The organism is Spirosoma liriopis, assembly GCF_023196085.1.
Classification (GTDB): Bacteria; Bacteroidota; Bacteroidia; order Cytophagales; family Spirosomataceae; genus Spirosoma; species Spirosoma oryzicola.
The window spans coordinates 287,952-403,294 of the sequence record NZ_JALPRF010000001.1; the positions used below are offsets into that span (position 1 = coordinate 287,952).

Below are 115,343 nucleotides of genomic sequence, written 5' to 3' on the forward strand. Positions count from 1 at the left end.
GCTATACATATCAGGACATGAAAGTCCTGTCCCCTAAGAACCTGCAACTAGTCGAAGGGAAGCACTGTATTGTGGGCTACCGAATGAAAACGGGAACGGAGTACTGTATACCCGTTACGGAGCGGGTTTGGGCCTTGATGGATAAGTACGAAGGGGTCAACCTGCCTTTACCCATGCTTGACGACTATAACCCACTACTTCGGCAAATCATGTTCACCGTAGGCATTGACAAACGGATCACCTCACACACGGCGAGAAAGACCTTTGCCGACTGGTGTATCAACGAAGTAGGCTTATCAGAAGAGGCTACAATCGTGGCAATGGGTCAGAAAAACGCCAAAGAGCTAACCCCATACCGCAAGACCAGACCCAAACGGTTGTTGGCGGAGTTTCCTACTGATTTGATGCGTCGGGAAATTGACCGAGTACCGTTCAAGTAGATCGTCAAAGCTTCCTAGACAAGACGTTATGAAGATGGGACAAGGGTATCTTACTACCTTTGTCCCTATCAATGTAGAAGCATCTTCAGACTCATAAGTAAGGCCGCGATCTACTATCGGCTTTTGTGACCTCAAATCTGATAAAAAGTCTTGATTAGGAATGAAGGTAAAAAGTTTTGCTACCGCACTTCACTTTTTCTGACAAGTTTGTATTTATCTGAATAATGTGGCTCTATGAGGAGCTATTTATTCCGTATTGCTGGTTGTTGCTGTTGCAGAACTACTTTCACTTAGACTTGCTTAGACTAGTAGAGCCCAGCTTCAGTCTGCTTCCTTTGTAAAACGCAAATTAAATCCACTACTTCTTATTTTTAACGCTAATTACAGTTTATGATTCACTCTTTACCCCGTTTTTCATTCTTTCTACTCAGTTGCCTTTTCTTTTTTAGCATTAGCCAGTCCAAGGCTCAAGGAATCAATTTACCTACGGCGGGCACCTACACACAAACCTTTGATAACATCAATGCAGGACTACCGGACGGATGGACGGTTCGTACGGGAGCATCCAGCTACCCTACTTTGTTAGGATCTACAGAATCACTGAGAACTACGCCTACTCAATGGAATGATGTTACTAGTGGGTTTAGTAATGTGGCCTCATCCGATGGACTATCAGCTACGGCTAGCGTAATAATGCAGAATGCCAGCACCGATCGAGCACTAGCAATTCGACAATCGGATACATTTGGCAATCCAGGTGCAGCATTCACCTTTCAACTGGCTCATACGCGTGGAGCCTCCAATCTTAAACTCAAGTTTAAGGCTCAAAGTCTGGATGCGTCAGCATCTAAAACGACGACCTGGCGAGTCGAGTATGGCCTAGGAGAGACCCCGTCTGTTTACATCGATATGGGGCAATCATTCTCCACCGGCGGCAATAATTTTTTCTCGAAAGAGATCGAAGTCAATTTTGGTTCGTTGCTTAACAACAACTTAGGCCCTGTTCGGATTCGCATTATAGCCAACTCGCCATCAACAGGCAGTGGTCGCGCGGCTTTAACCGCAATTGACGACCTAACCCTTTCGTACTCAACCACCCCTACGATTTCATACAACCGACTGAACACGATGAGCTACGCCCAAGGGCAAGGGCCTGCCGTGGAAGAACTTATCGTAGAAGGGTATCATTTAGCCGCCGGCCCAGGACAAATAACCGTCAGGTCACAATACCCTGGGGAATTTAAAGTGTCCGGTGATGGAGTGAGCTATGGTTCATCTACTACGGTATCGTATGCAGACGGCAATGCATTCACTAAATCCGTTAAGGTTCGCTTTGACGCAGGATTATCTAAAGGAAGATATCCAGTCGTATTGGTAATTGAAATAGGCGACTATACGGCCTTTGTCTTTGGCGATGGCTTAGTTACTGAAGTGCCTAACCAACCTTTTACTACTACAGCTACTCCGGAAGTTAGCTTTGTTAACTATGTAGGGTTTGACGACAAGATTGGTTTTATTAGGCTAGTCAGTGCTAACCTTACTACTCCCGGAGCCTACACGATTACGTCGACCAACCCATCCGCATTCCAGGTTTATGATCAATATGGCCAAAAGAGCAGCCAAGTCACACGGGACTATAATGGATCCAACCCACCGGGTGATAATATACAGTTGGCAATGATTAAAGGGCTGGGTGTAGGTGAATACAAAGGTACATTACGGATTGAAGGGGGAAACGCTCCTGCTATCTCTGTCCCCATCAGTGGCACCGTTCTGCTCAATACAAACCCTCCTGTCATCACCACTAGCCCAACCTCGCTCGCTCCGTTTGCTACTACGCTTGGATCGCCTTCTAGCATTCAGTCATTTACGGTCTCGGGGCGTAATTTTGACTCTAGGTCGGGACAAGTTAATATTGTTTGCCCACCTGGATTTGAGGTATCTATTGGACCCTCTCCGTTTAGCCCAAACCCAGCATTTGCGATAGGTGTAGACTTCGATTATGAAATACAGGTCCGCATGACGGGTAATGATATTGGCAGCTTTGGGGGAGACATTCGGCTGACCAATAGCAGTGGGAGTAGGGCGACGGTCACTGTTAATGGTACAGTAGAGTCAACTAATTCACGTCCCCTTTCAGTAACCGCCTTGAGCTATAACTGCACAACGGGTGCGCTAACCTTTGGCCGGACAGGGGGCGATGTAAATCGAGCGGTCGAGTACATGGCGGTTGGAGTAAAAAGCTATTCGACCAATCCAAATGGGATTATTGATCTGGCCAAACGCAACGATCCCAACAGCGGCACTATCGTGACCCTGAAAGCGCGCTACGTGGGGGATCCGGCTTCGGAGGTAAGCAGGGACTTTAATTTTGGTGCCTACTGCTCCACACCCCAACCCCCAACGACAGATTTTGCCATTACGGGGGTCAATACCGTATCGTGTCAAACGGTAAATGGTGGCGAGCGACGCCTGACGTTTACTCCTCAGTATTCGGGTTTAACGGGACCCGTTAGTTTTTCGGTAGTCAATGAAATGCTACCTACTCTCAGTGCGGGGCCATACACGTTGCGCGTCTATACCGACAATCCCATCATTACACTGAGCGCTCAACAAGGCAGTGCGGTGGCGCGCTATAGCTATAACTGGCTCGCCGTTTGTAACTCACCGGCTCGTCTGAGCTCAGAGGAGAGCACTAGTCGTTTAGCGGTGAAGGTATTGGGCAACCCCGTAGTCGGACAATCCGCTGAGGTGGAGATCAGTGGCGTGAGTGGTCAATCTGTACAACTGAAGTTGGTCGACCTGCAAGGCAAGACGCTTCATGGCCAGAGCATTGAGAAGGCGGGTAGCGTCGAACGGGTGAGTCTGCCCTTGGGTAACGCACAAGGAATTCTTCTCCTGGATGTGAGCACAGCGACCCAACGCCAACAAATCAAGCTATTGCGACCTTAATTTTCTAAACACACCCTCAACCAACAAGGTCCGCATCGTCACTGACTCGGGCCTTGTCATTGTTGCCTGTTGAATGATGAATCTTTACGCTACAGTAGCTGATCATTTCTGAACTACTACTGTACAGCTACTGTAGAAAGCCAAAGAGAAGACTAGCCAAAAGACGGTAGCGGTATCGCTTTTTAGCGCTTGGATTCGTATTTTTAAGTCCGTTTAGTCGTTAGCGACTAGCCGTACCTACCGTAACTTCTATAAACCTTCATGCTTATCTGTAAGCCCAAACATGCTCAGCCTTGTTTTTTCTATCGGAGCAGTGCCGACCAACAGGCGCTTAACACGTTTCTAGTTCACTACGGAGGCTCACAAGCCACTTTCGAACCAACGGGTAAACCCTTGTTTGCTACCGATCGCAAAGGCCAGTCCGTACCTATCTTCGTGATGCCTGGTTTGTGGGTACGCTGTTTGGATAAGGCACAGTTCACCGCTGTTCCTGACCACATCTTTCGGCAACAGTTCGAGCTGGTTTAACTTAGTAAGTCGGTATTCGCCACTACTTAGACCCAAAACTATTCGTTCATAAACGGCATGGCACTAATATAACAAGTTTGTAACACAGAATAAGCTTGTTTGATAATTCTAAAAATGAAGCAAACTGTTAGCAAGAAGTTATCCACCGGATTCCGACATCTATTTTCACCGAAGGAAATTAAGCAACTTCAAGAGCAGATAGGTTTACGCTTTAATCAAGTCAGCTTTGGGCATTTGCTTAACGCAGCTGCCTATCAGCCAGAGCAAGCTGTTCAGAGTTTTTTTCAACCTATTTCGGTTAATGGATACAAAAAGGAAGAGGGCTGGATCTTGCTAATTCACCAAAGTGGCTTTCGAGAAGAGTTACTACCCAATGAGCAAGAGGTAGACACGAAAACTAAAATAGTAAGTGTACTAACTGCTTTTCTGCTGAAAGTAATTAACTCAAAGGAAACCGACCTTTTGAGAAGACCTCAATTGATGGTTGATGTTAGAATCAGGAATAATCAAGCTGAGATTCACACTCGTGAGTCTAACTAAATTTTACTTTGAGAAGGGACTAATTTAAAGACTTGATAGGTTGTTCAAGATATATTTCATTAACATAAAATTCAGTTATATAACTGCTATCCAAAAAGGAGTATAGCTTAAGCACTTTCATTTACGTCAAATTTGTATTTTTTAATTAAAGTGGTTGGTTAAAATTTCACCCTATTAAGGAATGATTGGATAATTAGTGTCATTAATCTTCTCTTTCAGTTGAGTATATAGTTGGCTATTCTGAAGAGTTGGATTTATAATGCTCAATAAATCTAAGGTTTGTTTGCGACCTAATTCTCTATGGTAAGATAGTAGGGTAAATAAACTCACCCAAGAATCTTTATATAATCGGATAAATGAGTTTATGTGATCATTTAGCTGACGAGCAAGCCTAAAATATTCCTCATATAGCTGTTGAGTTTTGTTGCTATCTCTATCCTGCTTAGCCTGAAAAATCGCTTGGCGTACTTCCTTGAAGCGTCGGTTATAAGCGATTTCCACCGTGTCCGAGAAGCTTTTCAAAAGCTTGTTAACTGGCGACTCATCCACAGTCGATTGGTTTAGATCATCAGAATCAAGGGAAATGAATAGGTCTTTATCCCAGATGAAATAAAATTGTCCAAAAGCTTCGTCAATGGATAAATAATAACCTGTGGGTTCAGTCAACGGCCTTCTAAATGAAAAGTATTGACCTGATAAACGAACCGAATCAACCAACTTTGTGCCCCCTCCAAGTAGGTTACTGGCGTATAGGTATACTTTACTATCATTCAGACCAACAATTTGTCCTTGAATAATAGATACCCCTTGTGCGAAACCCGATAGTGTAGAAGTCAGTAAGAATAGGGTTTTCAAGAAGTTTTTCATTACGTTCAACCGCTTCATAATGGAATAGTACAAGGACTAACTAATCTAAATCAGAACTAACATTTGTACGTTATTCAGTTCAGTTATATAACTAACTTTATGTTAATGGATATAAGAAAGATTATGCACGTCTTATTTAATCTTAGAAAGACTTTTTAGTTATACAGAAGACAATAATAAGAGCAATGGCAAAAACACCAAATGCACCGGCAAAAACATAGCGGTAGAGCTTTACGCACCTTGCTTTTTGGGCATCAGTTAAGACAAAATCAAATTGATTGATGACTAAAGGCCTTAGAACTTGTCGGTAGAAAAAATAAGGGATGGCTCCCGTGAGTATGGAGGCTTGAACAAAATCGAGATGCAAGGGGCCTACCAGTTTCGCTAGTACCCCTCCCGACAGAATGAGTATAGCCATATAGTACAAGTACAGTGCGGCCAAGAATCGCCAGAAACCAGTTTCTTCTGCTAATTTAGGGGATACCACTATAGCAGCGTCCAAATAAGCTCCCTGCTGAAGACCAATAAGAAAAGGCTTAAGATTGACCATCACTGGTTGTTATATAAGTAGCGTTATGTTAGCTAAAGTACAATTACACCATATAATACCGTTTCAATAAACGCTCTATTCTCGCAACACGCTACACTTGAAGAATCAAAGTAGCTTTATCGCATGTAACCAATACGGAATTAGCTATCGCATATTTACGAAAGCCCTACGATTGCTCTGCGATTACTCACCCAAAAACAACTTCGCAATCGCTCGGCAACCTTCGCATACATGCGAAAGTGACAAGCTCAGATTATCTCTTTATCTTCACAGCGTCACGTATCAAAGCATTCAATAGGCATAGAAGCGTGAAATTAGCACCGTCACGCGACGATATACAGCGAAATGCACTTCTGTCACATCTGACCATCCAAAGTGTCTTAAATCGAACGTTTTGCTATCAACTATACAAACGATCCGTCAGGCGTTGATAGCGTAACACCCGCTTTGTGGGTTTGCCCCGGTAGTGCCGCTTGGCATAAGGTCCGAAGGTCTCCTGATACAACTCAAAATCGTCTCCCCGTAACTGCCTGCCCATGGTGTTATCCCGATACCGCTTTGACCAAAGCTGCTTTTCGTAGTAGGTGTCACCTAGCGCATAGCGGGAAACAAACCGACCATCGGCCAAATACAACTTCCGGCAGCGCTTACCCGTGATCGGACAAACAAAGTAGAATACGATTCCCTTGCCCAGGTTGCTGGGTGCAATCAGCAGATCAATGCGGCGCAACTTGCTTTCCCCCCGAAACGAGTAGCGCAGCATAACGCATTTTGCCTTCAGGCTAGCGGCAATATCGATGGTGGCGACTCGTTCACCATTACGGCTCCATCCAAGCTGGTGCGTCTTGCCGTCAATCAGACAGCCGGATTGTTTTAGGGTTGCTGTACTGAGGTAAAGTAAGTCGTCGATCGTGGTGGGACATTGAGCAATGCGGGGCATAGTGGATAGAGTTTTCCGAGTGTTGAAACCTAAATTGTTAAGGAAGATGGGTAAAAACTCTTACTTGTCAACCAACAGAGTCAAATCAGTGACCATTCAGAGCAGGCTAATTACTCTCGACGGTCGTGCGCGTTATGGAATAAAATAAACTTCATTGGCTTACAAACACGGTTTTTCCTCACCAGGTAGCGAACATAAAGGGTGTCCACTTTGCTGGACACCCTTTTTTATGGACACGGAAAACTCAATGTAGTCCGGCTTCGTGCGCAGGTGATATGATGTCAGAAAAACCTTCGTGATGTTTCTACACGTCTTTTTATGGACTCGCAAAACTCAACGTCGTTCGGCTGCACATACGCGAATTGACCAACGAAAAATCATGGCGTTGTCCATACACATCTTTTTATGGACTCGCATAAACCTCCCCTGGCTTGTTTGGGTACATACGCGTTATAGGCTCCGAAAACTCTTCGATCGATTGGGTCCCGCGCGCGTAGACTGACTCAAATAAACTTCATTTCGTTCTAGACAGGGACTTTAGCCATTCCTTTTTTATGGAGTCAAGAAACTCTTCATTTGGCCCTAAACGCTGTTTTTGCCTGTCTTATAGACTGGCTGAAAAAACTCAACGTTTGTTGGGCCCCGCTCTCGTAGACTGACCTGCAAAACACTTCAATTGATCAGAAAAGGTAGTTGGCTCTATAGCGACCGAAATAACTCAATGAACCGGCATTAGGCCGAGCCTCGCACGGGCGCGCACGCGTGTACGGTGTGCAATAACTTAGTTTGTTTAGTTGAGATGGTTCATAAACGGCGGGTACTCCATCTCTAGGATGATATCCCCGTTAGACTGCTCTCGACGAACTAGAGCGCGCTGTTTCTGTTGTAGCTGCTCATCCCGACGCTGCCTGTTTTGTAAGCCTAACTCCCGTGTAATAATGTTGGCATTGAAGTAGCCTAGCACAGCTCCTTCGAACTTCTGGGAGTAGATCACATCCTTAATACGATTGATTGCCCATTGAAAAGACTCATCGTCGCGTTTGGATTCTTTGAACTTACGCCAGTAGGATTGACTCACTCGCCAGTAAGCACACAGGCCCGAGAGGGTGTAAGGCCGAATGAGGGGCAAGTCAATCAGACAGGTTTGCGCGCCCTGTGCTGAAGTAGTAGGCCTGATGCGGTGCTCGGTCTTCATCCAGGGATTTTGGTCTACCCATTCGAAGTAATCGGTAGCGGCCTGCCATAGTGCCTGCGGAGTGGCAAAGCGGGGAGTCCGTCCGGTAGTGTGGCGTAGTCGCCAGGCTTGATTAGCCGTTTTGAAACCCATGGTGGATAGCGGTGATGAAGTCTTGAAGATACGAAGAAAGCTGGCTTGTCTCGCGTGCGCGCGAAATGACCGTGCATTAATCATAGAAACAGCGCAAAAGGTGTTTTTGCCCTCTGCGCTGTTTCTATTGAACGCTTCGGCTTTCACTGCGTTATCACTGCCTTTGTCTTAACAGACCTATCAGTTTAGGCTTGGATTGATAGGGTATAAAGGACGACCACCTGCCGGGTCGGTTATAAAACCATCATCAATATCGTCCTCGTCTTCATCGGTGTCGTACTCGTCATTATCACTGTCTGTTGGCAGGGTACCCACATACGAGTTCACCTCATTGTCCTGTACACTGGAAAAATCTTCCGGCGCATCAGGTATCAGCATCCAGGCGTTTACCGACTTGGCCTCATCAGCTACCCAGTCAAGGTTATTGTTGATTTCCTGCGAACGGCTCCATCCAGGCATCCGCTCGTCATCGAAGTCGTCATAGCGCTCGCAATGCCAATAGAACTTGCCGTCCTGATGCATGTAAAAGCCGGGCCGAGGGCCGAACCCGACTATCTTCAAAATCATTGAATAATTGTTTATCACTAGTTCGACGTAGAGGTCAGGCGGGGCTAAGTGGCGGGGTACCATTTGCCAAGTTCAATGTCCGTGCCGGGTAGAGTTGCCATAGTAAGTCTGGGATCAAAATTAGACCTCCAATGTAGTCAATTCAGCGATAGCAGGAAGACCGTTTGCTTGCTCAGGCTAAACTAGCCCATGCGTTATTCCAATCGGGTGTTGTCGAAGAGTGATAGCCTGACAGGGGACGATGTAGTACGCTTAGTCGAAGTCGTATCACTATCGTACATATGCGACAGCGTGCTAGTTGACAACTCGCTATTGCAGTGCATTTGCATTTTTGCAAAACCATACCAGTTCCCTGTCTTAGATAGACATCACGTCTTATGCATTTCTACAACTGTTAAAGCAATTTCTTGGGTCTAGTAAATGATTCTTTACCGTAAATGGGACCAAGCCAGTTGTGTTTTTATCACCAGTTTTTTCAACTCTTAACCCACTCTTGGGATGTTGTTAGCGGAACGGCGTATGGGACTAGATCTAAGTTATCTTAGCTATTCAGTTATGATACGATTGATACTGCGGTGTAAATAAGGGGTTCTTTAGCGGCCTTGATACCCATAGAAACACCTGTTTTCAGGAAGAAGTAGAAAACCCAGTCTACTTAACTCTATTTACCCTATTTGGAAATAGGGCTGTTTTGCTCGTTCTAATCTTTCAAAGATAGTTCAATTTTGTCTCACAATCAGGGCCCAATCTACACATAGAAGAGGCTTTCAATTGCAGAGTAGAGCTTTGAGTATGCTGACTACATCGGTGCTATTTCTAAATTATTTAATTACTAAAACTTTATGACCACTCTTTCACTTGCAGACATTGAAACTGCGGTTTCAGCTGCTTTCGATCACTGGCTAGATCAGGATCCTGTAGATTTTAATCTTACACTGAGTGGTCATCAGGTCACAGTTACAATTCGCCTTGTTGATGATAGATTCAACTGCGGTATTCCAGGTTTCAATATGGCTAATGCCAATGAAAATAGCCTTCGTCAATGGGTACCTAACCATATTGAAAAAAACGGAAATAGAGGATTATTATCACCCTGTAGAGATGCAGCCGTCAACGTCTGGTTAAAAGGTGGGGTGTATGTGATGTTTAACTTCCACGTCAACTTAGTTAGTCCATGCTGATTACTGCTATTAATAAAAATTGTTGCTCAGTATTCTAACTGTCTTATTGATTCTCTAAAATATAAGTAGTTAACCAATAAGTCCAAATAAGCTGAATATAGACTATAAATAAAAGTAGGCAAAACTCCTAAACTTTTTCACTGTGAAAACGCTAGAAAAAAAACAAGAAACACCAAAACGTACTGAAGACATTAAGATACAAATAGCTAACGCTAAAGCGTTTTTTAATGACGAAAAATTAGCTACATATGTCCCCGAAGACAATCCTTACGCCGACAAGGATGGCTTGGTAGAGTTTATCATCGGCGTTGAGTTGGTTGATGACCCTGTTGTTGTAAAAGCATTAGTGGAGCAGAAAAAAATACTCATTGGCATCACTTCTGTAGTTACAGATTACATCAATCGTTATTCACAAGCATACGGTAAAGAGTACAAGACAGATCCCGAGCTGTGGACATTAGCGCTTTCTAAAGTTCCTCTGATGGGGCCTAGCAAAATCGATACTCAGTCATATACAAGACATATAAAGGGTATTAGTATTGCATCTGATTTTGTAAACTTTATTCTTGATGTTGTCGCAAGCGAGGGATCTTCTGCACTAGATAGTTTTAAAAGCTTTTTGCAAAAGCAGGGAGAAGCTTTGCGATTTGGGGTTGAACAAAATAAAGACTTTTATAAGACGATTACAGTTGGTGTTGCAGTTGAAGTATTTAAAGTTGGTGATGAAGTTATATATACGCCAAAAATTAAGCAATACCGAGTAGACTTTGACCGATCAAATACTAAATGGTCGTCAGCTTGTGCTAGTGCTGAATTTGTTGATATAAACTTTAACTACATGTACGCAGCTAATGTGTTTGATTATGAAGCCTTAGAAGATCCGGAAATAAAAAAAGCTTTTGATGATTTTCTTCGAGGTAGCAGAAAAGCGCAGATCGAAAATGCTACAACATTCTTCAATGATGACTTTCCTCCTAAAAACCCTGTTCAATAATATATGACAGGTGTAATTGTAATCAAGTACAGATAGGTATTTTATAAATAGGTAGCATAGGGATAACTTAAAAATTCCTATGCTATCTATTTTACTTTGTTATAAATCGTAACAAGCTATTATCGACTCTGTCCTCAGCCATCCGCTGCACCACTCACTAGCGCATTCTACAGCAAATCATAGCCCGTCTGCCGTTCTAGCTCATCAGTATTTACCCAGTAGTTACCCCAAGACTGCTCACCTACAGCGTTTATATTAGACATCCATATCGCAATAATCTGCATCTGAGCGCTTATCCGGTTCACATCGTCTTAAGGACAGCAATCACCTTCCAGAGCGCAGCTGGTACGCTTAGCTTACCTCCGGCGATACTGCTTGCGTTCCCGTTGTCACCTTCCCCTCCTCTACCCGCTGTTCCGGCAATAATGTACAGTTCTTTTCCTTAAGTAACTGATGTACGGGTGCGTTCTTCAGGAGTTGCAAGACTTGCCGGTGCAGGTTGGGACCTATAATAACAGTGCGGATAAATAAAGTGCGGTTTTCCTATATCCTGATCATTAATAGGGCAAGATAGGCCGTCGCGATGGTAGTCGCTTTCAAATCTTATGTTTGTGCAATCTATGTGCCTTGCTCGGTACCAGCTAGTTGGTAATGCTAGATCAAGGATAAAATTTCTGGTATAACGTGAAGCCAATCCTTTTAAAACAGCGCTTAGGCGCCAGTTGCAACAGTTTGCTGTTTATGTCGACGATTGTGAGATACGCTATAGGTTGGCTGAGTAATCAACTATACGTTTGGAATAGACTCTGAGGCCCTAGTGTTATCGAGATAACCTAGCGCCATGTTGTCGTCTCGGGTTGGTTCTGTATGTTGAGGAACCGAAATGGAGGGCTGTTTACACTGCTCCAGGCTAAGGATGAGCAGTAAGCAGCTTATGAATTTAAAACTTTGGATAAACCCGTGTTTCATTATACCCCCCTATCCTTTCAATGCCTATATGAAAAGTGTTGTGTGCAAATCTGTATGCAAACAAAAAACCGCCAACGTTTCCGAAGGCGGCTTAAGTTGCTGGTTATCAGCTGAGCCAGTGGAGGGATTCGAACCCCCGACGCGCTTGCGCATCCTGATTACAAATCAGGCGGAATCGACCGCTATCCGACACTGGCAATCCTCGTATCCGGTAGTCAAATGACCTATTTCCGAATTGTGATGCAAAAGTAGTGCTTCTATATGAAACATGCAATACTTATGCGTAAATTCTTGGCCGAATATTTTTATCCGGCCAAGAATTTTGCTAGGCTTGTGCTACTTTCAGTTGATGACGTAGTTCGTCGAGTTGCTTTTCAGCATCGGCGATCTTTTTGTCAATATCAGCCCGTAATTTATCGGCGTTCTTCGAGCGGGCGAAGAATTCGATGTTATTCCGGTACGTAGCAATATCATTTTCAATCGCTGTAATTCGACGGCGAATATCGTTTTCACGCTTGTTGCCTCCGCCATCACGCTCACCCCGGTTGAAGTCACGGCCACCAGCACGAGTTACTTCGGCTTCATTCTGAAGCATCACCCGTTCTTTGTCTTTCGCCGGAATCTTACCCGTAGCACCTACCAACGCATTTACGGCGTTGATATAGCGCTTTTGCGTAGCCTGCATGTCCTTCTTGGGGACAAAACCAATGCCATTCCACTCTTTTTTGAAATCATTCAACTCCGATAGGTCTGCATTTTCATTGGCAGCTGCTTCGATCCGCTCAATCAGGGCGATTTTCTTAGTCAGGTTCGCTTCAAACTCGCGTTCCGTTTCCTGATTCTTCGAGCGTTTTTTGTTAAAGAAAGCGTCACAGGCTGCTTTGAAGCGGTCGAAGATGGAATTCTTTTGCTTTTCCGGCACCTGACCAATATTCTTCCACTGACGTTGCAGTTCAATTACGGTCTGTGTAGCTTCTGGTGATTCCTCCCCCGAAGCCAGAATTGATTCTACCTGCTCGCAGAGTTCAGTTTTGGCCCGCAGGTTTTCCTCCCGCTTGCTTTCCAGTTGCTTGAAGAATTCGCCTTTGTTGTGGAAGAACGTTTTCAACGACGCCCAGAACTTTTTGCTCAGCTCCTTGCCTTCTTCACGCGGCATCGGCCCTTTGATCGCGTTCCAGCGATCCTGAAGCGCCATGACTGTCTTCGTCTTATCGTTCCAGTCGTTGATACTGTTGGATGTAAACGAAGTCAGCGGTATCAGTTCTTCGTAGATCGCCGATTTCTCTTCGTAGAGCTGAGCCGATTCTTTCCGTTGCTCGTTGGTTTGGTCCCGACGTTTGTCGTACAATACGTCCAGAGCAGCTTTCATACGACCCCACAATACTTCCTGTTCTGCCTTGGGTGCCGGACCGATATGCTTGTATTCTTCAAACAGAGCATTGGCTTCGTCAATCGTCTGCCGGGTTACCGGTGTTTCTTCGGCGGCTTTCGCCATGCCTTCTACTTTCTCGATTACCTCGGATTTCAGAGCCGCATTGCGCTTGCGATCCAATTCTTTCAGCTCGAAATAAATATTCCGGTTGCTATAGTAGCGATCAACCAGCGCGTGGTAGGTAGCCCACAACGTTGCGTTGTGCGGGGAGTTCATGTTCCCGGCGGCTTTCCACTCGTCCTGAATTTTCTTAAACTCGTTCCAGCTTATTTTTGGATCACCAGCGTTGTTTTCGTCGGTTTCAACCAGCTCACGCAACCGCGTCAGCAAGTCTGTTTTGGCCGCAAAGTTGGTGTCTTTTGCTTTGTCCAGATTCTGAAAGTACGTATTTTTCTGGCTCTTGATCTGCTTATACAGATCATCGAATCGCTGAATCGTTTCGTCGAATTTATACTCGAAGCCTTCTTCAGCGCCCGTTTCAGCAACGTAGCTCTGCAACGCAGCTTCCCGTTCGGCCCGCTTCATCTGGTCGAACAATGGCTTAACTTCCTTGAGCACCTGATCGGCTTTCTTGAAGTCGCCGGGGGTTACAGCCGCTGAACTGGTCACTGCCAATTGTGATTCCAGCAAATCAACGAAGTCCTGCTTCGAGAACTGGCTATAATCAACCGAAGGAGCCGCTGCTTCGTCGTCCGTATCCGGTACATCGGCGTACTGCTCGGCAACATCCCCTGTCGATTCAGGAGTGGCTTCAGCTGTAGGCTCCTCCGTCTTTTCTGCGACGGTCTCCAACGTAGCTTGCTGGGCATCCTGCGGTTCAGCAGCCGATGCAGAAGCCTCACTGGCCGCACCCTCTGATTCGGACTCGGCAGCGGGAGCGTCGGCGGGTGATTCTTGTATATCCGCAGCACCCGTTGCGTCCGGCTGGGTTTCAGCCGTTGGAGCCGGTGAAGTCTCCGCCGGTTCGGGCGTAGTTTCCATGCCCTCGACTGCCTGGTTAGGTTGCGTCGTGGTGTCTTCGGGTGTATTAACTGCCAGGTCGCCGGTAGCCTGATTCGTGGTGTCCGGTTGCTGGTTAATTTCCTGTTCTTGGTTTGCCATGTTGGGAACGTACCGATTACTTTTGCAAAAGTACGACAATATGCGGATTTTCCTGTATTCCAGCCGTTGAAAAGCCGTTAAACAAACTCAGCAGTATGCCGTCAACAATCAGTGATTTACGTAAAGAATATACGCTAAACGGTTTAGACGTGGTCGATGTTTCACCAGACCCCGTTGCCCAGTTTCAAGTATGGTTCAATGCCGCCCTTGCAGCGGGTGTCCCGGAGCCTAACGCGATGTATGTAAGCACCGTTACTGCCGAAGGACGTCCTGACGGGCGGATTGTCTTACTCAAAGATGTATCAGAAGCGGGGTTTGTCTTTTACACAAATTATGAAAGCCGGAAAGGGCACGAACTTACTAATCATCCCTTTGCTACGCTAACTTTTTTTTACCAGGAACTCGAACGCCAGATTCGCATCGAAGGACGGGTAGAAAAGGTAAGTCCCGAAGAATCAGATGCCTATTTTAACAGCCGACCACGCGGAAGCCAGATTGGTGCCTGGGTATCACACCAAAGTTCGGTAATTGAAAACCGGGCCGTACTGGAAGCCCGACAGCAGGAACTCGAAGCCCAATTTGCCGATAAGCCGGTACCCCGCCCGCCCCATTGGGGTGGCTTTCGGGTCGTTCCCGATGCAATTGAATTTTGGCAGGGACGCCCTAGCCGACTCCACGACCGGATACGCTATCGGAAAGAAGCCGACAACTGGCTCATCGAACGATTAGCGCCCTAGTGAGTTTGTCGCACATGCCTATTCTAACCAAAAAAACAGTGGCCAGCGGACGATTTAAGTCGTAAAACGATACGGTAAATGTGAGACTTTGGCTGCTTTACAGGGCAAGATTTCTTCCCACTCTTGTCTATGGTCGGCAAAAAAGCCAAAGCTCAACAGGCCGTTTCGAACCGAACGCTGTTTAGTGTCATTTCAGCCTCATCAGTCGGTACGCTTATCGAATGGTATGATTTTTACATTTTCGGGAGCTTAGCCGCTATTCTCTCCTCGCAGTTTTTCCCGAAAGATAACCCAACGGCTGCGCTTCTATCAACCCTGGCGACGTTCGCGGCTGGATTTGTTGTCCGCCCGTTCGGAGCGTTGGTTTTCGGGCGATTAGGGGACCTTGTCGGTCGCAAGTATACGTTTCTGGTAACGCTCGTTCTGATGGGCGGGTCCACGTTTGCCATCGGGCTCGTACCAGGTTACGCAACAATCGGTTTCTGGGCTCCGCTGCTGGTATTACTGCTCCGTCTGATCCAAGGACTCGCCCTTGGCGGAGAATACGGGGGTGCCGCGACCTACGTAGCGGAATACGCCCCCGAAGGCCGACGGGGCTTTTACACCAGTTTTATCCAGACGACCGCCACGTTGGGGCTTTTTGTGTCACTGGGTGTCATTCTGATCACCCGGCAAACGCTTGGCGTCGAAACATTCGGCGAATGGGGCTGGCGCGTACCTTTTCTGGTGTCTATCCTGCTGGTTGGCGTTTCGATTATTATTCGACTGCGGATGGCTGAATCACCATTATTCGCCAAGCTCAAATCAGAGGGAAAGACATCAACGAACCCGCTGGCCGAAAGTTTTGGAAAGAAGCAGAATCTAAAAATGGTGCTGCTGGCTTTGTTCGGCGCGACGGCTGGCCAAGGGGTCATCTGGTACACCGGCCAATTTTACGCACTCTCGTTTATTCAGAAAGCCTGTAACATCGAGTTCGTTCAGTCGAATGTTATTGTAGCCGTTGCGCTGCTCGGTGCTACCCCGTTCTTCGTCATTTTCGGAAGTCTGTCGGATCGCATTGGACGTAAACCCATCATGCTGGCGGGTATGCTTTTGGGCGTTCTCACCTACCGCCCGATCTACGATAAACTCTACAATCTGGCGGATTTGAGTACACGTCAGGAAATTGTGGACGCTCGTACAATCAGCCGCAAATCAGCCGCCCAACCGAATGGGGATCTGCTCACAACGATGACGACTTCTCATTATTACGGCGACGGATTAGTGGCTCAAGACATTGAAAAAACTATAACAAGCCGCAAACCAGCCGCCCCCACCGTTAAACCCGAAGTAAGCAAAGCTATCCTTCTACCCTCGCGCAGCTTGTGGCTGATGATTGCCCTGGTGTTTATTCAGGTACTTTACGTGGCTATGGTATACGGCCCGATTGCCGCTTTCCTGGTCGAGTTGTTCCCTACCCGCATTCGTTACACGTCGATGTCGCTGCCTTATCATATCGGCAATGGCATATTTGGTGGCCTTACTCCTTTCATTGCTACGGCTTTGGTAGCCACAGCCACAAAAGCAAACGAAGCGGTTCCTGGTTCCGTTGAGAAGCCGTACCTCGAAGGACTTTGGTACCCGATACTGATAGCCGCCGTGTGTTTCGTCATCGGCGCGTTTTATTTGTCTAAGAATGAAAAAGCGAACGAATGAATGGGCAGTTCCTGACTTAGCTTGTAAAGCCATTAATGTGGTGTCGGCAGGGTCGCCCGCGCGGTTCTCAAAACCAACACCACCCTAGAAGGACATCGGATTGGAAAACCGCACAGGTCAGGTTGAAGAACCTGACCGCACGACGGCGACGGCTCAGTGCTTCAATCATCATACTTGCTTACCACCCTTTAACGATTCTATCATTCACTTTGTGAGCGTTTAACTAATCTATCAATATGAATCTCGTCAAAAAATACCTCGGTATCGTCTGGATATTGCTGGGTGCTTACGTTGGTTATGACCGCACCATCGACAGCCTGGCTAAAATTGCCAGTGACAAGCTGGAAGACCGTGTTTTTGGCTGGGTGATCCTTTGCGTACTGGTTCCGATTGTCGTTGGCGGGCTAATATTGTTCGGCAAATACGCTTTTGACGGAGAATATAATTCTAAGGAGTGAATTAGCGATTAATTCAGGGAGTGAATAGCTTTGCCGGAGCATACTTATAATTCACTCAATTGCTAATTCGCCTAATCACGAATTAATTATGCGTATCCGAACCTTTGACGAGTACCAGACAGCTTATCAGAAAAGTGTTGACGACCCTGAGGAATTCTGGGCCGAAATTGCGCAGCATTTTCAGTGGCGCAAACCCTGGACCAAAACACTGCAATGGAATTTTACCGAACCAAACGTAAAGTGGTTCATTGGTGGTAAGCTGAACATTACCGAAAACTGCCTCGACCGACACTTACCTACGCTGGGCGACCAGCCGGCCATCATTTGGGAGCCCAATGACCCTGCCGAAGCCAGCGTTACGCTTACCTATCGGATGCTTCACGATCAGGTATGCCGGTTTGCCAACGTACTCAAACGCAACGGTGTCGTTAAGGGCGACCGGGTGTGTATCTACATGCCGATGGTACCCGAACTCGCGATTGCCGTATTAGCCTGCGCCCGTATCGGTGCGGTGCATTCGGTTGTCTTTGGCGGCTTTTCAGCGCAGAGCATTGCCGACCGGATCAACGACGCCCAATGCAAAGTAGTGGTTACTGCCGACGGCGCGTACCGGGGGAACAAAGAAATTCCGCTTAAAAGTACGGTAGACGACGCTCTCATTGCCTGCCCAAGCGTACAGCGTGTCATCGTTATGACGCGGACCCGCACGCCGGTATCCATGCTGAAAGGCCGCGATGTGTGGTGGGAACAGGAAATCAAGCAAGTCACCGCCGACTGCCCAGCCGAGGAAATGGACGCCGAAGATATGCTGTTCATTCTGTATACGTCGGGCTCAACCGGTAAGCCGAAAGGTGTCGTGCATACCTGCGGAGGCTACATGGTATACGCTGCGTATACCTTTCAGAATGTGTTTCAGTATGAGCCGGGACAGGTTCATTTCTGTACGGCAGACATCGGCTGGATTACAGGACACAGCTACATCGTCTACGGACCGCTGGCTTGTGGGGCCACTTCCGTGATTTTCGAAGGAACGCCGACTTACCCGGACTACGGTCGCTTCTGGGATATTACCGATAAGCATAAGATCAACATTCTGTATACGGCTCCTACCGCCATCCGGTCGCTGATGAGCTTTGGTCTGGAGAAAGTAGACAATCACGACCTAAGCAGTTTGCAGGTATTAGGGTCAGTGGGCGAACCCATCAACGAAGAAGCCTGGCATTGGTACGACGACAACATCGGCAAAAATCGCTGCCCAATTGTCGATACCTGGTGGCAGACCGAAACGGGCGGTATTCTAATTTCACCGCTGGCGGGTCTTACCAAGACAAAGCCTACGTACGCCACGCTACCCCTGCCGGGTGTTCAGCCTATTCTGGTAGATGAGAACGGCATCGAGATCGAGGGTAACGGCGTAAGTGGTAACCTGTGCATGAAATTTCCCTGGCCGGGTATCTTACGAACAACCTACGGCGACCACGAACGCTGCCGCCAGACGTACTTCTCGGCTTATCCGGGTCTGTACTTCACGGGTGACGGTTGCCTACGCGACGAAGACGGTTACTACCGCATTACGGGCCGCGTGGATGATGTGTTGAACGTATCGGGTCACCGCATTGGTACCGCCGAGGTCGAAAACGCGATCAACATGCACACGGGCGTTGTTGAAAGTGCCGTAGTCGGGTATCCGCACGACATCAAAGGACAAGGCATTTACGCCTATGTCATCACCGATCAGCAACCATCCGATCACGACGCCGACCTAACCAAACGCGATATTCTGGCTACCGTTAGCCGCGTGATCGGACCCATCGCGAAACCCGACAAGATTCAATTCGTGACGGGCCTGCCCAAGACGCGTTCCGGCAAGATTATGCGCCGAATTCTTCGGAAGATTGCCGAAGGCGATACCAACAACCTCGGAGACACAACAACGCTGCTCGATCCCTCCGTGGTCGATGAGATCAAAACAGGCGCGTTATAATCCAGACTGTGTGTACAAAGAAAGGCCGGGCGAAAGCGTCCGGCCTTTTTTACTAGCTGGTGTTTCCAGCCAAAAGCATGTTGCCGACTAAATAGTTAATAAAAAGTGGAACGGCACGTAACAAATCAAGGCTATTTCCGCTATTGTATTAAAGCCCTACCAGACCGATCTGAGGCTTTCCAGTTACCTCCCTACCATCCGTCAAACGTAGTCGTCTTATGAAAAGCCAGCATCGTTGCCACTGCCACATTATTCCACCGTTCGTAGTCGATGAACTCAAAAAAGCAGGCGTTGATATTTCGTCTCAGGACAAAACCATCAACCGCTCGTTTCGGGCACGACGCGCCGAACAGCTTGCCTTACGGAGTAGCGAATCCGCACTTGTCGCACCACCCACGAAGAATGCTGATCGTCTTGTCTACGATTCAAAGACCACCCAGAACCAGCGCTTGCTGCTCGTGCGAAAAGAGGGCGGAGCCGCGTCAGCCGATCCAATTGTCAACACGGTTTACGAAAATACCGGGGCGGTTCGAAGCTACTACAAAGACACGTTCAATTACCTGTCCGTAGACAACCACGGAGCGGACCTGGTCCTGAACGTACATTTTGGCAAAGCGTACGCCAACGCGTTTTGGGATGGTGATGAAATGACCTTTGGCGACGGCGACGGCGAGGTGTTTATCAATCTGGCGAACGCTATCGATGTTACGGCTCACGAGCTGACGCACGGTGTTGTTCAGTACACGGCAGGTTTAAATTATCAGGGACAATCGGGCGCACTCAACGAGCATTACGCCGATGTGTTTGGTTCTGTGATCAAACAAATTGCCAAGAAGGAGACCGCAGCGACCGCCGACTGGCTTATTGGCGACGAGATTATGGGACCAACGCTCAAGGGGCAGGCCCTACGCTCTATGAAAGCGCCCGGTACGGCCTACGACAATAAGTTGATGGGCAAAGATCCGCAACCCGCCCACATGGACAATATCTACAAGGGTTCGCAGGATAATGGCGGTGTCCATATCAACAGCGGCATTCCGAACAAAATCTTTTATTTGGTTTCGGTCGGTATCGAAACGGACAAAGCGGCTTTGCTCTGGTTTGAAACGCTCAAAACGCTGAAGCCAACTACCAACTTTAAAAGCTTTAAAACGGCGGTGCTCAAGCAAGCCAAGAAACTAGCCAAGGCGGGCAGCCTACCGGCCGATACCGAAACAACTGTCAAACAAGCGTTTGAAGCCGTTGGTTTGTAGTGCATAAACACGGCTTCGACAGGCAGGCTTATGAAACTGGTGTATTCGCGCGAAGGGGGTTTATTTCCTCAGATAGCGCAAACGGAACTTCAGACAACCGATTTACCTGCTGATCTTCAGAAGGTGGTCGATACGGTTTTGGCCGACCCGACGGCTTACGAGTCTAAGTCAGCGAACAAAAATCTTCGCGATGGCTATCAGTACAAACTTAATTTACAGGAGGGTCGCAAGAAAGTCAGCCTAACATTCGACGATCTCAACCTACCCGACGACGTTCAGCCTTTAATTCACTTTCTGCAACAACGTACGGGAAAACCGTGATACCAGCGATTCATCCGACTGCTGATTTTACTGTTGAAAACGCCGGACCAAAATGCCCGGCGTTTTTTTGTAACACTAGCTTGTCAGGGGAGGGAAGTTGTGACGTCAGGTTTGAGAACCTGACGTCACCGGTCTCGGTAGTGATATCGGTTTTAAGAACCCGGCGGGCGTCCCGACGATACCTGCCAATCCGCAAGCAAGGTTCGGGCTCTGTTTTAGCTAGCTCGTTTAAAAGCCCTACGCCATTGGCCGGGTAAGCAAACCGGATTGGCTGCTTTTATAACCACGAACAAACCTAAGTTCGCGCCATTCAAACCGATCACTATGCTCAAATTTACTGTTGGTACGGCTTTCGTTTCGGTGTTTTTGCTGAGTAGCTTTCTTACCAAGCAAAAACCAACGGCGAAAACGGCCAGAGAAAACTACCAAACCTATTGTTCTTCGTGTCACGGCGAAAAAGTAGAAGCGTTCGTTGACCGAAAATGGAAACACGGCAACGAGAAAAGCGATCTGGTCAAAAGTATTTCGGAAGGTTATCCGGATTTGGGTATGCCCTCCTGGAAACCGTCGCTGAACGCAACGGAGATCGATGAGCTGGCGGACCTGATTCGGGAAAGCCTAAAAAACGTCGATCAATACAAATTCGCCAGTAAGCCGACCTCGAATGTGTTTGCCTCAGAAGGACAGACCGTTAAACTTGACACGGTAGCAACCGGCTTAGGATCGCCCTGGGGACTGGCGTTCCTGCCCGGTGGCGACATGCTGGTAAGTACCCGCTCCGGCGACATATACCGGATCGAAAAAGACGCGCAAAAAACGAAAGTAACCGGCGGGCCAACCGTGTTAGCCGAAGGTCAGGGCGGTTTGCTGGATGTCGTCCTGCATCCGGATTTCGCTAAAAATCAGCTCGTTTACTTTTCGTATTCAGCCGTAAAAAACGAAGGTGATCAGAAGCTTTCGACCACTGCCGTGATGCGGGCCAGACTGAACGGCACTACCCTGACCGATCAGAAAGTTATTTTCACGGCGCTCCCCTACTCAAAAACGCGTCATCATTACGGCTCCCGCATGGCATTTGACAACAAAGGCTATCTGTTTGTTTCGGTTGGTGAGCGGGGTAATGAAAAAGAAAATCCGCAATCCATCGCAAACGATCTGGGCAAAGTTCACCGTTTGTACGATGATGGTCGCATTCCCGAAGACAATCCGTTTGTCAAGGATAAAAGCGCCAGTGGCTCTATCTATTCCTACGGCCATCGCAACCCGCAGGGAATGCTCAAACACCCGGTCACCGGCGAAATCTGGACGAACGAGCACGGGCCACGCGGGGGTGACGAGTTGAACATTATCAAGAAAGGAGCTAACTACGGCTGGCCAGTGATTTGCTACGGCATCAACTACGACGGAAAACCGATTACCAACCTCACCGCCAAAGAAGGCATGGAGCAGCCACTCACGTACTGGCTTCCGTCCATCGCGCCGTCGGGTTTCGCCTTTGTCGATAGTCCGAAGTACCCCGCCTGGAAAGGTAATCTGCTGATTGGCTCTCTGCGATTTCAGTATTTAAACCGCTGCGTGATGGACGGCAAAAAGGTTGTTAAGCAGGAAAATCTGCTGAAGAATGTTGGTCGCCTTCGGAACATCAAGCAAGGGCCGGACGGCTACCTGTATGTCTCGGTCGAAGAGCCCGGTTACATTTTCCGACTACTTCCCGTGAATCAATAAAATAATCAACAAAGAGCCGCCGGCTGTGATGAACCGGCGGCTCTCGTTTTTACTCGTTCAGCATGACGGCCATCATGTACCAGGCCGCATGAGGAAGCCATTGTTCAGCCCACCGCCAGTCGGCGTCTTTCCCGGTCATTTTATACGATAAGTTGAAATCGATATCGTCTTCGTTGGCTATCCCCGACGTGATGCCGTTGACAATACCGCCGGGCGCATTGGTGTATTCAAACGTCCCAAAGAATCCGTAGGCCGGATTGTTATGTCCAGCACCTTGCAACATGCTGGCATCGTAGGGATTCAGGCCGAGTATCCAGTTCAGTTGATCAAGTGCAAAGCGGTCCAGACGGTCCCGCATCGGTTTATCGTCGGTGAACAGCGTAGCGGCCAAACGAGCAGCCGTTGCCATTGAACCCAGCCGCGCATTTTCACCCTGCCACCAGGGCGAGGCTTCGCTACCGTGTGGAAAAAAGAATGTTGTGCGCCGACTGCCGAGCGTGTCCTGCACCAACTGCCGACTGTAGCCAAACGGATTGTTGACTTCGTTCGTTACGGCCATTTCGTGGGTCATTGATCGCCTGACGGTTTCTTTGATGTCCTTTTGTTTCTCGGTCGAAGCTAGTGGATAATAGAACAGCAGACTGACCAATGGCAAACCAGCATCTGAGGGGTGGAAAAAGGGCCGATCCTGATCATCAGCCCGCCAGTAATCCCGGTAATTTTTCCACGTAGCGAGTCGATTGACGAGTTGTTGCGCCCGCTTATCGGCAGCTTGTTTATACACATCTTTCTTGGTAGCCTTGTATAACTCCGTAGCGGCACTCAGCGCGCAATAATCATCGACGATGTTTTCTTTGCCGTCATTGGTCATCGCTACGTTGTTTTTTTCGAGAAAGGCAAACGCGCTTTCTGCCGCTTTCAGGTAAGCCGTCGGGCTGTAGTCACCGGCCCTATCATTAGCGTAGGTCGACGCCATCGCCAAAGCGGCAATAGCCACGCCCCCACCCGACCGATAACTGACCTGATAGCTGCGCCAGTTGGTTTCGTCGGCGGCACTGGTCAGCGTCTGATCTTTGGTTTGCTTGATGCGATACGCCTTATCTTCCGCCTGAATCACCCGATCTTTCGCCAGCTTACCGGGGCCGGGCGCTTTTACCGAGCGATAAAACGAGCCGTCCTTTGCCTGCACACGAACCAGATAATCAGCCCCGTACATCGCTTCGTCCAGCAATCGACGCAGATATTGCCGGAAATCGGTTCCGGGCCGTTTCAACAGATGCTCGTGCGTTTTAAACAAACTCCAGGCGGTCAGCGAGATTTGTTGCGGATTGAAGTATGATGAGAACGTCAGGTGCGAAAGGTGTTTACCGTAGTCGCCGGTGGCGTCGTACCAACCGCCGTGTACGTCGAGCGTATCGGCAGGTCGTCCGGCCAATGTTAAGTGATGATCGGCTTTATCGAGCAGACCCGAACTGCGCTGCCCTTTGAAGTAATAAATCACATCGGACAGCGTCTGCTGTTCCAGCACATTTTTACCGATCACAAACGGGTACGACGAAATCGACTTGCCCAAGGCCGTAACCTGCACTCGATATTTTCCTTCGGTGGTGTAGGGCGAGAAATCAATGGTCCAGAAACGCCAGCTTTTCCACATATTGACGGGACCACTAAACGCGGTTTTCCCCGAATAAGCAACCTTCCCCGTTTCGGTATTGACGAGTTGAAAATCGGGAATAGGAAGCTGCTGATCCGCAATGACAATAGCCCGTTTTGCCTTACTTCCTTCGTAACCAACCTGATTAGTTAGTACCTTGATCGATTGCGCCTGTAGAAAAAAAGGAAGTTGAAAAAAAAGAGCCAGTATGCTCTTTCGAAGTACTTGTCCAGACATGGTAGAGGATGAGTTCGACGCTTGGTAAGCACGCCATTCGTTGTTATTTATTTTCCAGCTCCCCAGAAAACAGCATTCCGAAAAATCGTCACAAACGCCTTATTTTCGAAAAGATTGGGGTGATGGCCCATGAAAATATACACGTTGCGAGCTTTCATGTGCTCGTTGGACCAGACAACCGGATGATCTCCGCCCATTTTGATCTCCGAATCAGGCGAATACGTCGATTCATCAACCGTAGCCAGTACATTGACATTGGGTCGGGGACTTTTATTGTAGGTGTACCATTCTTCTTTCTGAACGTCGAACGTTGCGGGTACGCCTTTCATACAAGGATGGTTTGTCGCTTCGACATGTACCGTTGCCTTAGCGAAACTGGCGATGTAGTTTTTATACCGGATACCGCCCATAAACTCCGAAAACCAGGGCCACATCGGGTAACCGTCAAATTCGCCCAGCAGGGTAGCGTGGTGAAATCCAATCCAGCCCCCTTTGCCTTCGGTGATGTATTTCTGAAAGGCCGCTTTTGCCGCATCGCTCCACGCGTACGGCGGATAATTCAACTGAATAAACAACTGATATTTCGCCAAAAACGCGTCATTAATCGGTTCCGCATTTTCGATGTAATCGACCGTAAACTTGTTTTCGTCAGCCAGTTGTTTCAACCATTTCTTGGCAGCAGCCACAAAAGGCGCATGAACCCCACCGGCCTCTGTCATGGCAACCACCCTAAACACCGGTTTCCTGGACTGGGCGAACGTTACAATCCCATAGCAGACGAATAGAAGGACCAGCAAACTGGTGAGCGCAATAACTCGCTTATTCATGCTTTTCTCGAAATTCCAGGTGATTGGTTCGGCGCTGCACAACAGAAACTAAACAAGCGTGTCAGCACACAAAAAAGCTACAAATTGATCAGATTACCGAATTTATGGTAAGTGATCGAGCGAAGTTCTACCGGTTTCTGGCTATCACTGTGCTCTATACAAGCCGCTCGGCCTATTTTTACGTATCTTTGATAAGAATTTCACTCCTGACCCTAGCCGATTTACTTTACGAACAGCTCCGAACGGCCTGCTTGATTCGGCAGCTACTATCCTACACTAGTTTCAGGTGTTGACTCTTATTGCAGTATGATTGCCCCCACGTCGTCAAAAATTTCCCGGCATAAGGTTGCTTCTTCTTTCTTCCACGCACGACGGGTTGGTCGCTGGCTGGCTTTTTTATCCGTTTCTCTCTTCGCGTGTTCGCTAATAGGGCACGTTTTCGGGCGCTACTATTTTCTGGAATTGTTTAGTCACTTCGCTGTTCAATATCAGTGGCTATCGTATGGCTTTTTGGGCTTGTGGGCAATCTACGGGCTTGTTTACCGAAAAATGGCCACGCTGTTCCTGCCGGGTCTGTCCGTCGCGTTACTGGTCAGTACAATTTACATCAACCAAACGCCTTGGGTGGTGGGTGATTACGATACGCCTATTCAAGCCCCTACCGGCGATGTCCGCTTATTTCACGCCAACGTTCTGTACGCGCGGGAGGAGTATGTAACAACGGTCGCTATGCTACGCCAGTACCGCTCCGACCTGTTTGTGTTGCAGGAAATGACACCCGCTACCATTCGTCTGGTAACGGATAAGGTAAAAAATGAATTTCCGTACTGGTTTGCCTGCTATTCGAAAGGCGGAGTCTGGACACTGGTGGGAAGCCGAACTAGGTTCCAGGTTGATCAGGCGTTGGCTCGTCGGCTTCGCATCATTTCGCTGACGACGCAGGTACGCGGTCGGAAGGTTACGTTGTTGACCGTTCATCCACGTACACCGCTCGTTCCGACCTGGTTTCGCGAACGGAATAAGCAGTTAGCGTATGCCGCACGTAAAGCGCGAACCAATGCCACACCAACGGTTTTGATCGGTGACTTCAACATCAGTATTTTCTCGCCGATTTATAAAGATATTTTTCGGCCAGCCGACGCATCGTCAAACCGTACCACCAGCAACGGTCAGCTAACCGCAGCCCGGCGTGTCAAGACGCAACCGACCTGGCCGAGCTTTTTTCCGCTCATCAAGATTCCCATCGATCACGCCTTTGTCAACAATGGATTCACGCCATTGCTATTCCGAACCATTGACCAGTCCGGTTCGGACCATCGCGCCGTTGTCGTTGATTTGAAAATCAGATAGATTTTTTAGATTTTTTTGTGGCTACTCCTAAGATAAATAGACGATAGAAGTCAAATGCCATATCTCCAAGATATGGCATTTGACTTCTATCGTCTATTTATGCACTATCTTACTGCCTTATTTAGACGCCAGATGGGCAGCAACTTCGGCTAAACGGGTTGCATAGCCCCACTCGTTATCGTACCAGGCCGCAACCGACAGCAAGTCACCCTGTTTGGCAGTCAGCGGCAAATCGACAATTGAGGTGTGCGGGTCAGCAACAATGCGGTTGGAAGCCCATTCGCCTTCCAGCACGTCCATAACGCCTTTCAAGGGCTCCTCATTAGCCGCTTTCCGGAAGGCTTCGTTTACTTCTTCGACCGTACACTCTTTTTCGGTCAACAGGTTTAGTTCGGCAATACTGCCCGTCCGCACCGGCACGCGGTACGCTTTACCCGTAATTTGCAGGTCCGGCCAGATAAACTTCAGTGCCTTAGCCGCACCCGACGACGATGGAATCACATTTTCGGCAGCGGCCCACGAATCACGACGGTCTTTCATCGGCTGGTCGGTTAGCGATTGCGTATTTGTGTACGCGTGAACCGTCGAGAACAGTCCCGACTTGATGCCGAAGTTATCTTTGATCACTTTCACAACAGCCGCCAACGCATTGGTTGTACAGCTGGCCATGCTGATAATTTTATGCTTCTCTGGATCAAACGTATCCAGGTTGATTCCTTTCAATAGTACGGCGTCGCAGTCGTCCAGCGATTTGCTGGCAGCACTAACCAACACGCGTTTTGCACCCCGGTCAATGTGCGCCTGTGCTATCGAACGAACCGTAGCCCGGCCTGTGCAGTCGATCACCAGATCAACGCCTAACGAGCCCCAGTCGGGAATTTCTTTAGCGGAGTTGTAATAAGGAATATCCTGATCACCGATCTTAAGATGACCTTCCGTGCCACTGACCGGCTCAGGCCAGCGACCATAGTTGGTGTCTACCGAGAAAAGGGCAGCCAACGTAGGCTCGTCTTTGATGTCGGCGATAGCGACTGGTGTGAAGAGGTTGTCGCGGAGAGCAACCCGAAGAACCGTGCGACCAATTCGACCGAAGCCGAATAAAGCTATTTTGTTCATAGTGAGGTTGATAAAAAAGGAACTTGCCGTCCTTTAGCAGAACAGCTGCTTACTGAGTACGCGTACTCATTTTGACAACACACGAAAACCAATTGCTGTTTCAAAAACCCGGTTAATGATTTTATAATCCTTATTTGGGCAAACACTTATGCGTTTTAGGTAGTCATGATTAATACCAGCAGACATGCACCTTATGGCTTTATTCGTCATCGTCCGACACGGACAATCGCAATGGAACCTCGAAAATCGGTTTACCGGTAGCGTAGATACTCCCCTGACCGAGTTGGGTCGTCACGAAGCCCGCGAAGCCGGAACCTTACTTAAAGCAGACCACTTCGATAGAGGATTTACCTCCCTCCTGCAACGGGCCATTGAAACAATGGACATTATCCTGCACGAGATCGGCCAGACAGACATCCCCATCGAACGCAGCGCGGCCCTCAATGAACGCATGTATGGCGATTTGCAGGGCATGAACAAGCATGAAGCAGAAGAACGGTTTGGAGCAGAGCAGGTGTTTCGATGGCGACGCGGCTATGCCGACCAACCACCCAATGGCGAGAGCTTAGCCGATACCTACAACCGCGTCGTTCCTTATTTCGAGTCTACGATTTTGCCGTGTCTTCAAGCTGAAAAGAATGTGTTGGTTGCGGCCCACGGCAATAGTTTACGCGCACTGCTGATGAGGCTGGAAGCGATCAGCCCCGAATCGATCGAGAAAGTCGAGCTTGCTACGGGTATTCCACGGCAGTATACGTTCGACCCAGCAACGGGCGCGTTTGTGTTGCGACCAAAATAACACTGTACACAACCACACCCTCGTGATCAGACAGTACGCTTGCTTACGATAGCACACTGTTTTTCACTAATTAATCTGAGAAACGACTACGCCATCAAGCCGAGAAAAATTAAGAGATGGTGGGTAGAAGGTGGCTTAAATTTTCCTTCTTACCTAAACACCAAGCAAAGTCTAATGGTTAAGTAGACAGAAAGACAACGTTTAGCCTTTTGAACAATGGAAACACAAAACCAGAACGGTAACGGTCATCAAACAAACGGTCAGTCTTCTCAAGAAGACCAGACCTTAACCACTCGCCAGGGGCATCCGATTAGCAATAACCAGAGCGTCCGTACGGTCGGGAGTCGTGGGCCAACCACGCTGGAAAACTATCAGTTCATCGAAAAGATCACTCATTTCGACCGGGAGCGGATTCCAGAGCGTGTCGTACACGCTCGTGGGGCTGGCGCGCATGGCTATTTTGAAGCCTACGGTACAGCCGGTGACGAACCCGTTTCTAAATACACCCGGGCAAAACTGTTCCAGCAGAAAGGCAAGAAAACACCCGTTTTCGTACGGTTCTCGTCGGTTATTCACGGTGGTCACTCGCCCGAAACCCTGCGCGATCCACGCGGCTTTGCGGTGAAATTCTACACCGAAGACGGCAACTGGGATTTGGTGGGCAACAACCTGAAAGTGTTCTTTATCCGCGATGCGATGAAGTTCCCGGATCTTGTTCATGCCTTTAAGCCCGATCCAGTAACGAACCGGCAGGATGGTGAGCGTATTTTTGATTTTATCAGCAATACGCCGGAAGCAATGCATATGATTACGTTCCTCTTCTCGCCCTGGGGTATACCGGCCAACTACCGGCAGATGCAGGGGTCGGGGGTAAACACGTACAAATGGGTGAACGAAGCGGGCGAAGGTGTACTGGTGAAATACCACTGGGAGCCAAAGCAAGGCATCAAAAACCTAACGCAGGAGCAAGCCGAGCAGATCCAGGGTAAGAACTTTAACCACGCCACTCAGGATCTTTACGATGCTATCGAGCGGGGCGACTTCCCAGAATGGGAATTGTTTGTTCAGATCATGAGCGACGACGATCATCCGGAACTTGATTTTGATCCGCTGGATGATACCAAGCTGTGGCCAACTGATCAGTTCCCCTTCCTGCCCGTTGGCCGGATGGTGCTGGATAAAAACCCCGTCAACTATTTTGCGGAAGTAGAACAGGCGGCCTTCGGAACGGGCGTTCTGGTGGATGGTCTTGACTTCTCGGACGACAAGATGCTTCAGGGACGTACGCTGTCGTATTCTGATACGCAACGGTACCGGGTTGGTCCTAACTACTTACAACTGCCTATTAACGCGCCGAAGAAACGGGTTGCCACTAATCAGCGTGACGGTCAGATGACGTTCATGGTCGATGCTGCTCCGGGTCAAAACCCGCACGTGAACTACGAGCCATCATCATTAGGTGGTTTGAAGGAATCGCAGAAAGTTGGCCCAGACCATACCCCGTACGTGGCGGGTAATCTGGTCCGGCAGAAACTGGAACGGACGAACGACTTCAAGCAAGCGGGCGAACGTTACCGGTTGCACGAAGACTGGGAGCGCGACGACCTGATTAATAACCTGGTGAGCACCCTGAAACCGGCGCACAAGATTGTACAGGACAAGATGATCGAGTTGTTCACAAAATGTGATGAAGATTACGGTCGCCGGGTTGCCGAAGGTCTACGGCAAGGTAACAGCGAACAACCTGTTTTGGCAGAGACCCAAGCCGAAGGGGTGCGTCAGGCTACCGAAGATTCACAGGAAGCGCAGCCTTATTAAACTTAGATCCAGCGTCTAAACAGAAAGAGCCCTCATACACGAGGGCTCTTTCTGTTTAGTACAAAAAGTATTTATTTCAGTACTTCGACTGTGTTTAACTCTGGTCCTCCACCGTGATTGGCGGAACCAGCAATGATGTAAATGTTGTCTTTGTAAACGACGGCCTGCGTTCCATGACGACCTTCCTTTAGCTTCGGTCCCGCTGTCCAGCGATTTGTTTTAGGGTCCAGCACTTCGGCCTCGTTGTGCGCCAGCAACTGCGTAGTTTCGCCACCGATTACCCATACTTTGCCACCCTGCGTTACTGCCGTGCCACCCGCTCGCTGAGTCGGAATGTTGGAGGTAGCGGGCAGGGTTTCCCAACGGCCCGTTTTAAAATCGTACACGTCTACTTCGGCAATGGTCGTTTCAAGCACTTTGTTGATACGCGCGGTTGAGTTGCGTCCACCGGCCAGGTACAATTTATCCCCGACGACCGCTGCGGCAATGTGATCGCGTGTGCGGGGCGCGTCAGCCAGTCGTTTCCAGGTGTTTGTCTTCGGATCATATTCGTCCAGCCAGGCAACGTGACCATCGTAATGGCCATCGATGATGCCACAGGCCATGTAAATCTTGTCTTTATAGACTACAATACCCGCCGATCCACGCAGCCGCTCTTTGGGAATTTCGGGACCTTTCCGCCATTCGCCCTGTTTGGGACTGTAGATGTATATATTCGGAATCGGGGTTTCATGCGGGTATTTTCCTTCAAACGCACCCATCACGTAAATTTCACCGTTGTAATTGATCGCCTGAAAATGGTTCATCTCAACCGGCGGGGTCGGCAGCCGCTTCCAGACCATCGTTTTCAAGTTGAGGGCTTCGAGTGGTTTCATGCCCCGCCCCCCTAACGCGTACAGGCTGTCGCCGACCAGTGCAGCTGCATTCTCGTGGCGTTTCTCGCAGGTATTCTGCGTGGTAACCGGTTGCCACTCCTGTGCGTAGGCACTCGTACTAACGGCCATTAGACCAAAGCAATAGAGCAAATATCGATTCATAAGCGGTTGTAGAATTATTCCGATCAGGTTAATTGTGGCCAAAGTGACGACTTACTTGCCTTTGTATTTACACAACGTATTGTCGGATTTTATAAAATACGATTTGTAGTTAAGCGCTTTAGGATCAGTACATCCTTTCAGGTTTAGTACCTCGACGGTTTTAAAATCAATGGGATGGCTTTCGGCCTGCAAGGCAATATAACCTGTTCCCAGCGGTGTGTTTGCCCGGTTCATCCAGTACGTAGCGGCCTCCTGACTGAAATGGCCCGCTTTCCAGTCGTGATCCTGGCTCACAAACCCTCCGCCAACCTGCGGTTTTTCGTATGTTAACACCGTATCCCGACCTACGAGGTGATGCACGATGGAATCGCCCAGCACAATGGCCGAAGCCGTCACCCACTGATCGCCGTTGTACGTCTTAGAATCAGAGTCAATACAGTGTTCCCCCCTGGGCTTACCCTCCATCGACACCTGGGTACCGGGGGTGCAGAGATTGGCGGTATGCCGCTCTCCTTTGTCCAGTCCACCTAATAATTGTAGCTCCAGCGACACCGGGAAGGTCTGACCAATTGATAAACTCGCAGCTGACTGCGAATGCACCATCACGCCACTGTTGCGCACGTTCCATGAATCGCCACCGGGGATCTGATTGCCGACGAAACGATAGGTGAACCGGACGATGTAGTACGAGAACGGCGTTTTATAATACAGGTGCCCATACTTCCCATCAAACGTTTTGTATTGATCATATGCGATCCGCAACATGCCGTTTTCGACCCGGAATGTGTTTTTGTAATTATCGTTCAGGGGTTGATCCGCGATTTTTATGTCCCAATCCCGCAGGTCTTTGCCGTTGAATAGCTGAACCCATTCCTGTTTGTCAGGACTTGACTGAGCCATAGCGGACGAAACGACGAACAAAAGAGAGAAGCTAACCAATAAGTGTACTAATCGATTCATGAAGCTGACAGTTGAGAGATTACAACCGAAAAGACACAGTTCGTTTCTGGCTACTTAGGGGTGTACAAATAAAAGTCGGAATGGATCGGAGTTGATACGCCATATCTCCAAGATATGGCGTATCAACTCCGATCCATTCCGACAGCTTCACAAAATCTCTCTTTACGTTTTCCGTTTTTTCTTCCGGGCCGAAGGAAACAATACGTTGTTCAGGATCAACCGGTAGCCGGGCGAATGTGGATGGAGCTTTAAATCGGTCGGATTGCGAAACCCACCACCCCGTGATCCTTCAGGATCGTGACCGCCGTAGAACGTCCACTGGCCACGTCCTACCTCACCGTAGATATACCGGTCCGATGTTTTGCCTTCGCCCATCACCAGGCTGCTTGGCTTAACGGCTCCTTTCCGAAAAGCGGTTGTCTGCCCGAAAAATTCTTTGATGATCGATTCGTGATTCTGCGTAAGCATGGAAGGAATCACATCCCACTTAGCCGAGAAATTAAACAGTTCGAAAAAACCGCTCGACTGATCGTACCCACGCCCGTTGGCTGAATTGATGTCGGAAAAGGTCGAGAAACCCCGGTAGCCGTTGTCAGCTTCGAGCGTAAAATTTCCGAAGGCCAGCGTTTTCGTAAAATCAAGTTTATCCTGCGCGTCGGGGTCGACACCGTCACCGTCGTAGGCACTGCTTACAATATCGACGCCGTCAGCCGCCAGAGCAATATCGAGGGTTTCAGCCGCCGAACACATGGCAAACAAATAGCCACCACCCGCACAAAACTCTTTGATCCCTTTGGCAACAGCTAGTTTCATCTGCGAAACTTTGGGATAGCCATACTTACGCGCAATATCTTCCTGAACCTTGATGTCGGTCAACGACTGGCGGTGCATGTTCCGTCCGTACTGTCCCGTGAAATCCTCGTGATGCAGGTGCAGCCAGTCGTACTTCGGCAAATCTCCTTTCAGTACCTCTTCGTCGTAAATAACTTCGTAGGGAATTTCGGCGTAGGTCAGCACCAGCAAAACGGCATCGGTATTTTCGAACTCCGCCGGACTAACCTTGATGGGCGAATAAACGATGATTTTAGCCGCTTTTTGAAGCGTCACCACGTTCATGTTCAGATCGGGGTCGGACAACTGTTGCTTAAGTGAAGCCGCTTTTGCGTCGGATATGGCTTCGAAGGAAACACCCCGAACGCGACATTCCGTCTCGACAGCCTGCGTTTGCTTGACCATAAAGCTACCGCCCCGGTAGTTTAGAAGCCAGTCGACATCTTCGCCGTCTTTGAGCACTTTGTAGGCAATGCCATAAGCCTTGAGGTGATTACTCTGCTGATCGTCCATCGGAATCAGAACGGCCCCCGCCCGACTGACCAATCCCACCAACAGCAACAGAAAAGAGAAAGCTATTTGTCGTATCGGAATACGAAAAGTAACATACCATTCCATAGTGTGCATTATTTTTGACCTAACGTTGCGAACTCACTGCCAAAGCCACGTTTCGTTCGTCGTTCAAGGGGTTCTGCTGGTCGTTTGTCTGAGTCAATGCCCACGAACTAAAAACCAACATTTTCTTCAACTACGCATCAATTCAATGGTCTGGAACTCTCCATTACTCACTCGTTACGGCGTTACTGCAAGCACTCTTTTCCTACTCGTTATGTCCTTTTGCCAATCATCCGTTATTGCTCAATCCCCATCGGTCGAGACCGGTGTTTCGCAAACGCTGGCAAAAGCGCGAAAGCAAACCATCAGCAAAATAGCTTATGCCTTAAAGTTCGACATTCCCGCGCAAAAAAACCAGCCTATTCCCGCCACGGAATCAATAAGATTTGACTGGGCAAAAAACGCGGCTCCGCTCCAACTTGACTTCAAAGAAGAACGTGCTCATTTGCAGGCTGTTTCTGTCAACGGAGAGCCAATTCCGGTTGCTTTTGAGCGTGAACATATCCTCATTCCAGCGGCTCAATTGAAGCCCGGAACGAATGCGATTTCAATCCAGTTTACGGCGGGTAATCTGTCGCTTAACCGCAACGACGATTACCTCTACACGTTGCTCGTTCCCGACCGCGCCCGCACGGTATTTCCCTGCTTCGATCAACCCGATCTGAAAGCGACGTTTCAGCTGTCGCTAACAGTTCCGAATGGCTGGCAGTCAATGACCAATGCCCCCGTGCAGGATTCGTCCGTCGCGGGCAATCGCAAAACCGTCAACTTTCAAACGTCCGACATTATCCCAACGTATCTGTTCTCATTTGTCGCGGGCAAGTTCACCGCTGTCTCGCAAACGCTGAACAGTCGGCCCATGACGCTTCTTCACCGCGAGACCGACACGACCAAAATCCGGCTCAGCCTGGACCCTATTTTTAAGCTACACGCCGACGCGCTAACGTTTCTGGAAGCGTACACCCAGATTCCATATCCGTTTAAAAAGTTTGATTTTGCGGCTATCCCCGATTTTCAGTACGGCGGTATGGAACACGTCGGTGCGATTGATTACCGGTTGTCGAGCTTGTTTCTGGATAATGGGGCCACGCGCGACCAGAAGTTATCCCGCGCGACGTTGATTGCCCACGAAACGGCGCACATGTGGTTTGGCGACATGGTTACCATGCGCTGGTTCGACGACGTGTGGCTGAAAGAGGTATTTGCCAATTTCATGGCCGATAAGATTACCGAGGTTTCGACGCCGGATGCCAATTACGACTTACAATTCGTAGTCGATCATTTTCCGGCAGCGTACGCCGTTGACCGCACTGAAGGCGCCAACCCCATCGGCCAACCGTTGGCCAATTTGCAGGAAGCTGGTACGCTGTACGGCGGCATCATCTACCACAAAGCGCCCATTATGATGCGGCAGCTGGAACGCTTGATGGGCAAAACAGCCATGCGCGACGGGCTACGTCAGTACCTCAAGAAATACGCGTTCAGCAACGCCACCTGGGCTGATCTGATTGGCATTCTGGACACGTACACGCCTACCGACCTGCAAGCCTGGAACCGCGTTTGGGTCAACGAAACCGGACGACCCACGTTCAGTTACCAGCTCGATCAACAAGAAGGTAAAATTAGCCGCTTCGTTGTTTCGCAGAAGGGCGAAGATGGCAGCAGCCGGTTGTGGCCGCAGGGTTTTGAAGTCGCTCTAGTTTACCCGGATCACGTTGACGAGGTAACGGTATCGATGACACAGGCGCAGGTAACTGTACCCGAAGCCGTTGGAAAGCCAGCGCCGTTGTTCGTTGTGTTCAATTCGTCGGGGCAAGGTTACGGCTTATTCCCGGTCGATACGGCGATGTTGTCGAAACTGGCGACGCTCAAAAATCCGGTGACGCGGGCTTCTGCCTACATTAATCTTTTCGAGAATATGCAATCGGGGCACATCATTGATCCGGTGCGCCTTGGAACGATCTATCAAAACTTACTGGGCAATGAGCCGGAAGAACTGAACCTGCGTTTGCTGACGAGTCAACTGTCGGATATCGTCTGGAATTTTACCAAACCGGATAAACGCTCGGCGCTGGCGACTTCTGTGGAACAAGCTGCGTGGCAGGCAATGGAGCGGGAAACGGCTGCTGGAAAGAAGAAACTCCTGTTTCGTTTGTACCAGAACATTGCCTCCAGTACCGAAGCAAAAAATCGGCTGTATACCATCTGGAACGAGCAGAAAGCGCCAGCGGGTGTTACCCTTACAGAGGATGATTATACGAGTCTAGCCCTGGCGTTGGCCGTTCGTGATTATCCGGCAGAAGGTATTCTAGCGAAGCAATTAAGTCGCATCAAGAACCCCGACCGAAAGAAACGACTAGACTTTATGATGCCCGCGTTATCGTCCAACGTCGCCGAGCGCGATGCGTTTTTTGCGTCACTGGCCACTGAAACCAATCGCGAACGCGAAGCCTGGGTAACGGCGGCTCTGGGTTATTTGCATCATCCGTTGCGGGCACAAACCTCGGCCAAATACCTGGTCAAGAGCCTGGACCTGCTGGAAGAAATTCAGCGGACGGGCGATATTTTCTTTCCCGAATCGTGGCTGCGTTCGATTCTTTCAAGCTACCAGACGCCCGAAACGGCACAACTGGTTCGTAAATTCCTGGCCGACCGGCCTACGTACAATCCACGCTTGCGGGCCAAGCTCCTGCAAGCCGCCGACAATTCGTTCCGGTCCAGTAAGCTGCTGTATCAATAACATTACCCGGTGACATTTTCCCGTTGTTTGTACGAGCCGATTGGTTAGCCAATCCGTTACCCAACTCAAGGATAGCGCCAATTTATTCCGATAGAAAATTAAAAGGACTGCAATCTATTTCCTTACCAGCCTGTTGCTTCCTTTAATAGCTATTTGCTGGACGTTTTCGTACCTGGCAACCCGGCTCTAGCTACGCTTATTTTAACCCGTTACTGAAGTACTGATGAGCTTTTTCAATTCTTTAAAAACTCGACTGCGCGTTGTTGGTTTTGGCGAAGGGGTTTCGTTCCTGCTACTCCTGTTTGTTGCCGTTCCCCTCAAACGAATCTACGGCCACCCGGAAGCGGTCCAGATTCTCGGACCCATTCACGGCCTTCTTTTTATTTATTACGTGTTACTCATCGTTCAGGCCAAAACGGAATATAGCTGGTCCTGGGGTAAAACCGGATTAGCTTTCCTGGCGTCACTTTTACCGGGTGGCACGTTTTACGCTGATCACAAAGTATTTCGCCACTTGCCCGAAACGGTCGAGCAGGTATGATCATAGCGAACGGTTTACAAATTCTTAAATAAAAAAGCCGGACAGGGATGTCCGGCTTTTTTATCAGGCACGCGTGTATTATTTAGCGGCTTCAACAGCGGCTGCTGCTTCGATGGCGGCAATGGCGGCACCGTTTTTCTCGCCGTATTCGTCCCGCTGTGTTTCAAAGTAGGAGAAAATCTCATTGATCGAATCGACGTTCTCGGCAATTTTCGAATGCATCTCACCCAGGTTTTTTTCCAGAGTCGAGTCATTCAGTCCGTTCATGTTGTCTACTTCGATCTGACTGATTTTAGTGATGATCGCCGTTTGGCTGTTCTGTAAATCTTCCAGTTCACGAACGACTTTGTTCATCAATTCAAATTTCTGCGCTTTATCCATGATAGATCTAGTTTTGTTGAGTATCCATCCTATAACCGCGCAGAATGGCAAATGGTTATTGATCGACGATAACTTATGGTCAAAGACAGCGTTGAAGAGGTCACCCACAACGAGTGCAATACCTCTAGGTAACAGTCGTATAGCGCTTGTACACGGTTACAATCTCCACCGTTTTCCATCCCGAACGGGTATATAATCGCTTACTGTTTATAATCTTCACGCGATCACCGGCTTCAATGGTTACGGCTTTAGGCGGAGCGAATTGTTCAGGATCAGGTAACGGCTCTTTATCCGGCTTCAATTGCATTTGCCGTATGTCTTTGTCAAAGTCAAACTGTCGGGATACCGCCTGCCAGTTGTAGTTAACCGTGGCAAGAGAATCATAGGCTACTGGCTCCTTGCTGGTGTATGGGTTCCGCACGTACTGCTCCGGCCAGGCATGGTAAAACCCAAAAAAGCGTTCGGACCGGTATACACTCGGACCGTTGATGTCTATCCGCAAATCGGTCGTAGCCAGATCTCGTAGTTCGACCAGCATATCCGTCGAGGGTTTCCCGTCGAAATTGGCATCGACAGCCTCGCTGGCTACTGAAGATACCGGCCTGTATTTACCGTGAAAGCGTTCGTGTAACGATATAAAATCTTCATTCGGGGCAAGCGTCTGTTGACAGCCAACCGCACTAATAAGCCAAAGTAGGGCAAGCACACCGGTTCGTTTCATAGGAGAAGGCAGATTGAACGTTTTCGAATCTAACTATATAATACCCTCAAGTTTCACTTTATACTCGTTTTGCACACACAACACGGCGAATAATCTACATCATTAGATATATCTATATCATTATAAATTAAATCAATTTGATCTATATATTCATTGCTAGTAATATTGTCCCATCATATAAGTCGCACGTTAACAAAAAAAATAAGTAGCCTTTCATTCACTACTAATTCATTCGACTCCAATGGAAAACCAGCCAACTAAACTTACCACCGCTTCGGGAAGCCCGTACTTCGAACACGAAAACACCATGTCGGTTGGACAGCGTGGGCCGTTGCTGTTACAGGATTATATCCTGCACGAAAAAATGGCGCACTTCAACCGGGAGCGGATTCCAGAACGCGTTGTCCACGCCAAAGGATCAGGCGCTTACGGGACGTTCACGGTAACGCATGACATCAGCAAATACACCCGTGCCAAACTGTTCAACGAGATTGGCAAGGAAACACGGGTATTCCTGCGCTTTTCGACCGTGGGTGGTGAGAAAGGCTCTGCCGATACCGAGCGCGATCCACGCGGTTTTGCATTGAAGTTTTACACGGAAGATGGCAACTGGGATCTTGTCGGCAACAACACACCCGTATTTTTCATCAAAGATCCGAAGAAGTTCAGCGACTTCATTCATACCCAGAAACGCGATCCGTACACGAACTGCAAATCGGCCACGATGATGTGGGACTTCTGGAGTCTGAACCCCGAAAGTCTGCACCAGGTTTTGATTCTGATGTCGGATCGTGGTACGCCCGACGGCTATCGGCACATGAATGGTTATGGCTCGCACACGTTCTCGATGATCAATGCTGACAACGAACGCGTTTGGGTAAAATTCCATTTTAAAACCGCGCAGGGCATCAAGAATTTCAGCAATGACGAAGCCGTCAAGATGAAAGGACTGGACCCCGACTACGCGCAGCGCGACCTGGTAACCTCAATCGACAAAGGCGATTTGCCACGCTGGAACGTCAAGATTCAGGTGATGACCGAAGAACAAGCGAAAGCGTTCCGCTGGAATCCCTTCGATCTGACGAAAGTATGGCCGCAGGGCGATTTCCCGCTAATCGATGTGGGTACGCTGGAATTGAATCAAAACCCAAACAACTACTTCGCTGATGTTGAGCAGGCTGCTTTTGCGCCCGCCCACGTTATCGATGGCATCAGCTATTCGCCCGACCGGATGCTACAGGGCCGTATCCTGTCGTACCCCGACGCCCAGCGTTACCGGCTTGGCGGCAACTACGAGCAGATTCCGGTAAACCGCTGCCCGTTCGCCGTCAACAATTACCAGCGCGACGGACAGATGCGCGTCGATGGAAACGGTGGTCGTTCTACCAATTATTTCCCGAATAGCTTCGACAATATCGTTGCTGACGAGAGCTACAAACAACCAGCCTGGGATTTAGGAACGTCAGTAGCCGATTGGTACGACCGGAATGCGCCGGGTGAGAATGACCACTACACGCAGCCGGGTAACCTCTGGCGGTTGATGACCCCTGAGCAGAAAATTAATACCGTTAACAACATCGTGGGAGCCATGAGCGGCATCGATGGCCCGAAACGGGATCAAATTGTCAATTTGCAACTGTGCCACTGGTTCCGCGCTGATTTATCGCTGGGTATGAGCATTGCCCAAGGTTTGGGTATCAACATGGAAACATTGCAAGGGGCAATGCCTACGCAACACGCTTAATAGTATTTCCCCCGTATCTTGATAAAACAAGGCCGGATAAAATTATCCGGCTTTGTTTTTTGTCATGCGCAAGAATCGGGTTGGCTTCCCATCGGGTTATAGCGACTTTTGTGTAGTCAAACCAACAAACCGATGACGACCAACAACGCTTATACATATGGACAAATAGCCCGCGCTATCGAACATCTTACGGCCAATTTTCGCGAACAACCTTCGTTGGCGGAACTGGCCGAAAAGGTAAACATGAGCGAGTTTCATTTCCAGCGGCTCTTCACCGATTGGGCTGGTGTTAGTCCCAAAAAGTTTGGCCAGTATTTAACGCTCGAACACGCCAAGCAGCAGCTCCGCGCGGGTTCGTCGCTGACCGATGTTGCTTATGAAGCCGGTCTATCGGGCACGGGTCGTCTGCACGATTTGTTTGTCAGCATCGAAGGGGTAACACCGGGTCAATTCAAACAGGCCGGGGCGGGTCTGGTCCTCTCCTACGGCATCTTTGACAGTCCATTTGGCGCGTATGTGCTGGGGGCAATCAACAAAAAAATTGCGGTGCTGCATTTTCTGAACGATGGCGAAAAGGCCGAAGAACTCTTACCCATCGCGTGGCCGGGAGCCCAAATACAGCATAATCCAGAAACGCTTCAATCGCTGGCCGACCAGGCTTTTCCCGTTACGGGCACGCTGAACTTGCCACCCGACAAACCATTAGCTTTGTTGCTGCGAGGCTCTACTTTTCAATTGAAAGTATGGGAAGCGCTGCTGAAAATCCCCGAAGGTCGGTTAGCCAGTTACGACCAGATTGCCGAAGCAATTGGTCAACCTACGGCTTCACGGGCGGTCGGAACGGCGATAGGCAGTAACCCGGTGGGTTACCTGATTCCCTGCCATCGGGTTATCAAGAAAACGGGTTTGTTCGGCGGCTATCGCTGGGGAACCGAGCGGAAACAGGCGATGCTGGGTTGGGAAGCAGCACGGCTGAATCGCTAACTTTTTTCGATCCATTGACCTACGTACAATACTACTCTTTCAGTCCATGAAATAAATGACCCAGACTATGGTATCGGCGGAGTCGCCCGCGCGGTTCTCAAAACCGATACCACAGTATAGGTCTGGTTAGCATCACAACCTAGTGGTACCGATTCATTCCTAGATCAATCGTTCTTGCGGATAATCTTTTTCAGGATCGTTACGCTTCTTTCCAGTTCCTCTTCCGTGCTGGACGCGAAACCCAAACGCGTACCGTTCAACTGTTGACCGGGCGGATTGTGCGCCAATCCATTCGACAAGTATAACCCTTGTTGCCCGGCCTGCGTAGCCAACGCTTCCATGTCAATCGACGGATCGAAGCGGGTCCAGACAGCCATTCCTCCGTCGGGTTTTGTGAATTGCACGGTATCCCCTAACTCGGTTGCAAGCAAATCGCAGAACCGGTCCCGACGATCGTGATACGTACGAAGCGACTTCCGAAAATGGCGTTTCATGTCCCGGTTCTTAAACAGTTGTCCGATAGCAAATTCAAGCATGGGATCACCTTGCCGGTCGATAATACGGCGAAGTCGGGCCAATTCGTCAATGAGAGCCGCCGGAGCGACGACATAACCAATTCGAAAAGCGGGCGCTACCGATTTTGTTAGCGATCCGACATAAACGACCATGCCGCGCGGGTCGGCGCTGGCCAACGGCAAAATAGGACGACTGAGATAATGAAAATCGTAATCATAATCGTCTTCCAGTATCGCAAATTTATAAATCTCAGCAAGTTGCAGTAACTGAATGCGTCGATCGGGTCGTAACGTAACGGTCGTCGGGTAATGATGGTGCGGGGTTACGTACACCATACGAACCGACCCTTCTTGTTTACAAAGTTCAGCCAGCGCGTTTACGTCAATACCATGCTGATCAACGGGTACCGTTCGCAGGCTAGCTCCAGCCTTTTGAAAATTCATCGTTGCACCGGCCCAGGTCATTTCTCCCGTCACAACTACATCGCCCGAACGTAGCAACACCTGACCAGTCAGGTGCAGCCCCATAATGCTGCCCCGCGTGATCATGATGTTATCGGGTGTCGTTTGTAAACCACGAGTTTCGTTCAGGTGAAGCGAAAGCTGTTCCCGCAACAACGGATGGCCTTTTGTATCGCCGTAACCGAAATGAGCCTGCGGATTTCCCCAGCGAAAATAAGACCGGTACGCCCGGCTCAATTCTTCCATCGGAGCCAGTCGAATATCGGGAAAACCATCGTCCAGATGCAATCCGGCACTAGTGGTCAATACAGGTCGAACCAGAAACGTAACCGATTCAAAGGCGTAACCGGGTTGGATACGGCTCTGCTCATCGGCTTTCTTCTCAACAAATGCCTGCGGCTTTACTTCCGGAAAGTGCGTTGCGACATACGTACCACTGCCGGAACGACTTTCGAGCCATCCCTGCGCGAGCCCTTCCTCGTAAGCCGCCACGATTGTCTGCCGGTTCAGATCAAGCAGGTCAGCCAGTTGACGGGTTCCGGGCAACCGCTGTCCCGCGCCTAACGTTCCGGCTCGAATCAGACGGCTTAATTGCTCACTAACCTGAATAAAAATTGGCGTGACCGATGATTTGTCGAGTTGAAGCAGGGATTTGAACGGGAGCATAACCGGACTAGCTGTATTCTAGAAACTGGACGATTTAGACAGTCCGGCAAAGAACGACATTTGTTTAAAATTAAACGCTGTTATTCAGCACCAAGATCTTTAGTTTACTTGTTCTGATCATGCAAACCACCCGTACAACACCCAGCCGCTCCGCCAAACGCGTTCATTACGATGAAGAAATCATTCATCCCATTCTGGACGAGGCTCTTTTCTGCACTGTTAGCTATGCCGTCAATGGTCAGCCGATGGCTATTCCAACGGCTTTTGCCCGGAAAGGGGACAAAATCTACATTCACGGCTCAGTAGGTAGCCATTTTATGCGCGAATTGGAGAAAGGTAGCCCCGCCTGTATTTCGGTGATGATTACGGACGGGCTGGTATTGGCTAAATCAGCGTTTAGTCATACGGTGAATTACCGTTCGGTGATCCTTTTCGCTACCGCCGAAAAAGTTACGGACGAAACCGAACGCATGGAAGCCCTGGCTCTTATCACCGATCATTTGATACCCGGTCGCTGGGCCGATCTACGACCAACAACCGCCAGCGAAATGCGGAAAACAATGGTACTCGCTTTTTCACTAGCCGAAGCGTCCGCAAAAGTTCGTGCGGGAGGACCGAACGACGAACCCGAAGATCTTGATTTGCCAACCTGGTCGGGCGTGATTCCAATGAAAACGGTGCAATTGGGGCCCGTTACGGCTGAAGCCAGTGCAGGAACGCCCCTGCCCGATTACCTGCGTTGAGAACAGGTTCATTGGCGGAGAATCGCTTTTTTCGGAACTTGCTGCCATTTCCCTGTACAATGATCATTCGACCTTACGAAAAAACAGATGCTGCTCAACTTATTTCGGTATTCTGCAAAAGTGTTCCCGTCGCCTTCGGTGAAAACGAAATTAGTGAGTACAGTACATTTCTGGAAACATGGTCAGGTCCCTACTTTGTTGCCGAGGATAACGGAAAGCTATTAGGTGCCTGTGGCTATTATAGTCGGGACGACCGACAGGAAGCGTATATCTGCTGGATATTGTCCGATCCGGATGCCAAAGGGCAGGGCATTGGCAAAGTGCTCCTGTTGCACAACCTGGCCCTTATCGACGAACAGCCGATCATTCAGCGCATTGTGTGTGAGACGTCGCAGGTTGCCTATCTTTTTTTCGAGAAGTTTGGCTTTGAACTACAGCACACCAAACCGGATTACTGGGCTCCCGGCCTTGATCTGTATCACATGATACTCCATAAAAAGGCCTCATAAGAATCTCGTTCTTATGAGGCCTTTTTATCTATTTTTCCCGGTGGTAGACCAGCACGGGTACGGTCGATTTTTCTACCAGACGAGCGGTGCGGTTGGGGTGCAGCAGTTTATCCAGAAAACCTGCTTCGGGGTATAATTGCATCACAATCAGGTCAGCATGTGCGTTGTCGAGTTGATCGTCCGTCAACACCGAAAGCTTGGCATCGAACGTATCAATTAGCGAATCGGTCTGGGCAGATACTACACTTTGCGTCGTTTTTGGCTGCATGGCATACACAATGGTATGCACCTGAGCCGGACGAACGGCTTGCCCTTCGGTTGTAATTGGAACAATCAGCACCGGACAAACGGCTTCGTCAGCCACATCGGACACGGCGCTACCCGCCAGCCGGTCGAAAAACGTATTCAGATCGCTGCGGCCCATTACGATCAGATCGGCAAAAAGCCCTTTGGCAGCATCTAAGATTTCGTCGTCAACGCTGCCAATTCGCCACTCCGCCCGGACCGAAAACCCTTCGGCCTGTAACTCTGCTTCGAGCTGCAACAAACGCTGACGGCTAATTTCTTCAATTTCCTGAGAGGCTACCAAGCCAAAACCGGGATCACCAACGGTTGGTAACGTCGTATCTGGAATCATCGGTTGGTAGACATGCAAGAGTGTTATGGTTGCACCGGTCTTACGGGCAAAAAGCCGTACCCAGTCGAGGGCAGCGGTCGAACTTGACGAAAAATCGGTAGGAAAAAGCAGGTTTGTCATAATTGCGTGAACAGGGATTTGTAATCACAACAAACGAAACGCCCAACATTCCCGGCAATCCATCAATTTTTGTCTGCATTTGATACCCGCATGTAAGCGATGCTACCCGTTTATCGGGTCGTCGGGGGTGTTATGATACGCCCTGTTCCGCTACCGCTATTCATGGTTTCGACGGCCATTATCTGCTTCATTGTTTTTTCCATACCTTCGGTCGAACCATCCAAGAAGATAACGTTGCCTTTCCCGTTTTCAGCGAAATGTTTGATCGCTTCGGTCCAGATCGAGAACAGGATCAGGGATGCATCGAGATTGGCTTCGGTCATGACTTTTGCCGATTCGGCCATACCCTTCGCCACTTCTTCCCGGAACAGAGCCACACCCTGACCACGCAACTGCGACGCTGTTTTTTCGGCCTCAGCGGAGATCTTGATGGCGTTCCCGTCCGCTTCGGCAGCCTTTGTTTTGGTGATTAACAGCGCTTGTCCTTCGTTTTCGGCGGCAGCTTTGAGGTTCGACGAAGCAACCACTTGCGCCATCGACCGCATAATCACTTCGTCAAACGCAATATCGTTCAGTTGTAGATCCGTCAGGTGATAGCCCCAGCTTTCGAGTAAAGTGTCCAGTTGCGACTTAACGTGTTCAATAATTTCTGATCGAAGGGCCAGAATTTGAGCCTGTCGTTTGGTCGCCACAAAACTACGGATCGAGCCTTCGATGGTTCGAACCAATGCCTGCATGAACGACGCTTCGTCAATGAATTTGAAGGCTACATTTTTGATCGTTTCTTCTTCCTGGTTCAGCACCGAATAGACCAGCATCGCTTTGAAGTTGACATTGGCCTGATCGGCGGTAATGGCCTGAAACGACAGTTCGACGGAGCGGTTCTGGATCGAAATACGGCGATAAATAACCTCGACAAACGGGATTTTAAAGTTCAGCCCCGGCCCCATTACCCGAGCATATTTCCCGAAGATGGTTACAACGGCTACCGTTCCCTGTTGCACAATCACAATCGAGAGGAACGCGGCAACCAGCACGAGGACAAAGAGTATGCCTAGAAAGGTCATTAGCTAAAACGGATAGATACAAACAAAACGGATTCTGTAGTAAGGTACAGAATCCGTTGATACGCTTGTCTTTTTTTGTCAGATCGGCCAGCCTAATTGCCGGCAGCGAGTTCAAAACTTGCCACATTGCGCTGACGGAAGTACACTGTCATCGCTAATACGAATCCGGCAAAGGCCAGCATGGCCCCTACCCATTCAGGCGAGGTGTAACCCAGACCAGCCGCAATAGGCAGACCGCCGAGGTAAGCGCCCAACGCATTACCAATGTTAAAGCCAGCCTGACTAACGGACGAAGCCAGCATTTCGGAACCATTGGCGGCCCGAATCATCAGAATCTGAATAGGTGCTCCTAGTGAAAACGCAACGGCTCCCGTAACAAACGTCATGACTAACAACGGCCCTTTGAAGGGAGCAACGAAGTAAACGACCATCAGACAGACCGACATCAGCAGCAAAAACAGGGCCGTAGCCTTGATGGGCGACATCATATCAGCCGTTCGTCCGGCAATCAGGTTACCAACGGCCATTCCCAGACCGGCCAATACCAGAATCCAGGTAATTTGATCGCTACCAAAACCGGCTACTTCGGTCAGCAAGGGAGCGATATAACTGAACCACGCAAACAAGCCGCCCGTACCGATAGCCGTAATTCCTAAGATAAGCCAGGGCTCAACGCGCGTAAACAGCTTCAAATCCTTGCGCAGATTCGATTCGCCAACGACGGGCATCTCCGGGAGCAGTTTTTGAATGCACAGCATCGTAATCAATCCAACGACAGCAATAAGGATAAAGGTAATCCGCCAGCTCATCGTATGGCCGATGTATGTTCCCAGCGGAACGCCGATGATATTAGCCACCGTAAGCCCCGCGAACATCATCGAAATAGCCTGCGCTTCTTTTCCTTTACCGGCTAACCGGCTTGCGACTACGGCCCCTACACCAAAGAACGCACCATGCGGCAGACCCGACAGCAGGCGGGTCATCATCATGATCTCATAATTAGGGGCAAAGGACGAGAGTGCATTACAAAACGTAAACAGGGCCATCAGCCCCAGCAATATCTTTTTGGGAGGATAATTTCCGGCAATACCCACCAGCAAGGGTGCTCCCAAGACCACGCCAAGCGCATACGACGAAATCAAATGGCCAGCAACGGGAATCGAAATGTGGAGCGAGTTGGCGATATCCGGCAGAATACCCATCATGACAAACTCTGTCATGCCTATGCCGAACCCTCCAATAGTGAGAGGTAATAAGCTCTTTTTCATTTGCAGCGTACTAATTTTCTGACAGCTCGTGAATTTATCTACTTAGAAAATTCACAATAACCTCCACTAATTGAAGGCTATTTAATCAGGAAAATAAAAAAAGTGCAAAAATGTTCCCTGCTCTACGAATAGTCTAGTTTATTGATTACCTAATACAATTGCACAAAAAGGCCCCGGTCCAGACAAACGTTGTGGGACCGGGGCACTTCCAGATAAGATGAATCGCTTAGTGTGCCAGCAGCCAGTTTTCGCCGGTACCGATACCGGTTTCCATCTGCACAGCCATCGGGATCGCATTTTTCATAATGTCATTAACCCGCTCGCGTAGCAGATCGATTTCGTCGCGGTGAGCATCAAATACAAGTTCATCATGCACCGTCAGAATCATCTTCGATTTCAGCCGCTCGGCCTGCATAAACTCATGAATACGGATCATGGCGATCTTGAGCATATCGGCGGCACTTCCCTGAATTGGGGCGTTGACGGCGTTACGTTCGGCAAACATCCGGTCCGTTACGTTCCGCGAGTTGATGTCACGCAGGTACCGACGGCGACCCAGGATTGTTTCGGCATAGCCAAAGCCCCGTGCTTTCTCGATGCTCTGGTCCATGTACGCTTTTACCGCCGGAAACTCACCGAAGTATTCCTCAATAATTTGAGCGGCTTCCTTGCGGGGAATCTTCAATCGCTGCGCCAGTCCGAACGACGAAATACCGTAGATGATCCCGAAGTTGATGGTTTTGGCTTTCCGGCGCATATCGCCCGTTACCTCGCTGATGGGTACGTGGAAAACTTTACTGGCCGTCTGGGTATGGATATCGACGCCGTTGTTGAACGCATCAAGCATGGTCTGATCACCACTGAAAGCCGCCATAATCCGCAGTTCGATCTGCGAGTAATCGGCCGACATGATCAGGAATTCCGGTCCACGCGGCACAAAAGCCTTCCGAATTTCCTGACCACGTGGGGTCCGAATCGGAATGTTTTGCAAGTTCGGATTCGCCGACGATAACCGCCCGGTCGATGCGACGGCCTGGTTGAATGAGGTATGAATCCGTCCTGTACGCTTACTGATCAGCAACGGCAGCGCATCCACGTACGTATTTTTGAGCTTGATCAACTCACGGTAATCGAGAATTTTACGGGCAATTTCGTGCTCTTCTTCGAGTTTCGACAACACCTCTTCGCCCGTGGCGTATTGACCTGTTTTGGTCTTTTTAGCGTTCTTATCAAGTTTAAGTTTATCGAACAGAATTTCACCCAACTGCTTCGGCGAGCCGATGTTGAACGAATCCCCCGCGATAGCAAAGATTTCCTGCTGCACCTGCCGCATATCGGTATCAAGCGTTGCAGATAGTTCGGCCAGCGCATTGGTATCGATAGTAATGCCTTCCAGCTCCAGATCCGTCAGCACCTGCACGAGCGGCATCTCAACCTGATCGAACAGCTTGTGTAGATTATCTTTTTCGAGCCGGGGCGCAAACGTTTCTTTCAGTTGAAGCGTAATATCAGCGTCCTCCCCCGCGTACTCAACTACTTTTTGCACCTCCACATCGCGCATCGACAGCTGCCCCTTCCCTTTTTTACCAATCAGCGATTCGATTTCAACCGGCTGGTAATTCAGATAAGTCATTGCCATCATGTCCATGTTATGACGCATTTCGGGCTCAATGAGGTAATGCGCAATCATGGTGTCAAACAGCTTACCTTGCACCTCTACGCCATACTTTTTGAGCATCAGCAGGTCGTATTTCAGATTCTGACCAATCTTACCGATCGCCGGATTCTCAAAGACGGGCTTAAACTGATCAACAATGGCCTGCGCTTCTTCCCGATTTTCTGGTACGGGTACATAAAACGCTTCGCCTGTTCGGTACGAGAATGACAGACCAACCAGATCGGCCTCGACCGGATCGATGGCGGTTGTTTCGGAGTCAAAGCAGATACTTTCCTGCAAACTCAGGTAGTGAACCAGACTCGCCCGCAACTCGGGAGTATCGACCAGCCGGTAATCGTGCTTGACCGATGCAATCGTTTTCCGACGTTCGGGCTGATTCTCGTCAATCTCGTAGTCGGGATACACGTCGAGATAAGCTGGCTGATCGGGTTCTGCGGTGACTTTCTCCCCCCCTTCAATCGTTGACGAATCGGTCACGACATCGGGCGTCGCTGCCGACGCGGAAGCTACCGGTGCTTTTACGCTAGTTCGTTTGGCTTTCGTCTTCGGCTTTTCGACTGGCTCGCTAGCCGCAGGCGCGTTGCCGACCGAACCAAAATCAAACGGCAAGTCTTCTGCACCGGATGGGTTCAGCGCCGGATCGCCGGACCGTCCCATGTTCGGGAAAGGAAGAAACGCTGGCGCATCACCACCCGGCGAATTAAACAAATCCATCTGTCCCGAGGCCGGTTTTTTCGGTGAGTCAGCCGCTGGACTCTCGTCGTAATTCGGACCCAGCAGACGGGTTTTCATCTGCCGAAACTCCAGTTCGTCCAGCAAAGCCGACAGGCGGGGCTTATCGTATTCGGTATGCCGCAGCAGGTCTTCATCAAACGCGACCGGCACATCAAGGTGAATCGTCGCCAGCTGCTTCGACAGTAAGCCTTGCTGCCCATAATTGACGACGTTTTCTTTAAGCTTGCCCTTTAACTGATCAGCATTAGCAATCAGGTTTTCAACGGAGCCAAAATCAGCAATCAGCTTCTGTGCTGTCTTTTCACCTACTCCCGGAATACCAGGAATATTATCCACCGAATCGCCCATCAGACCCAGCATATCGGTCACCTGGTCGATTCGTTCGATCTGCCAACGCTCCAGCACTTCAGGTACGCCCAGCTTCTCAGCGGGTTTGCCCATGAAAGCCGGTTTGTAAATATGAACGTGTTCCTCCACCAGCTGACCATAATCCTTGTCGGGTGTCATCATGTACACCTCGAAATCAGCCAGAGCCGCTTTTTTGGCGATGGTTCCGATAATATCATCAGCCTCGTACCCTTCCAGAATCAGGATAGGGATGTGCATCGCTTCAACGATCTTTTTGATGTAAGGCGTTGCGACGCTGATATCTTCGGGTTGCGACTGCCGGGTGGCTTTGTACAGCGGAAACTGCTCATGGCGGAACGTCTTCTTCGAGGAGTCGAACGCAACGCCGATGTGCGTCGGTTTTTCTTTGGTCAGCACCTCGATCATGGCGTTCATGAAACCAAAAATAGCCGACGTGTTAACCCCGCGCGACGAGATACGGGGTGATTTGTTGAAAGCAAAATGGGCGCGGTAAATAAGCGCCAGCGCGTCTAACAGAAAGAGTTTTTTTTGTGGTTTGGCCATTATACAGGTCGCAAGTCAAGGCGCCAAAGGTCGAAAGTCTTACGGACAATCGCGCGATGTGAACCCGACAAATTGATGGTCAGAGCTGATTATACCCTATAAACACAACAGTCCGCATTGGGTTTTGATTCCGGTCAAGTCTGTCTTTAAAACAGAACAAGCCGCTCTAGTTGGGGAGCGGCTTGTTGGCAAAATGAGTATCGAATTAGTCGACTACGGAAGCAGTAATCGATCAATGATGTGCACAACACCATTCGACGCCGTGATGTCAGGACCTGTAATGTTAGAAGCCGAAGTACCGTTGCTCTTACCTGTTACTGTCACGCCCGTTGTGCTGACACCGGCTGTCAGGATCGATCCGGGCAGCACCGTCGACAGGCTAGATGCATTGGTAATCAACGGGGTGTATAAGCGGTTGTTAGGAACGATGTGATAAGCCAGTATTTGCTGAAGTTGCGCTACGGGTAACGCACTGACAGCCGCTACCGATGTCAGGCTAGGCACCGACGCCGTGAAGGCCGCATCGGTCGGCGCAAATACCGTGATCGGTCCGCCCGACGTAGCCGTTAACGAGCTAACCAGCCCGGCCCGGGTCACAGCGGCATTCAAGTACGTGAATGAAGCTGTCGGCAGGATGGTTGGAATACCTTGAATGGTCGTAGCGACATCACCGAAAACAGGCGGCAACAGCACCCGATCAATAGCGTGTACGATCCCGTTGCTGGCTTCCCCACTGGTCGAAACCACGCGAGCGCCGTTTACCGAAATAGCCGTAGCGGAAGTCGCCGTAGTAGACGTTGCCGATGTAGAGGCTCCTTTAGTAATGTAAAGCGTTCCCCCTGACAGCGTTTGTACGGGTGTGTTGACCGCCGTTGGAATAGCCGACGCCGTAAGCTTGCTGGTCAGTATGTGGTACTGAATAACGGCGGTTAGTAATGTAGCAGGAGCCGCTTTGATTGCGTTCGTATCTGCATACCCAAACGCCTGGAAAGCCGCGTTGGTCGGTGCGAAAACGGTGTAGTTGCCCGCTTGACTCAACGCTCCACTCAGCCCGGCCTGCCGCACAGCCGTTCGGAAGATCGTAAACTGATTTGATGATCCATTACCGTTGTTGATCAGATCGTTGACCGTCGATGGGGTTGGTGTGCTGTCGTCGTTTTTCTTACAGGCTGAAAACGAGAGAAGGAGAACGACGAACAGAGCCGGTAGCAGACTCCACGCTCGTTCACGAGACGAGTGGTGATTGGAAACCATGATAGATTTGGGGTTAGAGAACAAACACAAGGATTTGTTTGCATTCGTTCTGTAAAGGAACGAGGGTTTATTTGTTTTGTTCTTACGCCCACCCTGATATTTATCAGACGTTGTCTTAATACTTAGTTTGAGGTATCAGTTGACACCATCGAGAAGGATCCCACACCGAATCAGCAAACTATCCGTGCTTTCAACCGTTCTGATAACAGTATTTTTCCTAGTTCAGCCACCATGATTCGCCCTCTGCTCCTAATTAGTCTCGCGCTGGCCTGTAGCTGTCAGAATCGTTCGTCCAATGAATCCACAGCTACTCAGTCGACCAGCCCATCCGTTGCTCCTGACACGCTGTGCTTTCAGCAAATTATGGGGCGAGATACCACAACCCTTCGCTTGATCACGCATGAAGCAACCGCAACCGGATTCCTGGACATTAACCCCTACGAGAAAGACCGGGCAAAAGGATCGATTCAGGGTACGGTCAAGGGTAGTCAAATTCAGGCAACCTGGGACCGGTCTGGCGAAGGCGTAACACAACGCTATGCGCTCGACTTTACGCTCAAAGCGGATGCCATCACCTGGTATGAAGGCGAACGGGTCGAAAAACAGGGTGTATGGGTATTGAAAGAACCCAACAAGGGCTACGCGTACGTGCTGACAAAGACCGACTGCCCCTGACCCCCGCTACTACGCTACCTTACAGCTTACGCCGTCCATCGCTTCCAACGCCCGAAGAAATGTGTTAGCCGGAAAAACTTTTAACGTCCGCGACTGTAAACTGACCTCAAGGCGTTCGGTAGGATCGACAACATTGAGCGACAACGTACAGGTACCCGGATGCGCATTGACCAGTTCATTGATCTGAGCAATCAACTGGGCATTCAGCACATCGAGTGTAAGCGACACCTTGATTTCTTTGCAGAATTTTTCGCGCATGTCGTTCAGCAAACGAATATTCGTGGCCTTAAACTCCAGCTGATCAGAGTTCCAGCGGTTCTGCGTTTTACCCGTGATGTGCAGGAAGCGACCAACATCGATATACTGACCCATCCGCACATAATCGTCACCGAAGAGGGCTAGTTCTACCGCCGTGCTGTAATCTTCGATCTTAAAAATGCAGAACGGGTTACCGTTTTTGGCGATCTTCGTTTGCATCGACGACACAATACCCGCTACCTTGATTTCGGGCGACTTGACTTCAAAAATCTTGTCCAACGTGCAGTTGCAGAAGCCATCGAGTTCGAGTTTGAATTCGTCCAGTGGGTGCCCCGTGATGTAGAAACCGACGACATCTTTCTCGAATTTAAGCTTTTCAATCTGGTTCCACTGCGGTACGGTCGGTGGTTTAGGGCGGCTGAGCATAGGTTCACCTCCCATCATGGCACCAAATAGCGACTGTTGAGCGGCTGCTTTCTCAGTATGGTAGTTGTTGGCGTAACGAATAATTTTCTCCAGAAAAGGCGATGTATCACCTTCGCCCAAGTCAAAATATTGCGCCCGGTGGTATTCGTCAATGCTATCGAATGCGCCCGCGTAAGCCAGCGATTCCCACGTTTTTTTATTGACGGTACGCAGATTAACCCGAATGGCAAAATCGAAAATATCCTTGTACGCACCACCGGCTATTCGTTCTTCGATAACGGCTTCAACGGCGGCATCACCCGCTCCTTTGATACCACCAAGTCCAAACCGGATTTCGCCTTTCTGGTTTACGCCAAACACGCGCTCCGATTCGTTCACATCGGGGCCGAGTACCGGAATACCCAGGTTTTTACACTCTTCGAGGAAGAACGTAATTTTTTCAATGTTGCCCAGGCAGCTCGTCAATACGGCAGCCATGTATTCCGACCGATAGTAGGTTTTAAGGTAAGCAGTCTGGTACGCAACGAAGGCGTAACAGGTTGAGTGCGACTTGTTGAAGGCGTACGACGCAAATGCTTCCCAGTCCGTCCAGACTTTCTCGCAGGTTTTCAAATTCAGTTTGTTGGCCGAACAGCCATCCATGAATTTGCCCTTCATCTTATCAAGCGTCGCGCGGTCTTTCTTACCCATCGCTTTCCGCAGTACGTCGGCGTCCCCCTTCGTGAAGTTGCCGAGCTTCTGCGACAGCAGCATCAGCTGCTCCTGGTATACCGTAATGCCGTACGTATCCGCCAGAAACTCTTCCATTTCGGGAAGGTCGTATTTGACTTCTTCGCGACCGTGCTTGCGGTTGATGTAATTCGGGATGTATTGAATCGGACCCGGACGATACAGGGCGTTCATGGCAATGAGGTCCTCGAAACGGTCAGGCTTCAGGTCCTTCATGTGCTTTTTCATTCCGTCGGATTCGAACTGAAAAATCGCGTTGGTTTCACCCCGCTGAAACAGTTCGTACGCTTTCGGATCGTCCAGAGGAATGTCGTCGATACCGGTTTCGACACCATTGACGAACAAACCACCGTGGTTTTGCTTGATAAGCCGCAGACATTCCTTGATGATCGTCAGGTTGCGCAGCCCCAGAAAGTCCATCTTGATAACGCCCGCGTCTTCAATGACTTTCCCTTCGTACTGCGTGATGATTAAGTTGGTATCTTTCGAGGTCGAAACAGGTACGATGTTCGATAAGTCGTCGGGAGCGATAATTATACCAGCCGCATGGACGCCCGTGTTACGCACTGTGCCTTCCAGCCGACGCGCCTGTTGCAACACATTCTGCACTTTCTCGGTATCGATCAGCTTCATGGTTCGACCCACGTTCTGATCGCCCGATTCCAGCGCCCTCATTCGTCGCACATTCTCAACCTCCTCCGGCTGAATCACGTTGGCCAGTCCGCCGGGGCCGTCGATAGGATCTTCGAAAATCCGACGGAGGGTCATGTTGTAGGTCGGCTTGTCGGGTACAAGCTTGGCCAGCGCGTTGGCATCCGACAAGGGTAGGTCCATTACCCGGCTCACGTCTTTGATCGCCGATTTGGCCGCCATCGTACCGTAGGTAACAATAGCCGCTACCTGCTGTTTGCCGTACTTGTCAACCACGTAGTCGATTACCCGCTGACGACCTTCATCGTCAAAGTCAGTATCAATATCGGGCATTGACTTCCGGTCGGGGTTAAGGAACCGCTCGAACAGCAAGTCGTATTTAATGGGGTCAATGTTGGTAATACCGATGCAATAGGCCACGGCGCTTCCGGCGGCACTTCCCCGACCGGGTCCTACCATTACGCCCAGATCACGACCAGCCTTGATGAAGTCGGCCACGATAAGAAAGTACCCAGCAAAACCCATTGTCTTGATCGTAAACAACTCGAAGTCAAGGCGCTCCTGGGCGGTCTGATCAATGTCACCCCAGCGTTCTTTGGCACCGGTATAGGTCAAGTGCTTGAGGTACTCCCACTGGTTGGCAACGTCGTCGGTATGAATCTGAAACTCCCTTGGGATCGGGAAGTTGGGCAATAAAATGTCACGCTTGAGCTTCAAGACTTCGACCTTATCGACAATCTCGTTGGTATTATCGATGGCTTCGGGCAGGTCATGGAACAACGTCGTCATCTCCTGCGTGTTCTTGAAATAGAACTGATCGGAGAAAAACGCAAAGCGGGTGTTTTTAGGCATTGCTTCGTCGTCGTTGAATTCCTTCATCGACGGTGTGCTTTGCTTCTCGCCCGTGTTCACACACAGCAGAATATCGTGGGCAACCCAATCGTCACGGTCAACGTAGTGCGAATCGTTCGACGCGATGATCTTGACGTTGTATTTGCGGGCGAGCTTGACCAGCACTTCGTTGGCTTTGATCTGGTCAGGAATCTCATGCCGCTGTAGCTCAACGTAATAATCTTCACCAAAGCGGTCGAGCCACCATTTGAATTCGGCTTCTCCGGCTTCTTCGCCTTTTTTAAGGATCGTTTTCGGCACGATGGCCCCGATGCAGCAGGTCGTTGCAATCAGCCCTTCCTTGTACTTGTCGATCAGTTCCTTGGTTACCCGTGGATACTTGCCGTACAAGCCTTCCATGTACCCCAGCGAGCAAAGCTTCGCCAGATTTTTGTACCCCTGCGGGTTCTTCGCCAGCAGCAGCTGGTGATACCGAATATCTTTTTGCTCTTTGGTGAACTGCTTACGCGTATGGTCCTCTACCACGTAAAACTCACAGCCAACAATGGGTTTGATCCCTTGCTTGCTCGCTTCGGCCACAAACTCAAAGACGCCGAACATATTACCATGATCGGTGATCGCTACGGCGGGCATATTGTCACCTTTAGCCTTCTTAATCAGCTTCTTGATGTCAGCCTGCCCGTCGAGCAGCGAGTATTGAGTGTGCGTATGGAGATGGGAGAATTGCATAACTGGTCCGCAGATTACTGGGTTAAAAATAGCCACATTACGCGGGTAACAGGCAACGATGAGCGCAGAATTTTAGAAAGATTCTGCTAATGGACTGATTGACAACCGCGTGTAGATAACCACATCATACCCCAAAAAAATTCACCCCACCGGTAGCCAGTGAGGTGATTTTAACCAGAGCAATCTCGTTTTCTGCGTGACGACAACGCGTGGCAGTAACAGGCTTTACCAGCCCGTCCGTTGACCAGCGTTTTCGAGGTATCCCTAAAAACTCCCGATTTTGTTATTAGATTCAGTTCGTTGCCTGTTCAGGTTCAGTAGCCTTCATCAGTAACCAGGTAATAGGCCCGGCTTTCGGTCTGCTGGTTAGCCATCTGAACCGTTACGGTCAACCATTCCACATGACTGTAGTCGTTGAAAGGAGCACTGTGGCTCTCCGTAACCTGACCATTCTGTTCGCTCACTTGTTGCGTGATAGCGGCTATGGCTTCTTCCCGGGAGGAGAAACTACCGAGCAGATCACCCAGTTCAAGACCCGTTTCTTCATCAGGCAATTCTCCATTAAGACTGGAAATGGGCGATTCCGGCAATGCTACGGCCTGAAAACCGGGGTTTGCATACAATTCGATGAGCATATTACTGAACGATTGATATTCGATTGTGTGAGGTGCCCGTCGGGCTTGGTGTAGCCTACTGGCTCCATTAACAACTCAGCAGACAAAAGAGTGTTAGTAGAATCGGTTCATAAATCAGAAATTCTGGTCTTCTATTCAAAAGATAAGTCAGCTAGTAACTCCTTGCCAATTGAGGGACGACAAGAAGCCCCAATCTATCATAAATCGACAATTTATTGATTCATGCGATGGACTAACGTTCGTATAAGTTCGTCAGCATGAGTTGTATAACCACCCTTTTTCCACCGTAACGTATTTGGATGGCAGAGTTGATACGTGTGCGTAAGTAATTTGTCTGTAGCAATAAGTTGCTCGTTTCTTTATAGCAACCCATTAGGTTTTCTACCTTGTCCTGTTCGCTATGTTCACCCCACCACCCGTACGTCTCCCGGCCAACAAAGAGAACTTTCGTCGGTGCGTTTAAATAGTCTTCATCAACCTGCATAAAAAACAGTTTAGAAACCTCTTCCCATCCGCATTCGTTGATACACTGTTCGATCTGTTCATTAAACTCTGGCAAACGGCTTTCGTACAAAGAACGTAAGGCTACATTTATTGAGTCAACCGAGCGGTTGGTATTGTTTGATTCTCCCACTGCTTTTGGTCTGAATAGTACATTCCTATAAGCTCAGTAATCTGTTTAGCTACTTTACAGATCGGCAAACAACGCTTACGGTCGTCAAAACGAATGAACACAACGGGATTATAGCGTTCGACTCTGTCGCGATCGGATAGCAATCTACCCTTTTTTGGGCGTCTATATACTTGACAAACACGGCACGGCGTTTGATAGAAAACGTTTCGATACAACCCACATAGTCAATCATGAATACTCAACATACTTTCCGGTCAGTCCGTACGTTGCTGATAGTCGCATCGGTCGTCGGCTCGTTAACGACTGCCTGTAAGAAATCTTCATCGGATCCTGATGTTGACCCCCGCGATCAGTACGTCGGTACATACAACGGAGGTGATCGGGGTTACCAAAGCATCATCACCATCGGTTCGATACCGCTGAATGCCGAATACGGCGCGGCTAGTATCATCGTTACAAAAGGCTCCGGGTCAAAAGAAATTTATATCGAAGCACCGCAGCAATCGCTCAAGGTAACCGCAGAACTGAACGGCAGCGATTTTACGGTAATCGACAAATCCAGTAGCCAGATTTTTATACCACCCAACAATACCTACACCGGAAGCTATCAGGCAACGGGTGTGTTTGGTGTCGATCAGGCAACGGGAAAAAACTCAGTTGCCCTCAGGGCCACAACCCAAACGCTGGAAAAAGGAACGTCCATCAGCCGGTCTGAACTCTTCACTGGCTCACGAAATTAACTATCTTCGTACCGGTTCCTAGATCCGGTTCTTCCATGAAAAAAATCATCCTGACCGGCCTGATAGCCGGTCTTTTTTTGTCGTCCTGGGCGCAATCAACGCTCCCACGCTCTACCGCTACTCAGGCTATTGCTAAGCAGACGATCTTGCAGGAAGCCTCGGCCGAATCCGTCGGTATGAGTACCACCCGACTGCAACGAATGGATGCTGTTATCAACGATTACGTTGCCCAAGGTCGTCAGGCGGGGGTGGCCGTGCTGGTTGCGCGCAATGGCAGAATTGTCTACCACAAAGCGTACGGTCAGGATGACATTCGAACGAAAACGCCCCTCAAACGCGACGCTATTTTTCGCATTGCGTCGCAGACCAAAGCAATCACGAGTATCGGCCTGATGATGCTGTTCGAAGAAGGAAAATTTTTGCTCGATGACCCGATTTCGAAATACATTCCGGCCTTTAAGAATCCTAAGGTGCTGGACAAGTACAACGAGAAAGATACGACCTACACGACGGTTCCGGCCAAACGCGAGATCACCATTCGTCACCTGCTGACACACACCTCCGGCATTAGTTACCCCAGCATTGGCACCAAAGAAGCCGTCGCGATTTACGCTAAAAAAGACATCCCGAGTGGTATCGGGGCACCCGGAGGTACGCTGGCCGAAGCCATGAACCGATTGGCCTCGCTACCTCTGATTCATCAACCCGGCGACCGCTGGACTTACGGCTTGAGCGTCGACGTTGCTGGTTATTTGATCGAACTGCTTTCCGGTCAGACCCTCGACCAATTCCTGCGTACCCGGTTGTTTGAGCCGCTAGGTATGAACGACACCTATTTTTACCTGCCTGCGCAAAAGCAGGATCGCCTGACGAATTTGTACACCGAAGATTCTAGCACCAAAGTACGGCTGCTCCCATCGCTTAACGGGATTTCGGCTGACTATCCAAAACAAACCGGGACATATTATTCGGGCGGGGCGGGCCTTTCGTCTACCCTGTACGATTACGCTATTTTTCTGCAAATGATGCTGAACGGTGGTGAGTATAACGGCAAACGTTTCCTTAGCCCAACGACAGTACGATTGATCACAACCAATCAGATTGGCGATCTGAATCAGGGGGCTAACAAGTTCGGCCTGGGCTTTTCCATCACCTCCGAACGCAGCGCGACTCGCTTACCCGTTTCGCAGGGCTCGTTCGATTGGGGCGGTTTCTTCGGCACAACGTATTGGGTTGATCCGAAAGAAGGCATTGTTGGTTTACTCTACACGCAGAAAGTACCGAACAGCTACGGTGACCTGAACGATAAATTCAAAGTGCTGGTCTATCAGGCGATTACCCAGATGCAGGAAAGATAAGTTCACCAAGCGCCGTGATAAGCAGAACGGTAGGAATCAGGCATTGGCTACTTTTCCGGTTATGAAATACGCTCTGACCCTCTCTTTTCTGTTACTGGTTCAACTGGTCCGCGCTCAATCGGCGGATGAAAAAGCGGTACTTGATGCCGAAAAGCAGCGTTTCGATGCGCAGGTTAGCAAGAACTACGCCGTGCTCGAGAAAGTACTTAGCAACGATCTTGTTTACACGCACTCACACGGCGGCAGCGATACCAAGCAGTCGTATATTCAGTCGATCCGCGATGGCAAGTCGAAGTACGATGCAATCGACATGGAAGAACACAAAGTACGCATTTACGGCAATACAGCGGTCATTAATGGTGTATGTATGGTTAAAGCGGTCAGCAATGGCGAAACGATCAACACACACTTACGCTACACCGACGTGTACGTACGCAACGGCAAACAGTGGCAGATGGTCGCCTGGCAGTCACTCAAGCTACCAAACTGATTTTTGTACCAGACGCTAGTCGGCTCAGTAAAAAAACAAGCCGACTAGCGACTGATGATTACTCTACTTTTAGGTACTCCCGCAATTCGACGGCATCGATAGGATTCATGCGTCCAGCCAATACCAGCCGCAATTGCCGACGTCGTAAAGCGCTGGCGTAACGCTCTTTTTCTTCATCTGTTTCCGGAACTACCGCTGGCACTTCGATGGGTCGTCCACTCTGATCCACCGCTACAAAGGTGTAAAAGGCGCTATTAGTGCTGACGCGTATCCCCGCCGGAATGTCTTCGGCCCACACTTCGATAAATACTTCCATTGACGAGCTGAAGGCCCGCGTCACCTGTGCTTTCATCGTGACAATATTGCCCAGCCGAATCGGTTCAGCGAATGACACATTATCGACCGAAGCCGTCACGACAATACGATTTGAATGTTTTTGCGCGGCAATGGCGGCCGCAATGTCCATGAAGTGCAAAAGTCGCCCTCCCATCAGGTTATTGAGCGTATTGGTATCGTTGGGAAGTACCATTTCGGTCATCACCGTCATGGACTCACGGGCAAGTTTGGGTTGAGGCATTTGTTGAATAAGCAATTATTCTACAAACCAACGATCTAAAACTGAAACGGGCAAATGGACCTAATACCGGTTATGGGTAAAGCCTGGTATTAACCCGTAAAGAACCGCCTACGAGTCAATCCATATGTGCGACAGAAATCGTATATTTAGACAATAAGACTAAAGAGTAAGACAAAACCTATGGAGCGTTTAGTCGATTACTTTGAACACATTCCATCGCTGCATCGAAGCCTGATTCTGGTAGGGGGCATTGCGATTTTCTGGCTGATCGAAAGTGCAGTCCCCTTGTTCAACTTTTCTCTGACGGGGTCAGGCTACCGAAAAATTCCGCATGCAGGCATCAATATTTTCTTTACTCTTACGACGGTTCTAGTCAATTTTCTGCTGGCATTTCTCTTGTTACGCACCAGCGACTGGACCATTCGGCATCAGATTGGTTTACTTCAATGGCTCTCCTTACCCTTGTGGGCTGAAGCACTTATCGGGCTGCTGTCGCTGGATTTAATTGGAGCCTGGCTACCCCACTGGGCTGAACACAAAGTCAAGTTTTTGTGGCGATTTCATGTAATTCACCACACCGACCCCTATGTCGATACAACCACCGCCAACCGCCATCACCCTGGCGAAAGCATTATCCGCTTTGCGTTTACACTACTGGCCGTGTTACTTGTCGGTGCTCCAATGTGGCTTGTTTTTCTCTACCAGGCTTTATCAGTACTCTTATCTCAATTTAACCACGCAAACATAGAGCTGCCGCGCTGGGCCGACCGGTTGTTAGGACTGTTCATTGTCACTCCGAATATGCATCACGTCCATCATCATTACGTTTTACCAGTTACGAACACCAACTACGGCAATATTTTTCCGTATTGGGATCGCCTGTTTGGTACCTACTACGAAATGGCGGGCAAAGACATAAAGTACGGTATTGACACGCACCCGGAGTTCCACGAGCACTCTCAGGTTGGCAGTTTGCTGAAAATTCCGTTCAGCAACTATCGTCCGCCCGTAGGTGAGCCGCCACAAGGTTAGAAAGAATTTCAGCATTAAGTCTAGTAACAGCCAACCTAGCGAATTCGGAACTAATCGCCCTGAAAACGGTTTATGTGAGAGAAACAAGTTAAACTTAATAAACAGATTTCACTCATGGCAGCAGGATCACATGCCGTCGAAGCGACCGATGCGAACTTCAACGAACTGATTAATTCCGATAAGCCGGTTTTGGTAGATTTTTGGGCCGAATGGTGCGGTCCTTGTAAAATGATCGGCCCAGTTGTGGAGCAACTCGCTGGCGAATATGAAGGCAGAGCTGTTGTAGCTAAAATGGACGTTGACCAGAACGCCCAAATTCCTGCTAAATTCGGTATCCGCAGCATTCCTACGTTAATGGTGTTCAAAAACGGTCAGTTGGTCGATAAAGTGATCGGTGCCGTTCCCCGCAACGTTCTGGAACAGAAATTACAGGCAGCCATTGAACCAACCACGGTTTAATCGCCCCAATAGATAAAGCGAAACCCCGGCTGAACGTTCAGCCGGGGTTTCGCTTTGTTGGTGGTGTCGGTTTCTTGAAACCGACACCACCATACGGTTTAGTCAGCACAGTAGACAAGCCTCCATTATTAAAGATGAATAGCTCGTCGCGGTGTCGGTTTTGAGAACCGCGCGGGCGACCCCGCCAACACCACTGCTGGTTGACCTTATACCAACATCCGCATTGGATCTTCGAGCAGTTGCTTGAACGTTTGCAGGAAAGCCGATCCGGTTGCGCCGTCAACGACACGGTGGTCGCAGGAAAGCGTTACCTTCATCACGTTGGTTGGCTTCACCTCACCATTTTCAACCTTAACGGTTTGTTTGATAGCACCTACGGCCAGGATACACGAGTCAGGTGGGTTGATGATCGCGGTGAATTCTTCAATGCCGAACATACCCAAGTTCGAGATCGAGAACGTGCTTCCCTCCCAGTCTTTTGGCTGTAGTTTTTTGTCCTTCGCTTTGCCAGCCAAATCTTTCACTTCGCCCGAGATGGTCGACAGCGTTTTCTGATCGGCGTTACGAACGACCGGTACTAATAAACCTTCGTCAACGGCTACGGCTACGCCGATGTTGACGTATTTATATTTCCGGATTTTATCACCCAACCACGATGAGTTTACGTTCGGATGTTGTTTCAAGGCCAAAGCAGCGGCTTTGATCACGAAATCGTTGAACGACACCTTCACCGAGCTAACACCGTTGACCGTAGTACGCAGGTCCATCGCCTTGTCCATGTTGATTTCCATGGTCAGGTAGAAGTGTGGAGCGGTAAACAGGCTTTCGCTCAACCGGCGCGCAATGGTCTTACGCATCTGGCTAACAGGCACATCTTCGTATTCACCCTGTGGTTGCGGAGCGGCAGGCGACGGCTGTGGTGCCGCAGGTTGCGAAGCAGCGGGAGCAGGCTGTGCAGCGGGGGCAGGTTGTGCCGGAGCGGGTTTAGCCGCCGGAGCGCTCGGTACGAATGACTCAACATCGCTCTTCACAATGCGTCCTTCGGGACCTGTACCACGCACCTGTGCCAGATTGATTCCTTTTTCCTCGGCAATGCGCTTCGCCAGTGGCGACGCTTTCATACGACCGTTCGATTCGGGGTTGCTTCCTTCGCCACCGCCGTACGACAGATCGGTATCCGCATCCGCTGGAAGGTCGGCTTGCGGATTTTGTTCGGCTGTCTGCGAACCACTTTCACCGGTATCAGCCTGCTGACCACCGGTTTGCGGAGCGCCACCGCCATCTAACAGCACTTTAAAATTGGCTCCTTTTTCGCCTACTACGGCAATGATGTCGTCTACAGCAACGGAAGAACCTTCTTTTACGCCGACGTACAGCAGTGTACCTTCTTCGTAAGCTTCCAGATCCATCGTGGCTTTATCCGTTTCGACTTCAGCCAGAATATCGCCCGATTTAACGGTATCGCCTTCTTTCTTATGCCAGGCTACGATGGTTCCTTCGGTCATCGTATCACTCATTTTAGGCATACGAATAACCGATGCGTTAACGCTTTCTGCCGGGGCTGCCGATACCGCTTTAGGATCAGGCAAGTTGGTTGACGTTTCGCCACTGGCTCCACCACTCGGTGCTGGCGCGGCTTCATTCGAAGCGGGTTTTGCTTCTTCTTTCGGCGCGGCTGCTTCCTGGCTACCACCACTTGACCCGTTGAGAAGTGCTTTGTAATCTTCTCCATCGGCTCCGATAATGGCCAGAACGCCGTCTACCGGTACAGATGCACCTTTTTCTACGCCGATGTACAGCAATGTACCTTCTTCGTACGACTCAAGGTCCATCGTTGCCTTATCGGTTTCGACTTCGGCCAGCACATCGCCGGATTTTACTTTATCGCCCACCTTCTTGTGCCACTCCGCAATGACGCCTTCGGTCATTGTGTCGCTCATCTTGGGCATTCGGATTAATTCAGCCATATCCAGCTAGAGGTAAATATCAAATTGTAAAAAGACCGGACGAGCCTGCAAAGACAAGCAGCCCCAGAGTTGTGAGCCGCCGTTGCAGTTGAGGGTCAAAATTAAGGGAAAGGACCCTATGTTGTATCGTCAGTTTGCGTTTTCTCTATTAACTAGTAATAAAGGCATTTCGTTATAGTACCAGAATTACGGCTCAGGGCACCCTTCGCATTAGGGACTTATTCTACCCACAAGACCAGCCCTTTCAGATAGCCACCTTCCGGATGGAACAGACTAACAGGGTGGTCGGCGGGCTGGCTCAGGTGATGCAACACGCGCACCTGCCGCCCCGCTTCGATAGCCGCAGCTACGATGGTGTTGTAAAACAATTCCCGGTCAACAACCTGTGAGCAGGAGAACGTAAACAGGATACCACCTTTAGCAACCCGCCGTAACCCCTCAGCATTCAGGCGTTTATAACCCTGCACGGCCCGGTGCCGCGCCGACAGGCTTTTGGCGTAGGCGGGTGGATCGAGGACAACGACATCGTACTGATGATCATGGCCTTTCAGGTAATGCATCACATCTTCGGCGTACGCCTGATGCTTGTCTGTTTCCCCAAAGTTAGCAGCCACGTTTTGATTCGTTAGATCAATCGCTTTCTGCGAAACATCGACCGAATGGACCAGACTGGCTCCAGCCTCAAGGGCATACACGGAGAATCCACCCGAATAACAAAACGCATTCAGCACTCTTTTTCCGTGGGCATACTGGGCCAGCAACTGACGATTATCGCGCTGATCGAGAAAGAAACCAGTTTTTTGTCCCGTAATCCAATCGACCAGAAACGTGCTGCTATTTTCCTGCACGGGATGTGGTACGGGTGTTCGACCGTACAGATAACCATTCATCACACTCGCTCCGTACTCGTCAGGCAACGTGTCGGCACTTTTATCGTAGACCGCCTTTAGTTCGTCGCCGAATACGTTTCTTAGCGCTTCGGTAATCAACTGACGCTCGCGGTGCATACCGATGGAATGCGCCTGCAACACCGCCACGCCATTATACATATCGATAATTAGGCCCGTGCACCCATCGCCTTCGCCGTGAACGAGCCGATAACAGTTTGTTTCTCCCGTAACAATCGCCTGTCGGATGCTACGGATATGGGTCAATTTATTTGTCCAGTAAGGAACATCGGGCGTTACAGGGCCACCGGCGGTTGCGCCAAACGAGAAAATGCGGATCGCAATGCTGCCATCGTGGTAATGTCCGCTGGCCAGATAATGCCCTTTCCGGTCATACACTTCAACCACATCACCATCTTCGGGATTACCCTCATAGCGCCCAATAGCCCGCGAAAATACCCACGGGTGAAATCGCCGGACGGCCTCGTCGCGTCCAGCCTGTAGATATATTTTAGTAAATGACATTCGTATTCGAAAAACACCGCAAAGATACATCAGTGTTTTTTGCCATTCACCAAGGTAATCTGTGCAGATCGTATATTCCTGTGTTATAAGCGACAATCGCCGGAAACAAAGAAGCCTCCATGTTTCCACAGAGGCTTTCTTATTAGTCAAACAACTATCTCATTAACCAACACTTCCTTCCAGACTGATCGCCAGCAGCTTTTGTGCTTCTACGGCGAACTCCATCGGGAGTTGGTTCAATACTTCTTTTGCGTAACCATTGATGATCAGTGCTACGGCCTGCTCGGTTGGAATACCACGCTGGTTGCAGTAGAACAACTGGTCTTCACCGATTTTCGACGTGGTTGCTTCGTGCTCTACCGTCGCCGATGGATTGTTTATTTCCAGGTATGGGAACGTGTGCGCACCACATTTGTCACCCAGCAGGAGCGAATCGCACTGGGAGTAGTTACGAGCGTTTTCGGCCCGTTTCAGCACTTGCACCAGACCCCGGTAGGAATTCTGACTCTTACCCGCCGAAATACCTTTCGATACAATCCGGCTCTTGGTGTTCTTACCAATGTGGACCATCTTGGTACCCGTATCAGCCTGCTGCATGTTGTTGGTAACAGCCACCGAATAGAATTCACCAATCGAGTTGTCGCCTTTCAGGATCACCGAAGGGTATTTCCAGGTGATGGCCGAACCGGTTTCAACCTGCGTCCACGAGATCTTGGCGTTTGGACCCTCGCAGATACCGCGCTTGGTCACAAAATTGTAAATCCCGCCTTTACCGTCTTTGTCGCCCGGATACCAGTTCTGAACCGTCGAGTATTTGATTTCGGCGTCAGCGTGGGCGATCAGCTCAACGACAGCTGCGTGCAGTTGATTTTCATCCCGCATCGGCGCCGTACAGCCTTCCAGGTAGCTTACGTACGAACCTTCATCGGCAATGATCAGCGTCCGCTCGAACTGCCCGGTTCCGGCGGCATTGATCCGGAAGTAGGTCGAAAGCTCCATTGGGCACCGAACGCCTTTGGGAATGTAACAGAACGAACCATCGGTAAACACGGCGGCATTCAAGGCTGCAAAGTAGTTATCCTTGGCCGGAATAACCGAACCCAGGTATTTCTTCACCAGTTCAGGATGTTCGTGAACGGCCTCTGTGATCGAGCAGAAAATGATACCGCGCTCGGCAAGATCTTTCTTGAACGTCGTCGCTACGGATACCGAATCCATCACGGCATCAACAGCCACCCGAGGAAGCTCCCCGGCAGGCGCATCAACTACGCCCGTAAGCCGCTTCTGTTCGCTCAGCGAAATACCCAGTCGATTGAATGTGTCGAGCAGTTCAGGGTCAATCTCGTCAAGGGAGTTAACCGCTTTCTTCTGCTTCGGCGCTGAATAGTACTTAATGGCCTGATAATCAATTTTGGGATATTTGACGTTAGGCCAATGGGGTTCGGTCATTTCCTGCCATAGCCGAAACGCCTTCAACCGGTCTTCGAGTAACCAGTCTGGCTCGTTTTTCTTGGCGGAAATAAAACGGATCGTGCTTTCGTCAAGGCCCGCAGGGGCTTCGTCGGCTTCGATCAACGTCTCGAATCCATATTTATATTCAGCGTTGGTTATGCTTTCTAAAATGTCAGCGTCCTTGCTCATAGTCTCGGTTAGCCGCGTGGTTTTTTGCACCGTTGCGTTGTATTTTTAACAAAAGGCCAGGTGGGTATGTTCCGGGCAGGTTGGACAAATATCGGAAACTTTCCGTTATTTCGAGCAATCCCCTATCTATTCCCTTCTTTGCATGCGTGCCCCAAACGTTTCATCAACATTGAACTGCTGCTTGGCATCTCAGCAACCTTTCTGAGCTTGGCCGCTTTGGTTGTTTCTATCTTTCAGACGAAGATCGCCCGCGATCAGCAACAGGCTTCGGTCTGGCCATACCTACAGCTTATCAGCTCTAACGTGGATCAGGAACTTCATTTTGGATTTGAGAACAAAGGGGTGGGTCCGGCTATCATAAAAAGCTACGAGATACTCTACCGCGGAAAAACGTACACGAGTACGCGCTCGCTCTTCTACGAAGAAATTGGCGTTCAGACAGCCGGTGGGAAAGGATTCAGCGATGTACTGAAAGGCGATGTCTTTAAATCGGGTGAGGATATAGAGTTGCTGTTCGTCGCTAAAAACGATACAATTGTTCAAAAAACATCGGCACTGCTTGCTGACTCTTCATTGCGGGTGCGTATTCGCTATGCCGACGTGTACGGCAACTGCTGGTTGCTTGACCGACATAAAACGACTTCCCTAGGCAACTGCCCGGACTGATCGAAACAAGAGCGGGCAGGTTCTCCAACCTGCCCGCTCTTGTTTCGATCAGTCGAACTAGTCGATTATATAGGTTGCTCGCTTACTTTACCGACACCTGAATTTTGCTGTAATAGAGCGTCGTTAACCCCTCAAAACCAGAGTCCGTACCGACAAGCAGCCAAAGTTCGCCTTTATCGTTACTACGAGCCGTAAACGGAGTTCCGGTATTAGAACGCGTAATGAGCTTATACCCCTCGGTGTCGCCACTGGTACCTATATTTCCCAGCACGATTGCATCCTTGCCGCCTTGTATCTGCTGTCCTTTATCGATGTTGAGTGAATAGAAGCCGTCTTTCAACTCTTTTACGGGTTCAACGGGGGTAGCGCCTGCTTTCAGATAAACACTGCCTCCCGGCGAACCACCGATACCCATTGAATTCTCAGGATATTGCGACGCTAACTCAATGGTAAAAACCAGCGAATAGTCTTTATTCGGCTGCAAACCAGTTACTTTCTTTTTAAGGTACATGAACGCGTCGTCGCTGCGATTCATGCTTTCGATCATCACCGATTTACGCGTTGTATCTAAAGGAGCGGGCAAGCCTTTCCAGCCCGACTTGAATTCCATAATACTATCCTGAGCGGTACCGTAATCTACAATTTCGGCTGTCCAGCCGTCCTGATCGCGTTGGAAATTAGATTGATAAGGCAATCCGGGCTGCGACGAAATTTCATCGTCTTCGGTATTACAAGCGGAAAAAGTAAACAAACTGCCGGTTAAAGCGGCTACTAACAGCAACGTTGATTTCATTAGTTACTCGATTGGTTTCCTATACAGAGCCCCCCTGCGAGGGATTCGTTGGAAACGTATCGAAAAAAGTCAACGGTACCGATTTCGGTCACTACTGCCCAATCCGCGTAAAGCCAGGTAAAAAGCAATAACGTAGATCATTTGGTTTCCTGCTCCGGTCCAATCTTCCTTTAGCGTTGTGCCGAACAATAATGCGCCGATGATGCATCCACCGAGCAGATAACCCCACCGGCTAAACTGCCCCCCCACCAGGATCAAAACCCCGCTGGCAAACTCCAGGAAAGGAAGCGTGTACAGAAATGCATTCGTCAGAAAGCTGGGCAGGATTGTCTGAGAAAACCCCGCTCCCATTTTCGCTACAAACGTCGTTAGTTTGGGAATTCGGACAAGGCCATGCATCAACATATTGATACCTAGCCCTATACGCATTACCAGCTGCGCTAACTGATTATTGTTCATGTGCTCGATGAGTTAGTAGTGGTCAATAATGAACAATATTGTTGGCAGATGCAAACCTATTTGTTCGTTACTAACTATTCCTCTTCATCCACATCCCCGTCTTCTACTTCTTCTTCCATCAGCAAATCGTCATTAACGCCGTTGGCGTCAACGTCAGAATCGTTGACCTCCGCTTTCTCGGGTTCAGGGCCCTGGTTCGTAATCGGACTTAAGTACTCGATTTGCGACACACCCGCGTTAGCCTCTTCGCCTTGGGCGAGTAGTTGCACAACACCCTGGTTGTCATCTTCGGCAGGGCTATAGTTATTTTCGGAATTCATAAGTTGATCGGGTTAAAGGTTCTCTTTTCGTTTAAACACTGCCGGAGCGGGTCACATGGCCACCCAAGGCGTAGTTATCATCCTGATGATGATCATGTTCACCGGTTGGATCACCGTCTTCATCGGTCGGCTCGTCACTCAATTCATTATCGTCAACGACTTCTTCGTCATCTCCATCTTCCATAGCCGTCCCACTTTGATTGCGGAAGTTGTCGGGATCAATACGGCCAATTCGTGAACCAATGAGTTCTACGTCGCCAGGCATTGGATTTAATAGCGTTGTCATAATCATTGCGAATTTGTTTCTTGTAAGATAACCCGGTAAACTAGCGAAAGGTTAAACCTCATCCTTCACAGTCCGTCCTAACTATATTATGAAATCAGTATTTCTGCTGGTTAGCCTGCTCCTTACCTATCAGGGGTATGCTCAGGTAAATCGCGATCCTTTATTTACGTCATTCGACGGCACAAAAATTCATTACGATATTCTGGGAGAAGGCAAGCCGGTCGTGCTTATACACGGCTTTATCAGCACCAGTGAAAGTTGGAAACGAGCGGCCACTCGACAGGCACTGGCCGATGCGGGCTTTAAAATAATCACCCTCGATTTGCGCGGGAATGGCTTGTCGGATAAACCTCATTCAGCCGAAGCGTACCGCGACAACGCGGAGCTGAAGGATGTGATGGCACTCGTCAAACACCTTGGCCTGACGAACTACGATGTGGTTGGTTATTCGCGGGGCGCTATTCTGACCGCCAAACTGCTTACGCTGGACAAACACATCCGAAAGGCGGTGATGGGTGGTATCAGTGTTGATTTCTCAGACCCGAACTGGATTCGTCGGAAGAATTTCCACGAAGCGCTGGTCAAACCGGGGAGTCATCCTGAACTACAAAGCGCCATTGATTATGCCAAAAAGTCGGGAGCCGATACGGTCGTACTAGCCCGCTTGCAGGAATTTCAGCCGGTTACTACCCGTGCTGAACTGGCGAAAATCAACGTCCCGGTACTTGTCATTAATGGTGATAAAGATACCGACAACGGTGACCCGCAAACGCTTGTAGACGCCATTCCGGGTTCCCGTCTGGTGATTGTGCCGGGCGATCATGGTGGGGCCATGCGAACGCCGGAGTTTGCAAAGACAGTTGTAGGTTTCCTGTCAAACTAGTTGCGCATTGGTCAACATAAAAAATCCCTGTTGGATCAGTCCAACAGGGATTTTTTATGTAATCGATAACCCTATTTCTGGTATGAACCGAAAACGTGGTCCCAGATCGGCGTCGATACACCGTAGTTACTTTCGGGATTCTTGTAGTGGTGCACGCTGTGGTTGATCCACAAATACTTGAAGAAGTTTTTAGGCGGAGTGTAAGCGTGAACAATAAAGTGCGTCGACAAATAACCCGAATAACCTACCAGAAAGCCGGGGAAGAAAGCATAGGCTGCTTCGCCCATAAGCAGGAAGAAGAAACCAAAAAAGGCTCCGGCTACGAAAATGGCTAAAGCGGGCGGCATCGCCAACCGCGTCTTGTCTTTCGGGTATTCGTGGTGAACACCGTGGAAGGTGTACTGAATTTTTGCCCGCTGGGGTGTCGAAGGCGTTAAATGGTAGAGGTAGCGGTGTAAAACATACTCAAAGAGGGTAAACACAATCAAACCCGTTGCAAATAAAGCAGCAATCTTGTTTGCACCCATGTCGGTATAGGTAAACGCATACCAACCTAGAAAAACGGACAGCACCAGCCACATGGAAATAGGAACCATGATGTGCGTGCGCGAAAGTGCCTCCAGAATTGGGTTATCAAACAGTTTTTTTGTGCCGCTGTTTTTAGGCCGGGTTTTACCGTGACCGGCCATTGTTTGCAACTTTTCGGTAGTTGATTCCATAAAACAGATACGTTGACAAATTATAATAGTGCAAAATTACACAGAAAAACGAGTCCGCTTACTCAGGTAGTAAAATTAGTTTACTATCTGGGTTACGTTTTACTTACCTCCAACTGGTCAGAAATCTTTTCCTGCATCGCCTGAACGTTGCCTTTGGGCAGTTTCGGCTTGATAATCAGGCGCAACGAATTTCTAAAATTCAGATAATTGAACATCCAGTTTATAAAGATCGATAGCCGGTTTTTCACGCCGACGATCGCCATCAGGTGCACGAACAACCACGTTAGCCACGCAAAAAATCCCTGAAATTTAAAAAAAGGCAAATCGACAACAGCTAGTCCGCGACCAATGGTAGCCATTGTACCCAGATCATGATACGTAAATTCTTCCAGCGGTTGGTTGCGGACGATGTGAAAAAAGTTTTTCGCCAGATGCTTACCCTGCTGAATAGCAGGCTGGGCAATCTGCGGATGCCCGTTCGGCCATTTCTCCTCAGTCATCAAGGCGACATCACCAATCGCAAATATATCCGTAAAACCCTGAACTTGATTAAACCGATTGACCAGGATACGTCCGCCCCGTCCAAGAGTTTCGGGCGGCAATCCCGCCAATGGATTCGCTTTGACGCCAGCCGCCCAGATCAGATTATTCGTCCGCAGCGTTGATCCGTCATTCATGGTTACGATACGACCGTCGAAGTCCTTCACGCGTGTGTTTAAACGCACATGTACGCCCAGCTTCTGCAAGTAGTCGAGCGAATGCTCCTGCGACTGAACGGACATCGGCCCCAGCAGCTCCCCTCCGGACTCAATGAGATAGATATCCATCATTTTGAAATCCAGCTCGGGGTAATCCTGGGGCAATACGGTCCGGCGCATTTCGGCCAGCGTGCCGCAAAGCTCCACCCCCGTTGGTCCACCGCCCACCACCACCACGTCCATCAACCCTTCCTTTTCATCCTCCGTCTCGACGCTCAAGGCATCCTCGAAGTTTTGCAGCATCCGGTTACGCAGGGCGATCGCTTCTGCCACTGATTTCATCGGCAGCGCCTTTTCGATGATGTTCTGCTGATTGAAGAAGTTGGTATCGGCACCGGTCGCGATAACGAGGTAATCGTACGTGATGGGGCCAAGTTCGGTATCGACCGTTTTTTCGGCGGTACGAATGCCCGTTACGGTCGTTACCCGAATGTGTACGTTTTTGCAGTTGCCAAACACCACCCGCAATGGAAACAGAATTGAATTGGCCTCTAATCCGGCGGTGGCAACCTGATAATATAGCGGCTGAAATTCGTGGTAGTTCTGTTTGTTGATCAATACGACCTGAAACTCTTTGGCCTGCGATAATTTACGAGCCAGTTTAAGGCCACCAAAACCCGCGCCAACAATCACAACGCGCTTTCGATCCGTTTGAGGTATGTTTGGATTCATCCGCTTTTAGTTTACAGTTTCATCGTCAGTTACGCATGGACAACCTACAGCAATCAACTGCTTTTTACCTAGATGGTTCTGAATCGCTAACTAAACACAATTAACCCTCGTAATTAGCTAATTTTTTCTACAGAATGCGCTTCGTTGAGTACTCGCTCATAATGCGCTTCGTAAAGCGGCAAGATACGGGATAGCTCAAACTCTTTAGCCCGCGCCAGAGCGTTGGCTTTAAAGGTCGGAAGGTGCTCATCATCCAGAACATACAACGCATTTTTGACCATATCGTCCACATCGCCCACGGGACTCAGGAAACCTGTTACACCCTGTACGTTCAACTCCGGCAACCCACCGGCGTTTGATGTGATCAGTGGTACTTCGCAGGCCATCGCTTCGAGAGCCGCTAGCCCAAAACTCTCGTTTTCAGAAGGCATCACAAAGAGATCGGCCACCGACAAGACTTCTTCAACGGCGTCCATCTTACCCAGAAACCGCACCTGATCATAAATGCCGAGGTCCCGTACCAGCCGTTCGATACGCGCCCGTTCAGGTCCGTCGCCGACAAGGAGTAATTTAGCCGGTAACTGTTTTTGAACGTTGTAGAATGTCATCACCGCATCGTCGATGCGTTTCACCCGCCGGAAATTGGAGGTATGCACAATGAGCTTTTCGCCATTGGGGCAGATCGCTTTCTTAAAATGCTCTTTCTGCTGACGCTTGAAACGATCCAGATCGATAAAATTGGGGATAACTTCGATCTCGCGGTGAACATTAAAATGAGCATAGGTATCCTGCCGGAGATTTTCGGAAACCGAGGTAACACCATCGGATTCGTTGATGCTAAAAGTAACTACCGGCTCATACGAAGCATCTTTACCAACGAGGGTAATATCGGTTCCGTGCAGGGTGGTAACGACCGGTACCATACGCCCCTGCGAACGCAGAATCATTTTAGCCATGTACGCTGCCGACGCGTGCGGAATGGCGTAGTGAACGTGCAGAAGATCAACGTTTTCGTTCGTGACTACATTCACCATTTCGCTGGCTAGTGCCGACTCATAGGGAGCATACTGAAAGAGCGGATACGAGGGTATATTTACTTCGTGGTAAAAAACGTTTTCGTTGAAAAAATCGAGCCGGGGTGGTTGTTGGTACGTAATGAAGTGAATCTGGTGGCCGTTTTTAGCCAGTGCTTTACCTAGTTCGGTGGCTACTACGCCACTGCCTCCAAAAGTTGGATAGCAAACAATACCGATTTTCATGCAGTAAGCCCCTTCGGGCTGAGAACGATTTTTTCGGACAACACTAAAAACGGCCGAAAAGAATCCCAAAGCCCCGTTTGCTGAGCGAGTAATTTAGAATAAAAGCTTTTTGTATCCGTCACTAACCCAATCAGCGTACGTACCTATTCCTCAAAAACTGTTATTTTTGTAAAAAACCCCCATGTCAACGCGTCAGCCCATTCCTTTCTCGGCATTTGCTTTTGGCTTCCTGCGGCTGATCCGGGTGCAGAATCTGCTGATTGTGGTGATGACCCAGTTTCTGGCGCGTATCGTGCTGGTTGGCCCGCGCGACGCCTGGCCCCGCCTGCTTACTGATCCGACCATCTGGCTGCTCTCGCTCTCGACGGTATGCATTGCCGCAGCGGGCTACATTATCAATGATTATTTCGATATTAAAATCGATCTGGTCAATAAACCGGAACGGGTTGTCATTGGCCGTTACTTGAAACGCCGGGTAGCCATCGGCACGCACCAGCTCCTGAACGTCATCGGCTGCCTGATTGGTCTGTACCTGAGCAAGTGGGTGTTCCTGACGGATGTTATTTCCGTATCGCTGCTGTGGCTTTATTCGTCACAGTTAAAACGGCAACCGTTTATTGGCAACATTGTGGTATCGCTGCTCACGGCTCTGTCACTCATTGTCCTAGCCGTTTATTACCGCCAGAACGCAGATATGCTGCTCATCTACGCCTTGTTTTCGTTTGGGATTTCGCTCGTTCGGGAGATTATCAAAGACATGCAGGATGTGCGGGGCGACGCCCGGTTCGGCTGCCGGACCTTGCCAATTGTGTGGGGATTACGCCGGACGAAGTACCTGCTTTACGTCCTGATCGGTTCGTTTATCTTCGGCATGTTTCTCATTGCGGATTCGCTCAGTAACCTACGACTCGGCCTGATTTTTCTGGTGTTGCTTGTTCCTATCATCTGGCTTACTTACCGCCTTGTCGTGGCTGATACGCGTCGCGATTTTGGCTACCTCAGCAATCTCTGCAAGCTCATTATGCTCCTCGGTGTTGTGAGCATGGTATGGGCGTGAGGACGGACAGCATAAGTCAACCGCGTAACTTCGAAACGTTGAGAATACAGAAAACCAAACGCCTGTCAAGATGAAAGAATCCAAAGTCGAAGCCCTGATTTACTACTCGAAACTAACATTTGACTCGGATCACATCGTGAAGAAGTCAAAACAGGAGATCCAGGAAAAGCTTGATGAATACACGGCTCAAGGGTACCGTTTGACGTCGACAACGTCCACTAGTTTTGGTACGGCACTCTATATTTATTTGTTTTTCGAAAAAGACATGTAATGGTTTGCCCTTCTGAGTGCGTTTCATTTGGTTAAGTTACGCGCTCTGACTATCTCCAAAAACTACCGTTCGCTCAAGGACTTACAGCGTAATTCATGACTCCTCATACATTTGTTTTTATACCAGCTAAATTACTCAGTGCGTATGAGAACATTTGTTTTTACCCTGCTTTTTATAGGTAGTTTACTGACGAACAGCCGCGCGCAGGATTGTATGGGTATTGCCCTCAAATCGGGAATGAGTTTTGAACTGAGTACGTTCAATGCCAAAGACAAGCCAACGGGCAAGATCACCTATCAAGTGAAAGATGTTCACAAAGAAGGGAGTTCGACGGTCATGGATATTGTGGCTCAATTTCAGGATGAAAAAGGCAATCAACGTCCTCCCTACCCCATTCATTACACCTGCACAGGTGATGAGCTTGTTGCCGATTTATCAGGCATGGCGCAGGGAATGCAAAGCAGCATGAAGGATATGGAGATGAAGCTAAAAACCAACAAACTGGTTTACCCCCGCAAACTTAGCGTTGGACAGAAGCTGGATGAGGGTAAAATGGAAGCTGACATTCTAACGAATGGTACGCCAATGATGAACATGATGATGACGATGAGTAATCGGCAAGTGGAAGGTCAGGAATCGGTGACAACACCCGCTGGCACCTTCGACACCTACAAAATCACGTCGGATATCAGTTATGAAAACCGGCCCCTGGCAATCCCTATCCCCATACGAGGAACCATGCGGGTAGTGAGCTACCGGTCCAATAACCAACTGCTGGACATAAAATCGGAGAACTACAACAAAAACGGTAAGTTGATGGGTTACACACTTTTAAGTAAAGTCAACTAGGCTACCAGTAGGCTCTCCATACCGGCCATTGGCGAAATTGTAAAAACTTTCGCAACTTTGTTGCAAAAAAGCCGGTTAAGAGGAGGTACGATTGAGCGAAGCATCGTACTTTTGCGTTTGCCTATGAAAACAGATATTCTTTCTCGCAAAGCTGACTACATTGGTATTACAGGCTCCGTATTGTGCATCATCCACTGCATGATTACGCCTATCCTGTTGATGTCCACGGCTCTGCTTCAGGATGAACACCTCCGCTTTGGCTACTTGAGCCTGGATTATATTTTTATTGGCGTAAACATTGTTGCGGTTTACTTTGCAACGCGTCACTACGCTCCCCCAGTTATCAAAAAAGCGCTCTGGAGCTTTCTGTGTCTCTTTGCCGTAGCAATCATCCTGGAAGATGTAAGTCCTGTTTTTGAATACCTGGGCTACGCAGCATCAGCCGGTTTGGTTGTTACCCACCTCATCAATATTCGGCAGCATCGCATCCAGCACGTTCACTAGGCTTAACTAGTTAGGGCCGAATGCTCGGTTCATCAAAAACGTATTGTCGGTCAACGTTTTCAGGAAACTGATTACCTGCTTCTTCTCGGTATCGGTTAGTGCGATACCCAATTGTCCGTTCATTTTTAAGGCCGGGTCGAGCGTTGGGCCGTCTTTCACGCCCGATGCGTAGTGGTTGAGCACTTGGTCCAGCGTCGTAAAACGACCGTCGTGCATGTACGGAAACGTATTTTCTACATTGCGCAGGCTTGGCACTTTAAATTTCAGTCGGTCGGCTTCGTTCAGTGTAATCGTGTAGCGTCCCTGGTCGTTGATGCCACTCGCCGGAAGGCCATTGTTACGGTAACTGTGGTCCGTAAATAAATCGGTAGCGTGGCAGCTCGCGCATTTTTGTTTAAAGACCGACAGTCCAGCCAGTTCATCGCTCGTTAATACCCCTCCGGCTTCGTTTCGAATGTATTTGTCGTAACGCGAATCAGCCGATACCAGGGTCAGCACAAACTGCGAAATAGCTTTCAGAAACCGTGCCGTCGTTACGGTATCCGAGCCAAACGCATTTTTGAACATGGATGGGTATTTAGGGCTTTTCTGAACCCTTGCCAGTACATCGGCAAACTTCATGTCCATCTCGACCGGATTGGTGATCGGTGCAATAAATAGCGTGTTCAGATCCGTGACGCCCCCATCCCAGAAAAACTCCCGCGACCAGGCCATATTCTGCAAACCCGGTACATTGCGCGTACCGATTCGGTCGTCGATACCGTGACTCAATGGATGGTCGGAATGGGCAAAACCGGCAAACTGCTGGTGGCAGAATCCGCAGCTAACGCTACTATCGCGGGATAAATGCGTATCGTAAAACAAAGATTTTCCTAATGCCACTCCCTCGACAGTTAATGGATTCTGCGTCAGGTCATAAACCGGATCGGGAAAGTTGGCGGGCTTTCGCAGCGCAACGGGCGTAGTTTTATAATCAACACCACCTGGTTCCGTTGGAGTCGGGTTAGGCGTTGGTTCATTCGCATCCGGCTTCGTCTGACAGGCAACGGCCAGCCCGAACAAAAACAGGCTAACGAGCAAACCCGCCTGTCTGACTGTATGGAGAACGGATTTTGTCATTGGTTGGCCGCCACGCGATTATAGCTAAACATAGACGCGTAATTGTCAGCGATGGTAGCCGAGAAAGGGACAAACATCACTTGCGGATTCTGCGCAATGCTCAGTTTCGTTGGTCCGTCAAATACCTTCAGCGCATCGGCTTTCAAGCGCACCTGCGGTTTGAGCGACGGATCGACTTTAACAACATCTCCGTTGAAAGATAGCGTAATCGAACGCAGGTTATTGATCGTTTTCTTGCCGTTATAGCCACCCCCAAAGCCTCCAACGTGGTAAAAGAACGCGCGATTATCCGTAGTCGGAGCTGCCGGAGACGTTCCTTCGAGCTTGAGAAAAACGTAGCCCGAATTCCATTCCCAGTACATTCCATTATTCAGAGCGGGATCCAGAACGCCCGTACGCTGGCTGATGTCGGCCAAACTCCGCAGACTATCTACACCAATCAAAAACGTCATACCCGTATAATCACCCGCCGGTATTCCGCCCAACGTCATGGTCTGCGAAGCGGGTTTCTCTTCCTCAACCAGAAAATAGCTGTTTGCCTGCGGTAGCGCGTATTCGGTGCCGTCCGCTTTTTTAAGTCGGATATTACTAATGAAGTAGTTAAACTTCGTCACCGTAAAATCTTCACCGAGTGCATTCTTGTACGTCTGGGTATTTAGAGTCAGGTCCTGATTGCCGACAACGTTATCGACAGACAACGCTAAAGAGCCAACCGAGTCGGATGCCTGTTCGGGGTCAACGGTATTACAGCCAACCACGGCAGATCCAACGGTTATTGATACGAAGAGTAGTTTGAAGAAGTAGTTTTTCATTACGCAGACTATAAATATCTATTACACCAAATACGCTGGTTTACTGCGAGTTGTTGCGCCCGTACAGGATAACAAGCGTTACTATACTACCGCTTACGATCATCAGAAACAGCCAGATCAACGCATTTGCTGCGCTGAGCGGACGCTGCATCGACTCGTTGACGAATCCCACAACGGTACCTACACAGATACCGATCATACTGACAAAAATAAACTGAATAATGGGTGGTAACCGGCGCAGCATACGGAATGGGTTCGTATGAATAACGAACGGGTCACGGTTCTATTTTTCCGATTGACCCGTTCGTTATCCAAGAATCTAGGTTTACTTCTTTACTCGATACAGTTTATGGCATCACACCTTAAAGAGTAGTAATCAACCGGCTTACAATTACCGTGTTCTTCCCTTCCGTAGTTTGCTCGTAGGCCACCAAGAGTCCGTTTTTCGTCGCTAGTGCCACGGGGTAGGTCGCATTGATGGTTTCGGGCGTCAGGTACGTGGTCGAACTGATTGCCTGACCAGCCAGTGTCCGCATACCGATTCGCTGGACAAAGGAACCCATCTCGCCCGATCCATCTTTTGAAACCGACTCATCCCAAAGCCACACCAGCCGCCCGTCGGTCGTTGCCACCTGCGGATGTTTGGCCCGGTTGGTCATGACCGACGAAACCAGTTTGTCAGCCCCTACTTGCGCCAGCCGAAGTCCGGCCTCCCCTTCTTTTCCCGAGAACCAGGTCGTTAGGATTTCATCGCCAAGTTGAGCGACCGAAGGCCCGGCATGCGGACAAGCATTGACCTGCCAATGATCGGCAAACACCACCTGCGGCTTACTGAACGTTTTTCCACCATCGTTCGAAATAGCCGTGCTGATGTCGCGGGAAGCAATCTCTCCTGCCCTGGTCGATGGCAACAGGTCGCGGTAGGTCAGGTGGATATTCTTTTGGGAATCGACGAACAGATTGGTTCGACAGCACTGGCACGCGTTATCGTCTACCAGCACCGCTGGCCCAAACCCACCATCTTTGGTTGTCTGCGCAAAAACAACCGGACGCCCTTCCCGATTCGGTAATTTTTCGTCAAGCCATACCGCACCGATTTCCCCGTTGGGTAACCGCGCGATATCCGCAAAGGAGTGGCTTTTTCCTGGCGCAGCATCCTGATGAACCGGCGTTGGCTCCGTCCAGGTTTTTCCGTTGTCGGTCGAGACGGTGTACAGCAGATCACCCGCAAAACGCGACTGAGCCGTTGGTCGGGGTACTTCAAAAATCGCCAACAAGGTTCCGTCAGCCTTTGAAGCGATTTTGGGCATTCCTTCGGCGTGAGCAGACAGCGTAGACGGTGCTTTTACTTGTATTTTTGGACCGAAGGTTTGCCCGCCGTCGGTCGAAACGGCGAAGTAAAAAGCGGCTCCTTTATCGCCGTCTTTCTCAACCCAGCTCAGCAACGGATTTCCAGCCGCGTCGGTCGTCAGGCGGGGTGTAGCGCCCACAAATTCTGGATTTGAAACAGTATTCTGGACGGGTGGTCGGGCAGCCGCTAACCAGAGTAAAATTGATACTATGAATGAGTACATCATGATTGGTTACGATTTGACGTGAGGACGCGGTTATTTTCCCGAAAACGTGTATTGAGCGCCGAACACAAAAGTCCGGGGAGCCGCCGGCGTATAGGTTGTGCGGTCGGTAGCGTTGTTGCCGCGAGTCGCGTTGGTTGCAAAAAGTGCGTCGGTTACGTTCAGTACATTTGAAAACAGTTCAATGCCTTTCCACTGGTACCCCACACGGATATTGGCGAAATTGTAGCCACCGTACCGAACGGTGTTGACCTGGTTCTGGTACCAGCCCGATACATGCTGCCACTCCACCGACGTACGGAAATTCTTCAACCAGACCGGGTAATAGCTGATTTCAGTGTTCCAGATCGTACGCGGGGCCGACGGCATATCTTTCCCATCAACGTTCTGCACCGCATCAGACGCCCGCTGGCTAAGCGTAAATTCGACAAAACGGTGAACCGCGTGGGTACCGCCAAATCGAAAGAATAGCTGCTTCGACGGACGATAGGTAACGCCCAATTCAACGCCCCGGTGCAGGGTTCGACCCGCCGATTGGTAGTCATACGAATTATCTGGCTGACGGATATTCAGCAGTTCGTTGGTCCCGTTCATCTGGTAAACGGCTCCGTCGATGTACACTTTGTTGCTGAACAGACTTGCCCAACCGCCTACTTCCAGGTTGTTAAACTGAGCGGGTTGCAGGTTATAGTAAAACAGATCACCGGTTGCCGTTGGCGTGGTTCGTTTCAGGAAGATCGAAGTAAGCGCCGGGGGCGAAAACCCTTTGGCATAACTGGCATACAGCCCTTTACCGTTTCCTAGATCATACGTAGCGCCCAATTTAGGGGTAAGTTGACTATACGCCTTGTTGCCCAAACTGTTGTCCAGTGCGTTGGTATAATCGAACGCCATCCGGTCGTAGCGCAGACCCGCCGAAATTCGTAGCTTCGGCATCGGTTCCAGATCGTACTGTACATAAGCGGCTGTATTGTGAATATCGGCCTGGTAGTTAGCCAATTGAACATCAGGCCGCTCGCGCAACTGGGTGTATTTAAGCACCGATTTTTTATCCGCCCGTAATTCAGCCGACAGTTCCGTCTGGTAAGCGTAGTACGTATTTGGCGACAGATCCAGCGTGACACCAGCGATAAGCTTACTGTTCAGAAAAGTCAGTCGTTGGGTATGCTGGGCAATAAAGCCGTAACTACGGAAATCGTTGCTGTTGATTTGCCCCGTCGCGGTCGATGCACCACTCGTCCACCGAATCGAATACGTCGGATTCTGCCCGATGCTGTTGTTCCGTATAAAAGCGGTTACGAACGACTGTGAACCATTCTGCCAGTCGTGCTCAAGCGTCAGCCGACTGCGTAACGAAACCGTTTTGCGGTACGTAAAATCGGTTGTGCTGGCGTACTGACGCGCAAAAAAGGCGGTACTGTCTACACTGCCGGTGGTTTGCGAGTTGTAATCGTTGTACGAAACAGTGCCCGTCAGGCGAGTATGTGGCGTAAAGGCGTATTCGAGCCGGGTGAAGTACGACGATTTATCGTAATCCGAACGGGCTAACCACGAATTGCGCTGCCGGGACACAAAGCCGCCCACGTAAATACCAAACTTACCCTGGCGAGCACCGGCCCCAACCTGAAGCCGCTGGTAACCCCACTGATCGACCTGAATACCAACCCGAACCGTGGGCACAGCCGTTGGCCGCTGGGTGATAAAATTAACCGCTCCGCCTACGGCCTCCGGTCCGTAAATAGACGATACCGGCCCTTTTACGACCTCGATTGAGCTAACCGTAAACTGGTTCATTTCGAGCAGGGCGTTATGGTTGAAAACGCCCATTGGCCGGATTGGAACGCCATCTTCCAGGTACAGAAAATACGCGTTGGTGGTCATCGGCTGACGGATCGCCATCATGTGCTGCTCGTTGCCCAAGTTGACCATCAATACGCCCGGCGTTTTGTTGATCACCTCGTAAATACTCGTCGGCTTGGTCTCTTCGATGAGTTTGGGCGAGAGCTTAGAAATCGCTATGGGTGTTTCGGTTCGCAGGGCAGCCTCGCGGTTACCCGTTACGACCACCGTTTGCAGATCCTCAACGGCTGGCTCCAGCGCGATCCGCAAGGGCTGATCAGCCGTTGCCATCACCTCCCGCTTTCGATAGCCGACGGCGGATACGACTACCATTGAACCATTGGTCGGCAGCGAAAAGCGCCCGTTTCCGTCTGTAACGACACCGGCTTTACCCTCCGCAACGATTACGGTTACCCCCGGCAAAGGTTCTTTGGTTTGCGCGTCATACACCAAGCCTTGCTTTACCGACTGCGCGGCAGCAGACCATACAATCATCACCCATAGCCCAATGGCTATGAGACATTTATAGGTTTTCACTAAAATAAAGTTTAAGTCGAAGAAAGGAATACAGTACTACACACGCTCAGGTAGCTAAGCGTTGACATAGTTACTTATCGTACTGAAAATAAAGATTCGACTAAACTTTGGGAGGACGGAAAAGACCCACGAGCGGGGCAACGTAAGAAGGAAAACGATAGACAGGTACTCCTGCCAACAACGATTCGACCGAGGCTGGTTCGAACGTAAACGGCTGGCTATTCTCGCAAAATAGCTGCAACACAGGCAAGTTCTGCACCCGTTGGGTGGTTTCCTTATCCTGCTTGTCCTGCTGCGCTTTCAGGCGTTTGGCCAGATAACACTGACCGTCGCAGTGCAGCTGCGGCTTGTCGCGATTTTCGCACAGCACACGGGCGATGTACTCCTTGTTGGCATGATAGTACGCAATGGTTCCCCACGGGCTTACCGTTGGCAGCAGCGTCGCAAAGAGGAGAACAAAGAGTAGCGCATTTTTCATGACGCGACAAAGGTAGAACAGAATTACGACCTGTGTTTCGTCCAGCCGAAAGTTTCAGTTGAAACGATGAAGAAACAACGCCATAAACATGCAACATTGTTGCATAAAACTTTATCTTTACGAAAAACTCCATTCCTATGCGCTATCTCACGTTTGCCTGCCTGCTCGTAGCCTTCGCTGCCTGTTCGGATAAATCCGCTGCTGACAAACCCTTACTCGACGAAGCAGCTAAGTACCACAATGAAGCCATTGAGGTTCAGGAGCAAGTAGAACCGCTGGTCGATCAGGTTGATTCGGTTCGAACGCTGCTGGTACAGAAAGCCACTCCGGAAGCCAAATCAACGGCGCAGTCACTCGATAGCCTGAAGACGGCCTTCGAAGCATGGGAAGAAAATCTGGTGGAAGTCCCCGGTATGAAACACGAACACCATGAGCACAGCAGCGGTAAACACCATCATCATAACCATAACAACGACGCCAAGGATATGCCCGCCGATCAGATGCGTGATTTGCAACGTGAATTCCTGACCAATATTAAAGCAATTCAAACTCAGACGCAGCAGGGTATGGATCGGGCCAAGAGCTTGCTTTAACGCTTACTCGTTTATCGCCAGCCAGTACATCAGAGCGATACCTAACAGCATAAACAAACTATGCAGCCAGGAGCGTCTGGTCGGAGCGACTTTCTGTAATTCGGGTATCAGGTCGCTGGCGGCTACGTAAATAAATCCGCCAGCGGCCACCGGCATGATATAGATTAGGTATGCTTCGAGCCACAGTCCAGCCAGCAGTACCGTAACGATGCCAACGATGCAGGTCAGCGCTGATAATAAATTGTAAAGCAGAGCCCGGCGAATGCTGTAGCCTCCGTAGAGCAGCGTACCGACATCCCCTACTTCCTGCGGTAATTCGTGCAGCAGTAATCCGGCAGTTGTTGCCCAGCCTGCTGCCGGGCTTACCAGAAAACTACCTGCGATTAGCGTTCCATCGATGAAATTGTGTAGCGCATCACCTACCAGGTTCATCGACGCCAAGGGTTGTATGGTCGATGCATCCGTCCGATGCTGATGATGCCGCAAGCGGATAAATTGTTCGAGATTAAAAAACAGGACGATTCCAGCCAGAACCTCTACTAAGACGGTCTGGCTATTACCGATTTGCTCTAGCGATTCGGGTAACAGGTGCAGAAAGGCATCACCCAGAAGCACTCCCGTTGATAGGCTGATTCCTAAAGTCAACCACTGTTTCAGAACAAACTTCGGCAGTAGATAAGCGATTCCTCCAACCAGAGCAACTCCGCAAACCAACAAGCCCGCGAGGCTACTATGGCCCCATATTTCCCATCGAATCGATTGCGTTGTTAACAGCATTATTCTGTTTAGTACTTTGGCCGGAAGGGAGTGCTTGACTACCGAGAAAGTACCCAACCATCAATCGATGCCCTTAGACACTCTCCTTCCAGCAACAAAATTTTATCAATGACTTGGGTCCATGTTGTCGGCTAATAATGCTGTCAGCGGGGCTTCGATATCGACCTACGGTAGTGTCGGTTTTGAGAAACCGACACTTTACGCCAGCAGAGATGTCGGTTTTGAGAAACCGGCATCACAGCCTACCGACATCACGCGGACACCAGATTACTATACGCAGGTTCTATATCAATTACTCCCAGACAGGAAACGGGTCCTTGAAGCTGCCACCCGACTCCAGGTGTTTTAGTTCAAGCTCCGTGCACAGGCAGTCCTGTAATTCCTTGGTTACTTGCTCCTGGTTTACATCCTGACCGATAATGACCAGCTCGTTTTGCCGGTCGCCGAAGCGTTTGTGCCAGCGAGCTTCGATTTGAGTGCGATTTTCCAAAAAAGACCCGTACTGTATGCGCTGGTTAAAAGGCATGGAAGCCCACCAAACCCCTGCCGACTCGGCTCGCAGACTACCGCCAGCCTGGCTGAAGTTCAACGCATCGTCGGGTCGGGAAGCAAGCCAGAAAAGTCCCTTACTGCGAATGATACCCGCCGGGAAATTTTCGCTCAGGTAGTTCCAGAAGCGCACCGGATGAAACGGTCGCCGGTCACGAAACACGAAGGAAGAAATACCATACTCTTCAGTTTCGGGCGTGTGTCCTTTCCCGCTTCGCTGATTCTGCAATTCCTGAATCCATCCCGCCGATTGCGACGCTTCATCGAAATCAAACCGGCCCGTGTTTAGGATTTCGGCTGGATCAATCTTACTGAACTGACTGTCTACCAGTTTCGCTTTTGGATTGAGTTTGCGCAGGATAGCTTTCAATTCGCCCGATTGCTGGCTACTAATCAGATCGGTTTTATTGACAATGATGACATCGGCAAACTCGATTTGATCCGTCAGCAAATTGACAATGGTTCGGGTATCGGCGGCATCTTCGTTGAGTTCACGGTCATAAACGGTATCGACACTGCCGAAGTCGCGGTAAAAATTAAACCCGTCAACAACTGTTACCAGCGTGTCTAATCGGGCGAAACGCGACAAGTCAACAGCATGGGCCTCATCGACCGAACTATCGGATTGGAATGTAAACGTCTGCGCGACGGGCAAAGGCTCCGAAATGCCCGACGACTCGATGAGTAGGTAATCGAACCGGCCTTCCTTCGCCAGTTTTTCGACCTCAATGATCAGGTCTTCGCGCAAGGTGCAGCAAATACAACCATTCGACATCTCGACCAGTTTCTCTTCGGTTCGCGAGAGTGTACCCTCCTGCCGAACGAGCGCGGCATCAACATTGACTTCGCTCATGTCGTTGACGATAACGGCTACTTTCAGCCCTTGTCTGTTGTGCAGGACGTGATTGAGCAACGTGGTTTTTCCGGCTCCCAGAAAGCCGCTCAATACCGTGACAGGCAATCGCTTGTCCGTCGCCTTCTGAATCGCTGGTTGTATAGTTTGACTTGCCATGGGGCAAATCTAAAGACAATTTTTCTTTTTGCAACATTGTTGCAAAAAGAAAAATTAGGACGAGTAATCACTGCGCAAAATCTTTATGCGTTTTGACGACTCGTGTCGCGATTCGTTCCTGTTACTGCTGTAGAGCGAGGTAATACAGCGATGGGCGGACGCAACTTTACCAGCAATAGCCGGTTCTACAGAATGCGAATCGGCTTTTTGTCTTCGTCCAGAGCGACAAACGTAAATGTGCCGTGGATGGCGTGGTGGCGTTCCATTGAGTACATTTCTTCGACGAAAATTTCGACGGCAATTCGAATACTCGTGTTACCCACGTGTTCGACCCGACCGATAAGTTCTATGATCGTTCCGGCCGGTATGGATTTGGTGAAATTGATTTTGTCAAGCGATACGGTGACCATCCGCTTACGCGAGAATCTTGTCGCCGTAATAAACGCTACTTCGTCCATCAATTGGAGCGCGGTACCGCCAAAAAGGGTATCGTAATGATTGGTTGTATTCGGAAAAACGGCTTTGACAACACGGGTTTCAGCGGCTGCAATTCGTTCGGTAATCGATTCGGCTTGATCAATGGCCATGTACTGATTGGTTTACTTTTTCTTGGTGAGTCTGGTTATTGTAGTCGGTTCGCAAGGCACACAGACAGTCGGCGCACAGACACCCTTCATATAAGGAACGAATGTAGTGCTGTTGCGCTTCGGTCAGTGTAATTGACTGACATTGGCACAGGTTGATACTACCCACACGACACTCGAAAGGTCGTTGGCAACGTGGACAGGCGATATGCTCGTGCTTACTGCTGGACGGACAACTCATTCGTTTCAAACTCCTGCTCGAAGGCGATAAAATTAACAACCTGTTTTTGCCGGTTGAGGATAGGTCTGATCGTGATATGACACCAGTATTTGGATTGGTCTTTACGGTAATTCACTACCTGTTCTTCAATGACACGATGTTTTTCGAGCGCCTTCCTGATGCGGTGTCTCGATGATGGGTCAGTCTCTGCTCCCTGCAAAAATACGGGACGACGGCCTACAACTTCGTGGTTTCTGTAGCCCGTCATCTGCTCAAAATTAGTATTTACGTACTGAATTACCTGCGTCGTATCGGTTACGACGACGGCCCATTTGCCACTTTGCAGGTCATGACGGACGTTTGCGGGAAGATCCCACTCATTTGATTTGGCCAGTGCCATCCAGCCCGCTGTACCGGTAGGCAGTACGGGTTTTTGTCTGAATTCCCACCCAATCCACAAAGGTGTAATGTATGCCGTTTTATAGTGTTCCGCTACTTGCTTATCGTATATTCCGCAGAAATCCATGATCAGGCCAGTTAAAGTTCTATACTAATGATGGGGGAGGCTATGTGTCGCTTTATAAACACAGTAACTAATCCGAAGGTTATTTGTCCGGGTTAATCTTCACTTTTCAACTCAACTGTGCTTTTATTGCCTAATCGGTGTTCAATCCTACAGCAAAAGCACCGTTGCCCGTTTGTCGCTTATAGCAGCAATAACTTAGCCATGTTTTCAACCGTAGCCCCTCGGGCCGCTGACAATGAATCGACGGGCTGAAGACAGTCCTTTGGCACGAATGGGTACTTTCTCTTAAATTTCACCCAAAACAATCCCCTAGCCTCTGTTCGTTACACTGTAGTAGCCTGCTGAATCAGCAAGATAGCTACAGGCAAAAGAATGGCACACGAGCATCACCACGACCACGGCCATCACCACGGACCGACTGTCCTGACATCAATCAACCGGGCGTTGATTATTGGGGCCGTTCTCAACTCGGTTTACGTAGCCGTAGAATTTATTGCTGGTTTTTATTACAACTCACTCGCCCTAACCGCCGATGCAGGCCACAATCTGAGCGATGTAGCCAGTCTTTTGCTTTCCCTGCTGGCCTTTCGGCTGGCCCGTGTACGCAACACGACCAATTTTACGTACGGTTACCGAAAAAGCACAGTATTGGCATCACTGACCAATGCCATTATTTTGTCCCTTACCATCGGAGCTATTATCTGGGAAAGTATTCAGCGCTTCCGACACCCCGAACCGGTACCTGGTGTATCCGTGGCCTGGGTCGCTGGTTTTGGCATACTAGTCAATGCGTCTTCGGCGCTGCTTTTTTTTCGCGATAAAGAGCATGATCTGAATGTTAAAGGAGCCTATCTACACTTGCTGGCCGATGCTTTAGTTTCCTTGGGAGTCGTTGTTGCAGGGCTGCTGATCAGTTATACCGGCTGGGTCTGGCTCGACCCTATTAGCGGTCTGGTTGTAGCCGGTGTCATTCTGGGCTCAACATGGCGACTTCTGAACGACAGCCTGCGCCTTTCACTCGACGGCGTTCCGGCTGACATTCAACTTACGGATGTGCTTACCGATCTTCGGACCATCAACGGCGTTCGGGATGTGCACCACGTACACGTTTGGGCCATGAGCACAACCGAAAACGCCCTTACGGCGCACCTCGTTCTAGAACCCGGCCTGTCGGATCAGCAGATAACAGCGCTAAAGCACGACGCCCGACACCGGCTTGAACACCGCAACATTAGCCATGCTACGCTTGAAACCGAGGTCGTCACAGAAACCGACTGCGAAGCCGAAAACTGTTGATCGTTACCTACTGCTCGAAATCATAGTCACGCTCCACCCGGCAGATGCGGGTTTTGTAGCGTTCGTACCAGCGTTCGCGTCCGATCTGCTGCGCTAGTTGGTGCTCGGCATGTCTTTTCCAGTTGCGAATGGCCTCCAGACTTTCCCAATAAGAAACCGTGATACCGAGTGCTACCCCCTCCGCATTTCGAGCCGATTCCGCTCCGAGAAATCCAGGTTGCTGCTCCGCCAGCTCAACCATGCGGATAGCCATGTCGCCGTATCCTTCCGCTACGTCCGTTCGAACAGACGTAAAAATAACAGCGTAGTAAGGGGGTTCGGGTGTTTTAGCGATCATACCGTCCAAGATAAACAAACACGCGCATTATTCATTTATGCAACAATGTTGCATTTTTTACTAATTTGTGCGTTCTTCGTAAAAAAACGATGTACGCTTATGAATACCAGTGATCAATTAGATGTCATTATTATAGGAGGAAGCAACGCGGGTCTGAGTGCTGCACTGACATTGGGGCGCTCGTTACGAAACGTGCTTGTCATTGACGGTGGCAAGCCTTGCAACCGACAGACACCCCACTCCCACAATTTCTTGACCCAGGACGGCGAAACACCCGCTCACATAGCCACCATCGCCAAAGAACAGATCCTTCGCTATCCGTCTGTTACTTTCCTGACCGACCTCGCCACCGAAGCGCGTCAGGAATCGAATGGCTTCATCGTTGAAACGGCCAATGGTCATTCGTTTCGTTCACGCAAAGTACTATTAGCGACGGGTATTGAGGACATTATGCCTTCTATCAACGGTTTTGCGGAATGCTGGGGACGCTCCGTGCTGCACTGCCCGTATTGCCACGGCTACGAAGTACACGGCCAGCGACTGGGCATTCTGGCCAATGGCGAGACGGCTTACGAACTGGCCCGACTGATTCAGCATTGGAGTCCTGATTTGACCGTATTTACAAACGGTCCAGCAATGCTGACAAACGATCAGTCGGAGGTGATTAGTCAGTTGGGCATACCCGTCGTTACGGCCGAAATCGCGGAGATTGAGCACCAGTCTGGTCAGTTGAAAAGACTACGTTTTATAGATGGCTCCACCCACGAACTGGACGCTATTTTCAGCCGGGTTCCGTTTCGCCAGCATACTACGCTTGCTCAGCAACTAGGCTGTCTCGCTGCGGAATCAGGTCTGATCAAAGCGGACGAATTTGGTGAAACAAACATTCCTGGTGTGTACGTGGCGGGCGACAACAGTTCGCCCATGCGACAGGTTGCTGCTGCCATTGCGAGTGGCAGTAAAGCAGCCGCTATGCTGAATCGTCAGTTGATTGCCGAAGAATTAAGCGCCCGACTTGTCAAAACAGATGCTATCCAGTAGCCTTTACGGGAGCGATTCATCGACGGGTAACGGACCTAGTTTGTCGCCAATAAACTATCTTTATCGATGAATCAACCACGATAAAGGTATGCGGTTCCTAGCTTGTTTACTTCTGGTTTTATCCTGCTTCTGCCGGGTCGTTGCTCAACAGCGAACGTACTGCAATCCAATGGACATTAGCTACCGGTACAACTTTGAGCAACTGAACGAGAAGATTTCGTACTGCTCAGGAGCCGATCCGGTCATCATCAACCACAAAAACGAGTATTACCTGTTCGTCACCATTCAGGGCGGCTGGTGGCACTCGAAAGATTTAGTCAACTGGAAATACGTCGTTCCCGACAAATGGCCAATGGAGGACATGTGTGCTCCGGCGGCTCTGTCGGTGCGCGACACCTTGTACTTGTTTCAATCTACGTTCGAGCAACGTCCTATTTTTATTTCGACGGAGCCCGAAAAAGGAAAGCTGCTCTTTTATAACCGCTGGCTTCCCCGCCTGCCCAAAGACATTGGCCCCTGGGACCCGGCCTTTTTTCACGATGACGACACCGACAAGTGGTACATGTACTGGGGTTCATCCAACGTTTACCCGATTTTCGGCGCTGAACTCGACAAGAATCGCAAGCTGACCTACGCGGGCAATAATCCGGCGGAGGCTTATAAGGCAATGCTCTGGCTCGACCCCTACCAGCACGGCTGGGAACGGTTCGGACCAAACCATTCGGACCCATTCAAACCGTTTACTGAAGGGGCGTGGATGACGAAATACAATGGCAAGTATTATTTGCAGTACGGTGCGCCCGGTACCGAGTACAACGTTTACGGCAACGGTACTTACGTTGGGAAAGAGCCGCTTGGCCCGTTTGAGTACGCGCCTTACAATCCGGTAGCCTACAAACCGGGCGGCTTTGCCACGGGGTGTGGTCACGGCAACACGTTTCAGGATAATTTCGGTAACTACTGGAATACGGGTACCACCTGGATTGGCTACAACTGGGGCATGGAACGACGAATCGTTATGAATCCGGCGGGCTTCGACAAAGACGATCAGTTATTTGCCAATACCCGGTTCGGCGACTTTCCCCATTATTTGGCTACCAAAAAAATACCGAGCGGGAATGGTACCGACAGCGATGCGCTATTTACGGGCTGGATGCTTCTCAACTACAAAAAACCGGTCGTGGCCTCCTCAACGCTATCCATTCCAACCGATTCCGTACGAGTGGCCGCTAACGTAGCTGACGAAAATCCGCGTACGTTCTGGGTAGCGGCTCAGAATAGACCGGGCGAAACCTTAACCACCGACTTAGGTACCGAACGGGAAATTCGGGCGGTCCAGGTCGATTACATCGATTACAAACAAACCCTGTACGAGTCCGACTCCACGGTTTACACGCAGTTTAAAATCCTAACGTCGATCGACAACAAAAAATGGGATGTTGTGGCTGATCTCAGCAAGGAGCCTAAGCGCGACCGGGCCTGCGCGTACGTAGAACTAGCCAAGCCCGTCCGAGCGCGGTATGTACGCTACGAACACCTATACGTAGCTGGTTCCCATCTGGCAATCAACGCATTTCGCCTATTTGGAAACGGATTCGGTAAAGCTCCGGCAACGCCTGTCCTAACCGCTAAGCGTCAGAAAGACCAGCGGAATGCCGATCTGTCGTGGAGCAAAGTACCGGGGGCCGTGGGCTACAATATCCGCTGGGGTATTGCTCCCGACAAGCTATACCAGACTTATCAGTTCTGGAACGATCAACCCAACACTTTCGAATTGCGGGCGCTGAACGTTGGTGTACCCTATTATTTCGCCATCGAAGCGTTCGATGAGAATGGGGTATCCGTATTAAGCAAAGCCATTGACGATGGTTCTGGATTGGGGAAAAAGTAATAGCTTTCCGTCATGCAATTCTCTTTTCGAAACGACCAGCCCGACGTAGCCGTTGCTATTCTTCGCGAGGTAGGTCAATGGCTTGTTGACAACGACCGTCAACTCTGGAACGTTGATGCGCTCACGCTGGAAAACCTCATCGACAATTTTACGCGGGATAAGCTTTACGTGATGTACGCCAATCGGGATGACGGAAGCGAACCCGAACCGGCAGCAACCTTTGTGCTTCAATGGGAAGATCCGCTCTACTGGCCTGATATTCCAGCTCATACGTCGGGATTTATCCACAAATTAGCGATCCGACGCCCTTTCAACGGACAAAACCTGTTTGCGTCGATAATCGAATTTTGTCAGAACGAATGTCGGAAACAGGGCATTCACTCCATCCAGCTCGAAACCGACGCCGGGCGGCCAAAACTCATGCAATTTTACGAACGCCACGGTTTTCAGCCTACCTACCAACGTGACGTGCAGGAGTTTGGTGTATCGTTTACGTGCCAGTTTTATATACTGAACTTCTGACCGGACAACCCCTCCGAAAAACGGCTGATTGGGATTGATAAAGACGGGCAATCAAAAATCTTTTGAACCGACGGGCGAACGGCTGGTTCATTAGCTTGGAGACATCGGGTTATCCTGAGATCCTGCCGGTTTCCATTCTGTTTTATCAATTTCCTTATTCATGCCCGAACCGAATCAGCGAACAAGCCGCGATTTTCGTCTGTATCACATTTATGCAATCATCCTGATTGACGTCATTGTCGGTTCGGCGGTCGGTCCTATTTTGCCGGAGTTCGTCCGGGGGTTACAGAAGCCTCAGCTCTGGCTAGCGGTTGGTACAGCACTTTTTCTGGGTGTACAGTTGTTTTCGGCTCCGCTCTTGGGCAAACTTTCTGACGGGTACGGTCGCCGGCCCATTTTTATTATCTCATCCATCGGTACATTTCTGGCCGACTGTCTGCTTTTGCCCGTACGCGTCGGTTTTTACTTTGCCAATCGGATCAGCGATGGCGTTACCAATGGCATGTATGCCACCGTACGATCGTCGATCACCGATATTTCGCCGAAAGATCAACTGTTTAAAAACCTGGGCATCGAAGGCGCAATTATTTCGCTGGGCTTTGTGATTGGTCCGGCTGCGTCGGGCCTATTGCTGACCACCTTCGATATCGTTGAAGGACACCAGGCCAAGGTAGTCGCCATCATGGCGGTGGTGTTGTCGAGCGTGAACATGATCTTGAGCTGGACGCTTCGGGAAACGCACCCGAACCCACCTGGTGTAGACGTTTCGGCACTTAAAAGCGAACTTGTTCAATCGCTCAGCGTTCATACGCTCTGGCGTCGCCTGATGGACAAAGAGAAGCAGCACCGTGGCTTGAAACAGCTTGTACTGATGCAGTTGGCGCTGACTCTAGCCGTCGGTTACTACTTTTACTTCGTTACGTTTGCCAGCTTTGGCGAACTACACATGGACGCGAAAGCAATTTCTTATTTTTTCATGTACTTCGGCGGATTGAGCGTTGTGATCAGCTACGTTTTTTACGCGTACATCGCCGATCGTATCAACCAGCAGAAAGCAATTTTCTGGCTGGCTCTGCTGGGTACGCCTATACTTGGTGGTTATGGACTCATCGGTACGTCTGTCTTTTCGCTGTACGTTCTGGTTACGTTTGACTGCCTCACGTTTTCGCTGATCCAGGGTTTGATCGAAGGGCTGATGGCCCGACTGACCACCGACGAAGACCGTGGCGAAATATTCGGAATCAACCAGGCGTTGCAGGGCTTGGCCAGCTTCGTCACCACCATTGTACTCGGCATCTTGTCCCTGATTGACCTACGGTTACCGTTTGCCTGGTTTGCCGTTTGTCTGGCCGCAGTAGCCTGGCTAGCCAGCCGACGTGTAGGAACCCATAAAGCAATCTAGCGCGGCCTTTGGCTCATTTTCAGCGTTGCCCCAAACGTTATATCGGGAGCTGGCCTATCTCGGCCAGACTTTCTTGTATTACGATCAATCAGGCTTCGTCAAGAAGCGGTATCGTTTCCAGGTTTTCTCCCGAAAAAGCAATGGCTCGTTCGGCAAATAACACTTTGGTTGCGGCCCATGTCGTGCGAAACAATTCACTTTTGCGGTAAGCGTCCAGCTCTTCGGCAGAATCCCAAAGGCTATACGTCATCCGAACGTTAGGATGGTCCGGATCGCTTAGCAGTTGAAGAAAGCGATTGCCGGGGAATGCCCGGATCTGATGCTTTGAGCCGTCGAAAATAGTGTGGAAGTCGGAAAGTTTGTCTTCCTGAAAGGTCATACGGACAATACGGACGAGCATTTTTGTTAAACTAAGCTTGTGGTTTATCGTTCCTTGTTTAATGTTTGCAGAACCGTTTCTACGGCTTACAGACAGGTATCGCGCTGTGTTGACAGCCTGACAAAAACTACAAACCCTAATTTATGAATTACCGTACATTTGGCCGCACCGGCTGGGAAGTTTCCGAGATCGGCTATGGCATGTGGGGCCTCGCCGATTGGACCGGCTCCGAACGTTCACAGATCGAGAAAGCGCTTGACCTTGCCGTTGAACGCGGCTGCAACTTTTTCGATACCGCCTGGGGGTATGGCTCTGGCTTGAGCGAACAAATTCTCGGCGAACTCCTAAAACGTCATCCGGAAAAAACGCTTTATTCTGCCACAAAAATTCCACCCAAAAACCGCAAATGGCCTTCCAAGCCGGACTTTCAACTGGACGACGTTTTCCCATCCGATTATATTGTTGAATACACCGAGAAAAGCTTGCAGAATCTGGGCGTTGAAACGATCAATCTGCTTCAGTTTCACGTCTGGGAAGACGCCTGGGCCGAGCGCGAGGAATGGCAGGACGCCATCACGAAACTAACGCAGCAGGGTAAGGTACGCGCCTGGGGAATTTCAATTAATCGCTGGGAGCCGGACAACAGCCTGAAGACGCTTCAAACGGGACTGATCGACGCGGTGCAGGTAATCTACAACATTTTCGACCAGAATCCCGAAGACAATCTGTTTCCGCTGTGTCGTGAACTCAACCTTGGCGTGATCGCCCGCGTTCCTTTCGATGAAGGTACATTGACGGGTACGTTTACGAAAGAAACGACGTTCCCAGCCAACGACTGGCGTTCCACCTATTTTGTTCCCGAGAACCTGAACAGCAGCGTTGACCATGCCGATGCGTTGAAGCCGCTAATCCCCGAAGGTATGACGATGCCCGAAATGGCACTGCGATTCATCTTAAGCAATCCTGACGTTCACACCACGATTCCGGGAATGCGCCAACTACGAAACGTAGAAGCGAATACGGCGGTTAGCGATGGACGCGGTCTGTTACCAGAATTGCTGCACGAACTGAAAGGGCACCGCTGGGACCGTACGCCAACTGAGTGGAGCCAATAGCCCAGGGGGTAGGTATCGACCAAAAACGAATCGAGCCCGCAGGATTATGCGGGCTCGATTCATTACAAAAAACGGGGCTAACTTAGTACAGTGTTGTTACGCCGACTGGCTCACGTACGGTTACGCCTTCCTGAATAAAAGCAATCAGATCTTGGTTAAGACGGTCTTTTTCGGTCACATACAAACCGTGGGGAGCACCGTCGTAAACGATGTATTGCGCTGATGGTATCGCATTAGCGGTCCGTTCGCCCGATGCTTCGATGGGTACGGTCTTGTCATCGTCCCCGTGAATTACCAGCGTTGGCACATGTATCTGAGTTAAATCGTCGCGGAAGTCCGTAGTCGCAAACGCATTCGCGCAATCAAGTGTAGCCCGGTAAGAGGCTTCGTAAGCCCGGTAGAAATCACCGTCGAGATGCGCCTGGCTAACGGGCTTGCTCAGCAAGCCTACGCCGTAAAACTGCTTGCCAAAAGTTTGCAGAAAGTCAGCACGGTCCTTTTGAAGATTTTCCGTGATTTCATCGAAAACGCTCTGGTCAACGCCATCCGGGTTATCTTCGGTTTTCAGCAGGTAAGGTGTAACGGCGCTAACAAAAGCGACCTTCGACACCCGCGCTCCACCGTAACGGCTCATGTAACGGGCTACTTCGCCACCACCCATCGAAAACCCTACCAGCGTAACGTTTTGCAGATCAAGCGTGTCCAGCACGGCTTTAAGATCGGCGGCTAGTGTGTCATAATCATAACCATCCCAGGTTTGCGTCGATTTGCCGAAGCCACGACGATCATATGCGATCACCCGCATACCGTGGGCTGGTAACTCAGCTAATTGATAATCCCACATAGAGTGGCTCAGCGGCCAGCCGTGAATCAATACAACTGGGTTGCCGGTACCTAAATCCTGATAGAAAAGTTTTACGTCATTACCCGACGCGTCAGTATCTACTTTGATGTAACTCATGTCCTTAAGGTGAATTGTTGAATAAATCATCTATTCAACCAGGACTGTCACAAATAGTTTGACGTTCATTGTCATTTGGTAGTTTTTCGAGATTGATCTATCATTGAAGCATGAAACAATCGCTTCTCCATCGACTTGCCAGCCAACCCGATGCCCTGAATCATTTGCTATTTGGCTTAACTGAACAACAAATCCGGCAGCGGCCACCATCCGGCAAATGGTCTATTTTCGAAAACATAGCGCATTTAGGCCGCTATCAGGAAATTTTTGTGGACAGACTCCATCGCATCAATTCCGAAGAGGCACCCTTGTTTAATCGCTACGTAGCCGATGAAGATCCCGGCTTTTCGGGCTGGACGCAGCTTTCGGTTGATGAACTCCTGGAACGGCTGCGGGGAGAGCGGGCCACGTTGAATGCATTTCTGAGTATACTTCCCGAAGAACAGCTTCTCCGCGTGGGGCAGCATCCGGCTTCCGGTATGATGACGGTCGAAGGATGGACCGAGCTTTTTCTGCTTCACGAAGCACATCACTTCTTCACCGTTCTGCAACTGGGCGGTGCCCTACGGACCGCCGATCAGCCAATGGGCCTGTACCCGCTGCCTGCTCAGTAAAAGCGTCGATAAACCTTTTCATCAATCTGTTGGCTTACTTGCTGAAACGCGTTCCAATCCTCAATGGCAGGGATAGACATCAATTTCATGGGAATAGCCGTGCCGTTCGACCGGTAAGGGGGTTGTTTGTATGCGAACGGATTCAGGAAAAACCCCTGACGTTCGTAGAATCGAACTCTTCGCTGGCTCATGTCATCGGTAGGCAGTTCTACTTCGAGAACATAGGTAGCTTTTTTCAGCGTCATCAGTGATTGTAAAGCTTTCTGGCCGAGCTGTCGGCCACGCTGTTCAGGGTCAACGGCAAAATGTTCAACATAAATCAGGTTGTCCCATTGCCAGTAGATGATAAAACCAATGGGTTTTTCCTGTTCTACCAGCGCACATACATGCATATCTGGACTATCCAGCATTTGGAGAAGCTGCGTAAAATCGCGTCTTTCTTCCATTGGAAAAGCTTGCTCGTACCACACCTGAATGGTAGCCAGGTACGGATGTGGACCCGTAATTCGTAGAAACTGCATCGTCTGCAAACAACATTGCGCCCGAAAATAACAGCTTGTCGCCGATCAAGGAATAGCTTCACTGACCGGCGACAAACTGCGACTACAACAACACCCCTTGGAATACCTCATCCAGTCGAGACACGGGCTTGATGCTGATCTTATAGTCTTTGGCGTCCAAGCCTTTCAGGTTGTATTTAGAAATAAAGATTTTCTTAAAGCCTAACTTCTCCGCTTCGGCAATCCGCGATTCGATCCGACTGACGGCCCGTACTTCGCCCCCAAGCCCTACTTCGGCGGCAAAAGCCACCGACGGCAGAATAGCCGTATCCTCGTAGCTGGACACCACAGCCGCGCATACCGCCAAGTCGATGGCCGGATCTTCTACGCGAAGTCCACCGGCAATGTTGAGAAACACGTCCTGCTGACCTAATCGGAACCCACCCCGCTTTTCCAGAACAGCCAGCAGCATATTCAATCGCTTCGCGTCGAAACCCGTGCTACTTCGTTGCGGAGTTCCGTACGTAGCCACGCTAACCAATGCCTGCGTTTCGATCATCAAGGGCCGATTTCCTTCCAGCATCGATCCGATGGTAACGCCACTCAACGCTTCGTCGCGCTGCGAAATCAGGATTTCGGACGGGTTGGTCACCTGCCGAAGTCCGGAGCCAAGCATTTCATAAATTCCCAGCTCGTCGGTACTGCCAAAGCGGTTTTTTGTCGTACGCAGAATTCGATACGTCGTGTGCCGGTCCCCTTCGAAGGTCAGGACCGTATCGACCATGTGTTCTAACACTTTAGGACCAGCCAGCGTCCCTTCTTTGGTAATATGACCGATCATAAACACAGGCACTCCGCTTTCTTTGGCGTATTTCATGAACTCAGCCGTGCATTCGCGCACCTGCGAGACGCTTCCTGCCCCCGATTCGACCAGCGATGACTGCATTGTTTGGATGGAGTCGATGATCAGAATTTCCGGTTCAAAGTGTTCAGCAACGCGAAAGATGTTCTGCGTCGAGGTTTCGGTCATCACGTGGCAATCGCTCACGGGCGCGTCCAACCGCTCGGCTCGCATCTTGATCTGTTGCTCACTTTCTTCACCCGACACGTATAACACGCGGAGTCCAGCCAGGCTAAGGGCAATTTGCAGCAGCAGCGTCGATTTGCCGATTCCCGGTTCACCACCGATAAGCACAAGCGAGCCGGGGACAATCCCACCGCCCAATACTCGGTTTAGTTCGCCATCAATCGTTGCGATTCGGGGTTGCTCTTCGTAGTTGATGGCGTGGAGCGCCTTGGGTTTAGGCGTAGTCTTTATACCACCCGGTCCAGACGATGGACTGCGCCAGCTTCCTTTCTCGGGTTCGTCCTTCTGGACGAGTTCTTCAACGAACGTGTTCCACTCGCCACAGGACGGACAACGACCCAGCCATTTAGCCGACTGGTGGCCGCAACTCTGACAGAAATAGGTGGTTTTTATTTTGGCCATCTTCTCGGTTAACAGGGAGCAGCGATAAATTATCGACAAAAAAACGCCCGTCCATTAAACGTTGTCACGGACACTATATCCAAGGACAAATGCCTGTAAACGGGTCGCTTATTGACGGAAAACTACTCATCTATGTAACGCCGTTTGCTCGAAATAAGTTGGCCTTTCATACCGTTCAGGCACAATTCACGTTAAACCCAATGGTTCATCTATTTTACGATCACTTATGAAAAAGAACCTGCTTTTTGCGGCATTTATGTTGCTGCCAGCTTTGACATTTGCTCAGGGCGGCTTCCAGATTGGAATCAAAGGAGGAGTTAATCTATCAAAGCTCAGTTTTGGCAATTTCGTTAGAACCGGCACAACCGGCACTGGACAACCAACCGTTGGTGTTGACGGTCAAACCTTTCGGGATAATTTAAGCGCTAGTCTTGATACGCGAACGGGTACGTCTTTCGGTATTTATACCCGTTTTGGTAAAAATTTATTTCTTCAGCCCGAATTGATGTATTCAACCAAGGCTGGCTCGTTTGATGTCGTGCGTAATGGTGCTACGGAAACCGTAACGGTTAAAACAACCAGTTTTGACGTGCCGATTCTGCTGGGTATCAAAGGCGGGCCGATTCGGGTAATGGCCGGACCGATTATTTCGTTCCGTATTGACGACAACCAGCGACTGGGAGAAGCGATCCGTCAGTACACGAACGGAAGTCTGAATGATGCCTGGTCCCAGGCTTATTATGGTTACCAAGTGGGTGGCGGTCTGGATCTTGGGTCGTTTGGCCTGGATGTGCGTTACGAAGGCAACCTTACAGACATCGCCCAGATTGAGAATAGCGCTGGCAAATTCAGTCAGCGCCTGAAGTCGTGGCAGATCACGTTAGCTTACCGGTTATTCTAGGCGATAGCTGCCCATTGCCACAAAAAACAAAACCGTTGCTGTCTACTCCAGGAGTCCGCAGCAACGGTTGTTCTTTCAAATAACCCACTAAATTGATATCCAGTACCGTCGATTGAGTCTTTCCTCAACCGGCGGTTTATAGTTTCTAATTAAGCAGTTTTTGCCAGAATTGGGTCAACTGCTGCGAAATGTCTTTCATCCGCCGACGTGAGATAGCCACCTCACGACCATCTGCCAGTTGTACATGGCGCTCCTTGTTAAAAACGCTACGCTGCACATAAGCCAGATTCACAATGTAGGACTTGTGAATACGAAGGAAGATCGAACCATCCAGCGTTTTTTCAAACTCCTTCAGCGTTTTAGATACTAAGTATTTTTTACGGTCCCGCGTAAACAGAAAGGTATAATTTCCTTCACCTTGTAGGCATAACACATCATCGACGGCGATAAAAATGGTTCGGTTCAGGTAAGGCAGCGTAATACGCTGCGAACCGCGCTGGTAAGAGGCTGGAAATTGAGGAACTACAGCCGTTGGCGGGACAGATGAGAAAACAGTGGCTTCCATATCGAGACGTTTTTGGTTCGTGTATTTGTTCTTGATTGATGAAACAAAACTACCGTCCTCAAGCGGGTCTCAAAACAAATGGCTTGACTACCTGAGCAACTCAATTAGAGATAACTCTTTAGTAATCAAGCCATTCAATGATTTTCCTTTAAAATCTTCAAGTGAATGTACCCAACTCAATACGTAAAACTACGTGGTTGAGCCAGTGGGAAGCCTACGGGCTATTTCCGGGGAAATAACCACGTCAAGTGATTAATTTAACGCTACTGGTTGGAAATCACGAATGCGATCCATGAACATTTGAGCCCGACGACGTGAGATTTTCACCTGCTGACCATCCGTCAACTCCAATTCACCTTCTTTTTTTACGAAAAACTTCCGCACAAAACCCAGATTGACAATGCACGATTTATGAACCCGAACAAATGCCTGTCCATCAAGCAACGTTTCGTATTCTTTTAGTGTACGCGACACAAGCATTTTAGTACCATCTTTCAGGAAGAAATTTGTGTAGTTTCCGCAGCCTTCAAGACGTACAATTTCGTCGACCGAAACCGTGCGTTTACGGTCGTAGAATGGGATCAGAAGTTTTTGTAAACAAGAGGAATCGGCAATTTTTTCCACACTTTTGTGGAACGGCATAGACATAGGGTCAAAAATTGAGTCATTGGCAAATGTTTTCATAGCCGCTATAAGTGAGGTTTGATAATGATTGTATTGGGATTGAGATTCAATGAGTTAGTACGCCGACACGCTGCTTAAAGCTTTAATCTCAACGTATATTCTTAGGGTTATAAGCGCAACAATCAGACCTACTTCACTCAGTAGCCCCCGTTTTCTTCATGTTATTTTATAAACCCTTATTTTTCAGACCACTTTTGCCGATTACTCAACAAATTTTAAAGCCACCTTTTTGCAATCGTTTTAACTGAATTTAGTAGTATTGGGTAATAAAAGCCACAGTCATCCGGCTGTGAAACGAACTACGTTGGACGCGCTGTCAGGATTTACGTACCTTTGCAGTTATAAAGAAAGACTGATCAACCTGTAGCTTATGCTGGAGAACGTTAAGGCCATATACGAAGAAATAAATCAATACAACGTCGCATCGAAAGAGCAACTGGAGCAATTTCGAATGCGGTTCATCAGTCGAAAAGGTGTTATAACGGAGTTGTTTGAAGGGTTGAAGACAATTCCAGCAGCCGACCGACGTGCTGTTGGTCAGGAACTCAACGGTCTGAAAAACTTTGCCCAGGAGCGATTTGACGCGTTTACGCAACTAGTAGATGATCAACAGACAGCTGCCAACAGTGCTCCTCCGGTTGATTTGACGTTGCCAACAATTCCGAATCTGACGGGGACTCAACACCCCCTGACGTTGGTCAGACAACGCATTATTCAGATTTTTGAACGCATTGGTTTCAACGTCACCGACGGTCCCGAGATCGAGTCTGACTGGTATAATTTCGGGGCGCTGAACTTCCCCGACAACCACCCTGCGCGCGACATGCAGGATACGTTCTTTGTTGAAAAGAAAAGCGATTCAGCAGGCGATATGCTGTTACGAACCCATACATCGAACGTACAAATTCGGTTGATGGAGCGGCAAAAACCGCCTATACGCTCGATTATGCCCGGTCGTGTGTACCGCAACGAAACCATATCTGCACGGGCACACTGCATGTTCCATCAGGTCGAAGGCATTTACATTGACCGTAACGTTGGATTCAAAGACCTAAAGGACACGCTGTATCATTTCGTTAAAGAGATGTTTGAGCCGGGTACGCAAATCCGGTTCCGCCCCTCCTACTTCCCGTTTACAGAACCCAGCGCCGAGATCGACATTTCGTGTCAGATTTGCGGTGGTAAAGGGTGTAACATCTGCAAACACTCCGGTTGGGTTGAGATCGCAGGCTCGGGCATGGTCGATCCGCAGGTAATTGCCAATTGCGGGATTGATCCTGAAGAATACACCGGTTTTGCCTTCGGTATGGGCATCGAGCGCATTACTCAGTTGAAATACGTTGTCAACGACTTACGTCTGTATACCGAAAATGACGTTCGTTTCCTGCGTCAGTTTGAAGGACTTTAATGTAGCGAACGAATACCTGGTCGAACGAGTAAATCCAACCCATCAATGGTTCATTCGTTCAGCCAGGCCCTCGTTTCCATTTTCACCGATCAGTTATGTCTCCTATTCGCCTTTCCGACTTAGCGTTCACCCTTGAAGCCGTCCTTGACGAAGCCTTCGGTCAAAAAGCGGTGTGGGTCATTGCGGAAACGAGCGACATAAAAAATTACCCAGACCGGGGATACTGCTTCCTAACACTGGTCGAACGGGAATCGGCAGGGCGTGAAACGCTGGCTAAGCTCGATGCTTGCATCTGGCGACGCAACTATCACACAATCAAAGATTTTGAGCAGGCTACGGGGGTAGCTTTCGCCCGGAATATTCAGTTGTTGATGCTTGTTTCGGTAAGCTTCAGCCCGGTTTACGGCTTACGGCTTGAGATCCTTAAAATCGATCCCTCCTACACGCTCGGTAATCTGGAACGCGAACGTCAGGCCGTTTTGGATGCACTGGTTCTGGACCATCCCGATTTGGTGTGGCTCGAAGCGGGTCAGTACATTACGGCCAATCAATTGCTTCCCCGACCGGCGGTTATGCAACGATTGGCCCTGATTTCAGCTCCTGGCTCCGATGGTTGGCGTGACTTCCGGCATGAGCTAACACAGAATCCGTTTGGCTATGACTTTGTGGTCGATGAGTACCTGTGTCAGGTTCAGGGAAAAGGCGCTGAAAAAGCGATCTGTGCCCAACTCGAACGGATTCAGGCCAGCAACGTAGCTTACGACTCGGTTGTCATCGTACGCGGTGGCGGTTCTCAACTGGATTTTGGCTCGTTCGATACCTACGTGCTGGGGCAGGCCGTTGCCGGATTCGACATTCCCATACTAGCCGGTATTGGCCACGAACGGAATGTCAGCATCACGGATCTACTCTGCCACGAAAGCGTAAAAACCCCGACGAAAGCGGCTGCCTTTTTGGTAGAACACAACCGTCAATTCGAAGAAAGTTGCCTGCTGCTGCGTGACCGGCTGAGCGTAGTGGCCCGCGAAACGCTGCAAACGACGCGCGAGCAACTGGATGCCGAAACCGAACGGCTTCGGTTTGTCATGCATAATTATTTCCGTGACCGGCATACCGACCTGACCGAGAAAGCGGTAACCATTCGGCATCTCGATCCGGCTAACGTACTCCGGCGCGGGTATGCCCTTGTTCTGCGAAACGGTCGTATTTTAACGCAAAGCGCCGACATCAAATCCGGCGAAACGCTTGATATCCAGTTGAAAGACGGTACTGTTACAGTAATCAGCGCGTAATCTTTGATAGGCAGTTGCTGATCCGTATATTACTCGTTCAAACCGCCACCTGACAATAGAAGTAAATTATTTTTAACAAACCTATGACTTATCAGGAGGCTTACGATCAGCTTGTTACGCTGGTCGATGCTATTGAGAATGACCAAGTTCCACTCGACGAGCTGCCCGCAAAAATCCGGTCAGCAACGGAGTTAATAACATTCTGCCAAAATCGGCTTCGCGATGTTGAAACCGAGTACCAGGATGTGATTGAACGCTTACCAAAGCGGTAGAAATAGGAATTTTATCATGGCGCGTTATGCGACCTTTGCCAAACCTTCCCTAATTTTATCGCCGGGGTAGCCCCTTTGGGGACATTTGTGCAGATTTTGATCGCGAGGTGAGGAATTGCCCCATATACTGCCTGATTGAGACTTTTTATATGAATTTGTTTGCCACGTTAAATGAAGTACTGAATTCGGACGTTCTGAGCAGGATTGCCGCCTACGTTGACGAACCAACCGAAAAAACGAACAAAGCCGTAAATGGTCTTGTCTATACGATTATAGGTGGCCTAATGAAACGGACTACCACTGAAATAGGTGTCAATCAACTGTTTAACCATATTCAGAAAGGCCGCTACGAAGGTACATTGACGGACAATCTGGCAACAACGTTACGCGATCCCAACCAGACGAATACGCTTATTACGCAAGGAGACGAAGTCATCAGCCACCTCCTGCCAGCGATGAAAAGCTCAATCGGTAGCATGATTTCGAGCTACGCGGGTATTCGTAACTCGTCGGCAATTTCACTGCTAGGATTAACGAGCACTATTGTTCTGAACGTACTGGGCAAACAGGTTAAAAGTCAGAAACTGGACGCCGATGGTCTGGCTTCGACTTTATTCGCTGAGCGGGAAGCATTCGTGAATGCCGTACCGGATGAGCTTATGCCCCGGCTTATTGAAAAAGTTGGTCTTCACCAGATTGTCAATGGTGTAGCTACCCCAGCACGACGTAGTGCCGTTGAGTCCCCAGGTCGTTCCGTAGCGAGTACATCCGGCTCTTCGGTCCGATCAACGGCTACGGTCACCCGTCCTTCGGTTAGCTACGATCCGGTCGATGATTCCGATAGTGACAATGGTGCACTAACCAAATGGGGTGTGGGCGCCCTGCTAGCCGTAGCGCTTGCTGTCGGCGGTTATTTTGTATACCAGAACACAATAAACCATTCCGGCGTAGCCCAGGATTCCAGCGATCTGGCGACCGTCACGGGCGATACGATTCAGGCCGACACCGTAACCCGGTCGCTGGCCGTACCGGTCGAGCCAAAACCGCAGACAGCGACAGCAGCTCCCACGGCGGTTTCGACGGCAGCGCCTGTTTCAACAACCGGTCTTTCGGGTAATCTCAGCCAACTAATGACGCCTTATCTGGGCAATGCTATGTTGCCCAAAGGTCGCGTCTTCCCGTTAACGGGCGTTGCCTTTATTCCTGGTTCGTTGTCGCTAACGGCAGGCTCTCAGGCGACTATCAACGAATTGGCAACGTTGTTAAAGTCTTATCCGCAATTGCAGATTCAGCTTGTTGGTTATGCCAATGATGCTCAGGCAGGGGTTACTAATAAAAGCCTTTCATTCAAGCGCGTTAACCAGATCAAACAGCAGCTGATGGCATCGGGAATAAGCTTTGTTCGAATTGACGCCATCGGACGCGGCACGGGTGTTGCCAAAAATGACACATCACGCATTCCCAAGCCGACAATGCGCAAAATCAACGTAAAAGTTGTGGCGAAATAAGTAGCTGACGGGTATGTACAGCGCTTGTCAACTTCAGGGGTGAACGCTTAATCTGCTTCTCTTTGCCGGCTTATCATTATTTTATGATTGCCAAACAACTTTGTTTATGTCGGGTTGAGTAAAAGATTGAATCAACATACTCAACGAACATGACAACAGAAGTCGGAAAAACTGCCCTGATTACGGGTGCGTCAAGCGGAATTGGACGAGAATTGGCAACGCTGTTCGCCAAAGACGGTTATAATCTGGTATTGGTCGCTCGGAGTGAAGACAAACTTCAGGACTTAGCCGATAAATTTAAGCAACAGTTCGGTACCTCATCCATTACGGTTATCGAAAAGGATTTATCGAATCCTGAAGCTCCTCAGGAAATTTACGACGAGGTAGCGCAAAAGAATATTACCGTCAATACGCTGGTCAACAACGCTGGTTTTGGCGAATATGGCAAGTTTGCCACCGAAACGGACTTGCAGAAAGAGCTAAACGTCATCCAGGTCAACCTGACGGCGCTGGTTCATCTGACCAAGCTGTTTTTGAAAGACATGGTCCAGCGTAACGAGGGTAAGATCCTCATGCTTGGTTCTATTGCCTCGATTATGCCTAATCCGATGATGGCGGTCTACGGAGGTACCAAGTCGTTTATCTACTCGTTCTCCGAAGCGTTACGCAACGAAGTTAAAGACACGAACATTTCGATAACGGTGCTGATGCCACCGGCTACGGATACCGATTTCTTTAATAAGGCCGGTGCTATGAATACTGTTGCGCAGGAACAAGCCCGTTCGATGAGTCCAGCGGATGTTGCGAAGGAAGGCTACGAAGCGCTCATGAAAGGAAAAGACAAAGCCATTGCCGGATTCTCGACGAAAGTGCAGGCAGCCGCTTTCCGGGTGTTACCCGACTCGATTGTCAGTCAGGCAGGACGCTCACAAATGAAGGACAAAGCCGAAGCGGAACAGGAAAAGCAATCCTTCAATCTGGCACTGGGCATTGGTATCGCAGCCGTTGCGCTCGCGGGTATCGTTATTGCCGCCCGGTACAAAAACCATTCGGGTTGGACAGCAGGTGTAAACCTGGGCAACGCTATTGATCGGGCACGCTACAAATTCAAAGCCGAGCAGGCCGTTGGCTCCGCCAAGGACGCGGTTCAGTCGGTAGCCGATGCCGTGAGCAGCACCGTGTCAGGAGCGAAATCCAAAGTAGAAGCCGCTCTTGTGTAACGTTTGCTAACTAACGAAGAAAGCCTTCCCGAACGTTCGGGAAGGCTTTCTTCGTTAAGAGCGACTACCGGGAAATTTGGTAAAAACCTTGTGGATCGCTTCTCCAACCTGAACGGGCGTAACCTGCTGCCGGTTAAGCACGCTCGACACGGCAACGTCCCAGATGAGCGCGTTACGCTGGGAATCCACAACGTGCAGATTGACCGTTCCTTCCTGATACGTACCAACCGGCACCTCCTGACTTTGCCAGTGGTATCGCCGTTGTCCCGTGTAGAAGGGCGCTTCATAGATGGTTGTTTGCCGCGTCTGTGTCTTTTCCTTCATCACCGCCCCGATGTTGACGAGCAGATCAGGATTATCCTTTGTTTGCTGGTACCCCCGATTGGTTAGCTCCGTGGTTACCGCCCGCTTGATCTGTTCGACTACAGCCTGATACGCGTCCTGGGGCGATGGACTGATCCGGTTCGTATCAATGAAAGCAAATGTTCGATAAGCCGACCAGGTTGCCGATTTATCAGTCTTATTCTGAGTGACACGATACGACGGCGAGCAGCCTATAACAAGGGCAAAAAGCATTAGTGCGATTCCGGGTACTATTTTCATAATCTTTCCATTTTGACGCTATACAAACCAGTCATTCTATCAATTAGCCTGGGCGGTGTTTGTTCCCTAAACAGCCGATTTCTGAGCTAAAGCACCTTGTAAAATTCGTTGTTAAGTGCCTTATGCCCATTGGTAAACACCGGATAATCAAAACAACTTCCTGCCCTCGTAGTTCAACTAATTACTCACTAACCATGTAAATCGTTATGAATACAGTGACAGGAAAAACAGCGCTGGTAACCGGTGCCTCAAGTGGAATCGGCCAGGAAATTGCCAAACTCCTTGCGAAAGACGGTTATAATCTGGTGCTGGTTGCCCGTAGCGACGACACGCTGGAGCGTCTGAGCGAGGTCTTCAAAGGCAACTACGATACCCAACAGATAACCATTATCAAGAAAGATTTGTCCGAAGAAGATGCTGCTCAGGATGTTTACAATCAGGTGAAAGCAAAGGGCATAACGGTTAATGTGCTGGTCAACGACGCAGGTGTTGGTTTATATGGCCTGTTTGGAACCGATACGGACTGGGAACGCGAAAAAGCCATGATTCACCTCAATGTGCTGGCGCTGACCCAGATGACCAAGCTGTTTCTGTACGATATGCTTATCCGCAACGAGGGCAAGATCCTGAATCTGGCGTCGCTGCTGTCCATTACGCCATCTCCGCTCATGGCTGTTTATGCCGGTACCAAAGCCTACGTCTATAACTTCACGCAGTCGCTCATCAACGAGTTGAAAGATACGAACGTGACGATTACGGCTTTGCTGCCCAATGCCACTGACACCGATTTCTTTAACAAAGCGGGGGCGCAGAATACCAAAATAACCGATGAATTGCAGGACCCCGTCATGGTAGCCAAAGACGGCTACGAAGCATTAATGGCGGGTAAACCCAAAGTCATACCGGGCGGTCTGAAAAACAAATCGTACGAAGTATTGGCGTACGTAGCCCCTCAGGAAGCACTGGCATCGCTGATGCACGACAAGATGTTGCAGAAACCAGAACCGGATGCTGAGCAGGAAAAGAAAACCACGCTGGCCTGGGGCATTGGTTTTGGCCTGGCCGTTGTAACCGGAATTGCGATTGGTATCGCGTACAAAAATGCCAACGCTTTAGACCGGGCTCGCTATCGATACAAAGCCAAATCAGCCGGCAATTCGATTTCTGACGCCTTGTCGTCGGTAGTGGATGCCGTTGTTGATGCTTATCAGAACACTAAAACAAAAGCGGAGCACCTGGTCAGCAAAGGCGAAGATAAAGCGGTTGACCTAGAAGCAGAAGTCGCAGCGTAAACGACGGGCCTAGTGAACGGAATAATCAGTTTAGTATTCAGTTCACTAGGCTTAAATCAATCTTACTTCCATGAAAAATTCATCATTCTGGCGAATTGCTACAGCCGTCTTTGCCGTTGGTAGCATATTGTACACGACGATGGCTAGCAGCCAGTCCCGCCAGCAGGGACGTGAGCGGCAACCGGAGGATTCGGACGACGAAGAGCGTGAATATGACGTGCCGGTCGAGTACCAGAACGTTTTTGACAAAAACCCGATTGTTCCGGCAGGCTGGGCGTTTGGTGTCGTCTGGTCAACGATCTATTCGGGCTTAGGTTCGTTGCTGATTCATCAGGCGCTTCCTTCTCAGGCGTTCAACCCGCGCTATCAGAAAGCGCTGCCGTGGTGGTGGGCAAGCTGGACGTGCAACGCCATCTTCGGTCGGTTCTTCTCGCAGAACGACCCGCAAAGCATTGTCATTTCTGATCTGACAACGAAGCTTAACCTCCCAGCAGCATTGGCGTTACATCAAAGTCTGGAAATCGGCAAAAGCGATGTGCCTACTCCAGAAAAATACCTTCGCATTCCGGTTAGTCTGTACGCAGGGTGGCTGACAGCCGCTACCGTTGTTGGTACACCCGACACGTTACTGACGCTTGGCTGGTGGGAGCGCGACAAAGAGCGCGATGAACCACTTGCCGCTGGTATCCTAGGGGCAACTGCCGGGGCAGGTTACCTCATCGCCCGTCGGCTGAATGACCCTTGGTATATGGTTCCGTTCGTCGCCGGTTTTGGTGGTATTGCTACCCGGCAGTGGAACAAATTACCGCTTCTGGGCTGGACAGCCGCTAGCCTGGCAGCTACTTATGTCGGTTTATTAGCTTATTGGCTGCCCAAGGGTAAATTCCATGAGTATAACCGCATCATTGTGCACGATGCCGAAGCTGAAGTCATAGCCGATCAAATTGAAACACCGGAGCCTCAACAGGCCCAAATCGTCCGGGAACGGATGAAGCCAATTGAAGCCGAAGGACTGGATTAGCTTTGCCTTATCTCTTAGAAGCCGCCTTAGATTGAATAAGGCGGCTTTTTTGTTAAGCGTTTGGCAAGGTTTGTCATTTTGTCCTTCTTTTAAGCCATCCGATGCGTTTTTCCGCCAAATTGTCCGAAAAACCACCCCGGCCCGTGATTTGTTATTAGCTAGTCATACAGTAACTAACGCTTACCCACTACAGTCATGGATTTTAAGAATTACACCGTAAAAGCGCAGGAGGTCGTTCAGAAGGCTTCCGAGATCGCCCTTGGCAATGGCCAGCAGGCGATTGAAACCGGTCATCTGCTCCAGGCTATCCTGTCGGAGGATGAAAACGTAATCGGTTTCATTACCAAGAAACTTGGCATTAATTTACAAAATACAGCGGGTGCGTTACAGGCCATTCTCACGACTTACCCAAAGATTTCGGGCGGTAATGGTAGTGTGTATCTGAGCAACGACACAGCCGCAGCTTTAGCCAAAGCCAGCAATTATACAAAAGAGTTTGGCGACGAATTTGTGAGCGTTGAACTGATGCTGCTTGGGCTAATGGCAGGTAAAGATCAAATTGCAACGTTATTACGCGACGCCGGTTTCAACGAAAAACAAGTTAAAACCGCGATCAACGAACTTAGAAAAGGAAATTCCGTGAAAAATCAAAACGCCGAAGCAACCTACCAGTCGCTCGAACGGTATAGCATCAACCTGAACGAACGGGCACGCACGGGTAAGATCGACCCGGTGATTGGCCGGGATGAAGAAATCCGGCGGGTGCTTCAAATCTTAAGCCGTCGGACTAAAAACAACCCGATTCTGCTTGGTGAGCCGGGCGTCGGTAAAACGGCTATTGTTGAAGGACTTGCCCAACGCATTGTATCGGGTGACGTTCCCGAAAACCTGAAAACAAAAACGCTTGTCTCGCTCGACATGGGTCTGCTGATTGCGGGGGCCAAATATAAAGGCGAGTTCGAAGAACGCCTGAAATCGGTCATCAAAGAGGTGACGGACTCCAACGGTGAAATCATTCTGTTCATCGACGAGATTCACACGCTTATTGGTGCGGGTGCGGGCGGTGAAGGCGCTATGGACGCGGCCAACCTGTTAAAACCAGCCTTGTCGCGCGGTGAACTCCACACCATCGGTGCCACGACACTGAAAGAATACCAGAAATACATCGAGAAAGATAAAGCGCTCGAACGTCGATTCCAGGCCGTAATGGTCGATGAACCAGACATGGCCGACGCCATCTCGATTCTGCGCGGTATCAAAGAAAAGTACGAGTTGCACCACGGCGTTCGGATCAAAGACGATGCAGTCATTGCTTCTGTCGAGCTATCTACGCGCTATATTACCGACCGTTTCCTGCCCGACAAGGCCATTGACTTGATGGACGAGGCAGCCGCTAAACTGCGTCTGGAAATGGATTCGGTTCCGGAAGAACTGGACGAACTCAACCGGCGCATTATGCAGCTGGAAATTGAGCGGGAAGCCATTCGCAGGGAAAACGACAAAGAAAAAGAAAGCCTGCTGAACAAGCAGATCGCTGACCTGACCGAACAGCGGAGTAGTCTGCAAGCCAAGTGGGAAACCGAAAAAGCGTCGGTCAACGAAGGCCGGACACTGAAAGAGCAACTCGATCAGTTACGCTTTGAAGCCGAACAAGCCGAACGAACGGGCGATTACGGAAAAGTAGCCGAGATTCGCTACGGTCGGATTCCTGAGATCGAAACAAAGCTTAACTCGCTGGCGCAGGAAGGTGGCGACAAAGGTGGGTCAGATCGGATGATGCAGGAGGAAGTGACCGCCGAAGACATTGCCGAAGTAGTGGCTAAATGGACGGGTATTCCGGTTTCGAAAATGATGCAGAGTGATCGCGAAAAACTGCTCAACCTGGAGAAAGAACTGGGTAAGCGGGTAGCTGGTCAGCAGGAAGCGATTGAAGCAGTGTCGGATGCCGTTCGCCGGAGCCGGGCGGGTATGCAGGACCCCAAACGGCCAATCGGTTCGTTTATCTTCCTTGGTACAACGGGGGTTGGTAAAACGGAAGTCGCCCGGACATTAGCCGAATACCTCTTCAACGACGAGAACGCGATGATACGAATCGACATGTCGGAGTATCAGGAACGTCACGCCGTAAGCCGACTGATTGGTGCTCCTCCGGGATACGTTGGCTACGACGAAGGTGGTCAGTTGACCGAAGCGGTGCGCCGGAAACCTTACTCGGTCGTATTGCTCGATGAGATCGAAAAAGCACACCCCGATGTCTGGAACATCCTGTTGCAGGTGCTTGATGAAGGTCGTCTGACGGATAACAAAGGCCGCGTAGCGAACTTCAAGAATACGATCATCATCATGACTTCCAACATCGGTAGCCATCTGATTCAGGAGAAATTTGCTGAAGACGAAGGCTGGAACCATTCGCTGGTGCTGGAAGAAGCGAAATCAGCCGTGATGGAGTTGCTGAAACAAACCATCCGCCCTGAATTCCTGAACCGGATTGACGAAATCGTGATGTTCGAACCGCTGACGCAGGCCAACATTCGTAAGATTGTCGATATTCAGTTCAACGAGATCAAGAAAAGGCTAGCCGAAAATGGCGTACAGCTCGACGCAACGGACGAAGCTCTTACCAAGCTTGGCGAAGAAGGCTTCGATCCCCAATTTGGCGCTCGCCCGTTGAAACGCGTACTGCAACGCCGGGTCTTGAACGAACTGTCGAAAGCGATCTTATCCGGTGAGGTGAAGAAAGACTCGGTCGTACTGATGGAGTTGAATAACGAGGGAGAGATTGCCTTCACCAACCTCGACGCTGAAATAGAATTATAATTGTCCAAGTAATAGAAAATCCCGGCTGCTATATAGCGGCCGGGATTTTTCGTTTTAAATCGTATTACCGCCGGCGGCCAAACAACCGCAGTAGATACAGAAACATGTTTATAAAATCAAGGTAGAGCCGTAACGCACCCATAACGGCTACTTTCCGTCCTTCCTCGGTACCGGCATTACCAACGGCGTACATTTCCTTTATTTTCTGGGTATCGTAAGCGGTCAGGCCGACGAAGATGAGTACCCCCGCGTAGGTCGAAATCCAGTACAAGGTTTCGTTATGCCAAAACAAGTTGACGAGCGAAGCAATAATCAATCCGATAAGCGCCATCAACAGGAAACCTCCCAAAGACGTTAGATCGCGTTTGGTAAAATAGCCATAAGCACTCATTGCCCCAAATGTACCAGCTGTTACGAAGAAGGTAGAGGCAATTGAACCGCCTGTGTAAAGCAGGAAAATACAGGCCAGCGTTAACCCGTTCATTATAGCGTAGCCAATAAACAGGGCCGTAGCCATTTGCGCCGACAGACGCTGGATAGCCGCCGACAACGACATTACCATCAGCACTTGGCCAATCAGCAAACCGTAGAAAACAATCCGGTTACCAAAAACCAGCTCCAGGATGGCGGGCGAACTGGCAACCCAGATTGAAACAGTGGCCGTTATGAGTAAAGCAACAGACATCCACCCGTAGACCTGCGTCATAAAGGCGGCCTGCTCCTGCCTGATTTGCTCGGCGGTCAGCGAAGGATGGTGTCGTTCAGAATACGATTGTGATTCCATGTGGACAAATTGATTTAGGCCGGAAAGTACGGTAAAGGCACGGATATTCGCAAGTGGCTTCCAGGAGAACAAAAAAGCCGGAACAGCGCTGTTCCGGCTTTTGGTAATCATTTGTATACGGCTTATTGTAGATTGGCGTCTTCACGACTATTGAAGGTGTCGCCCTGGCTGAGGTCGCCGGTTCGGAGCCCCTTTTTAAACCAGTAAACCCGTTGGGCTGACGTGCCATGCGTGAAGGCATCGGGTACGACCCGACCCTGCGTTTCTTCCTGGATCTTATCATCACCAATCGCATTGGCTGCGGTCAGCGCCGACTCGACATCGTTCTCATCGAGTACGAAGCTTTGTCCTTGCGCGTGATGCGCCCAGACACCCGCAAAAAAATCGGCCTGGAGCTCAAGACGAACTGACACACGGTTGTATTCCCGCTGGCTGAGTCGCTGGCGCAGTTCGTCAGTTTTATCCATAATGCCTAACTGTTTCTGTACGTGGTGCCCAATTTCGTGCGCTACTACGTAAGCCATCGCAAAATCGCCAGGTGCCTGAAATCGTTGAGCCAACAGGTCGTAGAACGACAAGTCGATGTACACTTTCTGGTCGAGAGGACAATAAAAAGGCCCCATCTCTTCCTGCGCGGTACCACAACCTGACGTTGTTGCTCCTCGGAACATAACCAGAACCGGCTTACGGTATTGCGCGCCCTGCTTCGCAAACAAATCGGTCCATACTTTCTCGGTACTACCCAGCACGAGCCGGGTAAACTGAGCGGCTTTGTCATCAGGCTGAGGTCCGGTAGGTGCCTGAGACGCTGACTGTTCTTCCGGGGCACTACTGTTCAGGATCTGCGACGGGTCGCCACCAAGTAGCATCACGATTACAGCAATGACTACTGAGCCAATGCCACCACCAACTAACAAGCCACCACCCCCGCTGCTACCGCGACGGTCTTCGACGTTTTCGCTTTCGTTTTGGTTTAACCAACGCATGGTTGATAATTTATTTTTAGGTAGAAAAATGGTTTCGTTGGTGATATAACTCGAAACGAAGGCAATTGGCTTACCGAGACCATTATTTTACTTATGATCCCGTCTTGGCTTCGCCCGTTCGTATTGCACCGGCCAGGCAACCTCATCACCCAGAACATGGGCTGCATGAAGTGGGAAATACGGATCTCGGAGAAATTCACGAGCCAGCAGCACAAAATCCGCGCGACCATCCGCAAGAATCGTTTCGGCCTGTTCAACGTCTGTGATAAGACCCACAGCTGCGGTCATAATACCCGCTTCTTTTTTAACCCGCTCCGCAAATTCGACCTGATAACCTGGACCTACCGGAATTTTGGCATGAGCAACGTTGCCACCAGTTGAGCAGTCGATTACATCAACTCCTTTGGACTGAAGCACGTTGGCCAGTGCGACCGAATCCTCCACAGTCCAGCCCCCTTCCGTCCAATCGGTTGCCGATATACGGACGAAAAGCGGATATTCTTCCGGCCAGACAGCCTGAACATGGCTAACTACTTCCAGCAACAAACGAATTCGATTATCGAACGATCCCCCGTATTCGTCGGTCCGTTGGTTACTCAACGGCGACAAAAATTCGTGAAGCAAATACCCATGTGCCGCGTGAATTTCAATCACCTGAAAACCCGCTTCCACCGACCGTCGGGCGGCATCCTGAAAATCGATCAAAACGTTTTTTATGCCTTCGACGGTTAAAGCAAGTGGTCTTGGATCAGAGTCTGTAAACGGTATGGCACTCGGCGCAACGGTTTCCCAGCCTTTATCCTGATTCGACAGAATGGCTTTACCGCCATCCCAGGGCCGCTGCGTGCTGGCTTTCCGACCGGCATGAGCCAACTGAACACCCGCTATGGCTCCGTGCTGATTCAGAAATTGGGTGATTCGTTTCAAACCAGCAATGTGTTCATTCGTCCAGATACCCAAATCGTTGGGTGAGATACGGCCCTCGGGCGAAACAGCGGTAGCTTCGGTAATAATCAGTCCGGCACCACCTACTGCCCGGCTTCCTAAATGAACCAGATGCCAATCGTTGGCAAAGCCGTTTTCACTGGAATACTGGCACATGGGCGAAACAACAATTCGATTCTTGAACTGAATACTTCGAATGGTAATCGGCGAAAAAAGAGTTGACATACAGTGCAGTCTAAAGTCAATAAATGAGTCTGTTTTTCCTGATGGAAAGCAACAACAATTAAGTAAGCAACACGCAGCACGGGACCGGGGTTTTAACTTTAAACCGTATTCGCCTGTTTAATGCGACTACTAACTCACTATATCGCTATGAGTCAACGGGTCCGAAATAACCATTTGTTAGCTGAGTGGGTTGATAAGTCTCATTTGAACGCTCAACGATCATGGCAAAAGATTCAAAAATTGATCGGCGTGACGACGTTAGTCCGACCGAGGGAGAGCATAAATACGGTGACGTAGAATTTGCTGATCCTACCAACAAAAAGTACCCCATTGACACCCCTGAACATGTACGGGCGGCCTGGAGCTACATCAATCACAAGGATAACGCGGAAAAATATGACGCCGACGAC

General features: G+C 49.7%; 108 protein-coding genes and 1 tRNA gene (1 of these 109 only partly in view). 52 read left to right on the plus strand and 57 right to left on the minus strand.

Annotation, left to right across the window (positions count from 1 at the left end; translation table 11 throughout):
• Positions 1-17: 17 nt before the first annotated feature.
• From M0L20_RS01180 to M0L20_RS01195, 4 genes are all read left to right on the plus strand, one after another.
• Positions 18-440, plus strand: a complete 423-nt coding sequence (locus tag M0L20_RS01180; protein ID WP_248475275.1) for a site-specific integrase — start codon at positions 18-20, stop codon at positions 438-440.
• A gap of 390 nt (positions 441-830) precedes the next feature.
• Complete coding sequence (locus M0L20_RS01185) at positions 831-3,392, plus strand: hypothetical protein (protein WP_248475276.1); 2,562 nt, start codon at positions 831-833, stop codon at positions 3,390-3,392.
• Positions 3,393-3,653: 261 nt separating this feature from the next.
• A complete protein-coding gene (locus M0L20_RS01190; protein ID WP_248475277.1) occupies positions 3,654-3,920 on the plus strand; it encodes a hypothetical protein in 267 nt (88 codons plus the stop codon).
• Positions 3,921-4,034: 114 nt separating this feature from the next.
• Positions 4,035-4,460 carry a hypothetical protein gene (locus M0L20_RS01195; RefSeq protein WP_248475278.1) on the plus strand — a complete coding sequence of 142 codons (426 nt, stop codon included), beginning with the start codon at positions 4,035-4,037 and terminating at the stop codon, positions 4,458-4,460.
• 174 nt (positions 4,461-4,634) lie between these two features.
• Here the strand turns inward: M0L20_RS01195 and M0L20_RS01200 are convergent, their stop codons facing one another.
• From M0L20_RS01200 to M0L20_RS01220, 5 genes are all read right to left on the minus strand, one after another.
• Entirely contained in the window at positions 4,635-5,327 is a 693-nt protein-coding gene (locus M0L20_RS01200; protein ID WP_248475279.1) for a DUF4369 domain-containing protein, read from the minus strand.
• Positions 5,328-5,469: 142 nt separating this feature from the next.
• The gene (locus M0L20_RS01205; protein ID WP_248475280.1) at positions 5,470-5,877 is read right to left on the minus strand and encodes a hypothetical protein; all 408 of its coding nucleotides are present in this window, start codon (positions 5,875-5,877) and stop codon (positions 5,470-5,472) included.
• A gap of 400 nt (positions 5,878-6,277) precedes the next feature.
• Entirely contained in the window at positions 6,278-6,817 is a 540-nt protein-coding gene (locus tag M0L20_RS01210; protein ID WP_248475281.1) for a hypothetical protein, read from the minus strand.
• Between the two features lie 790 nt (positions 6,818-7,607).
• Positions 7,608-8,144, minus strand: coding sequence for a terminase small subunit (locus M0L20_RS01215; RefSeq protein WP_248475282.1), 537 nt, complete (start codon positions 8,142-8,144; stop codon positions 7,608-7,610).
• A 180-nt stretch (positions 8,145-8,324) separates the two neighbouring features.
• Positions 8,325-8,711 (minus strand): hypothetical protein, encoded by a 387-nt coding sequence (locus M0L20_RS01220; RefSeq protein WP_248475283.1) that lies wholly within the window; start codon positions 8,709-8,711, stop codon positions 8,325-8,327.
• Between the two features lie 842 nt (positions 8,712-9,553).
• Between M0L20_RS01220 and M0L20_RS01225 the strand changes: the two genes are divergently transcribed.
• Positions 9,554-9,892 carry a hypothetical protein gene (locus M0L20_RS01225; RefSeq protein WP_232559004.1) on the plus strand — a complete coding sequence of 113 codons (339 nt, stop codon included), beginning with the start codon at positions 9,554-9,556 and terminating at the stop codon, positions 9,890-9,892.
• A gap of 142 nt (positions 9,893-10,034) precedes the next feature.
• Positions 10,035-10,886: a hypothetical protein gene (locus tag M0L20_RS01230; protein WP_248475284.1), complete on the plus strand. Its 852-nt coding sequence runs from the start codon at positions 10,035-10,037 to the stop codon at positions 10,884-10,886.
• A 1,082-nt stretch (positions 10,887-11,968) separates the two neighbouring features.
• On the opposite strand, the gene M0L20_RS01235 is transcribed toward M0L20_RS01230, so the two are convergent.
• Together M0L20_RS01235 and M0L20_RS01240 are read right to left on the minus strand one after the other, a co-directional pair.
• A tRNA-Thr gene (locus tag M0L20_RS01235) sits at positions 11,969-12,052 on the minus strand.
• A 128-nt stretch (positions 12,053-12,180) separates the two neighbouring features.
• The gene (locus M0L20_RS01240) at positions 12,181-14,388 is read right to left on the minus strand and encodes a DUF349 domain-containing protein (RefSeq protein WP_248475285.1); all 2,208 of its coding nucleotides are present in this window, start codon (positions 14,386-14,388) and stop codon (positions 12,181-12,183) included.
• Positions 14,389-14,483: 95 nt separating this feature from the next.
• Between M0L20_RS01240 and pdxH the strand changes: the two genes are divergently transcribed.
• The 7 genes from pdxH (at position 14,484) to M0L20_RS01275 (ending at position 22,561) form a co-directional block, all read left to right on the plus strand.
• On the plus strand, positions 14,484-15,125 hold the full coding sequence (gene pdxH, locus M0L20_RS01245) for a pyridoxamine 5'-phosphate oxidase (protein WP_232559007.1): 642 nt from the start codon (positions 14,484-14,486) through the stop codon (positions 15,123-15,125).
• Between the two features lie 129 nt (positions 15,126-15,254).
• On the plus strand, positions 15,255-16,820 hold the full coding sequence (locus M0L20_RS01250) for an MFS transporter (protein ID WP_248475286.1): 1,566 nt from the start codon (positions 15,255-15,257) through the stop codon (positions 16,818-16,820).
• A gap of 236 nt (positions 16,821-17,056) precedes the next feature.
• Positions 17,057-17,278 (plus strand): DUF6814 family protein, encoded by a 222-nt coding sequence (locus M0L20_RS01255; RefSeq protein ID WP_232559009.1) that lies wholly within the window; start codon positions 17,057-17,059, stop codon positions 17,276-17,278.
• Positions 17,279-17,366: 88 nt separating this feature from the next.
• Positions 17,367-19,262, plus strand: coding sequence for an acetate--CoA ligase (gene acs / locus M0L20_RS01260; protein ID WP_232559010.1), 1,896 nt, complete (start codon positions 17,367-17,369; stop codon positions 19,260-19,262).
• A 218-nt stretch (positions 19,263-19,480) separates the two neighbouring features.
• On the plus strand, positions 19,481-20,515 hold the full coding sequence (locus M0L20_RS01265; protein ID WP_232559011.1) for a M4 family metallopeptidase: 1,035 nt from the start codon (positions 19,481-19,483) through the stop codon (positions 20,513-20,515).
• Positions 20,516-20,545: 30 nt separating this feature from the next.
• On the plus strand, positions 20,546-20,836 hold the full coding sequence (locus M0L20_RS01270; RefSeq protein WP_248475287.1) for a protealysin inhibitor emfourin: 291 nt from the start codon (positions 20,546-20,548) through the stop codon (positions 20,834-20,836).
• 324 nt (positions 20,837-21,160) lie between these two features.
• Entirely contained in the window at positions 21,161-22,561 is a 1,401-nt protein-coding gene (locus M0L20_RS01275) for a PQQ-dependent sugar dehydrogenase (protein WP_232559013.1), read from the plus strand.
• Between the two features lie 49 nt (positions 22,562-22,610).
• Here M0L20_RS01275 and M0L20_RS01280 read toward each other — a convergent pair whose 3' ends face one another.
• Both M0L20_RS01280 and M0L20_RS01285 read right to left on the minus strand, forming a co-directional pair.
• Positions 22,611-24,452 (minus strand): glycoside hydrolase family 9 protein, encoded by a 1,842-nt coding sequence (locus M0L20_RS01280; RefSeq protein ID WP_248475288.1) that lies wholly within the window; start codon positions 24,450-24,452, stop codon positions 22,611-22,613.
• A gap of 47 nt (positions 24,453-24,499) precedes the next feature.
• Positions 24,500-25,279 carry a ThuA domain-containing protein gene (locus M0L20_RS01285; protein ID WP_248475289.1) on the minus strand — a complete coding sequence of 260 codons (780 nt, stop codon included), beginning with the start codon at positions 25,277-25,279 and terminating at the stop codon, positions 24,500-24,502.
• 306 nt (positions 25,280-25,585) lie between these two features.
• Between M0L20_RS01285 and M0L20_RS01290 the strand changes: the two genes are divergently transcribed.
• Positions 25,586-26,629, plus strand: coding sequence for an endonuclease/exonuclease/phosphatase family protein (locus tag M0L20_RS01290; RefSeq protein WP_248475290.1), 1,044 nt, complete (start codon positions 25,586-25,588; stop codon positions 26,627-26,629).
• Between the two features lie 117 nt (positions 26,630-26,746).
• Here the strand turns inward: M0L20_RS01290 and M0L20_RS01295 are convergent, their stop codons facing one another.
• Entirely contained in the window at positions 26,747-27,745 is a 999-nt protein-coding gene (locus M0L20_RS01295; RefSeq protein WP_248475291.1) for a type I glyceraldehyde-3-phosphate dehydrogenase, read from the minus strand.
• Positions 27,746-27,938: 193 nt separating this feature from the next.
• On the opposite strand from M0L20_RS01295, the gene M0L20_RS01300 reads away from it, so the two are divergent.
• Both M0L20_RS01300 and M0L20_RS01305 read left to right on the plus strand, forming a co-directional pair.
• Entirely contained in the window at positions 27,939-28,544 is a 606-nt protein-coding gene (locus M0L20_RS01300) for a 2,3-bisphosphoglycerate-dependent phosphoglycerate mutase (RefSeq protein ID WP_248475292.1), read from the plus strand.
• Positions 28,545-28,760: 216 nt separating this feature from the next.
• Entirely contained in the window at positions 28,761-30,362 is a 1,602-nt protein-coding gene (locus M0L20_RS01305) for a catalase (protein WP_248475293.1), read from the plus strand.
• A gap of 71 nt (positions 30,363-30,433) precedes the next feature.
• On the opposite strand, the gene M0L20_RS01310 is transcribed toward M0L20_RS01305, so the two are convergent.
• The 3 genes from M0L20_RS01310 to M0L20_RS01320 form a co-directional block, all read right to left on the minus strand.
• Positions 30,434-31,399: a Kelch repeat-containing protein gene (locus M0L20_RS01310; RefSeq protein WP_248475294.1), complete on the minus strand. Its 966-nt coding sequence runs from the start codon at positions 31,397-31,399 to the stop codon at positions 30,434-30,436.
• A gap of 51 nt (positions 31,400-31,450) precedes the next feature.
• A complete protein-coding gene (locus M0L20_RS01315) occupies positions 31,451-32,359 on the minus strand; it encodes a 3-keto-disaccharide hydrolase (protein WP_248475295.1) in 909 nt (302 codons plus the stop codon).
• A gap of 162 nt (positions 32,360-32,521) precedes the next feature.
• A complete protein-coding gene (locus tag M0L20_RS01320) occupies positions 32,522-33,808 on the minus strand; it encodes an asparagine synthetase B (protein WP_232559023.1) in 1,287 nt (428 codons plus the stop codon).
• A gap of 211 nt (positions 33,809-34,019) precedes the next feature.
• Here M0L20_RS01320 and M0L20_RS01325 point away from each other — a divergent pair, with 211 nt between their 5' ends.
• Together M0L20_RS01325 and M0L20_RS01330 are read left to right on the plus strand one after the other, a co-directional pair.
• Positions 34,020-36,545 carry a M1 family aminopeptidase gene (locus M0L20_RS01325; protein WP_248475296.1) on the plus strand — a complete coding sequence of 842 codons (2,526 nt, stop codon included), beginning with the start codon at positions 34,020-34,022 and terminating at the stop codon, positions 36,543-36,545.
• 223 nt (positions 36,546-36,768) lie between these two features.
• Positions 36,769-37,086 (plus strand): DUF3817 domain-containing protein, encoded by a 318-nt coding sequence (locus M0L20_RS01330; RefSeq protein WP_248475297.1) that lies wholly within the window; start codon positions 36,769-36,771, stop codon positions 37,084-37,086.
• A gap of 78 nt (positions 37,087-37,164) precedes the next feature.
• On the opposite strand, the gene M0L20_RS01335 is transcribed toward M0L20_RS01330, so the two are convergent.
• Entirely contained in the window at positions 37,165-37,467 is a 303-nt protein-coding gene (locus tag M0L20_RS01335; RefSeq protein WP_232559026.1) for a hypothetical protein, read from the minus strand.
• A gap of 124 nt (positions 37,468-37,591) precedes the next feature.
• Positions 37,592-38,188 carry a hypothetical protein gene (locus tag M0L20_RS01340; protein WP_248475298.1) on the minus strand — a complete coding sequence of 199 codons (597 nt, stop codon included), beginning with the start codon at positions 38,186-38,188 and terminating at the stop codon, positions 37,592-37,594.
• Between the two features lie 241 nt (positions 38,189-38,429).
• On the opposite strand from M0L20_RS01340, the gene M0L20_RS01345 reads away from it, so the two are divergent.
• Together M0L20_RS01345 and M0L20_RS01350 are read left to right on the plus strand one after the other, a co-directional pair.
• The gene (locus tag M0L20_RS01345) at positions 38,430-39,932 is read left to right on the plus strand and encodes a catalase (RefSeq protein WP_248475299.1); all 1,503 of its coding nucleotides are present in this window, start codon (positions 38,430-38,432) and stop codon (positions 39,930-39,932) included.
• Between the two features lie 132 nt (positions 39,933-40,064).
• A complete protein-coding gene (locus M0L20_RS01350) occupies positions 40,065-40,916 on the plus strand; it encodes a bifunctional transcriptional activator/DNA repair enzyme AdaA (protein ID WP_232559029.1) in 852 nt (283 codons plus the stop codon).
• A 164-nt stretch (positions 40,917-41,080) separates the two neighbouring features.
• On the opposite strand, the gene M0L20_RS01355 is transcribed toward M0L20_RS01350, so the two are convergent.
• Complete coding sequence (locus M0L20_RS01355; protein ID WP_248475300.1) at positions 41,081-42,559, minus strand: aminotransferase-like domain-containing protein; 1,479 nt, start codon at positions 42,557-42,559, stop codon at positions 41,081-41,083.
• Between the two features lie 119 nt (positions 42,560-42,678).
• Here M0L20_RS01355 and M0L20_RS01360 point away from each other — a divergent pair, with 119 nt between their 5' ends.
• Together M0L20_RS01360 and M0L20_RS01365 are read left to right on the plus strand one after the other, a co-directional pair.
• Entirely contained in the window at positions 42,679-43,302 is a 624-nt protein-coding gene (locus tag M0L20_RS01360; RefSeq protein WP_248475301.1) for a pyridoxamine 5'-phosphate oxidase family protein, read from the plus strand.
• 59 nt (positions 43,303-43,361) lie between these two features.
• The gene (locus M0L20_RS01365; RefSeq protein ID WP_248475302.1) at positions 43,362-43,811 is read left to right on the plus strand and encodes a GNAT family N-acetyltransferase; all 450 of its coding nucleotides are present in this window, start codon (positions 43,362-43,364) and stop codon (positions 43,809-43,811) included.
• Between the two features lie 28 nt (positions 43,812-43,839).
• On the opposite strand, the gene M0L20_RS01370 is transcribed toward M0L20_RS01365, so the two are convergent.
• From M0L20_RS01370 to M0L20_RS01390, 5 genes are all read right to left on the minus strand, one after another.
• Entirely contained in the window at positions 43,840-44,568 is a 729-nt protein-coding gene (locus M0L20_RS01370; protein WP_232559033.1) for a universal stress protein, read from the minus strand.
• Between the two features lie 110 nt (positions 44,569-44,678).
• Positions 44,679-45,635 carry an SPFH domain-containing protein gene (locus M0L20_RS01375; protein ID WP_232559034.1) on the minus strand — a complete coding sequence of 319 codons (957 nt, stop codon included), beginning with the start codon at positions 45,633-45,635 and terminating at the stop codon, positions 44,679-44,681.
• Between the two features lie 92 nt (positions 45,636-45,727).
• Positions 45,728-46,903: an MFS transporter gene (locus tag M0L20_RS01380; protein WP_248475303.1), complete on the minus strand. Its 1,176-nt coding sequence runs from the start codon at positions 46,901-46,903 to the stop codon at positions 45,728-45,730.
• A gap of 226 nt (positions 46,904-47,129) precedes the next feature.
• Entirely contained in the window at positions 47,130-50,228 is a 3,099-nt protein-coding gene (gene polA, locus M0L20_RS01385; RefSeq protein ID WP_248475304.1) for a DNA polymerase I, read from the minus strand.
• Between the two features lie 213 nt (positions 50,229-50,441).
• Positions 50,442-51,482 (minus strand): fasciclin domain-containing protein, encoded by a 1,041-nt coding sequence (locus M0L20_RS01390; protein ID WP_248475305.1) that lies wholly within the window; start codon positions 51,480-51,482, stop codon positions 50,442-50,444.
• 231 nt (positions 51,483-51,713) lie between these two features.
• Here M0L20_RS01390 and M0L20_RS01395 point away from each other — a divergent pair, with 231 nt between their 5' ends.
• On the plus strand, positions 51,714-52,157 hold the full coding sequence (locus M0L20_RS01395; RefSeq protein ID WP_248475306.1) for a hypothetical protein: 444 nt from the start codon (positions 51,714-51,716) through the stop codon (positions 52,155-52,157).
• Between the two features lie 9 nt (positions 52,158-52,166).
• Here M0L20_RS01395 and dnaE read toward each other — a convergent pair whose 3' ends face one another.
• The 3 genes from dnaE to M0L20_RS01410 all read right to left on the minus strand — a co-directional run bounded on the left by dnaE (position 52,167) and on the right by M0L20_RS01410 (position 57,071).
• Positions 52,167-55,802, minus strand: coding sequence for a DNA polymerase III subunit alpha (gene dnaE / locus M0L20_RS01400; protein WP_232559039.1), 3,636 nt, complete (start codon positions 55,800-55,802; stop codon positions 52,167-52,169).
• Positions 55,803-56,116: 314 nt separating this feature from the next.
• Positions 56,117-56,437 (minus strand): hypothetical protein, encoded by a 321-nt coding sequence (locus tag M0L20_RS01405; protein ID WP_248475307.1) that lies wholly within the window; start codon positions 56,435-56,437, stop codon positions 56,117-56,119.
• A gap of 232 nt (positions 56,438-56,669) precedes the next feature.
• A complete protein-coding gene (locus tag M0L20_RS01410; RefSeq protein ID WP_248475308.1) occupies positions 56,670-57,071 on the minus strand; it encodes a hypothetical protein in 402 nt (133 codons plus the stop codon).
• 230 nt (positions 57,072-57,301) lie between these two features.
• On the opposite strand from M0L20_RS01410, the gene M0L20_RS01415 reads away from it, so the two are divergent.
• The 3 genes from M0L20_RS01415 to M0L20_RS01425 all read left to right on the plus strand — a co-directional run bounded on the left by M0L20_RS01415 (position 57,302) and on the right by M0L20_RS01425 (position 59,659).
• The gene (locus tag M0L20_RS01415; RefSeq protein WP_232559041.1) at positions 57,302-57,811 is read left to right on the plus strand and encodes a hypothetical protein; all 510 of its coding nucleotides are present in this window, start codon (positions 57,302-57,304) and stop codon (positions 57,809-57,811) included.
• 35 nt (positions 57,812-57,846) lie between these two features.
• Positions 57,847-59,169, plus strand: a complete 1,323-nt coding sequence (locus M0L20_RS01420; protein ID WP_248475309.1) for a serine hydrolase domain-containing protein — start codon at positions 57,847-57,849, stop codon at positions 59,167-59,169.
• Between the two features lie 61 nt (positions 59,170-59,230).
• On the plus strand, positions 59,231-59,659 hold the full coding sequence (locus tag M0L20_RS01425) for a nuclear transport factor 2 family protein (protein ID WP_248475310.1): 429 nt from the start codon (positions 59,231-59,233) through the stop codon (positions 59,657-59,659).
• Between the two features lie 58 nt (positions 59,660-59,717).
• Here the strand turns inward: M0L20_RS01425 and M0L20_RS01430 are convergent, their stop codons facing one another.
• Positions 59,718-60,236 (minus strand): acyl-CoA thioesterase, encoded by a 519-nt coding sequence (locus tag M0L20_RS01430; protein ID WP_248475311.1) that lies wholly within the window; start codon positions 60,234-60,236, stop codon positions 59,718-59,720.
• A gap of 180 nt (positions 60,237-60,416) precedes the next feature.
• On the opposite strand from M0L20_RS01430, the gene M0L20_RS01435 reads away from it, so the two are divergent.
• On the plus strand, positions 60,417-61,268 hold the full coding sequence (locus tag M0L20_RS01435) for a sterol desaturase family protein (RefSeq protein WP_248475312.1): 852 nt from the start codon (positions 60,417-60,419) through the stop codon (positions 61,266-61,268).
• A gap of 114 nt (positions 61,269-61,382) precedes the next feature.
• Positions 61,383-61,727 carry a thioredoxin gene (trxA, locus tag M0L20_RS01440; protein WP_232559046.1) on the plus strand — a complete coding sequence of 115 codons (345 nt, stop codon included), beginning with the start codon at positions 61,383-61,385 and terminating at the stop codon, positions 61,725-61,727.
• 206 nt (positions 61,728-61,933) lie between these two features.
• On the opposite strand, the gene M0L20_RS01445 is transcribed toward trxA, so the two are convergent.
• The 3 genes from M0L20_RS01445 to sufB form a co-directional block, all read right to left on the minus strand.
• Entirely contained in the window at positions 61,934-63,694 is a 1,761-nt protein-coding gene (locus M0L20_RS01445) for a pyruvate dehydrogenase complex dihydrolipoamide acetyltransferase (protein WP_248475313.1), read from the minus strand.
• 218 nt (positions 63,695-63,912) lie between these two features.
• Complete coding sequence (locus M0L20_RS01450) at positions 63,913-65,106, minus strand: class I SAM-dependent rRNA methyltransferase (RefSeq protein WP_232559048.1); 1,194 nt, start codon at positions 65,104-65,106, stop codon at positions 63,913-63,915.
• A 162-nt stretch (positions 65,107-65,268) separates the two neighbouring features.
• Positions 65,269-66,747, minus strand: coding sequence for a Fe-S cluster assembly protein SufB (gene sufB, locus M0L20_RS01455; protein WP_232559049.1), 1,479 nt, complete (start codon positions 66,745-66,747; stop codon positions 65,269-65,271).
• A 138-nt stretch (positions 66,748-66,885) separates the two neighbouring features.
• Between sufB and M0L20_RS01460 the strand changes: the two genes are divergently transcribed.
• Positions 66,886-67,413, plus strand: coding sequence for a hypothetical protein (locus M0L20_RS01460; RefSeq protein WP_248475314.1), 528 nt, complete (start codon positions 66,886-66,888; stop codon positions 67,411-67,413).
• Positions 67,414-67,495: 82 nt separating this feature from the next.
• On the opposite strand, the gene M0L20_RS01465 is transcribed toward M0L20_RS01460, so the two are convergent.
• From M0L20_RS01465 to M0L20_RS01480, 4 genes are all read right to left on the minus strand, one after another.
• On the minus strand, positions 67,496-68,206 hold the full coding sequence (locus tag M0L20_RS01465; RefSeq protein WP_232559051.1) for a hypothetical protein: 711 nt from the start codon (positions 68,204-68,206) through the stop codon (positions 67,496-67,498).
• Between the two features lie 69 nt (positions 68,207-68,275).
• Positions 68,276-68,665 carry a DoxX family protein gene (locus tag M0L20_RS01470; protein WP_232559052.1) on the minus strand — a complete coding sequence of 130 codons (390 nt, stop codon included), beginning with the start codon at positions 68,663-68,665 and terminating at the stop codon, positions 68,276-68,278.
• Between the two features lie 74 nt (positions 68,666-68,739).
• Positions 68,740-68,985 (minus strand): hypothetical protein, encoded by a 246-nt coding sequence (locus M0L20_RS01475; protein WP_248475315.1) that lies wholly within the window; start codon positions 68,983-68,985, stop codon positions 68,740-68,742.
• Positions 68,986-69,016: 31 nt separating this feature from the next.
• A complete protein-coding gene (locus M0L20_RS01480) occupies positions 69,017-69,271 on the minus strand; it encodes a hypothetical protein (protein ID WP_248475316.1) in 255 nt (84 codons plus the stop codon).
• An 88-nt stretch (positions 69,272-69,359) separates the two neighbouring features.
• On the opposite strand from M0L20_RS01480, the gene M0L20_RS01485 reads away from it, so the two are divergent.
• Positions 69,360-70,154, plus strand: coding sequence for an alpha/beta fold hydrolase (locus M0L20_RS01485; RefSeq protein ID WP_248475317.1), 795 nt, complete (start codon positions 69,360-69,362; stop codon positions 70,152-70,154).
• A gap of 71 nt (positions 70,155-70,225) precedes the next feature.
• On the opposite strand, the gene M0L20_RS01490 is transcribed toward M0L20_RS01485, so the two are convergent.
• The 3 genes from M0L20_RS01490 to bshA all read right to left on the minus strand — a co-directional run bounded on the left by M0L20_RS01490 (position 70,226) and on the right by bshA (position 73,562).
• On the minus strand, positions 70,226-70,873 hold the full coding sequence (locus M0L20_RS01490; protein ID WP_232559056.1) for a sterol desaturase family protein: 648 nt from the start codon (positions 70,871-70,873) through the stop codon (positions 70,226-70,228).
• Between the two features lie 92 nt (positions 70,874-70,965).
• On the minus strand, positions 70,966-72,303 hold the full coding sequence (locus tag M0L20_RS01495) for an NAD(P)/FAD-dependent oxidoreductase (RefSeq protein WP_232559057.1): 1,338 nt from the start codon (positions 72,301-72,303) through the stop codon (positions 70,966-70,968).
• A gap of 113 nt (positions 72,304-72,416) precedes the next feature.
• The gene (bshA, locus tag M0L20_RS01500) at positions 72,417-73,562 is read right to left on the minus strand and encodes an N-acetyl-alpha-D-glucosaminyl L-malate synthase BshA (RefSeq protein WP_232559058.1); all 1,146 of its coding nucleotides are present in this window, start codon (positions 73,560-73,562) and stop codon (positions 72,417-72,419) included.
• Between the two features lie 181 nt (positions 73,563-73,743).
• Between bshA and M0L20_RS01505 the strand changes: the two genes are divergently transcribed.
• The 4 genes from M0L20_RS01505 to M0L20_RS01520 all read left to right on the plus strand — a co-directional run bounded on the left by M0L20_RS01505 (position 73,744) and on the right by M0L20_RS01520 (position 76,243).
• A complete protein-coding gene (locus M0L20_RS01505) occupies positions 73,744-74,619 on the plus strand; it encodes a geranylgeranylglycerol-phosphate geranylgeranyltransferase (RefSeq protein WP_248475318.1) in 876 nt (291 codons plus the stop codon).
• Between the two features lie 70 nt (positions 74,620-74,689).
• Positions 74,690-74,890, plus strand: a complete 201-nt coding sequence (locus M0L20_RS01510) for a KH domain-containing protein (RefSeq protein ID WP_248475319.1) — start codon at positions 74,690-74,692, stop codon at positions 74,888-74,890.
• A gap of 144 nt (positions 74,891-75,034) precedes the next feature.
• Positions 75,035-75,739, plus strand: coding sequence for a TapB family protein (locus M0L20_RS01515; RefSeq protein ID WP_232559061.1), 705 nt, complete (start codon positions 75,035-75,037; stop codon positions 75,737-75,739).
• 123 nt (positions 75,740-75,862) lie between these two features.
• The gene (locus tag M0L20_RS01520; RefSeq protein WP_232559062.1) at positions 75,863-76,243 is read left to right on the plus strand and encodes a MerC domain-containing protein; all 381 of its coding nucleotides are present in this window, start codon (positions 75,863-75,865) and stop codon (positions 76,241-76,243) included.
• A 6-nt stretch (positions 76,244-76,249) separates the two neighbouring features.
• Here the strand turns inward: M0L20_RS01520 and M0L20_RS01525 are convergent, their stop codons facing one another.
• From M0L20_RS01525 to M0L20_RS01550, 6 genes are all read right to left on the minus strand, one after another.
• A complete protein-coding gene (locus M0L20_RS01525; protein ID WP_248475320.1) occupies positions 76,250-77,362 on the minus strand; it encodes a cytochrome-c peroxidase in 1,113 nt (370 codons plus the stop codon).
• Positions 77,359-78,174, minus strand: coding sequence for an MbnP family protein (locus M0L20_RS01530; protein ID WP_248475321.1), 816 nt, complete (start codon positions 78,172-78,174; stop codon positions 77,359-77,361). Before M0L20_RS01530 ends, M0L20_RS01525 begins: the two co-directional genes overlap by 4 nt.
• Positions 78,175-78,214: 40 nt before the next feature.
• A complete protein-coding gene (locus tag M0L20_RS01535; protein WP_248475322.1) occupies positions 78,215-78,418 on the minus strand; it encodes a hypothetical protein in 204 nt (67 codons plus the stop codon).
• Between the two features lie 118 nt (positions 78,419-78,536).
• Positions 78,537-79,751, minus strand: coding sequence for a sialidase family protein (locus M0L20_RS01540; RefSeq protein WP_248475323.1), 1,215 nt, complete (start codon positions 79,749-79,751; stop codon positions 78,537-78,539).
• Positions 79,752-79,781: 30 nt separating this feature from the next.
• Positions 79,782-82,082, minus strand: a complete 2,301-nt coding sequence (locus M0L20_RS01545) for a TonB-dependent receptor (protein ID WP_248476591.1) — start codon at positions 82,080-82,082, stop codon at positions 79,782-79,784.
• A 142-nt stretch (positions 82,083-82,224) separates the two neighbouring features.
• A complete protein-coding gene (locus M0L20_RS01550; RefSeq protein ID WP_232559067.1) occupies positions 82,225-82,602 on the minus strand; it encodes a hypothetical protein in 378 nt (125 codons plus the stop codon).
• 137 nt (positions 82,603-82,739) lie between these two features.
• Here M0L20_RS01550 and M0L20_RS01555 point away from each other — a divergent pair, with 137 nt between their 5' ends.
• The gene (locus M0L20_RS01555; protein WP_248475324.1) at positions 82,740-83,195 is read left to right on the plus strand and encodes a hypothetical protein; all 456 of its coding nucleotides are present in this window, start codon (positions 82,740-82,742) and stop codon (positions 83,193-83,195) included.
• Positions 83,196-83,198: 3 nt separating this feature from the next.
• Here the strand turns inward: M0L20_RS01555 and M0L20_RS01560 are convergent, their stop codons facing one another.
• From M0L20_RS01560 to M0L20_RS01580, 5 genes are all read right to left on the minus strand, one after another.
• Positions 83,199-83,972 (minus strand): ZIP family metal transporter, encoded by a 774-nt coding sequence (locus tag M0L20_RS01560; protein WP_248475325.1) that lies wholly within the window; start codon positions 83,970-83,972, stop codon positions 83,199-83,201.
• Positions 83,973-84,264: 292 nt separating this feature from the next.
• The gene (locus tag M0L20_RS01565) at positions 84,265-85,533 is read right to left on the minus strand and encodes a GTP-binding protein (RefSeq protein ID WP_248475326.1); all 1,269 of its coding nucleotides are present in this window, start codon (positions 85,531-85,533) and stop codon (positions 84,265-84,267) included.
• 185 nt (positions 85,534-85,718) lie between these two features.
• Positions 85,719-86,120 carry an acyl-CoA thioesterase gene (locus M0L20_RS01570; RefSeq protein WP_232559071.1) on the minus strand — a complete coding sequence of 134 codons (402 nt, stop codon included), beginning with the start codon at positions 86,118-86,120 and terminating at the stop codon, positions 85,719-85,721.
• On the minus strand, positions 86,110-86,358 hold the full coding sequence (locus tag M0L20_RS01575) for a cysteine-rich CWC family protein (protein ID WP_248475327.1): 249 nt from the start codon (positions 86,356-86,358) through the stop codon (positions 86,110-86,112). Before M0L20_RS01575 ends, M0L20_RS01570 begins: the two co-directional genes overlap by 11 nt.
• Entirely contained in the window at positions 86,336-86,863 is a 528-nt protein-coding gene (locus M0L20_RS01580) for a PAS domain-containing protein (RefSeq protein WP_232559073.1), read from the minus strand. The genes M0L20_RS01575 and M0L20_RS01580 overlap by 23 nt, the downstream gene beginning before the upstream one ends.
• Positions 86,864-87,235: 372 nt before the next feature.
• Between M0L20_RS01580 and M0L20_RS01585 the strand changes: the two genes are divergently transcribed.
• Entirely contained in the window at positions 87,236-88,159 is a 924-nt protein-coding gene (locus M0L20_RS01585) for a cation diffusion facilitator family transporter (protein WP_248475328.1), read from the plus strand.
• A gap of 7 nt (positions 88,160-88,166) precedes the next feature.
• Here the strand turns inward: M0L20_RS01585 and M0L20_RS01590 are convergent, their stop codons facing one another.
• Positions 88,167-88,496, minus strand: coding sequence for an antibiotic biosynthesis monooxygenase family protein (locus tag M0L20_RS01590; RefSeq protein ID WP_248475329.1), 330 nt, complete (start codon positions 88,494-88,496; stop codon positions 88,167-88,169).
• Between the two features lie 99 nt (positions 88,497-88,595).
• On the opposite strand from M0L20_RS01590, the gene M0L20_RS01595 reads away from it, so the two are divergent.
• From M0L20_RS01595 to M0L20_RS01610, 4 genes are all read left to right on the plus strand, one after another.
• Positions 88,596-89,537, plus strand: coding sequence for an NAD(P)/FAD-dependent oxidoreductase (locus tag M0L20_RS01595; RefSeq protein WP_248475330.1), 942 nt, complete (start codon positions 88,596-88,598; stop codon positions 89,535-89,537).
• Between the two features lie 88 nt (positions 89,538-89,625).
• Positions 89,626-91,428 carry a family 43 glycosylhydrolase gene (locus tag M0L20_RS01600; protein WP_248475331.1) on the plus strand — a complete coding sequence of 601 codons (1,803 nt, stop codon included), beginning with the start codon at positions 89,626-89,628 and terminating at the stop codon, positions 91,426-91,428.
• 12 nt (positions 91,429-91,440) lie between these two features.
• Positions 91,441-91,950 (plus strand): GNAT family N-acetyltransferase, encoded by a 510-nt coding sequence (locus tag M0L20_RS01605; protein WP_248475332.1) that lies wholly within the window; start codon positions 91,441-91,443, stop codon positions 91,948-91,950.
• 160 nt (positions 91,951-92,110) lie between these two features.
• Positions 92,111-93,352: an MFS transporter gene (locus M0L20_RS01610; RefSeq protein WP_248475333.1), complete on the plus strand. Its 1,242-nt coding sequence runs from the start codon at positions 92,111-92,113 to the stop codon at positions 93,350-93,352.
• An 88-nt stretch (positions 93,353-93,440) separates the two neighbouring features.
• On the opposite strand, the gene M0L20_RS01615 is transcribed toward M0L20_RS01610, so the two are convergent.
• Entirely contained in the window at positions 93,441-93,752 is a 312-nt protein-coding gene (locus tag M0L20_RS01615; RefSeq protein WP_248475334.1) for a putative quinol monooxygenase, read from the minus strand.
• Positions 93,753-93,874: 122 nt separating this feature from the next.
• Between M0L20_RS01615 and M0L20_RS01620 the strand changes: the two genes are divergently transcribed.
• Positions 93,875-94,846 (plus strand): aldo/keto reductase, encoded by a 972-nt coding sequence (locus tag M0L20_RS01620; RefSeq protein ID WP_248475335.1) that lies wholly within the window; start codon positions 93,875-93,877, stop codon positions 94,844-94,846.
• An 82-nt stretch (positions 94,847-94,928) separates the two neighbouring features.
• Here the strand turns inward: M0L20_RS01620 and M0L20_RS01625 are convergent, their stop codons facing one another.
• Positions 94,929-95,807, minus strand: a complete 879-nt coding sequence (locus M0L20_RS01625; protein WP_232559082.1) for an alpha/beta fold hydrolase — start codon at positions 95,805-95,807, stop codon at positions 94,929-94,931.
• A gap of 110 nt (positions 95,808-95,917) precedes the next feature.
• Between M0L20_RS01625 and M0L20_RS01630 the strand changes: the two genes are divergently transcribed.
• Positions 95,918-96,421 carry a DinB family protein gene (locus M0L20_RS01630; RefSeq protein WP_232559083.1) on the plus strand — a complete coding sequence of 168 codons (504 nt, stop codon included), beginning with the start codon at positions 95,918-95,920 and terminating at the stop codon, positions 96,419-96,421.
• On the opposite strand, the gene M0L20_RS01635 is transcribed toward M0L20_RS01630, so the two are convergent.
• Together M0L20_RS01635 and radA are read right to left on the minus strand one after the other, a co-directional pair.
• A complete protein-coding gene (locus M0L20_RS01635) occupies positions 96,415-96,942 on the minus strand; it encodes a GNAT family N-acetyltransferase (RefSeq protein ID WP_248475336.1) in 528 nt (175 codons plus the stop codon). The two genes, M0L20_RS01630 and M0L20_RS01635, sit on opposite strands and share 7 nt — an antisense overlap.
• Before the next feature lie 82 nt (positions 96,943-97,024).
• Positions 97,025-98,410, minus strand: a complete 1,386-nt coding sequence (radA, locus tag M0L20_RS01640) for a DNA repair protein RadA (RefSeq protein ID WP_232559085.1) — start codon at positions 98,408-98,410, stop codon at positions 97,025-97,027.
• A 226-nt stretch (positions 98,411-98,636) separates the two neighbouring features.
• Here radA and M0L20_RS01645 point away from each other — a divergent pair, with 226 nt between their 5' ends.
• On the plus strand, positions 98,637-99,311 hold the full coding sequence (locus M0L20_RS01645; protein WP_232559086.1) for a porin family protein: 675 nt from the start codon (positions 98,637-98,639) through the stop codon (positions 99,309-99,311).
• Between the two features lie 145 nt (positions 99,312-99,456).
• Here the strand turns inward: M0L20_RS01645 and M0L20_RS01650 are convergent, their stop codons facing one another.
• The gene (locus M0L20_RS01650) at positions 99,457-99,876 is read right to left on the minus strand and encodes a LytR/AlgR family response regulator transcription factor (RefSeq protein WP_232559087.1); all 420 of its coding nucleotides are present in this window, start codon (positions 99,874-99,876) and stop codon (positions 99,457-99,459) included.
• A gap of 252 nt (positions 99,877-100,128) precedes the next feature.
• Entirely contained in the window at positions 100,129-100,560 is a 432-nt protein-coding gene (locus tag M0L20_RS01655; protein ID WP_232559088.1) for a LytR/AlgR family response regulator transcription factor, read from the minus strand.
• Positions 100,561-100,930: 370 nt separating this feature from the next.
• Here M0L20_RS01655 and pheS point away from each other — a divergent pair, with 370 nt between their 5' ends.
• The 5 genes from pheS to M0L20_RS01680 all read left to right on the plus strand — a co-directional run bounded on the left by pheS (position 100,931) and on the right by M0L20_RS01680 (position 106,260).
• Positions 100,931-101,968, plus strand: a complete 1,038-nt coding sequence (pheS, locus tag M0L20_RS01660) for a phenylalanine--tRNA ligase subunit alpha (RefSeq protein ID WP_232559089.1) — start codon at positions 100,931-100,933, stop codon at positions 101,966-101,968.
• Between the two features lie 95 nt (positions 101,969-102,063).
• On the plus strand, positions 102,064-103,260 hold the full coding sequence (locus tag M0L20_RS01665; RefSeq protein ID WP_248475337.1) for an exodeoxyribonuclease VII large subunit: 1,197 nt from the start codon (positions 102,064-102,066) through the stop codon (positions 103,258-103,260).
• 83 nt (positions 103,261-103,343) lie between these two features.
• Complete coding sequence (gene xseB, locus M0L20_RS01670; protein WP_232559091.1) at positions 103,344-103,532, plus strand: exodeoxyribonuclease VII small subunit; 189 nt, start codon at positions 103,344-103,346, stop codon at positions 103,530-103,532.
• Positions 103,533-103,681: 149 nt separating this feature from the next.
• Entirely contained in the window at positions 103,682-105,040 is a 1,359-nt protein-coding gene (locus M0L20_RS01675; RefSeq protein ID WP_248475338.1) for a DUF937 domain-containing protein, read from the plus strand.
• A gap of 149 nt (positions 105,041-105,189) precedes the next feature.
• Entirely contained in the window at positions 105,190-106,260 is a 1,071-nt protein-coding gene (locus tag M0L20_RS01680; protein WP_248475339.1) for an SDR family NAD(P)-dependent oxidoreductase, read from the plus strand.
• Positions 106,261-106,314: 54 nt separating this feature from the next.
• Here M0L20_RS01680 and M0L20_RS01685 read toward each other — a convergent pair whose 3' ends face one another.
• Positions 106,315-106,863 (minus strand): DUF4136 domain-containing protein, encoded by a 549-nt coding sequence (locus M0L20_RS01685; protein WP_248475340.1) that lies wholly within the window; start codon positions 106,861-106,863, stop codon positions 106,315-106,317.
• Between the two features lie 206 nt (positions 106,864-107,069).
• On the opposite strand from M0L20_RS01685, the gene M0L20_RS01690 reads away from it, so the two are divergent.
• From M0L20_RS01690 to clpB, 3 genes are all read left to right on the plus strand, one after another.
• Positions 107,070-108,155 (plus strand): SDR family NAD(P)-dependent oxidoreductase, encoded by a 1,086-nt coding sequence (locus M0L20_RS01690; protein WP_248475341.1) that lies wholly within the window; start codon positions 107,070-107,072, stop codon positions 108,153-108,155.
• Positions 108,156-108,225: 70 nt separating this feature from the next.
• Positions 108,226-109,176 (plus strand): tryptophan-rich sensory protein, encoded by a 951-nt coding sequence (locus M0L20_RS01695; protein WP_248475342.1) that lies wholly within the window; start codon positions 108,226-108,228, stop codon positions 109,174-109,176.
• Positions 109,177-109,371: 195 nt separating this feature from the next.
• Positions 109,372-111,993 (plus strand): ATP-dependent chaperone ClpB, encoded by a 2,622-nt coding sequence (clpB, locus tag M0L20_RS01700; RefSeq protein ID WP_248475343.1) that lies wholly within the window; start codon positions 109,372-109,374, stop codon positions 111,991-111,993.
• 64 nt (positions 111,994-112,057) lie between these two features.
• Here the strand turns inward: clpB and M0L20_RS01705 are convergent, their stop codons facing one another.
• From M0L20_RS01705 to namA, 3 genes are all read right to left on the minus strand, one after another.
• The gene (locus M0L20_RS01705) at positions 112,058-112,888 is read right to left on the minus strand and encodes a Bax inhibitor-1/YccA family protein (RefSeq protein ID WP_354004150.1); all 831 of its coding nucleotides are present in this window, start codon (positions 112,886-112,888) and stop codon (positions 112,058-112,060) included.
• 11 nt (positions 112,889-112,899) lie between these two features.
• Positions 112,900-113,763 (minus strand): KPN_02809 family neutral zinc metallopeptidase, encoded by an 864-nt coding sequence (gene ypfJ, locus M0L20_RS01710; RefSeq protein WP_232559100.1) that lies wholly within the window; start codon positions 113,761-113,763, stop codon positions 112,900-112,902.
• An 87-nt stretch (positions 113,764-113,850) separates the two neighbouring features.
• Positions 113,851-114,933 carry an NADPH dehydrogenase NamA gene (gene namA / locus M0L20_RS01715; protein WP_248475344.1) on the minus strand — a complete coding sequence of 361 codons (1,083 nt, stop codon included), beginning with the start codon at positions 114,931-114,933 and terminating at the stop codon, positions 113,851-113,853.
• Between the two features lie 221 nt (positions 114,934-115,154).
• On the opposite strand from namA, the gene M0L20_RS01720 reads away from it, so the two are divergent.
• On the plus strand, positions 115,155-115,343 hold the 5' portion of the coding sequence (locus tag M0L20_RS01720; RefSeq protein ID WP_248475345.1) for a DUF6582 domain-containing protein. 69 nt of this gene lie beyond the right edge of the window; 189 of the gene's 258 nt are visible here — the first part of the coding sequence; its start codon is at positions 115,155-115,157; the stop codon falls past the right edge of the window.

Bases quoted from the DNA above. Each gene is read 5' to 3' on its own strand.
- M0L20_RS01180 (WP_248475275.1), top strand. From the start codon at position 18: ATGAAAGTCCTGTCCCCTAAGAACCTGCAACTAGTCGAAGGGAAGCAC.
- M0L20_RS01185 (WP_248475276.1), top strand. From the start codon at position 831: ATGATTCACTCTTTACCCCGTTTTTCATTCTTTCTACTCAGTTGCCTT.
- M0L20_RS01190 (WP_248475277.1), top strand. From the start codon at position 3,654: ATGCTTATCTGTAAGCCCAAACATGCTCAGCCTTGTTTTTTCTATCGG.
- M0L20_RS01195 (WP_248475278.1), top strand. From the start codon at position 4,035: ATGAAGCAAACTGTTAGCAAGAAGTTATCCACCGGATTCCGACATCTA.
- M0L20_RS01200 (WP_248475279.1), bottom strand. From the start codon at position 5,327: ATGAAAAACTTCTTGAAAACCCTATTCTTACTGACTTCTACACTATCG.
- M0L20_RS01205 (WP_248475280.1), bottom strand. From the start codon at position 5,877: ATGGTCAATCTTAAGCCTTTTCTTATTGGTCTTCAGCAGGGAGCTTAT.
- M0L20_RS01210 (WP_248475281.1), bottom strand. From the start codon at position 6,817: ATGCCCCGCATTGCTCAATGTCCCACCACGATCGACGACTTACTTTAC.
- M0L20_RS01215 (WP_248475282.1), bottom strand. From the start codon at position 8,144: ATGGGTTTCAAAACGGCTAATCAAGCCTGGCGACTACGCCACACTACC.
- M0L20_RS01220 (WP_248475283.1), bottom strand. From the start codon at position 8,711: ATGATTTTGAAGATAGTCGGGTTCGGCCCTCGGCCCGGCTTTTACATG.
- M0L20_RS01225 (WP_232559004.1), top strand. From the start codon at position 9,554: ATGACCACTCTTTCACTTGCAGACATTGAAACTGCGGTTTCAGCTGCT.
- M0L20_RS01240 (WP_248475285.1), bottom strand. From the start codon at position 14,388: ATGGCAAACCAAGAACAGGAAATTAACCAGCAACCGGACACCACGAAT.
- pdxH (WP_232559007.1), top strand. From the start codon at position 14,484: ATGCCGTCAACAATCAGTGATTTACGTAAAGAATATACGCTAAACGGT.
- M0L20_RS01250 (WP_248475286.1), top strand. From the start codon at position 15,255: ATGGTCGGCAAAAAAGCCAAAGCTCAACAGGCCGTTTCGAACCGAACG.
- M0L20_RS01255 (WP_232559009.1), top strand. From the start codon at position 17,057: ATGAATCTCGTCAAAAAATACCTCGGTATCGTCTGGATATTGCTGGGT.
- acs (WP_232559010.1), top strand. From the start codon at position 17,367: ATGCGTATCCGAACCTTTGACGAGTACCAGACAGCTTATCAGAAAAGT.
- M0L20_RS01265 (WP_232559011.1), top strand. From the start codon at position 19,481: ATGAAAAGCCAGCATCGTTGCCACTGCCACATTATTCCACCGTTCGTA.
- M0L20_RS01270 (WP_248475287.1), top strand. From the start codon at position 20,546: ATGAAACTGGTGTATTCGCGCGAAGGGGGTTTATTTCCTCAGATAGCG.
- M0L20_RS01275 (WP_232559013.1), top strand. From the start codon at position 21,161: ATGCTCAAATTTACTGTTGGTACGGCTTTCGTTTCGGTGTTTTTGCTG.
- M0L20_RS01280 (WP_248475288.1), bottom strand. From the start codon at position 24,452: ATGTCTGGACAAGTACTTCGAAAGAGCATACTGGCTCTTTTTTTTCAA.
- M0L20_RS01285 (WP_248475289.1), bottom strand. From the start codon at position 25,279: ATGAATAAGCGAGTTATTGCGCTCACCAGTTTGCTGGTCCTTCTATTC.
- M0L20_RS01290 (WP_248475290.1), top strand. From the start codon at position 25,586: ATGATTGCCCCCACGTCGTCAAAAATTTCCCGGCATAAGGTTGCTTCT.
- M0L20_RS01295 (WP_248475291.1), bottom strand. From the start codon at position 27,745: ATGAACAAAATAGCTTTATTCGGCTTCGGTCGAATTGGTCGCACGGTT.
- M0L20_RS01300 (WP_248475292.1), top strand. From the start codon at position 27,939: ATGGCTTTATTCGTCATCGTCCGACACGGACAATCGCAATGGAACCTC.
- M0L20_RS01305 (WP_248475293.1), top strand. From the start codon at position 28,761: ATGGAAACACAAAACCAGAACGGTAACGGTCATCAAACAAACGGTCAG.
- M0L20_RS01310 (WP_248475294.1), bottom strand. From the start codon at position 31,399: ATGAATCGATATTTGCTCTATTGCTTTGGTCTAATGGCCGTTAGTACG.
- M0L20_RS01315 (WP_248475295.1), bottom strand. From the start codon at position 32,359: ATGAATCGATTAGTACACTTATTGGTTAGCTTCTCTCTTTTGTTCGTC.
- M0L20_RS01320 (WP_232559023.1), bottom strand. From the start codon at position 33,808: ATGGAATGGTATGTTACTTTTCGTATTCCGATACGACAAATAGCTTTC.
- M0L20_RS01325 (WP_248475296.1), top strand. From the start codon at position 34,020: ATGTCCTTTTGCCAATCATCCGTTATTGCTCAATCCCCATCGGTCGAG.
- M0L20_RS01330 (WP_248475297.1), top strand. From the start codon at position 36,769: ATGAGCTTTTTCAATTCTTTAAAAACTCGACTGCGCGTTGTTGGTTTT.
- M0L20_RS01335 (WP_232559026.1), bottom strand. From the start codon at position 37,467: ATGGATAAAGCGCAGAAATTTGAATTGATGAACAAAGTCGTTCGTGAA.
- M0L20_RS01340 (WP_248475298.1), bottom strand. From the start codon at position 38,188: ATGAAACGAACCGGTGTGCTTGCCCTACTTTGGCTTATTAGTGCGGTT.
- M0L20_RS01345 (WP_248475299.1), top strand. From the start codon at position 38,430: ATGGAAAACCAGCCAACTAAACTTACCACCGCTTCGGGAAGCCCGTAC.
- M0L20_RS01350 (WP_232559029.1), top strand. From the start codon at position 40,065: ATGACGACCAACAACGCTTATACATATGGACAAATAGCCCGCGCTATC.
- M0L20_RS01355 (WP_248475300.1), bottom strand. From the start codon at position 42,559: ATGCTCCCGTTCAAATCCCTGCTTCAACTCGACAAATCATCGGTCACG.
- M0L20_RS01360 (WP_248475301.1), top strand. From the start codon at position 42,679: ATGCAAACCACCCGTACAACACCCAGCCGCTCCGCCAAACGCGTTCAT.
- M0L20_RS01365 (WP_248475302.1), top strand. From the start codon at position 43,362: ATGATCATTCGACCTTACGAAAAAACAGATGCTGCTCAACTTATTTCG.
- M0L20_RS01370 (WP_232559033.1), bottom strand. From the start codon at position 44,568: ATGACAAACCTGCTTTTTCCTACCGATTTTTCGTCAAGTTCGACCGCT.
- M0L20_RS01375 (WP_232559034.1), bottom strand. From the start codon at position 45,635: ATGACCTTTCTAGGCATACTCTTTGTCCTCGTGCTGGTTGCCGCGTTC.
- M0L20_RS01380 (WP_248475303.1), bottom strand. From the start codon at position 46,903: ATGAAAAAGAGCTTATTACCTCTCACTATTGGAGGGTTCGGCATAGGC.
- polA (WP_248475304.1), bottom strand. From the start codon at position 50,228: ATGGCCAAACCACAAAAAAAACTCTTTCTGTTAGACGCGCTGGCGCTT.
- M0L20_RS01390 (WP_248475305.1), bottom strand. From the start codon at position 51,482: ATGGTTTCCAATCACCACTCGTCTCGTGAACGAGCGTGGAGTCTGCTA.
- M0L20_RS01395 (WP_248475306.1), top strand. From the start codon at position 51,714: ATGATTCGCCCTCTGCTCCTAATTAGTCTCGCGCTGGCCTGTAGCTGT.
- dnaE (WP_232559039.1), bottom strand. From the start codon at position 55,802: ATGCAATTCTCCCATCTCCATACGCACACTCAATACTCGCTGCTCGAC.
- M0L20_RS01405 (WP_248475307.1), bottom strand. From the start codon at position 56,437: ATGCTCATCGAATTGTATGCAAACCCCGGTTTTCAGGCCGTAGCATTG.
- M0L20_RS01415 (WP_232559041.1), top strand. From the start codon at position 57,302: ATGAATACTCAACATACTTTCCGGTCAGTCCGTACGTTGCTGATAGTC.
- M0L20_RS01420 (WP_248475309.1), top strand. From the start codon at position 57,847: ATGAAAAAAATCATCCTGACCGGCCTGATAGCCGGTCTTTTTTTGTCG.
- M0L20_RS01425 (WP_248475310.1), top strand. From the start codon at position 59,231: ATGAAATACGCTCTGACCCTCTCTTTTCTGTTACTGGTTCAACTGGTC.
- M0L20_RS01430 (WP_248475311.1), bottom strand. From the start codon at position 60,236: ATGCCTCAACCCAAACTTGCCCGTGAGTCCATGACGGTGATGACCGAA.
- M0L20_RS01435 (WP_248475312.1), top strand. From the start codon at position 60,417: ATGGAGCGTTTAGTCGATTACTTTGAACACATTCCATCGCTGCATCGA.
- trxA (WP_232559046.1), top strand. From the start codon at position 61,383: ATGGCAGCAGGATCACATGCCGTCGAAGCGACCGATGCGAACTTCAAC.
- M0L20_RS01445 (WP_248475313.1), bottom strand. From the start codon at position 63,694: ATGGCTGAATTAATCCGAATGCCCAAGATGAGCGACACAATGACCGAA.
- M0L20_RS01450 (WP_232559048.1), bottom strand. From the start codon at position 65,106: ATGTCATTTACTAAAATATATCTACAGGCTGGACGCGACGAGGCCGTC.
- sufB (WP_232559049.1), bottom strand. From the start codon at position 66,747: ATGAGCAAGGACGCTGACATTTTAGAAAGCATAACCAACGCTGAATAT.
- M0L20_RS01465 (WP_232559051.1), bottom strand. From the start codon at position 68,206: ATGAAATCAACGTTGCTGTTAGTAGCCGCTTTAACCGGCAGTTTGTTT.
- M0L20_RS01470 (WP_232559052.1), bottom strand. From the start codon at position 68,665: ATGAACAATAATCAGTTAGCGCAGCTGGTAATGCGTATAGGGCTAGGT.
- M0L20_RS01475 (WP_248475315.1), bottom strand. From the start codon at position 68,985: ATGAATTCCGAAAATAACTATAGCCCTGCCGAAGATGACAACCAGGGT.
- M0L20_RS01480 (WP_248475316.1), bottom strand. From the start codon at position 69,271: ATGACAACGCTATTAAATCCAATGCCTGGCGACGTAGAACTCATTGGT.
- M0L20_RS01485 (WP_248475317.1), top strand. From the start codon at position 69,360: ATGAAATCAGTATTTCTGCTGGTTAGCCTGCTCCTTACCTATCAGGGG.
- M0L20_RS01490 (WP_232559056.1), bottom strand. From the start codon at position 70,873: ATGGAATCAACTACCGAAAAGTTGCAAACAATGGCCGGTCACGGTAAA.
- M0L20_RS01495 (WP_232559057.1), bottom strand. From the start codon at position 72,303: ATGAATCCAAACATACCTCAAACGGATCGAAAGCGCGTTGTGATTGTT.
- bshA (WP_232559058.1), bottom strand. From the start codon at position 73,562: ATGAAAATCGGTATTGTTTGCTATCCAACTTTTGGAGGCAGTGGCGTA.
- M0L20_RS01505 (WP_248475318.1), top strand. From the start codon at position 73,744: ATGTCAACGCGTCAGCCCATTCCTTTCTCGGCATTTGCTTTTGGCTTC.
- M0L20_RS01510 (WP_248475319.1), top strand. From the start codon at position 74,690: ATGAAAGAATCCAAAGTCGAAGCCCTGATTTACTACTCGAAACTAACA.
- M0L20_RS01515 (WP_232559061.1), top strand. From the start codon at position 75,035: ATGAGAACATTTGTTTTTACCCTGCTTTTTATAGGTAGTTTACTGACG.
- M0L20_RS01520 (WP_232559062.1), top strand. From the start codon at position 75,863: ATGAAAACAGATATTCTTTCTCGCAAAGCTGACTACATTGGTATTACA.
- M0L20_RS01525 (WP_248475320.1), bottom strand. From the start codon at position 77,362: ATGACAAAATCCGTTCTCCATACAGTCAGACAGGCGGGTTTGCTCGTT.
- M0L20_RS01530 (WP_248475321.1), bottom strand. From the start codon at position 78,174: ATGAAAAACTACTTCTTCAAACTACTCTTCGTATCAATAACCGTTGGA.
- M0L20_RS01535 (WP_248475322.1), bottom strand. From the start codon at position 78,418: ATGCTGCGCCGGTTACCACCCATTATTCAGTTTATTTTTGTCAGTATG.
- M0L20_RS01540 (WP_248475323.1), bottom strand. From the start codon at position 79,751: ATGATGTACTCATTCATAGTATCAATTTTACTCTGGTTAGCGGCTGCC.
- M0L20_RS01545 (WP_248476591.1), bottom strand. From the start codon at position 82,082: ATGATTGTATGGTCTGCTGCCGCGCAGTCGGTAAAGCAAGGCTTGGTG.
- M0L20_RS01550 (WP_232559067.1), bottom strand. From the start codon at position 82,602: ATGAAAAATGCGCTACTCTTTGTTCTCCTCTTTGCGACGCTGCTGCCA.
- M0L20_RS01555 (WP_248475324.1), top strand. From the start codon at position 82,740: ATGCGCTATCTCACGTTTGCCTGCCTGCTCGTAGCCTTCGCTGCCTGT.
- M0L20_RS01560 (WP_248475325.1), bottom strand. From the start codon at position 83,972: ATGCTGTTAACAACGCAATCGATTCGATGGGAAATATGGGGCCATAGT.
- M0L20_RS01565 (WP_248475326.1), bottom strand. From the start codon at position 85,533: ATGGCAAGTCAAACTATACAACCAGCGATTCAGAAGGCGACGGACAAG.
- M0L20_RS01570 (WP_232559071.1), bottom strand. From the start codon at position 86,120: ATGGCCATTGATCAAGCCGAATCGATTACCGAACGAATTGCAGCCGCT.
- M0L20_RS01575 (WP_248475327.1), bottom strand. From the start codon at position 86,358: ATGAGTTGTCCGTCCAGCAGTAAGCACGAGCATATCGCCTGTCCACGT.
- M0L20_RS01580 (WP_232559073.1), bottom strand. From the start codon at position 86,863: ATGGATTTCTGCGGAATATACGATAAGCAAGTAGCGGAACACTATAAA.
- M0L20_RS01585 (WP_248475328.1), top strand. From the start codon at position 87,236: ATGGCACACGAGCATCACCACGACCACGGCCATCACCACGGACCGACT.
- M0L20_RS01590 (WP_248475329.1), bottom strand. From the start codon at position 88,496: ATGATCGCTAAAACACCCGAACCCCCTTACTACGCTGTTATTTTTACG.
- M0L20_RS01595 (WP_248475330.1), top strand. From the start codon at position 88,596: ATGAATACCAGTGATCAATTAGATGTCATTATTATAGGAGGAAGCAAC.
- M0L20_RS01600 (WP_248475331.1), top strand. From the start codon at position 89,626: ATGCGGTTCCTAGCTTGTTTACTTCTGGTTTTATCCTGCTTCTGCCGG.
- M0L20_RS01605 (WP_248475332.1), top strand. From the start codon at position 91,441: ATGCAATTCTCTTTTCGAAACGACCAGCCCGACGTAGCCGTTGCTATT.
- M0L20_RS01610 (WP_248475333.1), top strand. From the start codon at position 92,111: ATGCCCGAACCGAATCAGCGAACAAGCCGCGATTTTCGTCTGTATCAC.
- M0L20_RS01615 (WP_248475334.1), bottom strand. From the start codon at position 93,752: ATGCTCGTCCGTATTGTCCGTATGACCTTTCAGGAAGACAAACTTTCC.
- M0L20_RS01620 (WP_248475335.1), top strand. From the start codon at position 93,875: ATGAATTACCGTACATTTGGCCGCACCGGCTGGGAAGTTTCCGAGATC.
- M0L20_RS01625 (WP_232559082.1), bottom strand. From the start codon at position 95,807: ATGAGTTACATCAAAGTAGATACTGACGCGTCGGGTAATGACGTAAAA.
- M0L20_RS01630 (WP_232559083.1), top strand. From the start codon at position 95,918: ATGAAACAATCGCTTCTCCATCGACTTGCCAGCCAACCCGATGCCCTG.
- M0L20_RS01635 (WP_248475336.1), bottom strand. From the start codon at position 96,942: ATGCAGTTTCTACGAATTACGGGTCCACATCCGTACCTGGCTACCATT.
- radA (WP_232559085.1), bottom strand. From the start codon at position 98,410: ATGGCCAAAATAAAAACCACCTATTTCTGTCAGAGTTGCGGCCACCAG.
- M0L20_RS01645 (WP_232559086.1), top strand. From the start codon at position 98,637: ATGAAAAAGAACCTGCTTTTTGCGGCATTTATGTTGCTGCCAGCTTTG.
- M0L20_RS01650 (WP_232559087.1), bottom strand. From the start codon at position 99,876: ATGGAAGCCACTGTTTTCTCATCTGTCCCGCCAACGGCTGTAGTTCCT.
- M0L20_RS01655 (WP_232559088.1), bottom strand. From the start codon at position 100,560: ATGAAAACATTTGCCAATGACTCAATTTTTGACCCTATGTCTATGCCG.
- pheS (WP_232559089.1), top strand. From the start codon at position 100,931: ATGCTGGAGAACGTTAAGGCCATATACGAAGAAATAAATCAATACAAC.
- M0L20_RS01665 (WP_248475337.1), top strand. From the start codon at position 102,064: ATGTCTCCTATTCGCCTTTCCGACTTAGCGTTCACCCTTGAAGCCGTC.
- xseB (WP_232559091.1), top strand. From the start codon at position 103,344: ATGACTTATCAGGAGGCTTACGATCAGCTTGTTACGCTGGTCGATGCT.
- M0L20_RS01675 (WP_248475338.1), top strand. From the start codon at position 103,682: ATGAATTTGTTTGCCACGTTAAATGAAGTACTGAATTCGGACGTTCTG.
- M0L20_RS01680 (WP_248475339.1), top strand. From the start codon at position 105,190: ATGACAACAGAAGTCGGAAAAACTGCCCTGATTACGGGTGCGTCAAGC.
- M0L20_RS01685 (WP_248475340.1), bottom strand. From the start codon at position 106,863: ATGAAAATAGTACCCGGAATCGCACTAATGCTTTTTGCCCTTGTTATA.
- M0L20_RS01690 (WP_248475341.1), top strand. From the start codon at position 107,070: ATGAATACAGTGACAGGAAAAACAGCGCTGGTAACCGGTGCCTCAAGT.
- M0L20_RS01695 (WP_248475342.1), top strand. From the start codon at position 108,226: ATGAAAAATTCATCATTCTGGCGAATTGCTACAGCCGTCTTTGCCGTT.
- clpB (WP_248475343.1), top strand. From the start codon at position 109,372: ATGGATTTTAAGAATTACACCGTAAAAGCGCAGGAGGTCGTTCAGAAG.
- M0L20_RS01705 (WP_354004150.1), bottom strand. From the start codon at position 112,888: ATGATTACCAAAAGCCGGAACAGCGCTGTTCCGGCTTTTTTGTTCTCC.
- ypfJ (WP_232559100.1), bottom strand. From the start codon at position 113,763: ATGCGTTGGTTAAACCAAAACGAAAGCGAAAACGTCGAAGACCGTCGC.
- namA (WP_248475344.1), bottom strand. From the start codon at position 114,933: ATGTCAACTCTTTTTTCGCCGATTACCATTCGAAGTATTCAGTTCAAG.